Annotated in this window: 111 protein-coding genes, 1 tRNA gene and 1 pseudogene (2 of these 113 running past the window's edge); 49 read left to right on the forward strand and 64 right to left on the reverse strand. The window is 73.1% G+C overall.

Annotated elements, in window-relative coordinates; all coding sequences use genetic code 11:
* Together FHX45_RS05725 and FHX45_RS05730 are read right to left on the reverse strand one after the other, a co-directional pair.
* Positions 1-383, reverse strand: the 5' portion of a protein-coding gene (locus FHX45_RS05725) for a DUF3558 family protein (RefSeq protein WP_341771360.1). Its footprint begins 190 nt before the window's first position; the window shows 383 of its 573 coding nt (coding positions 1-383); it begins with the start codon at positions 381-383; its stop codon lies off the left edge, out of view.
* The gene (locus FHX45_RS05730; RefSeq protein ID WP_167097317.1) at positions 373-723 is read right to left on the reverse strand and encodes a hypothetical protein; all 351 of its coding nucleotides are present in this window, start codon (positions 721-723) and stop codon (positions 373-375) included. The genes FHX45_RS05725 and FHX45_RS05730 overlap by 11 nt, the downstream gene beginning before the upstream one ends.
* 247 nt (positions 724-970) lie before the next feature.
* On the opposite strand from FHX45_RS05730, the gene FHX45_RS05735 reads away from it, so the two are divergent.
* From FHX45_RS05735 to FHX45_RS05745, 3 genes are all read left to right on the forward strand, one after another.
* Positions 971-2,056 carry an AAA family ATPase gene (locus tag FHX45_RS05735; RefSeq protein WP_167097319.1) on the forward strand — a complete coding sequence of 362 codons (1,086 nt, stop codon included), beginning with the start codon at positions 971-973 and terminating at the stop codon, positions 2,054-2,056.
* Positions 2,057-2,071: 15 nt separating this feature from the next.
* Positions 2,072-3,346: a DUF58 domain-containing protein gene (locus FHX45_RS05740; protein WP_167108471.1), complete on the forward strand. Its 1,275-nt coding sequence runs from the start codon at positions 2,072-2,074 to the stop codon at positions 3,344-3,346.
* Between the two features lie 79 nt (positions 3,347-3,425).
* Positions 3,426-5,954, forward strand: a complete 2,529-nt coding sequence (locus FHX45_RS05745) for a transglutaminaseTgpA domain-containing protein (RefSeq protein ID WP_167097321.1) — start codon at positions 3,426-3,428, stop codon at positions 5,952-5,954.
* On the opposite strand, the gene FHX45_RS05750 is transcribed toward FHX45_RS05745, so the two are convergent.
* Positions 5,920-7,068 carry an MFS transporter gene (locus tag FHX45_RS05750; protein WP_208405814.1) on the reverse strand — a complete coding sequence of 383 codons (1,149 nt, stop codon included), beginning with the start codon at positions 7,066-7,068 and terminating at the stop codon, positions 5,920-5,922. The two genes, FHX45_RS05745 and FHX45_RS05750, sit on opposite strands and share 35 nt — an antisense overlap.
* Positions 7,069-7,098: 30 nt before the next feature.
* Here FHX45_RS05750 and FHX45_RS05755 point away from each other — a divergent pair, with 30 nt between their 5' ends.
* A complete protein-coding gene (locus FHX45_RS05755; RefSeq protein ID WP_243868930.1) occupies positions 7,099-8,145 on the forward strand; it encodes a LacI family DNA-binding transcriptional regulator in 1,047 nt (348 codons plus the stop codon).
* Between the two features lie 47 nt (positions 8,146-8,192).
* Here the strand turns inward: FHX45_RS05755 and FHX45_RS05760 are convergent, their stop codons facing one another.
* The 3 genes and pseudogenes from FHX45_RS05760 to FHX45_RS05770 form a co-directional block, all read right to left on the reverse strand.
* A complete protein-coding gene (locus tag FHX45_RS05760; RefSeq protein WP_167097323.1) occupies positions 8,193-8,573 on the reverse strand; it encodes a DUF3040 domain-containing protein in 381 nt (126 codons plus the stop codon).
* Between the two features lie 226 nt (positions 8,574-8,799).
* A pseudogene (gene dinB / locus FHX45_RS05765) lies at positions 8,800-10,058 on the reverse strand (DNA polymerase IV).
* A 37-nt stretch (positions 10,059-10,095) separates the two neighbouring features.
* On the reverse strand, positions 10,096-10,836 hold the full coding sequence (locus tag FHX45_RS05770) for a class I SAM-dependent methyltransferase (RefSeq protein ID WP_167097325.1): 741 nt from the start codon (positions 10,834-10,836) through the stop codon (positions 10,096-10,098).
* 63 nt (positions 10,837-10,899) lie between these two features.
* Here FHX45_RS05770 and FHX45_RS05775 point away from each other — a divergent pair, with 63 nt between their 5' ends.
* The 4 genes from FHX45_RS05775 (at position 10,900) to FHX45_RS05790 (ending at position 14,635) form a co-directional block, all read left to right on the forward strand.
* A complete protein-coding gene (locus FHX45_RS05775) occupies positions 10,900-11,763 on the forward strand; it encodes an AAA family ATPase (RefSeq protein WP_167097327.1) in 864 nt (287 codons plus the stop codon).
* Positions 11,750-12,589, forward strand: a complete 840-nt coding sequence (locus tag FHX45_RS05780; protein ID WP_167097329.1) for a DNA-formamidopyrimidine glycosylase family protein — start codon at positions 11,750-11,752, stop codon at positions 12,587-12,589. Before FHX45_RS05775 ends, FHX45_RS05780 begins: the two co-directional genes overlap by 14 nt.
* Positions 12,590-12,983: 394 nt before the next feature.
* Positions 12,984-13,541: a GNAT family N-acetyltransferase gene (locus FHX45_RS05785; RefSeq protein WP_167097331.1), complete on the forward strand. Its 558-nt coding sequence runs from the start codon at positions 12,984-12,986 to the stop codon at positions 13,539-13,541.
* 14 nt (positions 13,542-13,555) lie between these two features.
* Positions 13,556-14,635 (forward strand): quinone-dependent dihydroorotate dehydrogenase, encoded by a 1,080-nt coding sequence (locus tag FHX45_RS05790; protein ID WP_167097333.1) that lies wholly within the window; start codon positions 13,556-13,558, stop codon positions 14,633-14,635.
* Positions 14,636-14,726: 91 nt separating this feature from the next.
* Here FHX45_RS05790 and pspM read toward each other — a convergent pair whose 3' ends face one another.
* From pspM to rimO, 6 genes are all read right to left on the reverse strand, one after another.
* Positions 14,727-15,629 carry a phage shock envelope stress response protein PspM gene (gene pspM, locus FHX45_RS05795; RefSeq protein ID WP_167097335.1) on the reverse strand — a complete coding sequence of 301 codons (903 nt, stop codon included), beginning with the start codon at positions 15,627-15,629 and terminating at the stop codon, positions 14,727-14,729.
* A gap of 23 nt (positions 15,630-15,652) precedes the next feature.
* Positions 15,653-16,492 carry a PspA/IM30 family protein gene (locus FHX45_RS05800; protein ID WP_167097337.1) on the reverse strand — a complete coding sequence of 280 codons (840 nt, stop codon included), beginning with the start codon at positions 16,490-16,492 and terminating at the stop codon, positions 15,653-15,655.
* Positions 16,493-16,753: 261 nt separating this feature from the next.
* A complete protein-coding gene (locus FHX45_RS05805; protein ID WP_167097339.1) occupies positions 16,754-17,203 on the reverse strand; it encodes a helix-turn-helix domain-containing protein in 450 nt (149 codons plus the stop codon).
* A 95-nt stretch (positions 17,204-17,298) separates the two neighbouring features.
* Positions 17,299-17,763 carry a CinA family protein gene (locus tag FHX45_RS05810; protein WP_167097341.1) on the reverse strand — a complete coding sequence of 155 codons (465 nt, stop codon included), beginning with the start codon at positions 17,761-17,763 and terminating at the stop codon, positions 17,299-17,301.
* Positions 17,760-18,383, reverse strand: coding sequence for a CDP-diacylglycerol--glycerol-3-phosphate 3-phosphatidyltransferase (pgsA, locus tag FHX45_RS05815; protein WP_167097343.1), 624 nt, complete (start codon positions 18,381-18,383; stop codon positions 17,760-17,762). Before pgsA ends, FHX45_RS05810 begins: the two co-directional genes overlap by 4 nt.
* Entirely contained in the window at positions 18,380-19,801 is a 1,422-nt protein-coding gene (gene rimO, locus FHX45_RS05820) for a 30S ribosomal protein S12 methylthiotransferase RimO (RefSeq protein WP_167097345.1), read from the reverse strand. The genes pgsA and rimO overlap by 4 nt, the downstream gene beginning before the upstream one ends.
* Before the next feature lie 79 nt (positions 19,802-19,880).
* Here rimO and FHX45_RS05825 point away from each other — a divergent pair, with 79 nt between their 5' ends.
* Positions 19,881-20,402, forward strand: coding sequence for an amino-acid N-acetyltransferase (locus FHX45_RS05825; protein WP_167097347.1), 522 nt, complete (start codon positions 19,881-19,883; stop codon positions 20,400-20,402).
* An 8-nt stretch (positions 20,403-20,410) separates the two neighbouring features.
* Here the strand turns inward: FHX45_RS05825 and FHX45_RS05830 are convergent, their stop codons facing one another.
* Complete coding sequence (locus FHX45_RS05830; RefSeq protein WP_167097349.1) at positions 20,411-22,903, reverse strand: DNA translocase FtsK; 2,493 nt, start codon at positions 22,901-22,903, stop codon at positions 20,411-20,413.
* 119 nt (positions 22,904-23,022) lie between these two features.
* Here FHX45_RS05830 and FHX45_RS05835 point away from each other — a divergent pair, with 119 nt between their 5' ends.
* Positions 23,023-23,832 carry a lysophospholipid acyltransferase family protein gene (locus tag FHX45_RS05835; protein WP_167097351.1) on the forward strand — a complete coding sequence of 270 codons (810 nt, stop codon included), beginning with the start codon at positions 23,023-23,025 and terminating at the stop codon, positions 23,830-23,832.
* A gap of 18 nt (positions 23,833-23,850) precedes the next feature.
* Here FHX45_RS05835 and FHX45_RS05840 read toward each other — a convergent pair whose 3' ends face one another.
* Positions 23,851-25,032: an FAD-dependent monooxygenase gene (locus FHX45_RS05840; RefSeq protein ID WP_167097353.1), complete on the reverse strand. Its 1,182-nt coding sequence runs from the start codon at positions 25,030-25,032 to the stop codon at positions 23,851-23,853.
* Between the two features lie 77 nt (positions 25,033-25,109).
* Between FHX45_RS05840 and FHX45_RS28570 the strand changes: the two genes are divergently transcribed.
* From FHX45_RS28570 to FHX45_RS05855, 3 genes are all read left to right on the forward strand, one after another.
* Positions 25,110-25,712, forward strand: a complete 603-nt coding sequence (locus FHX45_RS28570) for a TetR family transcriptional regulator C-terminal domain-containing protein (RefSeq protein ID WP_167097355.1) — start codon at positions 25,110-25,112, stop codon at positions 25,710-25,712.
* Between the two features lie 177 nt (positions 25,713-25,889).
* On the forward strand, positions 25,890-26,501 hold the full coding sequence (wrbA, locus tag FHX45_RS05850; protein ID WP_167097357.1) for an NAD(P)H:quinone oxidoreductase: 612 nt from the start codon (positions 25,890-25,892) through the stop codon (positions 26,499-26,501).
* Positions 26,502-26,610: 109 nt separating this feature from the next.
* A complete protein-coding gene (locus tag FHX45_RS05855; RefSeq protein WP_167097359.1) occupies positions 26,611-27,570 on the forward strand; it encodes an EamA family transporter in 960 nt (319 codons plus the stop codon).
* Here FHX45_RS05855 and FHX45_RS05860 read toward each other — a convergent pair.
* The 5 genes from FHX45_RS05860 to FHX45_RS05880 all read right to left on the reverse strand — a co-directional run bounded on the left by FHX45_RS05860 (position 27,567) and on the right by FHX45_RS05880 (position 34,883).
* Complete coding sequence (locus FHX45_RS05860; protein WP_341771361.1) at positions 27,567-29,120, reverse strand: substrate-binding domain-containing protein; 1,554 nt, start codon at positions 29,118-29,120, stop codon at positions 27,567-27,569. The two genes, FHX45_RS05855 and FHX45_RS05860, sit on opposite strands and share 4 nt — an antisense overlap.
* Before the next feature lie 118 nt (positions 29,121-29,238).
* Positions 29,239-30,957 (reverse strand): RNase J family beta-CASP ribonuclease, encoded by a 1,719-nt coding sequence (locus FHX45_RS05865; protein WP_167097361.1) that lies wholly within the window; start codon positions 30,955-30,957, stop codon positions 29,239-29,241.
* Complete coding sequence (dapA, locus tag FHX45_RS05870) at positions 30,954-31,967, reverse strand: 4-hydroxy-tetrahydrodipicolinate synthase (RefSeq protein WP_167097363.1); 1,014 nt, start codon at positions 31,965-31,967, stop codon at positions 30,954-30,956. Before dapA ends, FHX45_RS05865 begins: the two co-directional genes overlap by 4 nt.
* 129 nt (positions 31,968-32,096) lie before the next feature.
* Positions 32,097-33,578, reverse strand: coding sequence for a protein kinase domain-containing protein (locus tag FHX45_RS05875; RefSeq protein ID WP_167097365.1), 1,482 nt, complete (start codon positions 33,576-33,578; stop codon positions 32,097-32,099).
* 66 nt (positions 33,579-33,644) lie between these two features.
* The gene (locus tag FHX45_RS05880; RefSeq protein ID WP_167097367.1) at positions 33,645-34,883 is read right to left on the reverse strand and encodes an Nramp family divalent metal transporter; all 1,239 of its coding nucleotides are present in this window, start codon (positions 34,881-34,883) and stop codon (positions 33,645-33,647) included.
* A 141-nt stretch (positions 34,884-35,024) separates the two neighbouring features.
* On the opposite strand from FHX45_RS05880, the gene FHX45_RS05885 reads away from it, so the two are divergent.
* Genes FHX45_RS05885 through FHX45_RS05890 form a run of 3 tightly spaced genes read left to right on the forward strand, consistent with a single transcriptional unit; the run spans position 35,025 to position 36,126 of the window.
* Complete coding sequence (locus FHX45_RS05885; RefSeq protein WP_167097369.1) at positions 35,025-35,699, forward strand: TetR family transcriptional regulator; 675 nt, start codon at positions 35,025-35,027, stop codon at positions 35,697-35,699.
* A 56-nt stretch (positions 35,700-35,755) separates the two neighbouring features.
* Positions 35,756-35,878 carry a hypothetical protein gene (locus tag FHX45_RS28340; RefSeq protein ID WP_279588846.1) on the forward strand — a complete coding sequence of 41 codons (123 nt, stop codon included), beginning with the start codon at positions 35,756-35,758 and terminating at the stop codon, positions 35,876-35,878.
* Positions 35,875-36,126, forward strand: a complete 252-nt coding sequence (locus tag FHX45_RS05890) for a hypothetical protein (RefSeq protein ID WP_243868931.1) — start codon at positions 35,875-35,877, stop codon at positions 36,124-36,126. Before FHX45_RS28340 ends, FHX45_RS05890 begins: the two co-directional genes overlap by 4 nt.
* On the opposite strand, the gene FHX45_RS05895 is transcribed toward FHX45_RS05890, so the two are convergent.
* On the reverse strand, positions 36,123-36,518 hold the full coding sequence (locus FHX45_RS05895; protein ID WP_167097371.1) for an ACT domain-containing protein: 396 nt from the start codon (positions 36,516-36,518) through the stop codon (positions 36,123-36,125). The two genes, FHX45_RS05890 and FHX45_RS05895, sit on opposite strands and share 4 nt — an antisense overlap.
* Positions 36,515-37,267 (reverse strand): FAD-dependent thymidylate synthase, encoded by a 753-nt coding sequence (gene thyX, locus FHX45_RS05900; protein ID WP_167097373.1) that lies wholly within the window; start codon positions 37,265-37,267, stop codon positions 36,515-36,517. The genes FHX45_RS05895 and thyX overlap by 4 nt, the downstream gene beginning before the upstream one ends.
* Before the next feature lie 121 nt (positions 37,268-37,388).
* On the opposite strand from thyX, the gene FHX45_RS05905 reads away from it, so the two are divergent.
* A complete protein-coding gene (locus FHX45_RS05905) occupies positions 37,389-37,910 on the forward strand; it encodes a toxin-antitoxin system HicB family antitoxin (protein ID WP_167097375.1) in 522 nt (173 codons plus the stop codon).
* A gap of 2 nt (positions 37,911-37,912) precedes the next feature.
* Entirely contained in the window at positions 37,913-38,809 is an 897-nt protein-coding gene (locus tag FHX45_RS05910) for a DUF4097 family beta strand repeat-containing protein (RefSeq protein WP_167097377.1), read from the forward strand.
* Positions 38,810-38,917: 108 nt separating this feature from the next.
* Here the strand turns inward: FHX45_RS05910 and FHX45_RS05915 are convergent, their stop codons facing one another.
* Positions 38,918-40,135, reverse strand: a complete 1,218-nt coding sequence (locus FHX45_RS05915; RefSeq protein WP_167097379.1) for a winged helix-turn-helix domain-containing protein — start codon at positions 40,133-40,135, stop codon at positions 38,918-38,920.
* Between the two features lie 41 nt (positions 40,136-40,176).
* On the opposite strand from FHX45_RS05915, the gene FHX45_RS05920 reads away from it, so the two are divergent.
* Positions 40,177-40,737, forward strand: a complete 561-nt coding sequence (locus FHX45_RS05920) for a GNAT family N-acetyltransferase (RefSeq protein ID WP_167097381.1) — start codon at positions 40,177-40,179, stop codon at positions 40,735-40,737.
* A 1-nt stretch (position 40,738) separates the two neighbouring features.
* Here FHX45_RS05920 and FHX45_RS05925 read toward each other — a convergent pair whose 3' ends face one another.
* Positions 40,739-42,040 carry a glycosyltransferase family 87 protein gene (locus FHX45_RS05925; RefSeq protein WP_208405817.1) on the reverse strand — a complete coding sequence of 434 codons (1,302 nt, stop codon included), beginning with the start codon at positions 42,038-42,040 and terminating at the stop codon, positions 40,739-40,741.
* A 123-nt stretch (positions 42,041-42,163) separates the two neighbouring features.
* A complete protein-coding gene (locus tag FHX45_RS05930) occupies positions 42,164-42,646 on the reverse strand; it encodes a GtrA family protein (protein ID WP_341771362.1) in 483 nt (160 codons plus the stop codon).
* Positions 42,647-42,827: 181 nt separating this feature from the next.
* Between FHX45_RS05930 and FHX45_RS05935 the strand changes: the two genes are divergently transcribed.
* The gene (locus FHX45_RS05935; protein ID WP_167097385.1) at positions 42,828-43,349 is read left to right on the forward strand and encodes a YqaA family protein; all 522 of its coding nucleotides are present in this window, start codon (positions 42,828-42,830) and stop codon (positions 43,347-43,349) included.
* A gap of 24 nt (positions 43,350-43,373) precedes the next feature.
* Here FHX45_RS05935 and FHX45_RS05940 read toward each other — a convergent pair whose 3' ends face one another.
* The 13 genes from FHX45_RS05940 to FHX45_RS06000 form a co-directional block, all read right to left on the reverse strand.
* Positions 43,374-43,925: a hypothetical protein gene (locus FHX45_RS05940; protein WP_341771363.1), complete on the reverse strand. Its 552-nt coding sequence runs from the start codon at positions 43,923-43,925 to the stop codon at positions 43,374-43,376.
* Positions 43,926-43,933: 8 nt separating this feature from the next.
* Entirely contained in the window at positions 43,934-44,389 is a 456-nt protein-coding gene (locus FHX45_RS05945) for a tetratricopeptide repeat protein (protein ID WP_167097387.1), read from the reverse strand.
* The gene (dapB, locus tag FHX45_RS05950) at positions 44,386-45,153 is read right to left on the reverse strand and encodes a 4-hydroxy-tetrahydrodipicolinate reductase (RefSeq protein WP_167097389.1); all 768 of its coding nucleotides are present in this window, start codon (positions 45,151-45,153) and stop codon (positions 44,386-44,388) included. The genes FHX45_RS05945 and dapB overlap by 4 nt, the downstream gene beginning before the upstream one ends.
* Positions 45,150-46,514 carry a M16 family metallopeptidase gene (locus tag FHX45_RS05955; RefSeq protein ID WP_167097391.1) on the reverse strand — a complete coding sequence of 455 codons (1,365 nt, stop codon included), beginning with the start codon at positions 46,512-46,514 and terminating at the stop codon, positions 45,150-45,152. Before FHX45_RS05955 ends, dapB begins: the two co-directional genes overlap by 4 nt.
* 82 nt (positions 46,515-46,596) lie before the next feature.
* Positions 46,597-48,852 carry a polyribonucleotide nucleotidyltransferase gene (locus tag FHX45_RS05960; protein ID WP_167097393.1) on the reverse strand — a complete coding sequence of 752 codons (2,256 nt, stop codon included), beginning with the start codon at positions 48,850-48,852 and terminating at the stop codon, positions 46,597-46,599.
* A gap of 217 nt (positions 48,853-49,069) precedes the next feature.
* On the reverse strand, positions 49,070-49,339 hold the full coding sequence (gene rpsO, locus FHX45_RS05965) for a 30S ribosomal protein S15 (RefSeq protein ID WP_167097395.1): 270 nt from the start codon (positions 49,337-49,339) through the stop codon (positions 49,070-49,072).
* A 113-nt stretch (positions 49,340-49,452) separates the two neighbouring features.
* Entirely contained in the window at positions 49,453-49,962 is a 510-nt protein-coding gene (thpR, locus tag FHX45_RS05970; protein WP_167097397.1) for an RNA 2',3'-cyclic phosphodiesterase, read from the reverse strand.
* Between the two features lie 3 nt (positions 49,963-49,965).
* On the reverse strand, positions 49,966-50,445 hold the full coding sequence (locus tag FHX45_RS05975) for a helix-turn-helix transcriptional regulator (RefSeq protein ID WP_167097399.1): 480 nt from the start codon (positions 50,443-50,445) through the stop codon (positions 49,966-49,968).
* Between the two features lie 115 nt (positions 50,446-50,560).
* Entirely contained in the window at positions 50,561-51,532 is a 972-nt protein-coding gene (locus FHX45_RS05980; RefSeq protein WP_167097401.1) for a bifunctional riboflavin kinase/FAD synthetase, read from the reverse strand.
* Between the two features lie 59 nt (positions 51,533-51,591).
* A complete protein-coding gene (gene truB, locus FHX45_RS05985; protein WP_167097403.1) occupies positions 51,592-52,503 on the reverse strand; it encodes a tRNA pseudouridine(55) synthase TruB in 912 nt (303 codons plus the stop codon).
* Positions 52,504-52,527: 24 nt separating this feature from the next.
* On the reverse strand, positions 52,528-53,838 hold the full coding sequence (locus FHX45_RS05990; protein WP_167097405.1) for an MFS transporter: 1,311 nt from the start codon (positions 53,836-53,838) through the stop codon (positions 52,528-52,530).
* Positions 53,839-54,044: 206 nt separating this feature from the next.
* Positions 54,045-55,367, reverse strand: a complete 1,323-nt coding sequence (locus FHX45_RS05995) for an MATE family efflux transporter (RefSeq protein WP_167097407.1) — start codon at positions 55,365-55,367, stop codon at positions 54,045-54,047.
* A 210-nt stretch (positions 55,368-55,577) separates the two neighbouring features.
* Complete coding sequence (locus FHX45_RS06000) at positions 55,578-56,567, reverse strand: DHH family phosphoesterase (protein WP_167097409.1); 990 nt, start codon at positions 56,565-56,567, stop codon at positions 55,578-55,580.
* A 24-nt stretch (positions 56,568-56,591) separates the two neighbouring features.
* Here FHX45_RS06000 and FHX45_RS06005 point away from each other — a divergent pair, with 24 nt between their 5' ends.
* Positions 56,592-57,626, forward strand: coding sequence for a TRM11 family SAM-dependent methyltransferase (locus FHX45_RS06005; protein ID WP_167097411.1), 1,035 nt, complete (start codon positions 56,592-56,594; stop codon positions 57,624-57,626).
* Positions 57,627-57,753: 127 nt separating this feature from the next.
* On the opposite strand, the gene FHX45_RS06010 is transcribed toward FHX45_RS06005, so the two are convergent.
* The 7 genes from FHX45_RS06010 to rimP all read right to left on the reverse strand — a co-directional run bounded on the left by FHX45_RS06010 (position 57,754) and on the right by rimP (position 64,069).
* Positions 57,754-58,137, reverse strand: coding sequence for a hypothetical protein (locus FHX45_RS06010; RefSeq protein WP_167097413.1), 384 nt, complete (start codon positions 58,135-58,137; stop codon positions 57,754-57,756).
* Positions 58,138-58,269: 132 nt separating this feature from the next.
* A complete protein-coding gene (gene rbfA / locus FHX45_RS06015) occupies positions 58,270-58,746 on the reverse strand; it encodes a 30S ribosome-binding factor RbfA (protein ID WP_167097415.1) in 477 nt (158 codons plus the stop codon).
* Between the two features lie 21 nt (positions 58,747-58,767).
* Complete coding sequence (locus tag FHX45_RS06020; RefSeq protein ID WP_167097417.1) at positions 58,768-59,061, reverse strand: DUF503 domain-containing protein; 294 nt, start codon at positions 59,059-59,061, stop codon at positions 58,768-58,770.
* Positions 59,062-59,128: 67 nt separating this feature from the next.
* The gene (gene infB, locus FHX45_RS28345) at positions 59,129-62,038 is read right to left on the reverse strand and encodes a translation initiation factor IF-2 (RefSeq protein WP_167097419.1); all 2,910 of its coding nucleotides are present in this window, start codon (positions 62,036-62,038) and stop codon (positions 59,129-59,131) included.
* A 77-nt stretch (positions 62,039-62,115) separates the two neighbouring features.
* Positions 62,116-62,493 carry a YlxR family protein gene (locus tag FHX45_RS06030; protein WP_167097421.1) on the reverse strand — a complete coding sequence of 126 codons (378 nt, stop codon included), beginning with the start codon at positions 62,491-62,493 and terminating at the stop codon, positions 62,116-62,118.
* A gap of 20 nt (positions 62,494-62,513) precedes the next feature.
* Positions 62,514-63,539, reverse strand: a complete 1,026-nt coding sequence (gene nusA, locus FHX45_RS06035) for a transcription termination factor NusA (protein ID WP_167097423.1) — start codon at positions 63,537-63,539, stop codon at positions 62,514-62,516.
* Positions 63,536-64,069, reverse strand: a complete 534-nt coding sequence (gene rimP, locus FHX45_RS06040; RefSeq protein ID WP_167108488.1) for a ribosome maturation factor RimP — start codon at positions 64,067-64,069, stop codon at positions 63,536-63,538. The genes nusA and rimP overlap by 4 nt, the downstream gene beginning before the upstream one ends.
* A 107-nt stretch (positions 64,070-64,176) precedes the next feature.
* On the opposite strand from rimP, the gene FHX45_RS06045 reads away from it, so the two are divergent.
* Positions 64,177-65,106 (forward strand): DUF4439 domain-containing protein, encoded by a 930-nt coding sequence (locus FHX45_RS06045; RefSeq protein ID WP_167097425.1) that lies wholly within the window; start codon positions 64,177-64,179, stop codon positions 65,104-65,106.
* Positions 65,107-65,173: 67 nt separating this feature from the next.
* Positions 65,174-65,746: a hypothetical protein gene (locus FHX45_RS06050; RefSeq protein WP_167097427.1), complete on the forward strand. Its 573-nt coding sequence runs from the start codon at positions 65,174-65,176 to the stop codon at positions 65,744-65,746.
* Here the strand turns inward: FHX45_RS06050 and FHX45_RS06055 are convergent.
* Both FHX45_RS06055 and FHX45_RS06060 read right to left on the reverse strand, forming a co-directional pair.
* Positions 65,743-66,381, reverse strand: a complete 639-nt coding sequence (locus tag FHX45_RS06055; protein ID WP_341771364.1) for a hypothetical protein — start codon at positions 66,379-66,381, stop codon at positions 65,743-65,745. The two genes, FHX45_RS06050 and FHX45_RS06055, sit on opposite strands and share 4 nt — an antisense overlap.
* Positions 66,382-66,414: 33 nt before the next feature.
* On the reverse strand, positions 66,415-67,428 hold the full coding sequence (locus FHX45_RS06060) for an aminotransferase class V-fold PLP-dependent enzyme (protein ID WP_167097429.1): 1,014 nt from the start codon (positions 67,426-67,428) through the stop codon (positions 66,415-66,417).
* 69 nt (positions 67,429-67,497) lie between these two features.
* On the opposite strand from FHX45_RS06060, the gene FHX45_RS06065 reads away from it, so the two are divergent.
* The 3 genes from FHX45_RS06065 to FHX45_RS06075 all read left to right on the forward strand — a co-directional run bounded on the left by FHX45_RS06065 (position 67,498) and on the right by FHX45_RS06075 (position 70,377).
* Positions 67,498-68,199, forward strand: coding sequence for a rhomboid-like protein (locus tag FHX45_RS06065; protein ID WP_341771365.1), 702 nt, complete (start codon positions 67,498-67,500; stop codon positions 68,197-68,199).
* A gap of 11 nt (positions 68,200-68,210) precedes the next feature.
* Positions 68,211-69,002, forward strand: a complete 792-nt coding sequence (locus tag FHX45_RS06070) for a tyrosine-protein phosphatase (RefSeq protein ID WP_167097431.1) — start codon at positions 68,211-68,213, stop codon at positions 69,000-69,002.
* Between the two features lie 160 nt (positions 69,003-69,162).
* Complete coding sequence (locus FHX45_RS06075) at positions 69,163-70,377, forward strand: amidohydrolase (protein ID WP_341771366.1); 1,215 nt, start codon at positions 69,163-69,165, stop codon at positions 70,375-70,377.
* Position 70,378: 1 nt separating this feature from the next.
* On the opposite strand, the gene FHX45_RS06080 is transcribed toward FHX45_RS06075, so the two are convergent.
* Positions 70,379-71,512: a serine hydrolase domain-containing protein gene (locus FHX45_RS06080; RefSeq protein ID WP_167097433.1), complete on the reverse strand. Its 1,134-nt coding sequence runs from the start codon at positions 71,510-71,512 to the stop codon at positions 70,379-70,381.
* Positions 71,513-71,542: 30 nt separating this feature from the next.
* Complete coding sequence (locus FHX45_RS06085) at positions 71,543-73,312, reverse strand: bifunctional homocysteine S-methyltransferase/methylenetetrahydrofolate reductase (RefSeq protein ID WP_167097435.1); 1,770 nt, start codon at positions 73,310-73,312, stop codon at positions 71,543-71,545.
* A 260-nt stretch (positions 73,313-73,572) separates the two neighbouring features.
* Between FHX45_RS06085 and FHX45_RS06090 the strand changes: the two genes are divergently transcribed.
* Positions 73,573-73,646 (forward strand) — tRNA-Ile (locus tag FHX45_RS06090).
* An 84-nt stretch (positions 73,647-73,730) separates the two neighbouring features.
* A complete protein-coding gene (locus FHX45_RS06095; RefSeq protein WP_167097437.1) occupies positions 73,731-74,078 on the forward strand; it encodes a DUF4190 domain-containing protein in 348 nt (115 codons plus the stop codon).
* On the opposite strand, the gene FHX45_RS06100 is transcribed toward FHX45_RS06095, so the two are convergent.
* Both FHX45_RS06100 and FHX45_RS06105 read right to left on the reverse strand, forming a co-directional pair.
* The gene (locus FHX45_RS06100; RefSeq protein WP_341771367.1) at positions 74,040-74,339 is read right to left on the reverse strand and encodes a winged helix-turn-helix domain-containing protein; all 300 of its coding nucleotides are present in this window, start codon (positions 74,337-74,339) and stop codon (positions 74,040-74,042) included. The genes FHX45_RS06095 and FHX45_RS06100 overlap by 39 nt on opposite strands.
* 617 nt (positions 74,340-74,956) lie before the next feature.
* On the reverse strand, positions 74,957-75,316 hold the full coding sequence (locus tag FHX45_RS06105; protein WP_167097441.1) for a hypothetical protein: 360 nt from the start codon (positions 75,314-75,316) through the stop codon (positions 74,957-74,959).
* Positions 75,317-75,729: 413 nt separating this feature from the next.
* Between FHX45_RS06105 and FHX45_RS06110 the strand changes: the two genes are divergently transcribed.
* The 3 genes from FHX45_RS06110 (at position 75,730) to FHX45_RS06120 (ending at position 78,547) form a co-directional block, all read left to right on the forward strand.
* Complete coding sequence (locus FHX45_RS06110) at positions 75,730-76,491, forward strand: polysaccharide deacetylase family protein (protein WP_167097443.1); 762 nt, start codon at positions 75,730-75,732, stop codon at positions 76,489-76,491.
* 154 nt (positions 76,492-76,645) lie between these two features.
* On the forward strand, positions 76,646-77,671 hold the full coding sequence (locus tag FHX45_RS06115) for a YncE family protein (RefSeq protein WP_243868933.1): 1,026 nt from the start codon (positions 76,646-76,648) through the stop codon (positions 77,669-77,671).
* Positions 77,672-77,779: 108 nt separating this feature from the next.
* A complete protein-coding gene (locus tag FHX45_RS06120) occupies positions 77,780-78,547 on the forward strand; it encodes a trypsin-like serine peptidase (protein WP_341771368.1) in 768 nt (255 codons plus the stop codon).
* 20 nt (positions 78,548-78,567) lie between these two features.
* Here FHX45_RS06120 and FHX45_RS06125 read toward each other — a convergent pair whose 3' ends face one another.
* The 4 genes from FHX45_RS06125 to FHX45_RS06140 form a co-directional block, all read right to left on the reverse strand.
* A complete protein-coding gene (locus FHX45_RS06125) occupies positions 78,568-79,422 on the reverse strand; it encodes an RsbRD N-terminal domain-containing protein (protein WP_167097449.1) in 855 nt (284 codons plus the stop codon).
* 132 nt (positions 79,423-79,554) lie between these two features.
* Entirely contained in the window at positions 79,555-80,601 is a 1,047-nt protein-coding gene (locus FHX45_RS06130) for an ABC transporter substrate-binding protein (protein WP_167097451.1), read from the reverse strand.
* 14 nt (positions 80,602-80,615) lie between these two features.
* A complete protein-coding gene (locus FHX45_RS06135) occupies positions 80,616-81,494 on the reverse strand; it encodes an ABC transporter permease (protein WP_167097453.1) in 879 nt (292 codons plus the stop codon).
* Entirely contained in the window at positions 81,484-82,287 is an 804-nt protein-coding gene (locus FHX45_RS06140; protein ID WP_167097455.1) for an ABC transporter ATP-binding protein, read from the reverse strand. The genes FHX45_RS06135 and FHX45_RS06140 overlap by 11 nt, the downstream gene beginning before the upstream one ends.
* A gap of 161 nt (positions 82,288-82,448) precedes the next feature.
* Between FHX45_RS06140 and FHX45_RS06145 the strand changes: the two genes are divergently transcribed.
* Positions 82,449-84,056: a sensor histidine kinase gene (locus tag FHX45_RS06145; RefSeq protein WP_243868934.1), complete on the forward strand. Its 1,608-nt coding sequence runs from the start codon at positions 82,449-82,451 to the stop codon at positions 84,054-84,056.
* On the forward strand, positions 84,053-84,727 hold the full coding sequence (locus FHX45_RS06150; protein ID WP_167097457.1) for a response regulator: 675 nt from the start codon (positions 84,053-84,055) through the stop codon (positions 84,725-84,727). The genes FHX45_RS06145 and FHX45_RS06150 overlap by 4 nt, the downstream gene beginning before the upstream one ends.
* 16 nt (positions 84,728-84,743) lie before the next feature.
* Here FHX45_RS06150 and FHX45_RS06155 read toward each other — a convergent pair whose 3' ends face one another.
* Both FHX45_RS06155 and FHX45_RS06160 read right to left on the reverse strand, forming a co-directional pair.
* Complete coding sequence (locus tag FHX45_RS06155) at positions 84,744-85,124, reverse strand: PPOX class F420-dependent oxidoreductase (protein WP_167097459.1); 381 nt, start codon at positions 85,122-85,124, stop codon at positions 84,744-84,746.
* A gap of 71 nt (positions 85,125-85,195) precedes the next feature.
* Positions 85,196-85,594 carry an SRPBCC family protein gene (locus FHX45_RS06160; protein WP_167097461.1) on the reverse strand — a complete coding sequence of 133 codons (399 nt, stop codon included), beginning with the start codon at positions 85,592-85,594 and terminating at the stop codon, positions 85,196-85,198.
* Positions 85,595-85,611: 17 nt separating this feature from the next.
* Between FHX45_RS06160 and FHX45_RS06165 the strand changes: the two genes are divergently transcribed.
* Positions 85,612-86,055, forward strand: coding sequence for a MarR family winged helix-turn-helix transcriptional regulator (locus FHX45_RS06165; protein ID WP_167097463.1), 444 nt, complete (start codon positions 85,612-85,614; stop codon positions 86,053-86,055).
* Between the two features lie 2 nt (positions 86,056-86,057).
* Here FHX45_RS06165 and FHX45_RS06170 read toward each other — a convergent pair whose 3' ends face one another.
* Positions 86,058-86,639 carry a TetR family transcriptional regulator gene (locus FHX45_RS06170; protein WP_167097465.1) on the reverse strand — a complete coding sequence of 194 codons (582 nt, stop codon included), beginning with the start codon at positions 86,637-86,639 and terminating at the stop codon, positions 86,058-86,060.
* Between the two features lie 88 nt (positions 86,640-86,727).
* Here FHX45_RS06170 and FHX45_RS06175 point away from each other — a divergent pair, with 88 nt between their 5' ends.
* From FHX45_RS06175 to FHX45_RS06200, 6 genes are all read left to right on the forward strand, one after another.
* Positions 86,728-88,101: an MFS transporter gene (locus FHX45_RS06175; protein ID WP_167097467.1), complete on the forward strand. Its 1,374-nt coding sequence runs from the start codon at positions 86,728-86,730 to the stop codon at positions 88,099-88,101.
* A gap of 9 nt (positions 88,102-88,110) precedes the next feature.
* On the forward strand, positions 88,111-88,539 hold the full coding sequence (locus FHX45_RS06180) for a helix-turn-helix domain-containing protein (RefSeq protein WP_167097469.1): 429 nt from the start codon (positions 88,111-88,113) through the stop codon (positions 88,537-88,539).
* 108 nt (positions 88,540-88,647) lie between these two features.
* Positions 88,648-89,151, forward strand: a complete 504-nt coding sequence (locus FHX45_RS06185) for a flavin reductase family protein (RefSeq protein ID WP_167097471.1) — start codon at positions 88,648-88,650, stop codon at positions 89,149-89,151.
* Between the two features lie 222 nt (positions 89,152-89,373).
* On the forward strand, positions 89,374-89,649 hold the full coding sequence (locus tag FHX45_RS06190) for a hypothetical protein (protein ID WP_167097473.1): 276 nt from the start codon (positions 89,374-89,376) through the stop codon (positions 89,647-89,649).
* Positions 89,650-89,820: 171 nt separating this feature from the next.
* Positions 89,821-91,440 carry an ABC-F family ATP-binding cassette domain-containing protein gene (locus tag FHX45_RS06195; RefSeq protein WP_167097475.1) on the forward strand — a complete coding sequence of 540 codons (1,620 nt, stop codon included), beginning with the start codon at positions 89,821-89,823 and terminating at the stop codon, positions 91,438-91,440.
* A 73-nt stretch (positions 91,441-91,513) separates the two neighbouring features.
* A complete protein-coding gene (locus tag FHX45_RS06200; RefSeq protein WP_167097477.1) occupies positions 91,514-92,374 on the forward strand; it encodes an RNA polymerase sigma-70 factor in 861 nt (286 codons plus the stop codon).
* 20 nt (positions 92,375-92,394) lie between these two features.
* On the opposite strand, the gene lysX is transcribed toward FHX45_RS06200, so the two are convergent.
* Positions 92,395-95,712, reverse strand: a complete 3,318-nt coding sequence (gene lysX / locus FHX45_RS06205; RefSeq protein WP_167097479.1) for a bifunctional lysylphosphatidylglycerol synthetase/lysine--tRNA ligase LysX — start codon at positions 95,710-95,712, stop codon at positions 92,395-92,397.
* Positions 95,690-96,910 (reverse strand): alpha/beta hydrolase-fold protein, encoded by a 1,221-nt coding sequence (locus FHX45_RS06210; protein WP_167097481.1) that lies wholly within the window; start codon positions 96,908-96,910, stop codon positions 95,690-95,692. The genes lysX and FHX45_RS06210 overlap by 23 nt, the downstream gene beginning before the upstream one ends.
* Positions 96,911-97,125: 215 nt before the next feature.
* Between FHX45_RS06210 and FHX45_RS06215 the strand changes: the two genes are divergently transcribed.
* The 5 genes from FHX45_RS06215 to FHX45_RS06235 all read left to right on the forward strand — a co-directional run bounded on the left by FHX45_RS06215 (position 97,126) and on the right by FHX45_RS06235 (position 102,434).
* Positions 97,126-98,400: a Mur ligase family protein gene (locus FHX45_RS06215; RefSeq protein WP_341771370.1), complete on the forward strand. Its 1,275-nt coding sequence runs from the start codon at positions 97,126-97,128 to the stop codon at positions 98,398-98,400.
* Positions 98,393-99,115 (forward strand): type 1 glutamine amidotransferase, encoded by a 723-nt coding sequence (locus FHX45_RS06220; protein ID WP_167097482.1) that lies wholly within the window; start codon positions 98,393-98,395, stop codon positions 99,113-99,115. Before FHX45_RS06215 ends, FHX45_RS06220 begins: the two co-directional genes overlap by 8 nt.
* A 26-nt stretch (positions 99,116-99,141) precedes the next feature.
* Positions 99,142-100,542 carry a sensor histidine kinase gene (locus FHX45_RS06225; RefSeq protein ID WP_208405823.1) on the forward strand — a complete coding sequence of 467 codons (1,401 nt, stop codon included), beginning with the start codon at positions 99,142-99,144 and terminating at the stop codon, positions 100,540-100,542.
* The gene (locus FHX45_RS06230) at positions 100,542-101,201 is read left to right on the forward strand and encodes a response regulator transcription factor (protein ID WP_167097484.1); all 660 of its coding nucleotides are present in this window, start codon (positions 100,542-100,544) and stop codon (positions 101,199-101,201) included. Before FHX45_RS06225 ends, FHX45_RS06230 begins: the two co-directional genes overlap by 1 nt.
* An 81-nt stretch (positions 101,202-101,282) precedes the next feature.
* On the forward strand, positions 101,283-102,434 hold the full coding sequence (locus FHX45_RS06235) for an alpha/beta hydrolase (RefSeq protein ID WP_167097486.1): 1,152 nt from the start codon (positions 101,283-101,285) through the stop codon (positions 102,432-102,434).
* 11 nt (positions 102,435-102,445) lie between these two features.
* Here FHX45_RS06235 and FHX45_RS06240 read toward each other — a convergent pair whose 3' ends face one another.
* From FHX45_RS06240 to FHX45_RS06260, 5 genes are all read right to left on the reverse strand, one after another.
* A complete protein-coding gene (locus FHX45_RS06240) occupies positions 102,446-103,513 on the reverse strand; it encodes an alpha/beta hydrolase-fold protein (RefSeq protein WP_167097488.1) in 1,068 nt (355 codons plus the stop codon).
* A 68-nt stretch (positions 103,514-103,581) separates the two neighbouring features.
* Positions 103,582-105,342 carry an L-lactate permease gene (locus FHX45_RS06245; protein ID WP_167097490.1) on the reverse strand — a complete coding sequence of 587 codons (1,761 nt, stop codon included), beginning with the start codon at positions 105,340-105,342 and terminating at the stop codon, positions 103,582-103,584.
* Between the two features lie 8 nt (positions 105,343-105,350).
* Positions 105,351-106,676: a (Fe-S)-binding protein gene (locus FHX45_RS06250; protein ID WP_167097492.1), complete on the reverse strand. Its 1,326-nt coding sequence runs from the start codon at positions 106,674-106,676 to the stop codon at positions 105,351-105,353.
* 1 nt (position 106,677) lies between these two features.
* Positions 106,678-107,958, reverse strand: a complete 1,281-nt coding sequence (locus FHX45_RS06255) for an FAD-binding oxidoreductase (RefSeq protein WP_167097494.1) — start codon at positions 107,956-107,958, stop codon at positions 106,678-106,680.
* Positions 107,958-109,433: an FAD-linked oxidase C-terminal domain-containing protein gene (locus tag FHX45_RS06260; protein ID WP_167097496.1), complete on the reverse strand. Its 1,476-nt coding sequence runs from the start codon at positions 109,431-109,433 to the stop codon at positions 107,958-107,960. The genes FHX45_RS06255 and FHX45_RS06260 overlap by 1 nt, the downstream gene beginning before the upstream one ends.
* Before the next feature lie 136 nt (positions 109,434-109,569).
* On the opposite strand from FHX45_RS06260, the gene FHX45_RS06265 reads away from it, so the two are divergent.
* The 4 genes in view from FHX45_RS06265 to FHX45_RS06280 are tightly spaced (at most 37 nt apart) and all read left to right on the forward strand, a layout consistent with a single transcriptional unit that may run on beyond the window.
* Positions 109,570-110,118: a Chromate resistance protein ChrB gene (locus tag FHX45_RS06265; RefSeq protein WP_424923791.1), complete on the forward strand. Its 549-nt coding sequence runs from the start codon at positions 109,570-109,572 to the stop codon at positions 110,116-110,118.
* Between the two features lie 7 nt (positions 110,119-110,125).
* Positions 110,126-110,716: a phosphatase PAP2 family protein gene (locus FHX45_RS06270; protein ID WP_167097499.1), complete on the forward strand. Its 591-nt coding sequence runs from the start codon at positions 110,126-110,128 to the stop codon at positions 110,714-110,716.
* A gap of 37 nt (positions 110,717-110,753) precedes the next feature.
* Entirely contained in the window at positions 110,754-111,917 is a 1,164-nt protein-coding gene (locus FHX45_RS06275; protein ID WP_167097501.1) for an MFS transporter, read from the forward strand.
* On the forward strand, positions 111,914-113,290 hold the 5' portion of the coding sequence (locus tag FHX45_RS06280; RefSeq protein WP_167097503.1) for a N,N-dimethylformamidase beta subunit family domain-containing protein. 111 nt of this gene lie beyond the right edge of the window; 1,377 of the gene's 1,488 nt are visible here — the first part of the coding sequence; it begins with the start codon at positions 111,914-111,916; the stop codon falls past the right edge of the window. The genes FHX45_RS06275 and FHX45_RS06280 overlap by 4 nt, the downstream gene beginning before the upstream one ends.

Consider the following 113,290-nt stretch of genomic DNA (forward strand, 5'->3'; position numbering starts at 1 on the left):
GTGACGCGCTTGCCGGTGCCCTTGTCGATCTGCAGCGAGGCCAGCGGAGCGTCCCCGGCGAGCGTGACCGTGACGCCGAAGGTCCCGGCCTCGGTCCAGTCGCAGGCCCGGGAGGTGCCGATCGTCTTCTCCTGGCCCAGCGAGGTCAGCCCGGCGGTGGACCGGTCGATGGCGGACAGCAGCTCACACGGCTTCAGCGCGTCCGGCCCGGCCGGGTCCGCCGGCGGTGACGACGGTGACGACGGTGACCAGGGTGGCCCGCTCGACGCACCCGGCGGGGCCGCCGCCGGCTGGGCGGGCGAGGGCGGCCGGCCGCACGCGGTGAGCAGCAGCGCCGCCGCGGCGAGCAGGAGGACCCCGGCGCGCATCCGGTCAGCCGCCACTGCAGTCCACGCCTTCGGCGGCGTCGTCGTCGCTGTCGGAGTAGCGCTTGAGGGCGTGGCTGATGTTCGTCTTGAGCGTCTCCAGCTCCTGCCCGAACCGGATCAGCGCGTCCGCCGCCGAGCCGGGGCCGCCGAGGCCGTAGCGGGCCATGAACTCGCCGACCTCCGCCGCGTACCCGCCGCCCAGCGGCACGGTGCGGCCCAGCACCCGAGCCTCCCGCACCATCTGGCCGACGACGTCCTGCAGCCGGCTGATCTGCTGGTAGGCCCCGGCCGCCAGCTCGGGCGAGACCGCGAACGCCCCCGCGTCCACGTGCAGGGCGCCGTGCGTGTCGGTCATCGGTTGTGTTCGCACCTCTCGGTAGCCACCCGCTTCCGCAGCGCAGCATAGCGTCCGAATCGAGTTCAGGGTTCGTCGACCGACTCGCCCGGCGTTTGACACACTGGAGGGAAGGCTGGGTGCCGGGCGCGGACCGCGGGCGGAGCACCGCTCCCGGCTGTGCGATCATTCCGCGCCGCGGCGCGGTCCGGCGAGGACCGCACACCGTGTTCAAGTTTGACAAAGGGCTTCGGCACCAGGAGGTCGAGTGACGTCGAGGACGCAGCCTGCATCCCCCGGCCAGTACGCCGGGGAGCAGGCGCCGGGGCAAGCGCCGTACCAACCCGGCGCGACTCCCGGACCAGGTGTGCCGATCAGCCACAACGGCCACGGCGAACTGCACGAGACCATGCGCCGCATCGCGGGCAACGTCGAGCGGGTGCTGGTGGGCAAGCCCGAGGTGGTGCGCGTCGCCCTGGTGACGCTGCTGGCCGAGGGCCACCTGCTGGTCGAGGACGTGCCCGGGGTGGGCAAGACCTCGCTGGCCAAGGCGCTGGCGCGCTCGATCGACTGCACCGTCAGCCGCATCCAGTTCACGCCCGACCTGCTGCCCAGCGACGTCACGGGCGTGTCCATCTACAACCGGCAGACCGGTGATTTCGAGTTCCGGCCCGGACCGGTGTTCGCCAACATCGTGGTCGGCGACGAGATCAACCGCGCGTCGCCGAAGACGCAGTCGGCGCTGCTGGAGTGCATGGAGGAGAAACAGGTCACGGTCGACACCACGACCTACCGCCTGGAGGACCCCTTCATGGTCATCGCCACCCAGAACCCGATCGAGATGGAGGGCACCTACGCCCTGCCCGAGGCGCAGCGCGACCGGTTCACCGCGCGCGTGTCGATCGGCTACCCCGACCACCAGGCCGAGCTGGCGATGGTGGACGAGCACTCCGGGCACGACCCGCTCGCGGACCTGCAGCCGGTGTCCGACGCGGCCACCCTCGAGCGGCTGATCCGGACGGTGCGCGCCGTGCACATGGCCCCGGAGGTGCGCAAGTACGCGGTCGACCTGGTCGCCGCGACCCGGCAGGTGCCGGAGATCCGGCTGGGTGCTTCGCCGCGGGCCACGCTGCAGCTGGTCCGCGCGGCGCGAGCCCAGGCCGCACTGTCCGGCCGGGACTTCGTCGTCCCGGACGACCTGCACGCCGTCGCCGTCCCGGTGCTCGCGCACCGGCTGGTGCTGACCACCGAGGCGCACGCCGCCCGGCGGTCGGCCACCGACGTGGTCCGCGCGGTGCTGCACCGGGTGCCGGTGCCCCAGGGCGGTCATCCGCAGACCTCCGGCCGCCGGTAGCCGGTGACGTTCCGGATGTTCCGGTCGCTGTCGGGGCTGACCACGCGGGGGCGCTGCCTGCTCGCCGCCGGGGTGGCGGCCGCGGTCTGCGCGGTGGTGCTCAACGAACGAGACCTGTTGCGGGTCGCCGTGTTCGTGATCGCGCTGCCGCTGCTGGTCGCCCTGTTCATCGCGGCGTCCCGGGTGCGCATCGGCGCGTCCCGCACGCTGCTGCCCGAGCGCGTCCCGGCTGGTTCGGCGGGCGAGGTGGAGCTGGCGCTGTGGCGCGACGGCAAGTTGCCGGCCGGTGAGGTGCTGCTCGAGGACGGCGTGCCGTACGCGCTGGGATCGCGGCCGCGGTTCGTGGTGGAACGCCTGCCGCACGGCCGGGTGATCGCGTTGCGTTACCCGATCCAGGCGATGATGCGCGGCATCCAGCAGGTCGGCCCGCTGCGCGCGACGCTGACCGATCCGTTCGGGCTGTGCGAGTTCGACCGCGAGCTGATCGCGCACTCGCGGCTGGTGGTGGTACCGAAGGTGGTCGGGCTGTGGGGGCTGCCCAGCGGCGCCGGGATCGGCGCGGGCGACGACGGCAGCGTGCGGTTGCGCGCCGGCCAGGGCGAGACCGATGTGGTGGTGCGGCAGTACCGGCAGGGCGACGACCTGCGCAAGGTGCACTGGCGGTCGACCGCCCGGCGCGACGAGATCATGGTGCGCGTCGAGGAGCGGCCGTGGCGTGGCGGCACCACGGTGCTGCTGGACCACCGGGCGGCCGCGCACCACGGCACGGGGCCGGCCGCGAGCCTGGAGTGGGCGATTTCGTTCGCCGCGAGCGTGTGCGTGCACGTGCGCCGCGCCGGGCACCGGGTCCGCCTGGTCACCGAGCACGGCAAGGCGCTGGCCGACGTGCCCGGCGACGGTGGCGAGGGCTATGACAACGTGCTGCTCGACGCGCTCGCCGCGCTGCAGCCCGCGCACCAGCGCGACCTGACGACAGGCCACGACCCGGCGGAGGGGCAGGAGCTGATCGCGATCCTGGGCACGGTGTCGAACCAGGCGGTGACGGAGCTGGCCCGGTTCCGGCCGCGCGGCATCCGGAGCCTCGCGGTGCTGCTGGACACGCCGGCCTGGTCGGGCGGCGTGAGCGCACCGGAGCAGCGCGCGGCCGCGACGGAGGAGTCGGCGGCGCTGCTGCGCGCCTCGGGCTGGGGCGTGGTGGTCGCCGGCCCCGCCGCACCGATGCCGCAGGTGTGGGCGGAACTGTGCCGCACCGCCGCCGGACGGGGCAGCCTGATCGGAGGCCCGCTGTGACCCCTGCGCGAGTTCTCCGCGCCAACGCCTGCGACGGGCCGCGGGCCGCGACCCCGCACCGCACCTGCGGGGGAACGCCGTGAGCCCCGGGACCGGCCGTCCAGCCGGCGCCGGCGGACCGGACGCGCCGCCGCCCGGCCCGCCCGAACTGCACCAGCCCAGCCGGCGCGTCGTGGAGCCGTCCCAGTGGCGGGGTTCGATCCTGCCCCCGGTGGCGGCCGGGCTGGCCACGCTCTGCGCGTCGACCTCGCTGACCGGCGTGGTCGGCGGCGTGGGCTGGCTCGGGTACGTGACGGTCGCCGTCGTCCTGGTCGCCGCCACCGGCCTGGCGCTGCGGGCGGTGCGCACCCCGACCGTCGTCGTCGGGCTGGCCCAGCTCGTCGTGCTGCTGTTGCTCATCACCGGCGTGTTCACCAGCAACGGCATCGTCGGCGTCATCCCCGGGCCGACCGCGCTCGACGAGCTCAACGGCGTCCTCACCGCGGCGTTCGACCAGATCCGCAGCGGCCTGCCGCCGGTCGACGCGACGCCGCCGATCCTGTGCCTGGTGACCATCGCGATCGGGCTGGTCGCGGTGCTGGTGGACACCCTCACGGTCACCGCCTCCGCCCCCGCGGCCACCGGCCTGGTGCTGCTGTGCGTCTACGCGGTACCGGCCTCGCTGGCCGACGGCATGCTGCCCTGGTGGACCTTCGTGCTCGGCGCGTCGGCCTTCGCCGGCCTGCTCGCGGTGGACGGCAACCATCGCCACCGCCGCTGGCGCAACCGGGACTCCCCCGGCCTCGGCAACGCACCGGCCGCCGCGTCCGCGCCGGTGGCCGTGATCGCGGTGGCGCTGGTGCTCGGCCTGGTCGCCGGCAGCGCGGTCACCGCGGTCGGCACGGTCGGACGGCTGCCGGGCAGCGGCCGCAGCGGCGCGGGAGCCGGATCCGGCGGGCTGGGCGTCAACCCGTTCACCTCGCTGCGGGGCATGCTCGACCAGGGCACCACGGTCGACCTGTTCCGCGTCCGCGGCCTGGGCAACGACAAACGCCTGCTGCGCGCGTTCACGCTCGACACCTACCGGCCCAACCGCGGCTGGAGCCTCCCGGACGGCCCGATGCCCGCCGGTTTCCCGGCGAACCAGCCGTTGCCGGCCGCGCCGGGCGACGACGGCGCCGGCGAGGCGCGCCAGATCCAGGTCGAGCCGCTGAACTGGGTGGACGTGTGGATGCCGGTGTACGGGCAGCTGCGCGGCCTGCAGGGCGTACCGCCGGGCTGGTACTACGACCCGGGCAGCGGCGCGGTGTTCAGCGAGCGCAAGCAGCGCATCGCGCCGTACCTGGAGTCCGCGTCGCTGGCCGAGCCGTCGAAGGACCGGCTGGAGTCGGCCGTCGCGGGCGGCGGTGACATCCCGGCGACCTACAGCCAGATCAGCGGCGTCGACCCGCGCGTGGTGACCCTGACGCAGAACCTCGCCGCGGGCGCGCGGACCGACTTCGACAAGGCGAGCGCGATCTGGCGGTACTTCAGCGCCGAGAACGGGTTCACCTACGACACGGCGACGGCCGCCGCGACCGACAGTGACGCCCTCGCCGACTTCCTGCTCAACGGCAAGCGCGGGTTCTGCGAGCAGTTCGCCTCCGCGATGGCCGTGATGCTGCGGGTGCTGCACCTGCCGGCGCGGGTGGCGGTGGGCTTCACCTCGGGCTACGCCGACGGCGACGCACGGCTGATCACCTCCCAGGACGCGCACGCGTGGGTCGAGGTGTACTTCCGCGACCTCGGCTGGGTCAGCTTCGACCCCACGCCACGCTCGGACGGTCGCGGCTACGTGCCGCCGTACCTGCAGTCCGGCGCCACCTCCAGCGGGTCCACCGGCTCCGAGGACGAGGACGTGCCGAGCGTGTCCACCACCCGGGTCGCCCCGAGCGGTGCGCCCGAGACGCAGGGCAGCGCGGCCCATCCCGGTGCCACGGAGGCCGCGCCGGCCGGTAGCGCACCCGGCTGGACCGGGTGGACCGCGCTGGTGCTGGTGCTGATCGCACTGGCCCTGACCGCCGGCGCGTTCGTGGCGATCCGCAAGCTGCGCGGCAGGCCGGCCGCGTGGCTGCCGCTGGCCTCGGCGGGGGCGTGGCTGGTCGCCGTGGTGCTGGCCGCCTGGCTGGTGCACTGGGTGCTCGCGCTGGTCCTGCTGCTGCTCGCGGTGGCCGGGCTGGCCCCGGCGGTGGTGCGGGAGATCCACCGGCACCGCCGCCTGACCGCGATCGGTGACGGCCGGCCGGGTGCGGCGGACGCGGCCTGGGCGGAGCTGATGGACGAGTGCATCGACCGCGGGACGCCGGTCCCGCCGAGCGACACGGTCCGTGCGGCGGCCCAGAAGCTCGCGACCCAGCACAACCTCGACGACGAGGGCAAGGCTCACCTGCGCACGGTGATCGGTGCGGTGGAGCGATCGTGGTACTCCCCGGCCGAGGCGATGGACGAGACCTTCGCCTCGGCGTTCCAGGGGCTGCAGCGCAGCTTGGAGCGCAACGCGCCGATGTCCTGGCGGGGACGGCTGTTCCCGCGTTCGGTGCTCCGCAGGCGACGGATCACCGCGTCCGGCAGAACGCCCGTGACCGGCTGACGACGGCGGTGGCGAGCAGCCCGCACACCGCCGCGACGGTCACGGCGAGCGGCAGCGCACCGTGGCCGAGCGCGGCGCCACCGACGCCGGCACCGGCGGCGATGCCGATCTGGAACGCGACGATGTAGACCGCGGACGCGAGATCAGGGTGGGTGGCGACGCGCAGGACCGCGGCCTGCAGCACCACCCCGATCCCGGCGGCCGGCAGCGCCCACAGCACGACCGCGGCTCCCGCGACGGCGCCGGAACCGGCGACCAGCAGCACGATCATGCACGCCGCGAGGCCGGCGGTGACGAGCAGCGCGGTCGCCCGCGGGCGGGCGTCCACCCCGCGCCCGATCAGTACCAGCCCGAGCAGGCCGGCCACCCCGTGCGCGAACAGCAGGGCCGACGTCGCCGGGCCGGTGAGGTGGGCGAACTCCGCGATGATCGCGGTGATGTAGGTGAACGCGGCGAAGTGCCCGGTCACCACGATCAGCGTGGCCAGGTTGACCGGCCACAGCGAGCGGTTCAGCGCTCCGTGCGGTCCCGCCGGTGCGCCGGCCGGCATCGGATCGACCGTCAGGCGGATCACCACCGCGGACACCGCCGCGGCGGCGGCGACCGTGAGGACCGTGGGGCGCCAGCCGATCGTGGCGCCGAGCCACGAGCTCAGCGGCAGCCCGAGGAGGAACGCCAGCGAGTTCCCGGCGAACACGACGGCGGTGGCGCGGCCGGCGCGGTCCGGCCCGAGCAGCCGGGCGGCCATCGCCGCGACCACCGACCAGAACACGCCGTGCCCGGCCGCGGCGACGAGCCGGGCGACCACCGCGACGGCGTATCCGGGCGCGGCCGCCAGCAGCAGGTTGGACACCGCGACCGCCGCCACCGTGACCAGCGCGGCCGTCCGGCGGTCCCAGCGCACGGTGAGCGCGACCAGCGGCACGACCGAGATCGCGACGACGAGGGCGTACCCGGTCATCAGCAGGCCGACGGCCGGCTCGGACACGGCGAACCCGGCCGCGAGCTGCGGCAGCAGCGCGACCGGCAGGTTTTCCGAGGTCACGGACACGAAACAGGCGGCGCTGAGGGCGGCCAGCGCCACCCCGGTCCGGGACGGGGTTCCGACTCGCATTGTGTAACGATACACATCTAGGCTGACGGCATGTCCAGTCCCGAATCGCGACGCGTCACGATGGCGGAGGTGGCTCGCCGCAGCGGCGTCTCGCCGATGACGGTGTCGTACTGCTACAACCAGCCGGACCGGGTGGCTCCGGACACCCTCCGCCGGGTGCGGGCGGTCGCCGCCGAGCTGGGCTACCGCGGGCCCGACCCGACCGCGCGGTCGCTGCGCCGCCGCCGCACCGGCACGATCGGTGTCGTCCTCGGCGAACACCTCGCGTACGCCTTCGAAGACCCCCAGGCCCGCGGCTTCCTGACCGGCGTCGCCGACGTGTGCCGCGAGCGCGGCACCGGTCTCAACCTCATCCCGACCACGGGCGCCGACACCGACGCCGAGCGCGTCCGGTCCGCTTCGGTGGACGGGTACATCGTCTGGACCACGGCAGACGCCGACCCGGTCCTCACGGTGCTGGCCGGGCTCGGCAAGCCGGTCGCCGTCCACGGCGGCCCCGCGATCCCCGGCGCGCGGCTGATCACGATCGGCAACCGCGCCTCCGCCCGCGAGCTCGCCGCACACACCTTCCGCGGCGCCCGCCGCCCGGCCGTGCTGAGCTTCCCGTTCGGCCGGGACCGCCGGCCGCGGTTGGAAACCGGGCCGGACCCGGAGGAGGTGGAGTTCCCGGTGACCCGGGACCGGCTCCGCGGCATCCACGACCACTGCCGCGACGCGGCCATCGACCCCGGCGCGCTGACGGTGGCGATCGCTTCCCGCAACGACCGGGCGGAGGCAGCCGCGATGGCCGACGCGCTGCTGGACACCGGCGCCGACGCCGTGGTCGCCATGAGCGACCAGCTCGCGTTCGCGGTGCTCGACGCCGCCGGCCGCCGCGGGCTGCACGTGCCGGCCGACGTGGCCGTCGCCGGCTGGGACGACGATCCGGATTCGGCGCGGGCGGGGCTGACCACCGTCACCCAGTCACTGCGCGACCAGGGCCGGTCCTGCGCGCTGATCGCGCTCGGCGAGCGCGTCCCGGACCGCCCGGCCGCCTGGACCGTGACGGTTCGCGCGAGCACCCGCCCACCCCAGTGAAAATGCCTGCGCCCCGGCACGGGCGCAGGCACTTCCCGGAAAAAGAACTACTGCTCCTCGAAGCGCTGGCGGAACCGCTCTTCCATCCGATGGGTGAAGGAGCTCTTCGCCTTGGCGCCCTTCGCGCCGCCCTTGCCCTCGCCCCCGCCACGGCCGGACATGACCGCGAGCACGACGCCGGCGAACATCACGACGAAACCGAACACGCTCATCAACGGCACGTCGGCGACCCACAAGGCCCGTACCATCACACCCAGTACGAGCAGGGCGACACCGACGACGAACAGCGCGATCCCCTGGATTCGGCGCCGGCGGGCGGGCCGGCGGAACCGGGCACCACGCACCGTAGACGCGAACTTGGGGTCCTCGGCATAGAGCTCGCGCTCGATCTGGTCGAGCAGCCGCTGCTCATGCTCGGAGAGTGGCATTTTTCCTCCTCCGGCACAGCTGTCGCGGGCGCCGGGCCGCGCAACGTCCTGGACCCAACAGACACCCCTAGTGGTGTCACCCTCCAGGATACGAGTCCTTCGCGATCAGGACTACCCGATCCCGCGTCATCCTGTGCCCCGTTCGGCTCAAAATCTCCCCGTTGTCCTGGGCGCTGGTGGCTTCAGCCGTGCTGTCGCCGTCTCCTGGCCCAACGTTTCACCCGGCTCAGGGTTCCCTCCGGGAGGGATCAGGGTTTCCCCCGAGCAGCGAAGCCGGGCGCACCGCCGCGGAACCGAACTTCGACCGTGCCACGTCGGCCGCCACCTCCGCGTCGCGCCACCGCGGCGCGGGCTGGTCGAACGTCAGCTGCTCCGGCTCGGCCTCGCCGGTGAGCCCCTCCACCCGGACACCGAGGAGGCGGACCTGCGCGCCGGCGGCCGCCTCGGCCAGCAGCACGACGGCCGTGGCGTGGATGACGCGGGCGACGTCGGTGGCGGAGGGGAGGGTGCGCGACCGGGTGATCGTGCGGAAGTCGGCGAACCGCACCTTGATCGACACCGTGCGGCCGCGCAGCCCGCGGCGCCGCAGGCTCGCCGCGACGCGCTCGGCCAGGCGCAGCAGCTCCCGTTCGAGGACCCGTGGCTCACGCTGGTCGGTGTCGAAGGTGTGCTCGGCGCCCAGTGACTTCTCCGGCGAGCCGACCACGACCCCGCGCTCGTCGCGCCCGTGCGCCAGTGCGTGCAGGTGCTCCGCGCTCGCGTTGCCGACCGCCTTGCGCAGCCGCGGCAGCGGTGCCGCCGCGATGTCGGCGATGGTGGCCAGCCCGAGCCGCCGCAGGCTCTCCTCGGTCTTGCGCCCCACTCCCACAGCGCCGAGATCGGCAACGGGTGCAGGAACTCCAGGGTCTGCCCGGCCGGCACGACCAGCACGCCGTCCGGCTTGGCCATGCCGGAGGCCAGTTTCGCCACGAACTTCACCGAGGCCACGCCGACGGAGCAGGTGATGCCGTGTTCGGCCCGCACCCGCCCGCGGATCAGCGCGGCGATGCCCGCCGGAGTCTCGCCGAGCCGCCGCAACGCGCCGCCGACGTCGAGGAACGCCTCGTCCAGGCTCAGCGGCTCCACGAGGGGCGTGAGCTCGCGGAAGATCGCCATGACGCCCTTCGACACCTCGCCGTAGAGCCCCGGCGTGGGCGGCAGGAACACCCCGTGCGGGCACAGCCGGCGCGCCACCGCGACCGGCATCGCCGCCCGCACGCCGTACTCGCGCGCGGGGTAGTTCGCCGACGTCACCACCGACCGCGGACCGGCGCCCGCCACGATCACCGGCCGGTCCACCAGCTCCGGCCGGGTGCGCAGCTCCACGGCCGCGAAGAACGCGTCCATGTCGACGTGCAGCAGCCCGCAGCCGGTGTCGTCCGGTGTGTGCCCCGCGCTCACCCGGAACCGCTCGTACCCGGCCGGCAGCGCCGCATTCCTACCCATCGCGGACGAGCCTACGCAGGGGGTCCGACAATTCCGGTCAGCGGCGAGCCAGCAGGTGCAGGCGGCTGGCCAGCTCACGCAGCGGCGGCATCGCGCCCGCGGCGGCCTCGAAATCCGCGAGGTCGTCGGCCGAGTACTGCTCCGACCCGACCTCGCCGAGCACGTCCGACACCACGCCGTCGCCCTGCAGGAGCTCCACCCGCAGCCCGGCACCGGCCAGCAGGCCGCGCAGGCCGTCGGCGTCGAAGCGCCGCAGCAGCGTCTCGCCGTCGTCGGCGAGCACCCCCTCGGAGCTGGTCAGCAGCGCGTGCGCCTCGCGCACGCGGCCACTCAGCGCGCGGTGCAACGCCGCGGCGTGCCGGTTGGCGGCCAGCACGGAGACCGCGCCGCCGGGCGCGACCACGCCGGCCATCGCGGCGACGACGGCCGCCGGGTCGTCGACCACCTCCAGCAGCCCGTGCGCCAGCACCAGGTCCGCCGACTCCGCGGGGATGCGGGCAGCGAGCGCGTCGGTGTCGTCGGCCACCACGGTGATCGCCGCGCCGACCCCGGCCTCCTCGGCGCGCCGCCGCAGGGTCGCCAGCGCGTTGGGGCTCGGCTCGACCACCGTCACCCGGCAGCCCTCGGCGGCCAGCGGGACCGCCCACACCCCGCTGCCACCACCGACGTCGACAACCGCCGGCTCGCGGGTCCCTCGCTCCCGCGCCCGGTCGAGCTCGGCCCGCAGTGCCCGCCAGACCGTGCCGGAGCCGCGCGCTGTCCCGGTGTCCGTTCGCATGGCGGACAGCGTAGTGAGCCCGGTCCGGAGGCCCGGCGTGGCACTCCGGCTACGCTCGCAACCGTGCACACGGTCGCCGTACTCAGCCTCAAGGGTGGTGTCGGCAAAACCACCGTCGCGCTCGGCATTGCTTCGGCTGCGCTGCGTAGGGGAACGCGGACGCTGGTGGCCGATCTGGACCCGCAGGGCAACGCCACCGCCACCCTCGACCCGCCCTACACCACGGCCACGCTGGCCGATGTGCTCGCCGCCCCGGTCCGCGAGGTGCTGCAGCGGGCCGTCGCGCCGAGCGCGTGGAGCCCCGAGGTGGACGTGCTGGTCGGGGCCGAGGAGCTGGAGCTGCTCAACGAGCCGGGACCGGACGACGACAAGGTCGGCCACCTCTCCCGGGCCCTGGACGAGCTGCACGACCGCCCGCTGCGCGGCCGCCCGTACGAGCTGACGATCCTTGACTGCCCGCCCTCGCTCGGGCGGCTGACCAAGTCGGCCCTGGTCGCCGCCGACAGCGCGATCCTGGTGACCGAGCCGACGATGTACGCGGTGAGCGGCGCGCAGCGGGCGCTGGAGGCGATCGAGCGGATCCGCGACGAGCACAATCCGGAGCTGAAGGCGGCCGGGGTGCTGGTGAACCGGCTGCGGCCGCGCTCCCACGAGCACCAGTTCCGGATCGCCGAGCTGCGCGAGTCCTTCGGCACGCTGGTGATGCCCACCGCGATCCCGGACCGGCTCGCGGTGCAGCAGGCGCAGGGCGCGTGCAGCCCGATCCACGAGTGGCACTCCCCCGGTGCGCAGGAGGTGGCGCTGACCTTCAACATGGTGCTGGCCAAGATCCTGCGTTCGAACCGCGCCGGCCGGCACCGCATCGACCACGATCCGGGCGACCCGGCCGGCCGGACGGCGCGGACCGCGGACGATGCCCGAAGGTGACACCGTCTTCCTGGCGGGCCAGAAGGTCGGCAAGGCGCTGGCGGGCCGGGTGCTGACGCGCACCAACTTCCGGCACCCGGCGCTCGCCACGGCCGACCTGACCGGCTCGACGGTGCTCGGCGTGCGCACGGTCGGCAAGCACCTGTTCTTCCGCTTCTCCGGGGAGCTGAGCCTGCACAGCCACCTGAAGATGGACGGCGCGTGGGAGATCTCCCGGCCCGGCGCGCGCTGGCGGCACCCGGCCCACCACGCGCGGGTCGTGCTCGAGGCCGGCGGCGTGCAGGTGGTCGGGTTCCGGGTGCACGACCTGGAACTGCTGCCCACCGCAGAGGAGTCCCGGCTGGTCGGGCACCTCGGACCGGACCTGCTCGATCCACAGTGGAGCGCCGGGCACGAGTCCCGCGCGATCGCGGCGCTGGCCGCCGAACCCGGCCGCGAACTCGGCCTGGCGTTGCTCGACCAGCGGGTGATGGCCGGGGTGGGCAACCTCTACAAGTGCGAGATCTGTTTCCTGCTCGGCGTGACCCCCTGGACGCCGGTGTCCGAAGTGGACGCCGTTGCGGTCGTGCGGCTGGCGCGGAAGCTGCTGCTGGCCAACGCCTGGCGGCACGAACAGAGCACCACCGGCGACCTCACCCGCGGACGCCGCAACTGGGTGTACGAGCGAACCAGGCAGGGTTGCTTCCGGTGCGGGACCCGGGTCCAGGTGGCGGGCCAGGGCCGGGATCCCCGCGACGTGCAGGCACGGCCGACCTGGTTCTGCCCGCGGTGCCAGCGCGGGCCGTCGCCGCAGCCGCGCAGCCGCGCGGTGCCGGACGCCCGGTAGCCGCGCCTTGGCCACCCGATCGGGTACACCTGGGCGGATCAGCCCATTCCCGCTGTCGTCCGCGAACCGGGTGAGAACGCCCACGCCGACCGCCGCGGAAATCCGGTTGCCGCAGCGGCACCGGCGCGCCTAGCGTTGCTGGTACACGGGAAAGGAGGTGGTCCAAAGTTGTGTAGCAACGGGACTCGTGAGGTGGCTGTCCGCTAGCGGATGCCACACCCTGGACTGCTGGTGAATACCAGACAGCCACCGCCCCCCGGCGTTTCCGAGCACTGGTCCGGCTCGGGCCCGAACGACTGACGACGGTCGGGAGTCGCGCCGGGGGTTCCCCCCAATCCCCTAATTCGCCCGAAAGAGCCCGCGGTAATCGTCCGTGAGGCGCTATTCTTCGCCGGTGCTGCAGCCCGCGTACCCGCTGAAAACCGCACGGCTGATCCTCCGTCCGTTCGCGCAGTCGGACTTGAACGCACTCCATTCGTTCCAGTCCCACCCGGACGTGACCCGCTACTTCTTCGGGGAGCCGCGTACCCGGGCCGCGACCGCCGCCGCGCTCAGGGACAAGATCGCCCGCTCGACGCTGACCGAGCCCGGCGAGTACCTCGCCCTCGCCGTCGAACTGATCGACACCGGCGAACTGATCGGTGACCTCACGTTGCGCTGGGCCAGCAGTGAGCACGCCAGCGGCGAGATCGGGGTCGCCGTCCACCCCCGCCACCACGGCAAGGGCTACGCCGCGGAGGCGGTCGGCGAACTGCTCCGGCTCGGCTTCGACGAGCTGGGCCTGCACCGCATCTACGGGCGCTGCGACAGCCGCGAGGTGGCCTCGGCGTCCCTGATGGAGGCGCTCGGCATGCGGCGCGAGGCGCACCTGCGGGAGAACGAGCTCGTCAAGGGCGAATGGACCGACGAACTCGTCTACGCCATGCTGTCGTCGGAGTGGAACCGGCGCTGAGCGAAGATGGGACCGTGCTCTTCGACAGGCTGATCCGTCCCACGCTCTACCGGCTCAACGGCAACGACCCCGAGCGGGTGCACGAACGCACCCTGGCCGTCCTCGCGCGGCTGTCCGACGTCCCGCCCGCACTGGCCGCGGTCCGGCGCCGGTTCGCCGTCGCGGACCCGGTGACGCTGTTCGGGCTGCGCTTCGCCAATCCCGTCGGCCTGGCGGCCGGCATGGACAAGGACGGGCGGGCGCTCGCCGCGTGGCCCGCGCTGGGGTTCGGCTTCGTCGAGGTGGGCACGGTGACCAGGCTGGCACAGCCCGGCAACCCCCGGCCGCGCCTGTTCACGCTGCCGCGGAGCGACGCCGTGATCAACCGCATGGGGTTCAACAACTCCGGGGCCGCCGCGCTCGCCGCGCGACTGGCCGCCAAGGGAAAACCGGACATCCCGCTGGGCGTGTCGATCGGCAAGTCCAAGGTGACCCCGCTGGCGGACGCGGTCGCCGACTACCAGGAGTCGCTGCGGGCGCTGTACCCGTGGGCGGACTACTTCGCGATCAACGTCAGTTCCCCCAACACCCCCGGCTTGCGGTCACTGCAGGACCGGTCGGCGCTGGCCGAGCTGCTCGCCGAGCTGGCCCGCACCGGCGGGGAGCTGGCCGCGGCCGCCGGGAAGCCGGCGACACCGCTGCTGGTCAAGGTCGCGCCCGACCTGACCGACGAGGCACTCGCGGAGCTGCTGGAGGTGTGCGACGAGCACGGGGTGTCCGGGATCATCGCGACCAACACGACGCTGCGCCGGGACGGGCTGGCCACCGCCGAGGCCGCCCTGGGCGCGGAAACCGGTGGGCTGTCCGGGCGGCCGCTGACCGAGCGGGCGCGGGAGGTGGTGCGCTTCGTGCACAAGCAGACCGCGGGTGCGGTGCCCATCATCGGGGTCGGTGGCATCGCCACCGCCGACGACGCGCAGCGGATGCTCGACGCCGGGGCCAGCCTCATCCAGGTCTACACCGCGTTCGCCCTGCACGGACCCGGGCTGGTGCGCCGCCTCAACCGGACGCTGGCCGGTGCCCGCGCACCCGAGAACGCCGAGCACACCGGCTGACGCGCGAGATCTCGTGTCGCGACACGCGGTCCACAATCCACAGTGCCCGGTCCGGACAGCACGGCGCGGCTCGCCTGCCGGGCGCCGCAGGTCAGGCCAGTTCGCGCAGCGCCAGCGCCAGCCCGGCCAGCCGGTCGGTCGCATCGGTCAGGAACAGGCGTGAATCGGCCAGGCCGTGGCTGCTGGCGGCCACGGCGCGGCCCGCCGCGGCGACCAGTGCGGCGAAGTTCTCCACCCCGTCCTCGAGCTGCGCACGCAGCGTCCCGAGCGCCGAGTCCAGCGCGGCCCGCTCGCCCGCCGGCGCGGCATCGCGGGCCCGCTCGATCGTCTGGATCCGCAGGGCCAGCGCCCGCAGCGCCGTGGCCGCCTCCGCGGCCGTGGACCGGGCGTCGGCCACCGAGTACTCCGGCACCGGCGCGGCACCCAGCGCCGACGGCTCGGACAGCTGCCGCAGCAGGTCGGCCAGCGTGGCCTCGCACTCGGCGAGCTTGCGCATCGGAGCGCGCGCCACGGAACGGGCCGGCGGCAGCGACGGCGGCGCCGTGCTGACCGGCAGCACCGTCCGGTTCAGCTGCCGCAGCCGCAGCCCCGACCGCACCGACAGCGTCGTGAAGACGACGGTCCCGAAGAGGCCAGGCAGCGCATCGACCACGCCCCCGGCGAGCCCGAGGAAGCCGATCACGACCCACAGCACGCACAGCACCGCACCCATGATCCACAGGGTCAGTGCACGCGACGTCCGCCGCTTGCTCCGAACCAGCCGCGCCTCGGGCGAGTTCCACGCCACCCATTTCGAGCGGGCCTCCGCCAGCACCGGCAGCGCCTGGGACACCACCCGGGGCCGGGTGGCGGCACCAGTGCCCTGCTGCTCCGGCGGCAGGTACCGCTGCAGCTTCTCCTGGGCACGCTGCGCGTAGTCGGGCAGGCGCTCGATGTGCTTTTCCAGCTTCGCCTGGAACTGCGCGAAGTCCCGCCTGCCCGACGTCCCCGACATCCGCGAGATCACCGCCTACCCGCTCAAGCCTGGTTCTTCTGCTGCTGCTCGGCCTGGACGCGCGACTCGATCTCACGCTGGATGTCCGCGCCGGCCGAGGCCGCCTTCTCGCCGGAACCGGAGGTGACCTGCGCCACCGACTCACCCCGCATGGAGGCCCGGATCTGCTCCAGCCGCGAGCTGCCGGCCATCTGCGTGGTGGCCTGCTGCACCTCGAGCATGCGGCCCTGCACCGAGTTCTGCGCCAGCTCGGCCTGGCCCAGCGCGGTGGTGTAGCGGCGCTCGATCTTCTCCCGCACCTCCTCCAGCGACGGGGTGTTGCCCGGCGCGGTGAGCTGCGACATCTGGTTCAGCGACGCCGACACCTGCTCCTGCATCTTCGCCTGCTCCAGCTGCGAGAGCAGCTTGGTGCGCTCGGCCAGCTTCTGCTGCAGCATCGCCGAGTTGCGCTCGACGGCCTGCTTCGCCTGCCCCGCGGCCTGCAGTGCCTGGTCGTGCAGCGTCTTGAGATCCTCGATGCTCTGCTCGGCCGTCACCAGCTGGGTGGCGAACGACTCGGCGGCCACCTCGTACTGCTGCGCCTTCTGCTCGTCCCCCTTGGCGCGCGCCTCGTCCGCCAGCACCAGCGCCTGACGCGCCGACGCCTGCAGCTTCTCCACCTCGGCGAGCTGGCGGTTGAGCTTCATCTCCAGCTGCCGCTGGTTACCGATCACCGCGGCGGCCTGCTGGGAGAGCGCCTGGTGGTTGCGCTGCGCCTCCTCGATGGCCTGCTGGATCTGCACCTTCGGGTCGGCGTGCTCGTCGATCTTCGACGAGAACGACGCCATGAGGTACTTCCAGAACTTCACGAAAGGGTTGGCCATCTCCTCCGCCTGCCTTCTAGATCCCTGCCTGGGTGTCGCCGATGGTCGGGCCGGCGGCACACTCCCCTGTCCGAGCAACGCCCCGACCCCGGAATGGGTTCCATCGTGTCAGGTCGCGCGCGGGTGTTCCAGGCGACCCCGGGGGTTTTCCGGGACTACCCTGACCGGGGGCTACGGATGCGCACACGTGAAAGCCACCGCCCGGGCGCGGGACGCCCGGACGGTGGCTCCGGATCCGATCTGTCTGGCCGGCCTGACCGATCAGGCCGCGACCATCTTGGGTGCGTGGATCGTGGTGCGCAGCGACGGCCCGACCCGCTGGCCGGAAACCCGCAGGTCCGTAAGGTCGTTGCCGATCATGCCCTCGATGAGGCGCCCGCCCTCGAGCCGCCCGGCCGGGCCTGCCGGCTCCTCGCTCCGCCGCGCCCGGCCCTCGCCGTCGGCGGTCTCGGCCATCGTCGGCACGTCCACGCTGTCCAGCGCGGAGATGTCGGCGGCGACGTTGCTCAGCAGCTCCGCCAGCGGGAGCTCGAGCGCCTCGCAGATGGACGCCAGCAGCTCGCTGGACGCCTCCTTCTGCCCGCGCTCCACCTCGGACAGGTAGCCGAGGCTGACCTTGGCGGCGCGGGAGATGTCGCGCAGCGTGCGACGCTTGTTGGTGCGGGCGTGCCGGAGCCGGTCGCCGATCGCCTCGCGCAGGAGCACGGTCATCGCGCGCCTCCCTTCCTGATACCGACCACGTTACCCAGTTCGGGCACCTCCCCGCAGCCGTTGACACGGTGGTACGCCCAGGGCGAACGCCCCGATCAAGTGAGATGTTCCCCCAGCAGGTCCAGCGCGGCCGTCACCGACGCGCGCCGCACGGCGTCCCGGCCGCCGTCGAACCGGTGCGTGCGGACGTCCCGGCCTCCCGGCCCGGCCAGCCCGATGTGCACGGTGCCGGGAGCGACGCCGTCCTGGGGATCCGGCCCGGCCACCCCGGTCAGGCCCAGCCCCCAGTCGGCTCCGCAGCGCCGCCGCGCGCCCTCGGCGAGCTGGGCGGCCACCTCGGGGTGGACCGCGCCGTGCGCGGCCAGCAGCGCCGGATCCACCCCGGCGAGGGCCGCCTTGAGGTCGGTGGCGTAGACCACCAGGCCACCGCGGACGACCGCACTGGCCCCGGGCACCTCGGTCAGCGCCGCCGTGACCAGCCCGGCGGTCAGGGACTCCGCGGTCGCCACCGTCTGCCCCAGCCGGCGCAGCGCGGCGACCACCGGGCGAGCCGAGGTCATGCCCGCGCCGCCGCCCGCAGCCGCACCGCGCGCACGACGTAGTCGGCGCCCGTCACCACCGTCAGCAGCACCGCCAGGCTCATCAGGGCCCACCGCGCCGGCAGCGCGCCGTCCGGCAACGGCAGCAGGAAGGTCACGATCGCCAGGATCTGCGTCATCGTCTTGGCCTTGCCGCCGCGGCTGGCGGGGATCACGCCGTGCCGGATCACCCAGAACCGCAGCAGCGTCACACCGATCTCGCGGACCGCGATCACCACCGTCACCCACCAGGGCAGCTCGCCGAGCAGGCTCAGGCCCACCAGTGCGGCGCCGATCAGCGCCTTGTCGGCGATCGGGTCGGCGATCTTGCCGAAGTCGGTGATCAGCCCGTAGCGGCGCGCGACCCAGCCGTCCACCTGGTCGGTGAGCGACGCGACGGCGAACAGGACGGTCGCCCCGATCCGCCATCCGGTGTCCGCGCCGCCGCCGGCGAACAACGCCAGCACGAACAGCGGGACCAGGACGAGCCGGGACAGAGTCAGCAGGTTCGCCACGTTGAGCGTGGGCACCGGCGTCGGCTCAGGATGCGGACGGCGAGCCGCCCCGCCCGCCTGGGCCGACTCCTCCGCCGCGGAGCTCATGGGCCGGCGTCCGGCTCGACGAGCAGGTCGACACCCGCGGTGTCGACGACGCGGCAGCGCACCATCCGGCCCACCTCGAGACCTTCGCCGTCCAGGATCACGCACGCCCCGTCGACCTCGGGTGCCTGGTGCGCGGCACGACCGGAGATCTCGTCCGCGCCGGCCTCCTCGACCAGCACGTCCACGATCTCGCCGACGCGGTCCTCGGCACGCTGCGCGGTCAGCTCCTCGACCAGGGCGGACACCCGCGCGACGCGTTCGGCGACCACCTCCGGGCCGACCTTGCCGTCGAAGGTCTCCGCCTCGGTGCCGTCCTCGTCGGAGTAACCGAACACGCCCACCGCGTCCAGGCCGGCCTCGGTGAGGAAGTGTTCGAGCTCGGCGACGTCGTCCTCGGTCTCACCCGGGAACCCGACGATGACGTTGCTGCGGATGCCCGCCTCCGGCGCGTACTCGCGGATCTGCTGGATCAGCGCGAGGAACGACTTCGTGGAGCCGAACCGGCGCATCCGGCGCAGCACCGTCTCGCTGGAGTGCTGGAAGGACATGTCGAAGTAGGGCGCCACACCCGGCGTCGTCGCGATCACGCGGACCAGATCGGGCCGGGTCTCGGCGGGCTGCAGGTAGGACACCCGCACCCGCTCGACACCGTCGAGTCCGGCCAGCCGCGGCAGCAGCCGCTCCAGCGCGCGGGTGCCACCCAGGTCGCGGCCGAGGTCCTTGCCGTAGGAGGTGGAGTTCTCGCTGACCAGGAACAGTTCCTTCACGCCCTGCCCGGCCAGCCACGCCGCCTCGGCGACGATCTCGTCGGGGTGGCGCGAGACGAACGAGCCGCGGAACGACGGGATCGCGCAGAACGAGCAGCGCCGGTCGCAGCCGGAGGCGATCTTCAGCGCGGCGACCGGCGAGTCCGACAGCCTGGTGCGCAGCACGCGCGGGCCCCAGCCGTGCCCGGGGATGGACACGTCGTCGGTGGCGGCGGACCGCTCGACCGGGGTGATCGGCAGCAGCTTGCGCCGGTCGCCGGGCGTGTGCGAGGCGACCGTCCGCCCGGCGGCGACGTCGTCGAGGCGGGCGGCCAGGTCGTGGTAGTGGTCGAACCCGAGCACCGCGTGGGCCTCCGGCAGGCTCTCCGCCAGCTCGGCGCCGTACCGCTCGGCCATGCAGCCGACCGCCACGACCTTCGCGCCGGTGTCGGCGGCGGCCAGCAGCGTGTCGACCGAGTCCTTCTTCGCCGACTCCACGAAGCCGCAGGTGTTGACGACGATGACGTCGCTGCCCTCCGGTTCGGCGGCCAGCTCCCAGCCACCCTCGGCCAGCCGGCCGGCCAGCTCCTCGGAGTCCACCTCGTTGCGGGCACAGCCCAGCGTCAACAGGGAGACACGACGGCCGGGAGATCCGGTGGCGGCAGAAGACACGGCACTCAGGGTAGCTGGCGCGGGCGGGCGTGGCCGAACCCACTGCGACAGCGGCCGCCGCGCCCGATACGGTCGATCGGTGCACGGTGATCCTTCCCCTACCGTCGAGATCCGGCGGGCCCGGGTCGCGGACGTCCGCAAGATCAAGGCTCTGGTGGACGCGGACGCCGGGCGGGTGCTCCTGGAAAAGGAGCTCGTCACCCTGTACGAGGACATGCAGGAGTTCTGGGTCGCCGACCTCGGCGGCGAGCACGGTGACATCGTCGGCTGCGGCGCGCTGCACGTCCTGTGGGAGGACCTCGCCGAGATCCGCACCGTCGCGGTGGACAAGCGGATGCGCGGCCTGGGCATCGGGCACCGGATCGTGGCGCAGCTGATCTCGCTCGCGCGCGAGCTCGGGCTGCGCCGCATCTTCGTGCTCACCTTCGAGACCAGTTTCTTCGGCAGGCACGGGTTCCGCGAGATCGACGGCACGCCGGTGCCGGGACCGGTGTACGAGGAGATGCGCCGCTCGGTCGACCCTGGCGTGGCCGAATTCCTCGAACTCCCTTACGCCAAGCCGAACACGCTCGGCAACACGCGCATGCTCCTGGAGCTGTAGCGCGGCTCCTAGTCCTCGCCGTCCCCGCCGGCGTCCGGCGCGGAGCCGCCGCGGATGAGCATGAGGGTGCCCTCCAGGTCCTCGGGCTTGACGAGGACGTCGCGCGCCTTCGACCCCTCCGACGGGCCCACCACGCCGCGCGTCTCCAGCAGGTCCATCAGACGGCCGGCCTTGGCGAACCCGACCCGCAGCTTGCGCTGCAGCATCGAGGTCGAGCCGAACTGGGACGTGATGATCAGCTCCGCCGCCTGCAGCAGCACGTCGAGGTCGTCCCCGATGTCCGGGTCGATCTCCTTCTTCTCGCCGGCCTTGGCCGCGGTGACGCCCTCGGTGTACTCCGGCTGCGCCTGCTCCTTGGTGAAGTTGACGATCGAGGCGATCTCGTCGTCACCCACGTAGGCACCCTGGATGCGCACCGGTTTGCCCGCGCCCATCGGCAGGTACAGCCCGTCGCCCATGCCGATCAGCTTCTCGGCGCCCGGCTGGTCCAGGATGACGCGCGAGTCGGTCAGCGACGAGGTGGCGAACGCCAGCCGCGACGGCACGTTCGTCTTGATCAGGCCGGTCACCACGTCCACCGACGGCCGCTGCGTGGCCAGCACCAGGTGGATGCCCGCGGCGCGGGCCTTCTGGGTGATCCGGACGATGGCGTCCTCGACGTCGCGGGGCGCGGTCATCATCAGGTCGGCCAGCTCGTCGACGATCGCCATGATGTAGGGGTACGGGCGGTACACGCGCTCGCTGCCCGGCGGCGCCTGGATCTCCCCGGACTTGACCTTCCGGTTGAAGTCGTCGATGTGGCGCACCCGGTTGGCCTGCATGTCCTGGTAGCGCTGCTCCATCTCCTCCACCAGCCAGGCCAGCGCGGCGGCGGCCTTCTTCGGCTGGGTGATGATGGGCGTGATCAGGTGCGGGATGCCCTCGTACGGCGTCAGCTCGACCATCTTCGGGTCGATCAGGATCATCCGCACCTCGTCCGGGGTGGCCCGGGACAGCAGCGACACCAGCATCGAGTTGACGAAGCTCGACTTACCGGACCCGGTGGACCCGGCCACCAGCAGGTGCGGCATCTTCGTCAGGTTCGCGGTGACGAAATGGCCCTCGATGTCCTTGCCCAGCCCGATGACCATCGGGTGGTTGTCCTCGGCCGCGGTCGAGGACCGCAGCACGTCGCCGAGGCGGACCATCTCGCGGTCGGAGTTGGGCACCTCGATGCCGACCGCCGACTTCCCCGGGATCGGCGCGAGCAGGCGCACGTTGTCGGTGGCCACCGCGTAGGCGATGTTCTTGGTCAGCGCGGTGATCTTCTCGACCTTCACGCCCGGGCCCAGCTCGACCTCGTAGCGCGTCACCGTGGGACCCCGGGTGAACCCGGTGACCTGCGCGTCGACGTTGAACTGCTCCAGCACGCCGGTGATCGCCTCGATCATGGCGTCGTTGGCCTTGCTGCGGGTCTTCGGCGCGTCACCCAGCTGCAGCAGGTCGGGCGGCGGCAACGTGTAATCGCCCTCGACGGTGCGGGTCACCGACAGCGGCCGATCGGCCTGCCCGGCCTTGCGTGGTTTCTTCTCCGGCACCTCGGCCGGCACCGGCTTGGGCGCGCGGGCCGGGGCCGGCGGCTCGGCGAGCGCGGCGTCGATGTCCAGCTGGCCGGGCTCGGCCACGCTGGCCTGACGGCGGCGCGACGGCTTGCGCAACCGGACGGCCTTCGGGTCGGCCCCGGCGATCTCGTCGGGTTCACCGCGCTGCCCGGCGCGCGCCTCCTCCTCGGCCAGCTCCTCGGGGTCGAGTCCCCAGGTACGCACGAGGTGCGGGATGTCGCGGATCCGGGTGCCGGTGAACACCAGCAAACCGAACGCGAGCGCGAGGAACAGCAGCGGCACCGCGACCCAGGCCGTCAGCCCCTGCGCGAGCAGGTCACCGGAGAGGTACCCGATGATCCCGCCCGCGTAGCGCTGGTACCCGGTGTCCTGCGGGCGCCCGTTGAACAGGTGCAGCAGGCCCAGCAGCGCGAGGACGCCGAGCACCGTGCCGATGACCATGCGCGGGCGGATCTCCGGCTGCGGCTCGGTCCGCATCAGCGTCACGGCCGTGACCGCGAGCGCGAGCGGCAGCGTGACCGCGCCGGCACCGAAGATCGTTCGGGTGCCCAGCTCGACGTAGCCACCGACCGGCCCCGCCGCGCGCCACCACACCCCGGCGGCGACGATCACGGCGAGCGCGAGCAGGCCCAGGGCGAGACCGTCGCGGCGGTGTTCCGGTTCCAGCTCACGGCCCCGGCCGGCCGTGCGCACCAGGCTGCCCAGACCCTTGGCCAGCAGGTTCCAGCCGCCGCGGACGGCCTTGCTGAAGGTCCCCGCCTTCCTGCGGGGCGCGGGCCTGCGGGCACGGGAGGCCGCGGGCCGGGACTTGGCCGCGCGGCGCGCGGGCCTGCGCGCGGTACTGCCCTTGCCGCCGGTCCGTTTCGTGCCGCCGCTCCTCGTCGCCGCCCCGCTAGCCATGCCTTCTACGGTAACCGCCCAGCCCCAGCAACCCCAGGTGCCACACTCGGCACACCGGGAACTTTCCCGGTGGCGACGGACCTTGATCGGCCATCCCGGTGATCTGAGATGCTGACGGCATGTTCGCGCTGCACTCCGACGACACCGGGCAGACCCGCCGCAGGCCACCCGCGGTGTGGCGGACCATGACCCGGCTGGACCAGGGGCTGGTGTCGCTGACCGGCCGGCTGCGGATCACCGGGGGGATCGCACCCGCGCTGCGCGGACGGCCGTTTCTGATGGCCGCCAACCACATCGGCGTGTTCGACCCGTTCGTCCTGATCGCGGCGTGCCGGCGGATCGGCTTCGCGCCGCGGTTCCTGCTGGCCGGCGGGATCCTGGACGCGCCGGTGATCGGGCCCGCGCTCAAGGTGAGCGGGCACATGCGGATCGATCGCGGCAAGTCGAGTGCGGTGGAGCAGTTCGCGCAGGCCGTGCAGGAGATGCGGACGACTCCGAGCCCCATCATCGTCTACCCGGAGGGCCGGATCAGCCGCGAGGCGGGTCTGTGGCCGGAGCGCGGCAAGACGGGGGCCGCGCGCCTGGCGATCGCCGCCGGGGTGCCGGTCGTGCCGGTCAGCCAGTGGGGCGCGCACGAAGCCGTGTACTGGGGCACCGAGCGGGTCGAGGGGCCCGCGGACCTGCTGCCGCTGGCGCGGTCGGGCCTGACCGCACCCCTTCGCCGCCCGACGTACCGGGTGCACTTCGGCGAGCCGGTCGACCTGAGCGACGTCGAGCCGGGCCGGCCGGGCGCCGGGGTGCGCGCGCACGCCAAGATCATGCGCGCGATCACCGCCGGGCTGGTCCCGCTGCGCCGCGACGAGCCCGACACGCCCCGCTTTCACGACCCGACCCGCCCCACGGACACCGTCAGCCCCTGGCGGCCCTGACCGGCCGGCCGGGCGCCGTCAGCGCCGTGGGCGCCGCCCAGCTTCCGCGGCACCGGGAGGCTGCCAGTCGAGCACCGATGCGAACGAGGCGAGCACCACCCCGTCCGGGACGAGCCGCAGCAGGCGATCGCGCAGCCGGCGACCGGGCTCCCAGGCGCACTGCGCGACCACCCCGATGCGCCGGGAGCGGCGCGCGATCATCCGGGTGCGGGGACGACGTTCCCGGTCGTAGGCGGCCAGCGCCGCGGGGACCGAGGCGTGCGTGTCCAGCAGCGCGGCCAGGGTGACGGCGTCCTCCAGCGCCTGGTTGGCGCCCTGCCCCAGGTTGGGGGTCATCGCGTGTGCGGCGTCGCCGAGGAGCGCCACCCGTCCGGTCGCGTACGCCGGCAGCGCGGGCAGCTCGTAGATGTCGTGACGGAGGACAGCCTCCTCGGTGGCGGCCGCCAGCAGCGCCGGGATCGGGTCGTGCCAGTGCCCGAACCGGCGGCGCAGCTCGGCCAGCTCACCGTCGGGGGCGCGTTGCCCGGGGGGAACGCTCGCGACTCCGAAGAGGTAGGTGTGCCCGCCGGGAAGCGGCGCGATGCCGACGCGCTCGCCACGTCCGAAGGTCTCCCCGCCGCCCGCGGGCGCACTGGCCGGCACGACCGTGCGCCAGGCGGTGTATCCGGCGTAGCGGGGTTCCGGCGCGCCCGGCCACATCGCGCGGCGGACCGTGCTGCGGATGCCGTCGGCGCCGACGAGCAGGTCGGCGCGGAGCGTGCCGTGGGAGTGCTCGACGCGTACCCCGGAAGCGTCGGCGCCGACCGCGACCGCGGCGGTCCCGGTCCGCACCACGCCGCCGGGCAGGGCCTGGCGCAGGATCGCCATCAGATCCGCGCGGTGCACGACCACGACCGGGCCGTAGCGCCGAGCCACCTCGCCCGTGTCGGTCCGCGAGAGCCAGCGCCCGGACACGTCGCGAATGCCCGCGACGGTCTCCGCCAGGGCCTGCTCCCGCACCCGGGCGCCGAGGCCCAGCGCATCCAGGGCACGCAGGCCGTTGGGCCACAGCGACAGGCCCGAGCCCGCGTCGCCGAACACCTCCGCCCGTTCCAGCACCCGCACCCGCCAGCCGCGCCGGCTCAGGGCGACGGCGGTGGCGAGCCCACCGATCCCGCCGCCGGCGACGACCGCTGTCCGTTCCGGCTCTTCCCGGCCCATGGTGACCACCCCTCTACATCTGTAGTAACAGCTTCGACTCTACACTTGTAGAGCCAGCCCACAGCGAGGGAGACGACGTGACCCGCAGCACGACGCGACGGCAGGAACTCGCCGACGCCGCCATCGCCACGCTGGCGCGTTCCGGCACGCGCGGACTGACCCATCGTGCGGTCGACCAGGCCGCCGGCGTGCCGGAGGGCTCCTGCTCGTACTACTTCCGCACCCGTCAGGCCCTGCTGCAGGCCACGATCGAGCGACTGGTGGAGGTGGACAGCGCCGACCTCGCTGCCCAGCCGGCCGTCCTGGGCGGGACCGCGGACCCGGACGCAATCGCCGACGCCGCCGTGGACGTCGTCGCGCACTGGATCAGCGCGTCCCGCGAGCGGATGCTGGCCCGCTACGAGCTCATGCTGGAGGCGAGCCGGCGCCCCGAGCTCCAGGCCGTCTTCACCGCCGCCCGCGACCACTACCGTGCGCTGGCGGCGGACACCCTCCGCGCCCTCGGCGCCATCGATCCGGAGGGGCAGGCCCAGCTGTTCATCGCCTGCCTCGACGGCCTGGTCTTCCGCCACCTGACCGGCGCCGACCCGCTCACCGCATCCCGCGGCGAGCAGCGGCGCGCGATGCGTGACCTGCTCCGCGGGTTCACCCGTCCCGCCGCCGACGACCCCGCGGGGTGAACCGGTCCACGTGGGTCTCCTCCAGCCGGCGTTCCACGACGCCGGCGCCGACCCGTTCGCGTCCCCGTCCCGGTGGGCCAGGGGCTCGTCGAGCGCCGGCTCGGCCAGGTCTTCCCGGCCGGATGCGGGCACTTCCAGATACTGGAACCGCGGTCACGATCGCCTAGGGTGGCGATCGTGACCACCCGCGTTCTCGTCGTGTACTACAGCGCCACCGGCAACACCGCGAAGCTGGCCGCCGCGCTGGCGGACGGGGCCGCGGACGCCGGCGCCGAGGTCCGCGTCCGTGGCGTCGCCGAAACCGCGCCGCCGGAGGCGATCGCCACCAACCCGCGCTGGCAGGCGTGGGTGGACTCCGGACCGCACGACGAGCTCGCGACCCTGGCCGACCTGGAGTGGGCCGACGGTCTTGCGATCGGCAGCCCGACCCGGTTCGGCGGGCCGGCGAGCCAGCTCAAGTCCTTTCTGGACAGCACCGGTGGCCTGTGGGCCAAGGGAAAGCTGGCCGACAAGGTCGGCACGTCGTTCACCACCGCGTCGACCGCGCACGGCGGGCTGGAGGCGACCGTGCTGGCGATGAACAACATCTTCTACCACTGGGGCGCGATCGTGCTGCCACTCGGCTACGGGCAGCCGCACCTGCTCGAGTCCGGGAACCCCTACGGCGGCTCGTTCGTGTCGCGCAAGTCGGCCGAGCCGGACAAGGAGTCGCTCGAGGCGCTGCGCATCCAGGGCACGCGGCTCGCCACGATCGCCGGGTACGTCCGCGTCGGGCGCAGCGGCGCCTGAACACGCAGGCACCCGCTCGTGCCGGTAACCAGCCATCGAGTTTGACCGGTTAGCCGAGGCCGTCCGGAACGCGGTACCGCCGCGGCGGCGGGCATCCTAGGGTGGCCTGGTGGTCACCGAAATTCCCGCGCTCGCGCCGACGTTCGTCCCGCACCGCCGGCGGGGCACGGCGCTGATCCTGGTCTCCTCGCTCTGCTTCGGCAGCTCCGGCACCATCGCCAAACCGGCGATGCTCGCGGGGCTGTCCGCCGAACAGGTCGCGGCGGCGCGGGTCGGGCTCGCCGCGCTGGTGCTGGCGGCCGGGGTGGCCCTGGTGAAGCCGTCGTTGCTGCGCGTCCGCCGCGCGGAATGGCCCCTGCTGCTCGGGTACGGGCTGCTCGGCGTCGCGGGGGTGCAGCTGTGCTACTTCGTCGCCGCGGGACGGCTGCCGGTCGGCATCGCGATCCTGCTCGAGTTCACCTCCCCCGTGCTGATCGCGCTGTGGACGCGGTTCGTCCGCGGGGTGCGGCTGCCGGGCCGCATGTGGGCCGGGATCGCGCTCGCCATGGCCGGTCTCGCCGGGGTCGCCCAGGTGTGGCAGGGGCTCAGCCTGGACGCGGTGGGCCTGCTCGCCGGCCTCGGCGCGGCGCTGTGCTCCGCGGCGTACTTCCTCCTCGGCGAGCACGGCGTGAGCACCCGCAGCCCGATCGGCATGGTCACCTGGGGGATGGTCATCGGCGCGGTCGCGGTGTGCGCGGTGGCCCCGCCGTGGACGATGCCCGGCGACGTGCTCACCGCGTCCGCCGCGATCGGCCCGTGGCACGCGCCGGTGTGGCTGCTGCTGGTCGCCGTCGCGGTGTGGTCGACCGTGCTGGCCTACGCGATCGGCCTCTCCGCGCTGCGGCATCTGCCCGCCGCCGTCGCGAGCGTGATCGGCCTGCTCGAAGCGGTCGTGGCGACCGCCACGGCGTGGGCCTTGCTGCACGAGACCCTGGACTGGCCCCAGCTGGCCGGGGCGGTGGTCCTGCTCGGCGGGGCGCTGATCGTGCAGCTGAACTCGCCGCGGCCGCAGGTTCCGGACGCCCCCTAGGCCCCGGTCAGCCGCGCCAGCGCGGTGTAGAACACGTCGGTGATCCGGGCCGGGTCCGGGGCCGCGAACGCCTGCCCCGACGTCGGCGCGGCGATCGCCGCCAGCTCGGTCACGTCGACGTCCGGCCCGACGCCGATCCCGACGATCGCCACCGGCCGCGCCGGATCGGCCAGCCGGGCCAGCTCCGCCACCAGCGCGTCCCGGCCGGTGCCGGCCACGTCGTCGTTGCGGCCGTCGGTGAGGACGACGACCAGGTTGAGCCGCCCGGGCTGCCACTCCGCGGACGCCAGCCGGTAGGCGGCCAGCACGGTGTCGTACAGCCCGGTGGCACCGCCCGGCGCCGGCTCGATCGCCCGCAACCGGTCCGCCGCGCCGGCGGCGAGCTGCTCGCTCACCGGCCGCAGCGGCAGCAGCTCGCGGTAGTCCCGGTCGCCGTCCAGCCGCCTGGCGAACTCCCACACCGCGATTTCCGAGGTGGGCTGGAACAGCCCGAGCGCGCGCGCCGCCGCGTCGGTGGTGAGCTGCATCCGGGTCCGGCCGGTGCCGGGTACCACCGCGGTCATCGAGTCCGACACGTCGATCAGCACCCGGGCGTGCGAGCTGGAGTTGATCCGCGCCCACTGGCCGAGCAGGGCGTCCACGTCGGCACCGGGCGGTGCCGGGGCCGGGGGCTGGGCCCGGCTGCTGACGCCGGGCGCCGCACCGTCCCGCAGGTATCGCCCGTCCGGGGTGCGGAACCCGGCCTCGGCGAGTGCGTTCTGCCCGTCCGGGCCGAGCAGTGCCGAGCGCAGCTGCCCGGCGGCGGCACGCTGGTCCTCCCCCGCGCCGCCGAGCACGGCGAACGGGTAGTCCAGGGCGGGCGCCTCCGGCTGGTAGCTGGCGACCAGCCGGCCGCCACGCTCGTTGTGGCGCACCAGCGCGTCCTCCGGCACCGGGAACCCGCTCAACGGCTGCGCCGGATCACCGAGCCGGGCGAACAGGTCACCGGTCGCCGGCAGCGCGTTCGGGGACAGGCGGCGCAGCGCCGCGGCGTAGCCGTCCGCGGCCGGCACCGCGGCCCGGATGCCGATCAGCGCGGACAGGCCGGCCGGATCACGCCCCGGATCGGGCACCCCCAGCGTGAGGCCGGGCGCGGTCAGCACGTCCGCCCACCCCGGTGCCCGCTGCGGCCAGCCGAGCCCGGCGGCGGCCTGCGCGGTCAGCGCGAACACCACTGGTGAGCTGGCGATGCTGGTGCCACCGGCGACCCCGCTCGCGGTCCGCCGCAGCTGCCACCCCGACTCCGCGATCCACACGTCGGGGAGGACGCCACCGGGCCGCGCCAGCGACTGCGCCACCGTGGGCGGGTCGACGGCGTTGACCTCGAAAGCCGCGCACCCGGACTGGGCCACGCGGCGCGCGACCTGCGCGACTACCGGGGCGACCGCGGGCGCCGCGGCGACCCGGACCACCACGGGCCGGTCGCATCCGCTCCGGCCGCGCACCACGCCGGCCGTGGTCCAGGCGGTCCAGGCGGCCCCGGCGAGCAGGACGAGGACGCCGGGGATCACCCAGGCCCGCGACGGTGACCGGCGCGCGCGAGACGAATGCCGGCCCACCTCGCACCGCCTCCGCCTCGTCGCCCGTGCCGCTGACCCGATCCACGGTAAGGGGTGCGGCGGCGATCAGCTACGCGGTCGGATCGGCCTGTCCGTAGGTCACCGGGATGACGGTCGGCACGATCATCGGACGCCGGCGGTACGCCTCGGCGACCCACCGCCCCACCACGCGGCGCACCGCCTGGGCGATCCGGTGGCTGTCGGTGATGCCCTCGATCTCGGTGCGGGACAGCTCCATCTCCACCAGCGGGACCACGGCGTCGAGCGCCTTCGGGTCGTCGGAGAACCCGCGGCCGGACACCGTCGGGGTGCTCACCGCACGGCCGGTGGTCGAGTCGATCGCGACGTTGATCGCGATGAACCCGCCCTCGCCCAGCACCAGCCGGTCGGACAGGGTCGACTCGCCGACATCGCCCACCGATAGACCGTCGACGTAGACGTGGCCGACCTCGACTCGCCCGGACGTGCGGGCGCGGCCGTCGACCAGGTCGACCACGACCCCGTTCTCGGCCAGCACCACGTTCTCCGGCGCCACACCGGTGCGGATCGCCAGCGCGCCGTTGGCCCGCAGGTGCCGCCACTCGCCGTGCACGGGCATGACGTTGCTGGGCCGGATCGCGTTGTAGAGGAACAGCAGTTCGCCCGCCGACGCGTGCCCGGACACGTGCACCTTCGCGTTGCCCTGGTGCACCACGTTGGCGCCGAGCCGCACCAGACCGTTGACCACGCCGAACACCGCGGTCTCGTTGCCCGGGATCAGCGAGCTGGCCAGCACGACCGTGTCCCCGGCGCGGATCGAGATCTGCCGGTGCTCGCCGCGCGCCATCCGGGACAGCGCCGACAGCGGCTCGCCCTGCGACCCGGTGGAGATGAACAGCACCTTCGTCTCGGGCAGGTTGACGGCCTCGTCCAGGTTGATCAGCAGACCCTCGGGGATGTTCAGCAGCCCCAGGTCGGCCGCGATGCCCATGTTGCGGACCATGGAGCGGCCGACGAACGCCACCCGGCGGCCGTGCCGGACCGCCGCGTCGAGAACCTGCTGCACGCGGTGCACGTGGCTGGCGAAACACGCCACGATCACCCGCTGGGTGACCCGGCCGATGACGTCGTCGAGCACCGGGCCGATGTCGCGCTCCGGTGTGACGAACCCGGGCACCTCGGCGTTGGTCGAGTCGATGCACAGCAGGTCAACGCCCTCGTCACCGAGGCGGGAGAACCCGGCCAGGTCGGTGAGCCGGTCGTCCAGCGGCAGCTGGTCGAGCTTGATGTCGCCGGTGTGCAGCACGATCCCGGCGGGGGTGCGCAGCGCGACCGCGAGCGCGTCCGGGATCGAGTGGTTGACGGCGAAGAACTCCAGCTCGAACGGCCCCACCGTGCGCCGTTCGGACTCGGTCACCTCGATCAGCTTCGGCCGCTGCCGGTGCTCCTTGCACTTGGCCTCGAGCAGCGCGAGCGTGAACCGCGAACCGTAGACCGGCAGGTCCGGCCGCAGCCGCAGCAGGAACGGCACGGCACCGATGTGGTCCTCGTGACCGTGGGTGAGCACGAGGGCCTCGATGTCGTTCAGCCGCTCCTCGATCGCCCGGAAGTCGGGCAGGATCAGGTCGACGCCCGGCTGCTCGTCCTCGGGGAAGAGCACCCCGCAGTCGACGATGAGCAGACGGCCGTCGAACTCGAACACCGTCATGTTGCGGCCCACCTCGCCGATGCCGCCCAGCGCGACCGCGCGCAGGGCGCCGTCGGCGAGCGGGGGTGGGGTGTGGGTCGGTCCGGGTCCTGCCAAGATCACCTGTGAATGGTCCCAACGCTGGTGTGAGTGGTCGGTGCGACGTAGGCCGCCGCGGAGTCGGCCTGTGCCACCCGGGAAGAGTGCCAGTCCGGCGCCGGCGACTCCTCCAGGGGGACCCCAGCCTGGGCGAGGTCGGTGGCGATAGCCTCGACCTGCTCCGGCGTGGCCGGCACGATCGGCAACCGCGGGCCGCCGACCGGGTGGCCGCGCAGCGCGAGCGCGGTCTTGGCGAACACCACGCCGCCGACGCGCGACATGGCGCGGAAGACGGGCAGCATGCCGCGGTGGTTGGTGCGGGCCGTCGAGGTGTCGCCGTTCTCGTAGGCTTCGATCATGGCGCGGATCCGCCCGGCCACGACGTGCCCGATCACGCTCACCACACCGGCCGCGCCCACCGACAGCCACGGCAGGTTCAGCGCGTCGTCGCCGGAGTAGTAGGCCAGGTGCGTGTTGGCGATGACCTCACTGCCGGCCAGCAGATCGCCCTTGGCGTCCTTGACCGCCAGGATGCGCGGGTGCTCGGCGAGCCGCCGCAGCGTGTCGACCTCGATCGGCACGATCGAGCGTGGCGGGATGTCGTAGAGCATCACCGGCAGCCCGGTGGCGTCGGCGACCGTGGTGAAGTGCGCGTACAGGCCGGCCTGCGACGGGCGGGAGTAGTAGGGCGTGACGAGCAGAACGCCGTGGGCGCCGGCCTTCTCGGCCTGCTGCACCAGTTCGACGCTGTGCGCGGTGTTGTACGTCCCGGCACCGGCGATGACGGTCGCGCGGTCGCCGACCGCCTCGGCCACGGCGCGGACCAGATCGGCCTTCTCCGCGTCGGTCGTGGTCGGGCTCTCGCCGGTGGTGCCGTTGAGGACCAGTCCGTCGTTGCCCAGCTCCACGAGGTGCTCGGCGAGCTCCTGCGCCCGCTTGAGGTCCAGGGCGCCGTCCCCGTCGAAGGGGGTGACCATCGCGGTGAGCACGCGCCCGAAGGGCCTGCCGGGCGCTGCCGAAGGTGGGTTGGACATGCTCTGACGGTACCTCGTCGGGCCGACAATATTCGTGCCCACCTGGCGAAACGGCATGATCCGCAGGAAAGGGCCACCACCTGCCGGAGAATCACTGGACCAGGTGATCTCCGGCCGTAACCTTTCGCGTCAGCGGACCTTGTGCGTCACCGTCTCGGTCAGCTGGCCGCCGCCCTTCTTCGACACCAGGCAGTAGATGCTCCGCACCGGGTCCTCGTAGGACCGCTGGGGCGGTTGCTCCCAGGCGGCCTGGGACGGCACGAGGGCGCGGTAGTCCAGGGTGGGCCGGGCGGCCTCGGCGACGGTGCCGGAGTGGAAGCTCATCGAGCAGAACGCCTCGGCGTAGCGGCGCAGCGGCTCGGCGCCGGGGTAGGCGACGAACGCGGCTTCGGAGTGGCCCGAACCGCCCTGGCCGAGGCTCTCGGTCTCGTCGTAGACCTCCAGCTCGTGGGACTTGTCGCAGCTGACCTCGTTGTCCGTGCCGAGGCTGTAGCCGGTCTGGAGGCGGCCGTTGAAGCACGAGTACGAGCGGTTCGGCTCGAACTGCAGGTCGCCGCCCTGCCCGTAGGTCATGGTCGGCAGCATGGCGGGATCGCCGGGTCCGGTCGCCCACCACTTCCCGGCCAGGAAACCGCCGGCCAGCAGCACGACCCCGGCCAGTGCACCGGCGGCTGCCCACCACCCGCGGCGGCTCCGGCGTGGTGGCGCGGGAGCGAACTGCGTCGGCGCGGGCGCCGGGTGGACGGCCGTGGTGACCCCGCCGGGCGGGACGTTCTGCGCCGCGATGCCGAGCAGGTGCCCGGCCTGGTCGTAGGAGATCCGCCCCTCCGGTTTGGACACCAGCAGGCCCATGATCGCCGACGCGAGCGGCCCCTGGACCCTGGTCAGGTACGGCACCTCGGTGACGATCGCGTGCAGGGTCGCCGCCGTGGTCGGCCGTTCGAACGCCATCACGCCCTCGGCGGCCAGGAACAGGGCCGCGCCCAGCGACCACAGGTCGGACGCGGGCAGGGCCTCCTGGCCCGCCAGCCGCTCCGGTGCCATGAACGCGGGCGAGCCGACGATCGTCCCGCTCGCGGTCAGCCGCGGATCGTCGATCGCGGTCGCGATACCGAAGTCGGTGAGCTTCACCCGCCCGTTCGCGCCGACCATGATGTTGCCGGGTTTCACGTCGCGGTGCACGATCCCGGCCGCGTGCGCGGTGCGCAGCGCGGAGAGCACCTGCTGCCCGATCGCGGCCACCTGCTGCGGCGGCAGCGGGCCGTGCCGCCGCACCAGGTCGCCCAGCGTGGGCGCCTCGACCAGCTCCATCACGATGAACGTGGCGCCGTCCTCGGCGACCACGTCGAAGACGGTGACGATCGCCGGATCGTTCAACCGTCCGGCGGTGCGCACCTCACGCAGCACCCGGCCGCTGAACACGGCCTCCTCCGCGCCGTCGGGCAGGCGCAGTTCCTTGATCGCCACCTGGCGCCCGATGATCTGGTCGTGCCCGCGCCAGACCACGCCCATCCCGCCGCGGCCCAGCTCGCCCAGGATCGTGTAGCGACCGGCGACGACCCGCCCGCCGTCCGGTCGCGCCGTGGCCTGCCGGGTCTGCTCTTCGGTCAACGTGGCTCCGGGTGATCGCTGGGACTGGGGACAGCCGGATGGTAATCCGCCCGTCGCCGGACCCGGTCAGCGCGCGAAGGTGAGGTAGATCAGGACCGCGTTCAGCATGATGATCACCGCGGCGATCGCCCACGCCAGGGTCGTGGTGACGCGGTGGTTGGCCGCCGCGCCCATCAGGGTCCGGTCACTGGTCAGCCGCACCAGCGGCACCAGCGCGAACGGGATGCCGAACGACAGCACCACCTGGGAGACGACCAGCGCGCGGCTGGGATCCACCCCGATCGCGAGGACCACGATCGCGGGCAGCAGCGTGATCACCCGGCGCAGCAGCAACGGGATCCGCTTGCGCAGCAGGCCCTGCATGATCATCGCCCCGGCGTAGGCGCCGACGGACGTCGAGGCCAGGCCAGAGGCCAGCAACCCGATCGCGAACAGCAGTGCCACGACCGGCCCGAGCGTGTCCCCGACCGCGGCGTGCGCGGCCGCGATCGAGTGAACGCCGGCACTGCCCCGCAGGTTGGTCGCGGCCAGCAGCACCATCGCCAGGTTCACCGCGCCGGCCAGCAGCATCGCCAGCCCCACGTCCAGCCGGGTGATCCGCAGCAGGCGCGACCGGCGGCCGTCCCCGACCCGCCCGTACCGGTCGCGGGCGAGCCCGGAGTGCAGGTAGACGGCGTGGGGCATGACGGTCGCGCCGAGCATCGCGGCGGCGATCAGGACGCTCTCGGGACCGGCGAAGCGCGGGACCAGGCCGGCCGCGACGTCCGCCGCGGGCGGTGGCTGCACGAACACGCTGGCCAGGAACCCGACCGCGATGATCCCCAGCAGGCCGGTGACGACCCGCTCGAACGGGCGCTGGCCGCGCCGGTCCTGCACCAGCAGCAGCACCATCGACACCACGCCGGTGATCACACCGCCGATCAGCAGCGGCAGGTCGAACAGCAGGTTCAACGCGATCGCGCCACCGACGACCTCGGCCAGGTCCGTGGCGATCGCGACCGCCTCGGCCTGCGCCCAGAAGCCCAGCCGCGCCGCACGCGGCATCCGGTCACGCAGGTTCTCCGGCAGGGACTGCCCGGTGACCAGGCCCAGTTTCGCGGACAGGTACTGCACCAGGCCGGCCATCGCATTGGCGGCGACGATGACCCACACCAGCAGGTAACCGAACTGGGCGCCGGCGCTGACGTTGGACGCGACGTTGCCCGGGTCCACGTAGGCGACCGCGGCGACGAACGCCGGCCCGAGCAGCAGCGAGCCGGAGCGCACCCGCTTCAGCCGGGGTCCCAGCTGTTCCGTCAGCGCCATCCGCCCTCCCGCAGGCGATTTTAGGTGGACCGAACTTTCGAGTACACCGGCCCCAACCGTGGCTTTCGTCGCAGCTCGACTACCCCGCACCGCGGAAGTTAGTCGCCGGACATCCCTGACCGGAAGTGCTAAACTTCGACCGTGCGGTCAAAAGATGCGGCCTCAGGTGCGGAAACTTTCCTCACCCGAGCGCGGCGGAGGCAGTTCGTCGCGTGCGCGACGGCGGCCTTGGTCGAGCTGGGCTACGGCGGCACGTCCCTCGCCGAGGTGGCGCGCCGGGCCGGGGTGTCGAAGAGCGTGGTGCTCTACCACTTCTCGTCCCGCGCGGAGCTGATGGAGGCGGTGGTCGACCAGCTCTACGGCGACGCGGTGGAACCGATCCACGCGGCGGTGACCGCGGCACGCGACGACCGGGAACGGGTGCTGGCCTACGTCCGCGCCTGCGTGCTCTTCACGTGGGAGCACCAGACCGAGGCGAAGGCGGTGCTGGAGGTCGCGCGCAACCTGCGCCGCGCCGATGGCTCGCCGCGCTACACGGCGGCGGAGGGCGCGGGGGTCGTCGGCTTCGTACAGGGCCTGCTGGAGGCGGGCCAGCGGTCCGGCCGGCTGGGCGACTTCGACGCCTGGACGCTCGCGGTGATGCTCCGCGCCACGATCGACGCCCTGTCCGAGCAGTTCATGACCGACCCGGCCCTCGACGGACCGCGGGTGGCCGGCCACTTCGCCGACCTCGTCGACCGGATGATCACGCCCCGGGGAACGAGCTCCACCGGCCCGGCGAGCCGGCCGGCCGCACCGGGGGAGGAACCCGGGTGAACCCCGATGCGCGCCACCCGTACCCGCCGCCGGACCACTCCGCCGCAGGAACCGTGATGCATTCCGCTGTGCGCCGCGCCCGGCTGCTCGTCGGCGGCTACCTCGCGCTGAGCGTCGCCACTCTCGCCGTCGCCGCCGGGCACGCCACGTCAGCGACGCGGTGTGGGTGCGGTCGGTGATCGTCGCCGCCACCGCCGTGCTGATGTTCGCGTTCGCTCACCGGGCGGTCCGCGGGTCCCGCGGTGCGTGGCGGCGGTGGCGCGTGATGGCCGCGGTCATGATCGTGGCGATCGTGGTGATCGTCGCGATCCCCGGGGCGTTCCCCGTCTGGCTGCGGATCGAGCAGGGGGTGTGCGGCCTGCTGCTGATCGCGGTGGTCGCGTTGATCAGCCGCAGGTCGGTGCGCGCCACCTTCGACGCGCACTAGGCGGCCGCCGCCGTGGTCACCTCGTGCCCGGCCGCACGCAGCGCCTGCACCGCGCGGGCCAGCTCGGCGTCCTTCACCAGCACGTGGTCGGTGTCGAACGTGGACAGGGTGACCAGCGCGACCCCGGCCGAGGCGAGCTCGCTGGCCAGCGCGGCGATGATCCCGGTCAGCGTGAACGACAGCGGGCCGCGCACGGTCAGCAGCCGCCAGCCGGGCTCCACGCGGGCACCGGCGGGCGCCAGGGCCGCGGGGCAGATCACCGACGTCTCGGCCGGGGTGCGGGTGACCGAGACGAGCCCGTCCGGCGCGGTCAGCTCCGGCAGGGCCGTGCCCGGATCGAGCCGGGCCACGGCGTACTCCCCCGGCTGCACGTCGATGGCGAGCCGTTTCACCCCTCGAGCACCTTCGGGCTGGAGGCCACCTCGGTGCCGTCGGGCAGGGTCGAGATCGTGAAGTCGGCGAAGACGTTCGAGGCCGCCTTCTGCAGCTGCCGCAGGCACTCCACGGCCAGGGCGCGGATCTCCACGTCGGCGTGCTCGGTGGCCCGCATCGCGATGAAGTGCCGCCAGGCGCGGTAGTTGCCGGTGACCACGATGCGGGTCTCGGTGGCGTTCGGCAGCACCGCTCGGGCGGCCTGACGCGCCTGCTTGCGGCGCAGCGTGGCACTCGGCGCGTCGGCGAACTTGTGCTCCAGCCCGGCCAGCAGCTCGTTGTAGGCGTCCACAGAGGCCTGCGCGGCCTTGCGGAACTTCTCGTGCAGCTCCGGGTCGTTCGCGATGACGTCCGGCTCCACGAACGCCGCGTCCCGCTCGGGCACGTACCGCTGCGACAGCTGGGAGTAGGAGAAGTGGCGGTGGCGGATCAGCTCGTGGGTGAGCGAGCGCGAGATGCCGCTGATGTAGAAGCTCACCGAGCCGTGCTCCAGCACCGACAGGTGGCCGACCTCGATGATGTGGTCGATGTACCCGGCGTTGGTGGCCGTCCTCGGGTTCGGCTTGCTCCACGACTGGTAGCAGGCGCGGCCGGCGAACTCGGCGAGCGCCTCACCCCCGTCGGCATCGGTCGACCACGGGATGTCCTCCGGTGGGAAGAACTCCGTCTTCGCGATCAGCTGCACCTTCGGCGACACGGTCTCGGCCATCGCACTCCTTCCCCTCACTGTTCCCAGGCAGCGTAACGGCCGGGTACGACAGACCAGCCGCGACACCACGTGGTGTCAATGTTTCCTTGACTGACACCATCCATGGTGTCATCGTGGTGTCATGGACCTGACGCCGTACATCACCAGCCTGCGGGAAGACCTCACCGCGACGGCCTCGGCCGGGGACGAGCAGATCCGGCGGGCCGCGGCGCTGCTCTCCGGCGCACTCGAGCCGGCCGCCCGGCTGGCGCTGATGAACGCGCTGGCCGACCTCGCCGCCGAGGCGACCGCGCAACTGCCCAGCCACGTCGTCGAGGTGCGCCTGGACGGCCGGGACGTCCGCGTGGTCGTCACCGGCACCTCCGGCGACCGTGAGCGGGCCGACCGGCCCGGGCCGCCCCCGCCACCACCGCCGCCGCAACCACCGCTCGTGGAGGGCGGGGACATCTCCAGGCTGACGCTGCGCATGGTGGAACGCATCAAGGAACAGGCCGAGCGCGCCGCGGCCGCCCAGGGCGTCTCGCTGAACACGTTCATCTCGCAGGCCGTGCAGGGCGCGCTGCACGGTTCGCAGTCGTTGCGCGCCGAGAAGCAGGCCGGCTCGCGATCCGAGTCGCACCTGCACGGCTGGGTGAAGGGATAGCCATGACCGATCCGGAACTCGTGCGCACACAGACGTTCCCGCTGCCGGGACCGCTGGAACTGGACATCGCCGTCACGGTGGGGAAGGTCGAGGTGAAGCTCGACGCCACCGAAGCCGAGGCGACCGTCGAGATCCGGCACGACCCGGATGCGCAGCAGCCCTGGTCGCAAGGGATCTCCAGCCTGCTCAGCTGGGTGAGCGAGCGGTTCGGCGACCAGCTGGGCACCGACCTGAACGGGACGCCGGCCGACGCGGTGCAGCAGACGCGGCTGGAGCAGACCGGCAACCGGCTGACCGTGCACGCGCCGAAGGCCCTGCCGCTGCGGAACATCCCGCTGGCGATCACGGTGATCGCGCCGGCCGGGACCACCGTGGAGACGCGGGCGGGGTCGGCGGACGTGACGGTGACCGGCCCGGCCGGCCGGGTCGACCTCGCGACCGGAGCGGGCGAGATCAGGCTGGACCGCACCGAAGGCGCGGCGACGGTCCGCAGCGGGTCCGGCGCGATCCGGCTGGGACCGACGCTGGCCGGCCTCCAGCTGCGAACCGGCAGCGGGGCGGTGGAGGTCGCGTCGCTGTCCGGGTCGGCGACACTGGCGACCGGCACGGCCGACGTGTGGCTTGGCACCGTGTCCGGCTCGGTGCTGGCCCGCAGCGGCAGCGGCGACGTCACCGTCGCCGAGGCGGCCGGCGGGAACCTGGAGCTGGTGACCGGCTCGGGCGACGTCCGGGTGGGTGTGCGGCCGGGCGTGACCGCCGAGGTCGACCTGACGGCCAGTGCGGGCACCGTGTCCAGCGAGCTGGACGTGTCCCTGGAACGCCCGGACGGCGAGGTCCCGCTGAACGTGCGGGCGCGCACCGGCTCCGGCACCGTCGTGGTGGCGCGCGCCGCCCAGTAGGGCCGCCGCAGGGCGGTGACCGGCCGCCCACCGGAGTGGTGGGGTGGTGCGGCGTGGGGCTGGTCGCACCACCCTGCGTCCCGGACGCCCGGCGCCGGCCCCGGCTTCTCAGGCCCGCCGCAGGACCGGCGCCAGGTCACCCCGCTCCCCCACCACCACGTCCCCCAGCCCGAGCCAGGACGCCATCACCCGCAGTTCCCCCGCCAGCTCCGCCGCCACCCGGGGCACGTCGGCGCCCGGCTCGGCGAAGGCACCCGGCACGCGCAGGACTCCCGCCTCCCGGTCGGACTTCAGGTCGACCCGCGCCACCAGCTCACCGTCCAGCAGGAACGGGAACACGTAGTAGCCGTGGACACGCTTGGGCTCGGGCACGTAGATCTCGATGCGGTACCGGAACCCGAACAACCGCTCGGTGCGGGCCCGCTCCCAGATCAGCGGGTCGAACGGGCACAGCAGGGCCCGGCCGGTGACTTTCCGCGGCATCCGGGCCCCTGCCACCCGGTAGGCCGGCCCGCGCCAGCCGCGCACCTCGACCTGCTCCAGCACCCCGGCCTCGACCAGCTCGGCCACCGCCCGGCGGCTCGCCTCCGGGCCCAGCCGGTAGTAGTCCCGCAGGTCGGGCTCGCTCGCGACGCCCAGTGCGGTGGCCGCGCGGGCGATCAGCTCACGCGCGCCCTGCTCCGGCGGCACCCGCCGGGCCAGGATCTCCTCCGGGATCACCCGCTCGGTCAGGTCGTACAGCCGCTCGAAGCCGCGCCGCGTGCCGGTGGTCAACCGGCCCTGCCCGAACAGCAGCTCGCAGATCTTCTTGATCTCCGAGCGCTCCCACCACGACCCGGGCGTGCGCTTCGACTCGCCCTCCAGCTCGCGCTCGATACCGCCCGCCCCGATCGGGCCGAGCTCCTTGACCACCGCCAGAACGTCCTCGATCAGGGACGGCGACCGGTCGGCGAGGCGCTGGTAGTGCCGCCACCATCCGGGCCGCTTCGCACCGGACTGCAGCAGCGGCCAGTCCTCGACCGGGATCAGGCTGGCTTCGTGCGCCCACGTCTCGACCAGCATCCGCGGCCTGCGACTGCTGTGCGACCACGCGGCCTCGTCGATCAGGGCGGGATCGTAGGCACCCAGCCGCGCGAACAGCGGTGCGTAGTGCGCCCGGACCGCGACGTTCACGGAGTCGAGCTGGATCAGCTGCACCCGGGACAGGGTGCGGCGCAGGTGCCGCCGGGTCGGCTCGGTCTGCGGCCGGGGGTCGGCGAAGCCTTGCGCGGCCAGCGCCGCCCGCCGCGCGGCCGCCACAGTCATCGTTTCCATCGTGCCGCTCATGGTGCCAGCACCCACCGACAGAACCGGTAGGTTCTCCCGGCATGAGCACCGTGTCGGTCCGCGAAGCCGTGCAAGCCGACGCCGCGGAGATCGCCCGGATCCAGCGCGTCACCTGGCGCACGGCCTACCACGACATCCTGAGCGAACAGGCGCTGACCGAACTCGGCTCACCCCTCGTCGAGGCGCGGTGGGCGGAAGCGATCGGCCACCCCGGCTCGCGGGTCCACCTCGCGTTCGAGGGCGCGTTCGCCGTCGGTTTCTGCGTGGCCGGCCCGGCCCCGCAGGAGGACGTGGCGGACGCGGCGGGCACCGTGCCGCCGGACGCCGGGCGCACCGGGCTGATCGGCACGCTGCTGGTGGAACCGCGCTGGTCCCGCCGCGGGCACGGTGCCCGGCTGCTGGCCGCGGCCGCGGCGGGACTGCGGGAGCTCGGCGCCGACCGCGGGATCACCTGGGCGGCGGAATCGGACTCGGCCACGCTCGGGTTCTACCGGCGTGCCGGCTGGCGTCCCGACGGCACCGTCCGCACCCTCGACACCGGCGCGCGACGGCTGCGGGAACTGCGCCTGACGGGCGCGCTGGAGATCCGGCTGGTCGAGTGACCTACCCTTCCTCGCCCGCGCGGGCCGCGGTGGGGACCGCGCCGGCGGGCCGCTCGACGGCCGCCATCATCGGGCGGGTCAGCTCGCCGGCCAGCTCGAGGTCCAGGTCCTCGGCCGGCGCCGGCTTGCCGCGCCCCCGGAACCACCGCACGGTCATCACGACCAGGAACGCCACGGCCACGATCTGGTAGGTGCTGCCCGCGAGTTGTTGTGCGTGGCTCCAGGTCCACCACTCGATCGGCGTCCAGTAGTGCGGCGACAGCCAGAGGATCACCACCGCCGCCCAGCCGGACACGAGGAGCCACTTGTTGTTCTTCTGCACGCCCATCATCAGGACCAGCGCGGCCGTCGGCAGGGCCAGGACCCAGTGGTGCGACCACGAGATCGGCGAGATCAGCAGCACCCCGGCGGCGTTGACGCCCAGCGCCATCGGGAGGTTCTCGTCGCGCAGCGCCCGGGCCGTGCCCAGGAACGTCATCACCACGACCGCGATGACCCCGACGCCGCCCGCGACGGTGAGCGCGGTGCCGGTCATGTGCAGCTTCTCGAACGTCGCGCTGACCGACTCGTTCGCGTGGATCGGGCCGATGTTCATGCCCGTGGCGTGGAACACCCGGTCGGTCCAGTACGTCCAGGAGTCGCGCGGCATCAGCACGAACGCGATCGCGGTCATCACCAGGAAGCTCACGAAGCTCGTGACCACCGCGCGGAAGTCCTTGCGCAGCAGGAAGATCAACACGAACCCGGCCGGAGTCAGCTTCACCGCCGCGGCGATGCCGATCAGCGCGCCCCGCGGCCAGCGCGGGTTGGGCCACAGGACGTCCAGCGCGACCAGCATCATCAGCAGGACGTTGATCTGGCCCCAGAAGATCGTGTTCAGGACCGGGTGGGCCACCACCATCGCGCACGCCCCGGCGACCACCATCCACGGCTTGGCCAGCAGCCCCCGCAGCTCCGGCGACGCCTTGCGGTACGCCAGGACGATCGGGAACAGCGCCAGGCAGGTCGCCGCGGTCAGCAACGGGTAGCCGATCGACGGCGGGATGATCGCCAGCGGGGTGAACAGCACCGCGGAGAACGGCGGGTAGGTGTAGGGCAGCGGGCCGCCGACGGAGGAGACGGGCAGCTCGGTGTAGATGGAGTGGCCCTTGAGGAAGGTGTCCGCACCGAGCCGGTAGACGTCGACGTCCGTCGGCCACTTCCGGACGCCGTGCGCGTAGTAGGCGAGCGCCGCGAACAACACCACGGCCAGCAGGAGCTCCAAGCCCAGGCGTACCCGCTCGGCGGTACTGCCGTACCTCATCGTCTCGATGACAGCCTTCACTCGTTCTCCCAGTCCCGGCCACGCGCGGTCGCGCTCAACAGACGCGGCACGGCCTATCTTCGTTGCCCGCGTGATCGATGTTACGAGCGGGTCCCTCTCGTGCTACACGCGGCACGGCCGGGGAAACACGATCCAGCGAAGCACGCTGTAGAGGAACACCGCCTCGCACGCTCCGGCGAGGATCCGGGCCAGGTGGTACTCCACGCCCAGCGCGGCCAGGCCGGCACCGGCGCCGAGGATGAACACGACGTAGTTGACCGCCACCGCGACCGCGTACCGCACGACCTGCCGGCCGACCGGGCCGTGCGACCGGAAGTTCACCACGCGGTTGAGCACGAAGCTCAGGGCGAACGCGCACACGTAGGCGACGGTGATCGCCACCGGGAGCGGCAGGCCGGCCACGCCGTGGGAGAGGGTGAGCAGGAGCAGGTCGACGCCGAACGTGCACCCGTTGATCAGCGCGAAACCCACGAAACTGGGCGGGACCCGGGTGTTCAGCCCGAACGGCAGGTACCGCACGACCGTCGCGCAGCACGTCGCGAACCCCTCCGCGAACGACCGCGTCACCCGGATGTCCCGTTGCACGGCGCCACGATGGCAGAACCGGGTGACGGCAGGATGAGCAGCCGGTAGTCGGCAGGCGGCGGAATGCGTCCCCGGATCCACCGAGATCACACTTCAGGCTGATATCTTCGAGTGATCCGCCGTGTGATCCTCCGCTCTCCGCGGGGGCGCGCCCGCCCGAGGCCCCCGACAGGAGGCGCGCATGTTCGCCTGGTTCTGGGTGACACTCGGCGTCGCGTTCGGGTCCGCGATCCTGCCCGTCGTCAGCATCGAGGTGTTCGTGCTGGGGCTCGTCGCGAGCGAGCCGCGCGTGCACTGGCTCCTGATCGGCGCGGCCGTGGCGATCGGGCAGGTCGCGGGCAAGCTGCTGTACTACCTGGCCGCGCGTGGATCGATCGGATTACCGCGGTTCCTGCACGACCGCCTGCACCGGCAGCGCCCGCCGAGCAGGCGCCGGGAGTGGTGGCACCTGCGGACCAAGTGGCTGCGCGGCAAGGTCGAGTGGCTGCGCGAGCGGTGTCACCGGCACCCGTTCTGGATGACCGGCACCTACGGGATCAGCTCGCTGGTGGGGCTGCCACCGTTCATGGCGACGACGGTGCTGGCCGGACTGGCCGACATGCGGATCTCGACGTTCCTCACCGCGGGCCTGGCCGGACGGTTCATCCGGTACAGCCTGCTCGCCGCCGCCCCCGCGATGTTCGCCGGCTGGCTCCACCACTGACACCGGGCCGGCACCGTGGAACCGTCAGCGCGGGAGCTCGGCGATCACGGCCACCGTCCAGTGCGCCGTGATCGGGGCCTCCTTCGGCGGCAGGCCCAGGATCCACGCCAACACCGCGGCGGCCCGGGCGTGGCTGTCGAGCAGCCCCCACCGGTTCAGGCGCACCGCGGCGTCCCGGTCGTAGCCGTGGCACAACCAGGAATGCACGCTCATCAGCCCGGACTCGACGCCGACGATCTCGAACCCGCGCGGCTGCGCGTCGTGCGGCATCGGTTCGAACGTCTGGCGGAGCACCAGGCATTCCGCCGCGGCGCGCTCCGCCATGCCGGCGAACTGTGGCCGCAGTTCCCCGGCCAGTGCGGTGGCGTCCGCGATCGTCAGCCCGATCGCCAGCAGCCGCCCCTCGAAGCGCGCAGCGGAGTCCCGATCGGTGTGCCAGGCCCAGAACTCCGGGCCGTGCTGGACACCGGTGAGGCACTCGCTCACGCTGATGAAGCGGCCGGGCAGCCAATCCGACGGCAAGCTCGGCCGCTCCGCGAACGGGACCGACAGGTAGCCCGCCAAGACCAGGTCCACCGCGGGTATCAGCCGCGCGCGGAGTCGGTCGCCTCGAGCTCCAGCGCCTTGCGCATGGTGGCGCGGGCGCGGCGCCGGTCGCCCGCGATGTCGTAGGCGTGGGCCAGCCGGTACCAGTACCGCCAGTCGCCGGGGTGCTGCTCCAGCTCCGCGCGGCGCTCCTCGAACCAGGCGTCCGCCGCGGCGCGGTCCACCCGCCCGGAGGGCATGCGCGGCAGGTCCGCCACGTCCGGCAGCCCGCCCTCGGCGTCCAGCCGGCGCGCGAGGTGCTGGATGCGCGTGCCGGACCGCCAGGTCGCGATGACCATCCACAGTCCGAGCAGCGGCAGGATCAGCACCCCGATTCCCAGCCCGATACCGGCCACGGTGCCGGTGCGGATCAGCGCGACCGCCCGCTCGGCGAGCAGCACCAGGTAGACCACCAGCGCGGCGGTCAGTAGCAGGGCGACGTTGCGGGCTCTCACAGGTCCAGCACGTTCTCGAGTCCGACGGTCAGCCCGGGCCGGCCCAGGACCTCCCGCACCCCGAGCAGCACGCCCGGCATGAACGACGTGCGGTCCATCGAGTCGTGCCGGATGGTGAGCGTCTCGCCGTCGGCACCGAAAAGGATCTCCTCGTGCGCCACCAGCCCGGGCAGCCGCACGGAGTGCACGTGCACGTCCTCCACGCGGGCGCCGCGGGCGCCGTCCAGCTCACTCGTCGTGGCGTCCGCGCCCGGCTTGCGCCCGGCCTCGCGGCGCGCCTGCGAGATCAGCCGCGCGGTGTGCGCGGCGGTGCCGGACGGGGCGTCGGCCTTGCGGTTGTGGTGCAGCTCGATGACTTCGACCGCCTCGTAGAACCGGGCGGCCTGCTGCGCGAACCGCATCGCAAGCACCGCGCCGAGCGCGAAGTTCGGCGCGATCAGCACCCCGACCTCCGGCTGCGCGGACAGCCACGAGCGCACCGACGCCAGCCGCTCCTCGGTGAACCCGGTGGTGCCCACGACGGCGTGCAGCCCGTGGGTGACCGCGAACTCCAGGTTGCCCATCACCGCGTCGGGGTGGGTGAAGTCGACGACCACCTCGGCACCGGCGCCGGTCAGGGCGGTCAGGTCGTCGCCCGCGTCGACCGTCGCCACCACGGTCATGTCCGGCGCGCCCCCGGCGGCCGCGACCACCTGCGCCCCCATCCGTCCGTGGGCGCCGAGCACACCGACCCGGATCGGGTCGTCCTCACCGCGGGGGTTCATTTCGCGATCACCTCGTGCAGATCGTCCGGCAGGTCCTGCTCCGAAGCGTACGGCCCGACGACCGCGGCGGCGGTGACCCCTCCCGGCGCCCCGAACAGGGTGCGGGCCAGCTCACACACCTCCTCGGTGGTCACCGCGGCGATCCGCGCCACGGACTCGTCGACCGGCAGGTACGTGCCGTAGTTGAGCTCCTGCTTGCCGAGGCGTGACATCCGCGACGCGGTGTCCTCCAGCCCCAGCACGATCCCGCCGCGCAGCTGCCCCTTGGCGCGCGCGACCTCGGCGTCGGTGAACCCGTCCTTGCCGACCTGGCCGAGCACGTCCCGCAGCACCGCGGACACCTCGCCCAGCCGTTCCGGCTGGCAGCCGGCGTAGACGGAGAAGTGCCCGGTGTCGGCGTAGGTCGCCACCGACGAGTACACCTGGTAGGCCAGGCCGCGCTGCTCGCGCACCTCCTGGAACAGCCGGGAGCTCATGCCGCCGCCGAGCGCGGCGTTGAGCACCGACAGCGCGTACCGGCGCTCGTCGTGCCGCGACAGGGCCGTCATGCCGAGCATCACGTGGGCCTGTTCGGTGTCGTCGCCGTGCAGCACCAGACGCCGGTCCGCGGCCACCCTGGCCTTGCCCGTCCGCGGCGGCACCGGGGTGTCCGAACCGGACATCCGGTCCCGCAACGCCTTGCGCGCCAGGCGGAGCACCTGCGCGTGCTGCACGTTGCCGGCCACCGCCAGCACCATCTTCGGCAGTGTGTAACGGCGCCGGTAGAAACCACGCAGCCCGGCCGCCGACATCCCGCTGATCGAGCCCGTGGTGCCCAGCACCGGACGCGCCAGCGGGTGCGAGCCCAAAACGGTGGTCACGAACGTGTCGTGCAGCAGGTCCTCGGGATCGTCGTCGCGCATCGCGATCTCCTCGAGCACCACGCTGCGTTCGGTGTCCACATCGGAGTCCGCGCACAGCGCCTCGAACACCACGTCGGTGACGAGGTCCATCGCCAGCGGCAGATCCTCATCGAGCACCTGTGCGTAGTAGCAGGTGTGCTCCTTCGCGGTGAACGCGTTGAGCTCACCGCCGACCGCATCGATCTCCTCCGCTATCTGCACGGCGGACCGGTGCGTGGTGCCCTTGAACAGCAGGTGCTCCAGGTAGTGCGCCGCACCGGCGACCTTCGGCGTCTCGTCCCGCGAGCCGACCCCCACCCACAGGCCCACCGTCGCCGACCGCACCCCGGGCACGTGCTCGGTGACCACCCGCAGCCCGCCCGGCAGCACGGTGCGCTTCACGATCTGGCCGTTCGTCCCGGCTTCGAGCGTGCGCGTGGTGCCCACGGCCTGCTCGTGGCCGGCAATTTGTCGCGCCATCGAATCCCAACAATCGTCCGCGGGTACACGGAAAACGGCCCGCCCCATCCGGGACGGGCCGTTCCCGGCTACCGCTTGTGGCTTACTTGGCCTCGGCGCCCTCGGCGGGCGTCTCCTCGGCGCTCTTGGTGCCCTCGGCTGTGTCCTCTTCGTCCTTGACGAGGACGAGGCTGATCTTGCCGCGGTTGTCGATGTCGGCGATCTCGACGCGAAGCTTGTCGCCCACGTTGACCACGTCCTCGACCTTGCCGATGCGCTTGCCGTTGCCCAGCTTCGAGATGTGGATCAGGCCGTCCTTGCCGGGCAGCAGCGAGACGAACGCGCCGAACGCGGCCGTCTTCACCACGGTGCCCAGGAAGCGCTCGCCCACCTTCGGCAGCTGCGGGTTCGCGATCGCGTTGATCTTGCCGATCGCGGCCTCCGCGGACGGGCCGTCGGCCGCGCCCACGTAGATCGTGCCGTCGTCCTCGATCGAGATGTCGGCGCCGGTCTCCTCGGTGATCGAGTTGATCATCTTGCCCTTCGGGCCGATGACCTCGCCGATCTTGTCGACCGGGATCTTCACGCTGGTCACGCGCGGCGCGTACGGGCTCATCTCGTCCGGCTGGTCGATGGCCTCGGCCAGCACGTCGAGGATGGTCAGCCGGGCGTCCTTGGCCTGGTTCAGCGCGCCCGCGAGCACGTCCGACGGGATGCCGTCGAGCTTGGTGTCCAGCTGCAGCGCGGTGATGAAGTCCTTGGTGCCGGCGACCTTGAAGTCCATGTCACCGAAGGCGTCCTCGGCGCCGAGGATGTCGGTCAGCGCGACATAACGCGTCTCCCCATCCACTTCATCGGACACCAGGCCCATCGCGATGCCCGCGACCGGAGCCTTGAGCGGCACACCGGCGTTGAGCAGCGACATGGTGGACGCACACACCGAACCCATCGAGGTGGACCCGTTCGAGCCCAGCGCCTCGGACACCTGCCGGATGGCGTAGGGGAATTCGTCGCGCTTGGGCAGCACCGGCACCAGCGCCCGCTCGGCCAGCATGCCGTGGCCGATCTCGCGCCGCTTGGGCGAGCCCACGCGGCCGGTCTCCCCGGTGGAGAACGGCGGGAAGTTGTAGTGGTGCAGGTACCGCTTCGTCGTCTCCGGCGACAGCGAGTCGATCTGCTGCTCCATGCGCAGCATGTTCAGCGTGGTGACACCCAGGATCTGGGTCTCGCCGCGCTCGAACAGCGCCGAACCGTGCGCCCGCGGGATGATCGCGACCTCCGCCGAGAGCTGGCGGATGTCGGTGAGGCCGCGGCCGTCGATGCGGACCTTGTCCCGCAGGATCCGCTGGCGGATCAGCTTCTTGGTCAGCGCGCGGAACGCGGCGCCGATCTCCTTGTCACGGCCCTCGAACGCCTCGCCCTCGCCGAGGCCGACCTTGGCCAGCACCGCGGCCTTGACCTCGTCGGTGGCGTTCTCGCGCTCCTGCTTGCCAGCGATGGTCAGCGCCTTGGCCAGGTCCTCGCTCGCGATGGCGGCCACCGCGTCGTAGGCGTCCTGCTGGTAGGCGGGGAACACCGGGAAGTCGCCGGTCGGCTTGGCGGCCGCGTCGGCCAGCTTCTGCTGCGCCTCGCACAGCACGCGGATGAACGGCTTGGCGGCCGCGAGGCCCTCGGCCACGGCCTGCTCGGTCGGCGCCGGGGCACCGTCCGAGATCAGGTCCAGCGTGTTCTCGGTGCCCTCCGCCTCGACCATCATGATCGCGACGTCATCACCGACGACACGGCCGGCGACCACCATGTTGAAGGTCGCCTTCTCCAGCTGCGACCAGGTCGGGAACGCGACCCACTGTCCGTCGATCAACGCGACGCGCACGCCACCGATCGGGCCGGAGAACGGCAGCCCACCGATCTGGGTCGAGGCCGACGCGGCGTTGATCGCCAGCACGTCGTAGGGGTCCTCGGGGTGCAGGCTCTGCACGGTGACGACGATCTGGATCTCGTTGCGCAGGCCGTCGGCGAACGACGGGCGCAGCGGCCGGTCGATGAGCCGGCAGGTCAGGATCGCGTCGGTGGAGGGACGGCCCTCGCGGCGGAAGAACGCGCCCGGGATCCGCCCCGCGGCGTACATCCGCTCCTCGACGTCCACCGTCAGCGGGAAGAAGTCGAAGTGCTCCTTCGGCTGCTTCGAAGCGGTGGTCGCCGACAGCAGCATGGTCTCTTCGTCCAGGTAGGCCACGACAGCGCCGGCGGCCTGCCGGGCGAGCCTGCCCGTCTCGAAGCGGATCGTGCGGGTGCCGAACTTGCCGTTGTCGATGACGGCCTCGGACTCGTGCACGACAGGTCCGCTTGCTTCGGTCATGTGTAGTTGACTCCTCGTTCGTTCGGGCAGCATGCGCCCCGCCCGTGCGGGGCGGCGTCCGAGGAACGAGCCGGTCTTCGATCGAAGCCCACGGGACTGCCTCCCGTAGGCCACTACCGAGGACCGGCGTCCTTGCCCTCGAGCGCCTGCCCTTCCTCTTTCTTCCTCGGATGGACGAAAGGGGGAGCGACCGTGGTCACTCCCCCTTTCGATCACGTCATCGGCGCAAGCCGAGTCGCTGGATCAGCGACCGGTAGCGTTCGATGTCCACCTTCATCACGTAGTTGAGCAGCCGGCGGCGGCGGCCGACCAGCAGCAACAGGCCGCGACGGGAGTGGTGGTCGTGCTTGTGCGTCTTGAGATGCTCGGTGAGACCGATGATCCGCTTGGTGAGCAGCGCGACCTGGGCCTCCGGGGACCCGGTGTCGGACTCGTGCAGACCGTACTCGGTCAGAATCGACTTCTTCTCGTCGGTGGACAGCGCCACTGAGTATCTCCTCTGTGTTGTTCTGTGCCGTGAGGCCCGCTGGACGCGGGTAGACGGTCGCGGCCGCCACGGACTGCAGCCGGACCCGGTGATTCAGGGTATCAGGGTGCGCACTACCTGGCCTGCTGGGACAGCGGGAACCGCTCGACCACCGCATACCGGGTGCCCCCGGCGCCCCGGGCGGACCGCATCAGCACCGCCTCCCGGGCGGTCCACGTCTCGCTGCGGTAGCCCGCCAGCAGCCGGAGCAGTTCCGGCGGCACCGCGGCCCGGGTGCGTGCCAGGGTCAGGTGCGGCAGGTACGCCCGGCCACCGTCGGCATCACCGGCGCCGGCCGCCTGGCCCAGCTGGACGATCCCCTCGCCGTGCACCTGCACGTAGAGGACCCGGGTGAACGTGCCCGCTCCTTCCAACCGGATCCGGGGCGCCGGCATTCCCGCCAGCCGCGGCCGCAGCCAGCCGGCGCGGGCGGTGGCCTCGTCCTGGCCGTAGAAGGCGAGCGTGACGTGCCAGCTCTCCGGCGGACTCCAGCGCACCCCCGCCGTGCGGGGCAGGCCGCCGACCACGTCGGCCAGCGACTCCACGACGGCCGCCGGCGGCAGGACCGCGGAGAACAGCGCCACGCCTCAGGCCTGCTGCCCGGCGCGGCGGAGCAGGTCGGCCAGCGCCGGGAACTCCTCGTCCAGCCGCTTCGCGGCCTCGACCAGGTCCTCGTCCTCGGCGATGTCGCGCAGCGCGGACAGCGCCGCCCGCTCCTCGGACAGCGCGTGGACCGGGAAGGTGTCGCGCCCCACGGTGGGCCGCGCGTCGCGCACGTCCTCCAGCGCCGCCATCAGGGCTTCGGGGTGGCCGGCGGCGACCTCCGGGATCAGGCACTTGCGCTCGAGCATGATCATCCGGGCGAGCACCACCGGGTTGCCGATCTTGGCGCGCCGGCCGCTCATCACCTGGCTCAGCATCGGCGCGCTGATGCCCAGCACCTCGGCCAGGTAGGCCTGCGACACGTTGAACGCGACCACGAGACGGCGCACCCGGTCGCCCAGCGGTTCGCCGTACCACTCCCTTTGCAGAGCGATGTTCCGCTGGACGATCTTGTGGTCATCCACGTGCGTGCTCCCTGCTCTCCCCTGACAGTTCCGGCACCGCCCACCCATCTTGCCAGGCCGGATCGGACGTGCGCGGCGAAATCCCCCAGCGATCCGCGCACGCGCACCGGAGCGCTCAGCCGTCGAGACCGAGGACCGCCCGCGTCCGGCGCACGTCGTCGCCGATCTCCTCGACCAGGTCGTCGACCGAGGTGAACCGCACCATGTCCCGCAGCCGGTCGACGAAGTCCAGCGAGACGTGCTGGCCGTAGAAGTCCTCGTCGACGTCGAGCACGAACGCCTCGACCGTGCGCTCGCGACCGGAGAAGGTCGGGTTGGTGCCGACCGAGACCGCCGCCGGCAGCAGCCGCCCGGGCTGCTTGTCGCGCACGAACCAGCAGGCGTAGACACCGTCGGCGGGCACCGCCGCGAACCGCGGCGTGGAGAGATTGGCCGTGGGATAGCCCAGGTCGTGGCCGCGGCCGTCCCCGCGGACGACGATGCCTTCCAGGCGGTGCGGCCGTCCCAGCGCCTCGGCTGCCGCGACGACATCCCCGGCGTCGATGCACGACCGCACGTAGGTCGAGGAGAAGGTGATCTCGCCGGCGTCGGTCGTCTCGCCCTCCGCCGCGGCTCCGCCCTGCAGCTCGGCGCCGTAGGTGGCGAAACCGAAGCGGCGGCCCAGCTCCTTCAGCAGCGGCACGGTGCCGGCGGCCTTGTGGCCGAAGGTGAAGTTCTCCCCCACCACCACGGCCGCCGCGTGCAACCGGTCGACCAGCACCTCGTGCACGAACTCGTCCGCGGTCAACCGCGACAACTCGAGGGTGAACGGCAGCACGCAGAACACGTCGATGCCCAGCTGCTCGACCAGCTCCGCCTTGCGGCGCAGCGTGGTCAGCTGCGCCGGGTGGCTGCCCGGGCGGATCACCTCGGACGGGTGCGGATCGAAGGTCAGCATCACGCTGGGCAGGTTGCGGTGCTTGGCCACCTCGACCGTCTTCGCGATCAGCGCCTGATGCCCGCGGTGCACCCCGTCGAACACGCCGATCGTGACCACGCAGCGTCCCCACCCGCCGGGAAGATCAGCCAGTCCTCGCCACCTCTGCACGCACGCAGCGTACTGCCGCGCGTCGCGCGTCCGTGGAGGGTGGGGGGAGCGGCCGGCCCTCACGCCGGTGCGAGCACCACCACGGAGCGGGCCACGCCACCCGCGTCCACCGCGAGCGCCAGCGCGTGACCGTCGGGATCGAACACGCCGTAGGTGCCGGCCAGGCCGGACGCGCGCACCTGCTGTCCGTACCGGACCGCCCGGGCCGTGGCCGCATCGACCTGGTAGCGCGGGAACGCCGCGGCGACCGCGCTGTCCAGGTCGAGCGACAGCTCCGGTTTCTCCTCCAGCTGCTCCAGGGTGCGCGCGGCGGCCAGGCCGAACGGACCGACGGTCGTGCGGCGCAACGCGGCCAGATGACCGCCGACACCGAGGGCGTGCCCGAGATCACGGGCCAGCGCCCGCACGTAGGTGCCCGAGGAGCACTCGACGACCGCGTCCAGCTCGATGCGGCCGGCCTCGCGGCGGGTGGCGAGCAGGTCGAACCGGTGCACGGTGACCGGCCGCGGCTTGAGCGCGACCTCCTCCCCGGCGCGCACCCGCGCATAGGCCCGCTTGCCGGCGATCTTGACCGCGCTCACCGCACTGGGCACCTGCTGGATCTCGCCGGTCAACGCGGCGACAGCCCCGGCGATCACGTCGTCGGTGACGGCGGCCAGCGCGCCCGGATCCGCGGTGCCGAGTGGTTCGCCCTCCGCGTCGTCGGTGGTGGTCGCCGTCCCCAGCGCCAGCGTGGCGAGGTAGGTCTTGCGGTCCAGCGCCAGGTGGCCGAGCAGCTTCGTCGCCCGCTCGACACCCAGCACCAGCACACCGGTGGCCATCGGGTCGAGGGTGCCGGCGTGGCCGACCTTGCGGGTGCCCATGATCCGGCGCACCCGCGCCACCACGTCGTGGGAGGTCATGCCCGGTGGTTTGTCCACCACGAGCAGACCGGGCGGGGGCGCGGGGCGTCGGGTCTTCGGCTGGGACACGGCTGGACACCTTACGGGGCGCGGTTACGCCGGTGCCGGCACCTTCCGGGTCGCGGCGTCCCAGACGTGCCGGCGCACCTGCACCGGCACCTGCTCGCCCCGCTCCTGCGCGGCGAACAGCTCGGCACGGGCACGCAGCCACCACACCAGCATCCGGGACGTGCCCAGGACCAGCAGCGCGACGACCGCCAACAGCGCCAGCCGGAACTGCCCGCCGGTGAGCTGCAGCAGCACCCCGATCACGAGCGCGGTGACCGTGGTGGCGACGAACCCGCCGACGTTGACCACGCCCGTCGCGGTTCCCACCCGGGACAGCGGGTTGTAGTCGCGGGCCAGCGCGAACCCGATCATCGACGCCGGTCCGCCCAGGGACAGGAACGCGAACGCGGGCACGAGCACGCCGACCGGGATCTGCCCCGGCCAGCTCAGCAGCACCGCCCACACCGCCGCGGCACCGGCGAGGTAGGCGAGCACCAGCGGCATCCGCGTGCCCGGCCGGGCGGAGATGACGCTGCCGACCAGCGGACCGCCGATCATCGAGCCGAACACGAACACGGTCAGCAGCGCGCTCGCGGTGGCGGCCGGGCGGCCCTGGCCCTGCACCAGGAACGGCACGCCCCACAACAGGGTCAGCACGTTCGGGGCGAACATCGTGGAGAAGTGCACCCAGAAGCCCAGGCGGGTGCCCGGGACGCGCCAGGCCGTGCGGATCTGGCGCGCCAGCTGCCGCGCGTCGACCGGGCCGGCCTTCGGGGTGGCGCCGGACGGCGTGTCCCGGACCCGGCCGGCGACGACCGCGGCGTAGACCGCGGTGATCAGGCCGGCCGCGAGGAACGTCGGCGTCCAGCCCGGACCCGCGAGCAGCAGGGTGAGCGGAACGGTCGCGGCGAGGTTGCCGAGGAAGCCGATCGCGGTGGTGAAGCTGGTGACGACGGCGTACTGGCGGCCCGGGAAGTGCGCGGCGATCAGGCGCAGCACGCTGACGAACGTGAGCGCGTCGCCGAACCCGAGCACCCCGCGGGCGAGCAGGCCCAGCGCATAGCTGCCGGCGAGGGCGACCAGGACCTGGCCCAGGCCGAGGAAGAGCAGCGCGGCGGTGAGCACCTTGCGCGGGCCGAAGCGGTCGACGAGGACACCGGTCGGGATCTGCATCGCGGCGTAGACGCCGACCTGCAGGACGGTGAACGTGGACAGTGCGGCGGCGCCGACCCCGAACCGGTCGGCGGCTTCCAGGCCGGCGACCCCGAACGAGGTGCGGTGGAAGACGGAGAGGAGGTAGACGATGGCGGCGGTGAACCAGATGAGCCACGACCGGCGGCTGGCCTTGCCGGTCACGGGTGCCTGCTGCGGCGGCACGAGGAATTCCTCCCGAGGGTTGGACGGCGAAACGGCACGGGGACGCCCGCATCGCCGTCCCGGGAGTGATATCGCCGATGCCGGGCCGATACTTACCCGTTACCGGGGTGTTTTCAGCCACAGGGCGTAGCGGGATCACCCGATCGCCCCAGTCCGTCGGGCGCGAACCGCCCGCCGGCGAGGCATCACCGCACCGCGCCGAGCACCGTCCACCGGTCCGAGCGCCAGCGGGCCACCACGGCGGACAGGCGCAGCACCATGAACAGCGACAGCCCGGTCCAGATGCCGGTCAGCCCCCAGCCCAGGCCGAGCGACGCCCAGACCAGTGGCAGGAACCCGAGGGCGGCGCTGGCCAGCGTCGCGGTGCGGAGGAAGGCCGCGTCGCCCGCGCCGAGGAGCACCCCGTCCAGCGCGAACACCACCCCGGCGACCGGCTGCAGGGCCACGAAGAACCACCAGGCGTGCGGCACCTCACCCAGCACCCCCGGGTCCGAGGTGAACGCGTGCGGCAGTACCGGCGAGACCACCGCGAACACCACCCCGAGCACGCAGCCCATGACGAGCCCGTACCGGGTGATCTGCCCGGCCACCCCGCGCGCCTGCCGCGCCGATCCCGCCCCCAGCGCCGCACCAACCAGCGACTGGGCGGCGATCGCGACCGAATCGAGCACGAGTGAGAGGAACGTCCACAACTGGAGCACGATCTGGTGCGCCCCGACAGCGTCGGTCGAGGTACGGGCCGCCACGGCCGCGGCGGACACGAAGCACGCCTGGAACGCGAGGCTGCGCAGCACCAGGTCGCGGCCCAGGCCGAGCTGGGCGCGCATGACCTTCGGCCGCGGCGCCAGCGGCACCTTCTCGGCCACCAGCGCACGCAGGAACAGCCCGGCGCTGATCACCTGGGCGGCGACGTTCGCGACCGCGGAGCCCGTGAGCCCCCAGCCGGCGACGTAGACCAGCAGCGGGCACAGCACGGCCGAGATGCCGTTGCCCGCCAGGACGTAGCGCAACGGGCGGACGGTGTCCTGCACCCCGCGCATCCAGCCGTTGCCCGCCATCGTGACCAGGATCAGCGGCGCCCCGCACAACGCGATCCGCAGCCAGGACACGGCCTGCGCCGCGACCTCGTCACTGCCGGAGAGCAGCCGCGCGACGGGCCCGGCCAGCAGCTGCCCGGCGATCAGCACGAACAGGCCCACGACCAGCGCCAGCCAGGTGGCTTGTACACCTTCGCCGACCGCCTCCGCCCGGCGTCCCGCGCCGTGCAGGCGGGCGGTCCGCGAGGTGGTGCCGTAGGACAGGAACGTCAGCTGGGTCGAGACCTGGGCCAGCACGACGCCGCCGACCGCGAGCCCGGCCAGCGGCAGCGCCCCGAGGTGCCCGACGACCGCCGTGTCGACCAGGACGTACAACGGCTCGGCCGCCAGCACCCCCAGGGCCGGGACCGCCAGCCCCAGAACGCGCCGGGCGGGCACCTTCTCCCCGGCGGCTTCCACGGTTTCGGACACCCCCGCAGGTTAACCGGAGCCACCGACAAGATCGCCCACGCCGAGGACCGGCCCGCCACCTCAGCCCCGACCCACCCCGACCGCCCAACTCACCACCCGGAACGGCGAACACGGCGTGCGGGCGTGTTCGCTGATCGCGGCGGCGTGTTTGCCGCTTGTCGCGGCGGGTTGGCTGGTGCGGGCGGCGTCCACGCCAGCCACGGGGACGGCTCAGTTCAGCAGCGGCGCCTCCGCCAGGGCACGCCGCACCAGGGCCAGCCCCTCCTCGGCGGTGCCGTGGACCGTGCAGCCCGCCGCGAGCCGGTGGCCGCCGCCGCCGAGGCTGCGCGCCGCCTGGGACACGTCGATCTTGCCGATCGCGCGGAACGACACCGACCACTCCCCCGGCGCCTGCTCCTTGAGCACCACCGCGACCTCGGCCTCCCGCGTCGAGCGGATCACGTCGACCACACCCTCGACCTCCTCCAGCCGCACCGAGGCCGCCACCTCCGCGGTCACCACCGCGTGCACCAGCCCGAAACCCTGCGCCGCGTCCGGTTCCAGCCGCGCCGTCGCCAGCACCGCGGACAGCATCGGCAGCCACGCGAACGGGTGATCATCGATCACCTCGCGGGCCAGCCGGTCCGGGTCCACCCCGGCCTCCAGCAACCGGGCCGCCGCCCGGTGGGTCGACGGCCGCGCCCGGCGGAAGCCGCCGGTGTCGGTCACCAGCCCGGCGTAGAGGCACCGCGCGATCGGCTCGTCGAGCGGCACCCCCATCTCGTCCAGCAGTGCGAGCACCAGCACCGCGGTGGCCTCCGCGGTGTCGTCGACGAGGTGGACCGTGCCGTAGCGCAGGTTGGACGCGTGGTGGTCCACCACGAGCACCTCGCCCGCCGCGTCCAGCAGCCCGGCGAGCGTGCCCAGCCGGGACGGGCTCGGCGTGTCCAGGCACACCAGCAACCCCGCCGACGGCGGGACCTCGGCGGCCGGGACCACGAGGTTGTCCACGTCGAGGCCGCGCAGGCTCTCCGGCACCTCCGCCGGCTCGGCGAAGGACACGCGCACGGTCGCGCCGCGCCGCGATAGCGCGCGTCCCAGGGCCAGTGCGCTGCCGAGTGCGTCGGCGTCCGGGCGGACGTGGGCCAGCAGGGTGACGTCGGTCGCTTCCCGCAGCAGCGCGGCGGCGCGCGGGAAGTCGAGCGGGGCGGAGGTGCTCATGCGGGCAAGCTACGCTTTTTCCCGATGGTCGACTACGGGATCCTCCTCTACCCCGGCGCCAACCGCGTCTACGCCGACGCGTCCGCCGGACTGCTGCGCGCCGAGCTGACGGTGTTCGGCGAGGCGCTGCGCACACCGCTGTCCGGGATCGGCGAGCGCCGGGTCGGCGGCGTCACCTACGTCACGTTCGCGACGGAGACGGCGCTGTCCGAAGAGGACATCGCACTGCTGTCGAACCTCTCGTCGCTCTACGCGTTGTTCGAGTTCCGCGGCGACCTGCTGCGCCCGCTGCAGATCACGCCGCTGGACAAGCTGGACTCGGACCTGCTGACGATCCAGAAGTACCCGGGCAAGACCAACGAGCTGTTCACCAAGCTGCTGCTCAACGTCACGCTGCTGTCCCGCGCCCGGCCGGGCGAGTTCCTGACGCAGCCGCTGCACGTCGTGGATCCGTTGTGCGGCCGGGGAACCACGCTGAACCAGGCGATGATGTACGGCCTGGACGCCACCGGGCTCGACGTCGACAAGCGGGATTTCGAGGCCTACGAACGGTTCATCAAGACCTGGCTGCGGCAGAAACGCGTCAAGCACAGCGCCGACTCCGGCCCGCTGCGGCGGCACAAGCACCGGCTCGGGCAGCGCCTGGAGATCTCCTACGCGCTGGACAAGGACAGCTGGAAGGCGGGCGACGCGCGGCGGGTCACGTTCTTCAACGCCGACACCCTGACCACCGACGAGCTGCTCAAGGCCGGCTCGGCGGACGTCGTGGTGGCCGACGCGCCGTACGGCGTCCAGCACGGCAGCCATCAGCCCGACGAGCTCGCCCGGAGCCCGCGGGACCTGCTGGCGGCCGCCGTGCCGGTGTGGACGCGGGTGCTCAAGCCGGGTGGAGCGCTGGGGCTGTCGTGGAACACCCACGTCGCCAAGCGGGACGAGATCACCACGATCCTGGACCGGGCCGGGCTGGTGGTGCGCACCGGCGGGCCGTTCGAGGAGTTCGCGCACCGGGTGGACCAGGCGATCCTGCGGGACCTGATCGTGGCGCGCAAACCGGGCTGAATCCGCCGCCCGGTTCGAGGGTGACCGCTACGGCACCCAACGGGAACAGTGTGTCCACACCGGACTGGTCAGCTCTGCTGATCGCCGCCGTGAGGTGCCCCCGGCGGGTCCGGTGGCACCGGCTCCGTCAGGACATCTGAGGCGCCGGCAGCACGCCGAACTTGCCCGTCACGAAACGCCAGAACAACGGCACCGCCTCGGCGACCGGACGCTCCGCGACCTCGCCGCCGGTGCCGACGTGCTCGATCCGCACCCAGCCCGGCACCATCACCGCCCGCTGGGACCACGGCCCGGTCACGACCACGGCGCCCCACGGGGCCCGCGGCACCGGCCGGTCCACCACGATCAGGTCGCCCAGCGACGTCGACCCGAGCAGGGGGGCGCGCGAGTCCAGCACGCTCTCCACCACCTCGGCCATGTGATCGTAGGCCGGCCGGGCGGCGGCGAGCTGGCGGAACTCCGCGGCGATGTCCGCCCACGGCCGCGGCCGGAACGGGTACAGCCATCCCATCGACCTCACGTGGACCCCCTCGGACCCGGCTCACGACACTGTTCCCGTGATCCAAGCACGGCCCGTCAAGGTGCCGGGAAAACGACATGCCCCGCGCCGGCTGGGCGCGGGGCATGGTCGGCGGAACCGGGTCTACTCCCCGGCGTCGTCGGTGGCGTCGTCCTCGGAGTCGTCCTCGTCACGGGGCTGCTTGTACGGGTCGGGGTCACCCGCGTGCTTGGCACCCGTCGCGCGGCGGGCCAGCTCGGCGTCGGCCTCGCGGGCCTTCGCGAGCAGGTCCTCGATGTGCCGGGCGTCCTCCGGGATGGTGTCCGCGACGAACGTCAGCGTCGGCGTGAACCGCACCCCGGTGCCCTGCCCGACCCGGCTGCGCAGCACACCCCGCGCCGACTCCAGCGCGGCGGCCGCGCCCGGGAAGTCCGGCTTGGACTCCAGCGTCTCCCCCAGCACGGTGTAGTAGACCGTCGCGTCGTGCAGGTCCGCGGTGATCTTCGCGTCGGTGATCGTCACGTTCTTCAACCGCGGGTCCTTGATCTCGTGCTCGATCGCCGACGCGACGATCTGCGAGATCCGTTTGGACAGCCTGCGGGCGCGAGCCGGATCGGCCATCACGCACTCCCCTTGATTTCTTCAGTCTTCCGGCCCGACCAGCCGGCGGCGGGCGGACAGCAGCTCCAACTCGGGCCGCTGCGCCACCAGCCGTTCACAGCCGTCGAGCACATCACGAACATGCTCACCGTCTGCCGCCACCACCGCCACCCCGATCAGGGCCCGGCGGTGCAGGTCGAGGTGACCGGCCTCGGCGACCGACACCTCGAACTTGCGGCGGACCTCGGCGACGAGCGGCCGCACCAGCGACCGTTTCTGCTTCAGCGACTGCACGTCGCCGAACAGCACGTCGAGCTCGAGCGCACCTACGTACATCGGTTCCCTGTCCCAGGTGAGGCCGCGGGGCCGGTCAGCAGACCGGCCCCGCGAACCACTACCCGACTCAGACGCGCGGCTTCTCGCGCTGCTCGTAGGTCTCGATGACGTCCTCGACCTTGATGTCGCTGTAGGACCCGAGCGTGAGACCGCACTCGTAGCCCTCCCGGACCTCGACCACGTCGTCCTTGAACCGCCGCAGCGAGCTGACCGGCAGGTTCTCGGCGACGACCACGTTGTCCCGCAGCAGGCGCGCCTTGGCGTTGCGGCGGATCTCGCCGGACTGCACCAGGCAACCGGCGATCGTGCCGAACTTGGAGGACTTGAAGACCTCGCGCACCTCGGCGCGGCCCAGCTCGACCTCTTCGTACTCCGGCTTGAGCATGCCCTTGAGGGCCTGCTCGATCTCGTCGATCGCCTGGTAGATCACCGTGTAGTACCGGACGTCGACGCCCTCGCGGTTGGCCCGCTCGGTCGCCTTGCCCTCGGCCCGCACGTTGAAGCCCAGGACGATCGCGTCGGAGGCCGTCGCCAGGTCGATGTCGCTCTCGGTGACGCCACCGACACCTCGGTGGACCACGTTCAGCTCGACCTCCTCGCCGACGTCCAGCTGCACGAGCGACGCTTCCAGCGCCTCGACCGTACCCGAGTTGTCACCCTTGATGATCAGGTTGAGGCTGTTCGTCTCCTTCAGCGCGGAGTCCAGGTCCTCCAGGCTGACGCGCTTGCGCTTGGCGGCGTTCTGCGCGTTGCGGATGCGGGCCTGGCGGCGCTCGGCGATCTGCCGGGCCACCCGGTCCTCCTCGACGACGAGGAACGTGTCGCCCGCGCCGGGCACCGACGTGAAGCCGATGACCTGCACCGGACGCGAGGGCAGCGCCTCGGTGACGTCCTCGTTGTACTCGTCGACCATCCGCCGCACGCGACCGTAGGCGTCGCCGGCCACCACCGAGTCGCCGACCCGCAGTGTGCCGCGCTGGACCAGCACGGTGGCCACCGGGCCGCGGCCGCGGTCGAGGTGCGCCTCGATCGCGACGCCCTGCGCCGGCATGTCCGGGTTGGCCCGCAGGTCCAGGGTGGCGTCCGCGGTCAGCAGGATCGCCTCGAGCAGCCCGTCGATGTTGATGTTCTCGCGGGCGGAGATGTCGACGAACATCGTGTCGCCGCCGTACTCCTCGGCCACCAGGCCGTACTCGGTGAGCTGCTGGCGGATCTTCTGCGGGTTCGCACCCTCTTTGTCGATCTTGTTGACCGCGACGACGATCGGCGCCTTGGCCGCCTGGGCGTGGTTGATCGCCTCCACCGTCTGCGGCATCACACCGTCGTCCGCGGCGACCACGATCACCGCGATGTCGGTGGAGTTCGCGCCGCGGGCACGCATGGCGGTGAACGCCTCGTGACCCGGGGTGTCGATGAAGGTGATCAGCCGCGGCGTGCCGTCCAGCTCGGTCTCGACCTGGTAGGCACCGATGTGCTGGGTGATGCCACCGGCCTCCCGCTCGTGCACCCGCGTCTTGCGGATGGTGTCGAGCAGGCGGGTCTTACCGTGGTCGACGTGACCCATGACGGTCACCACCGGCGGGCGGACCTGCAGGTCCTCCTCGCCGCCCTCGTCCTCACCGTAGGTGATGTCGAAGGTCTCCAGCAGCTCGCGGTCCTCCTCCTCGGGAGAGACGACCTGCACGTTGTAGTTCATCTCCGAGCCGAGGAGCTCCAGCACCTCGTCCGAGACGGACTGCGTCGCGGTGACCATCTCGCCCAGGTGGAACAGCACCTGCACCAGGGAGGCCGGGTTCGCGTCGATCTTCTCCGCGAAGTCGGTCAGCGAGGCACCGCGCGGCAGCCGGATGGTCTCCCCGCTGCCCTTGGGCAGCCGGATGCCACCGACCGACGGCGCCTGCATGTTCTCCATGTACTCCTGGCGCTTCTGCCGCTTCGACTTGCGGCCCTTGCGTGAGGGACCACCGGGGCGCCCGAAGGCACCGGCCGTGCCGCCGCGGCCACCGCCGCCGCCACGACCGCCGCGGAAGCCGCCGCCACCACCGGCCGGGGCGCCACCGCCACCACCGGGACGGAAACCGCCGCCACCGCCGCCGGGACCGCCACGCGGGGCGCCGCCACCGCCACCGCGGGGACCACCCGGTCCGCCACGACCGGCACCGGCACCACCACGGCCGCCGCCGGGGCCACCACGGCCCGCACCGCCGGGACCGCCGCCGGGCCGCTGCACGCGGCCGGGCATCATGCCCGGGTTCGGGCGCGGCGGCATGTTGCCCGGGGTCGGGCGGTTGCCGCCGCCCGGACGCGGAGCCGGACGGTCACCGCCGCCGGACCGCTCGGCCGGGCGCTCGCCGCCCTGGCCGCCGGGACGTGCCGGCGGACGCGGCGCGGGCGCGCCGGAGCCGACACCGAAGGGGTTGTTGCCGGGCCGCGGGGCACGCGGGCCGGGCCGCGGGCCGGGCTTGGGGCCCTGCGGCTTGGGCGGCACCACGGAACCGGTCTGGCCGGAACCGCCCGCACCCGGACGCGGCGTGCCGGTCTTGGGTGCCGGGGGCTGCGCCTTCGCGGCCGGGGCCTGCTGCTGCTCCGGCTGCTCGGCCGGACGCTGCTCGGCCGGACGCTGCGGGGCCGGCGCCTGCGGCGCGGGCGCGGCCGGGGCCTGCTGCTGCGGGCCGGGACGCGGGCCGGGCTTGGCACCCGGGACCGGGCGGGCCTGCGGCTGCTGCTGACGCGGCGCGCCCGGTTTCGGGGCCGCGCCGTTACCCGCCGACGATGCCGGGCGGGCGCCGCCGGACCGGCCGGCGGACCTGTTGTCCTTGGTGACGAAGGCGTCCCGCAGCCGCCGGGCAACGGGTGCCTCGACGGTCGACGACGCCGACTTCACGAACTCGCCCTGCTCCTTCAGCTTGGCGAGAACTTCCTTGCTCGTAACTCCGAGCTCCTTCGCGAGCTCGTGCACACGGGCCTTGCCTGCCACTGCTCTCCTCAACTGGTGAGGCCGGGCGGCAAACCCGCTCGACCTCGTCCTATCGTCGCGCGTTCATGGCTTCAGCTTCACGGCTGACTCATGACGGGTCGACCTGCTTCCTTCGTTTCCTCCGGACCGGGGACGCTCCCCTGTCCGTGCCTCCCGGCGACCTGCCCGGCGTGGTCACGCAGCTCCGCCGCGTCGAGCGGTCCCGCGACCCTGAGGGCCCTGGGAAACGCTCGCCGCCGCTCGGCCTTGGCCAGGCACTCCGGCCCGGGGTGCAGCCAGGCACCCCGTCCCGGCAGCCGCCGACGCGTGTCGGCGACCAGCCGCCCGTCCTTCGCGACCACTCGCAGTAGTTCACCGACGGGAGCCCGCTTCTTGCACCCCACGCACGTCCGCACCGGGGGGTGTCCCCGGTGCTTCGCGCGTACAGCATCCGAGCGCGAGCTCCGCACCACCATCGAGTTTAACTCGTGGCCTCTCACTCAGCCGAACCGGTTGCCGCCGCCGCCGCGTCCTCGGCCGCCGCATCGGCGGCCGCGTCGCTGCGGATGTCGATCCGCCACCCCGTGAGCCGGGCGGCGAGGCGGGCGTTCTGGCCTTCCTTGCCGATGGCCAGCGAGAGCTGGAAGTCCGGCACCACCACGCGGGCCGTCTTCGTGCGCTCGTCCACCACCTGAACCGAGACAACCTTCGCGGGGCTCAGCGCATTCCCCACGAAGCGGGCCGGATCCTCGGAGTAGTCGACGATGTCGATCTTCTCACCCCCGAGCTCGCTCATCACGTTGCGCACCCGCTGCCCCATCGGGCCGATGCACGCGCCCTTGGCGTTGACACCCGGGACGGTGGAGCGCACTGCGATCTTGGTGCGGTGCCCGGCCTCGCGCGCCACCGCCGCGATCTCCACCGTGCCGTCGGCGATCTCGGGCACTTCGAGTGCGAACAGGCGGATCACCAGGTTCGGGTGGGTGCGCGACAACGTGATCGACGGGCCCCGGGAGCTGCGCGAGACGGTCAGCACGTACGCCTTGATGCGCTCGCCGTGCTCGTACCGCTCGCCCGGCACCTGCTCGCCAGGGGGGATCACCCCCTCGGTGTCGCCCACCTGGACGATCACCATGCCGCGGGCGTTGGCCCGCGCGTCCCGCTGGATGACCCCGGCGACGATCTCCCGCTCCCGTGTGGAGAACTCGCCGTAGGTCTTCTCGTGCTCGGCGTCGCGCAGGCGCTGCAGGATGACCTGGCGCGCGGTGGTCGCCGCGATCCGGCCGAACCCCTCCGGGGTGTCGTCCCACTCCTCGTCGACCTCGCCGTCCTCGCTCAACGTGTGCGCGAGGACGCGCACCACGCCGGTCTTGCGGTCGATGTCGATGCGGGCGTGCGGCTGGTGCCCCTCGGTGTGCTTGTAGGCGGTCAGCAGCGCGGTCTCGATGGCCTCCAGGACCGTCTCGAAGGGGATGTCCTTGTCCCGCTCGATCGCGCGCAGGGCCGCGATGTCCACGTTCACTTCGGATCCTCCTCCGGCTCGCCCGCGTTGTGCGCCGAGGCGTCTGAATCGAGCAGCTTCAGCTCCTCGGTCGGTGGTTGCCTGAACTCGATCTCGATGACGGCCTTCGCCACATCGGCGTAGCGCACGTCCCGGATCTCACCGCCCGCCAGCACCCGCGCGGACTCCTCGCCCGCGTGGCCGACCCGGCCCACGAACTCGGCGCCCTCCCGTGGCGTGATCCGCACGAGCCGGAACCGCGACCGGCGCCAGTGGCGCGGCCGGGTCAGCGGGCGGTCGACGCCCGGCGAGGTCACCTCGAGGGTGTAGGCGCCGGCGATCAACTGCTCGTGCTCGTCCAGCACGGCCGAAACGACACGGCTGACGTCGGCGACCTCGTCGAGTCCCACGCCGTCGTCGGAGTCGACGACGACCTTGACGAGCTTGCGGCGGCCCGCTTGCTGGACGTCGAGCGCGTCGAGGTCGAAACCCGCGCCGGACACGGCTTCGGCCACGATCGGCTCCAGCCGGGCGGCGAGTTCTCCAGGCACCTTGGCGCTCTCCTGTTTGGTCTGCTGTCGGTTGGTGAGGGACAAGCTTATCTTGTTGCCCCCGGTCACCGCCCGTGGTCACCGGCGCCCTGGCAGGATGGGCGCCCGTGAGACCTCGTACCCGTCGCGACGTCCTGCGGACGAGCGCGCTGGCGGCGCTGGCCGTCCCGCTCACCGCGTGTGCCACCGGCTACTCCGACGACCCGGATCCGCTCGCCCTGCTGGCCGAGCAGGCCCGCTCCGATGCGGCCGCGGCGGACGCGGTGGCCGCCGCGTCCGGCGGTGACGCGGACGTGGCGCGCCAGTACGCGGCGGCCCGCACCGCGCACGCACAGGCCTTGCAGTACGAAGTGGACCGGCTGAACCGGCCGAAGTCGCCGGTGCAGGCGGTGGTGCCGGCCGAGCAGGGCATGGCCGGGCTGAAACAGCGGCTGGCCACGGCGCGCCGGCAGGCCGAGGGGCTGGTGGACGGGCTGCCGCGATACCGGGCCGGGCTGGTCGCCGCGGTCGCCGGTGGCTGCGCGGGGCTGCAACGGGTGGGGACCAAGCTCGGCCCGGGCACCGATCCGGGCCAGGTGACCGCGCCGGCGTCGGCGATCCCGCCGGAGTCGGTCGGGCCGGTGCAGCGGGCCCTGTCGGCCGAGCACGCCGCGCTGTGGATCTACGGGCTGGTCAGCGCTTTCCTGCCGGACAACTACCGGGCCGGCGTCGCCGAGGGCACCGCCGACCACCACGACCGGCGGGACGCCTGCGTGCGCATGCTGGCCGGGGTCGGCGTGGAGCCGGAACCGGCCGAGCCCGCCTACATCGCGCCGAGGCCGGTCACCGACCCCACCTCGGCCAAGAGCGTGGTCGGCATCGCGGAGGCGGACGCCGCCACGGCCTGGCGGGGCGTGCTGGAGCAGACCGACGACGCCGGGCTGCGCTCGGTGGCGCTGAAAGCGCTGCTCGGGTCGGCGCGGCGCGGTACCCGCTGGCGCGAGGCGGCCGGCGAGCAGCCGGTGGCGATCGTGCTGCCGGGCGCCCCGCAGACCTGACCGGGGCGCGCGATCGGGCGCGACGGCATAACCTTCCCCGGACACGCTCGACGCCCGAGGACGCCCCTTGCTGACCCTGACCCGCTCCCTGACCGGCCTGACCGAGGACGGCGCGGCCCGCCTGCGCGGCCTGCTCCTGCGCCAGCTGATCCGGATGCCGCACGGCCGGCCCGGTGAGTTCGTCGTCCTGCACCTGTTCCTGGTCCCGCCCGCGCCCGGCGCCTCCCGGTACGCGCTGTACGAGGTCGCGCAGCCGCTGGTGGACGAGCCGCTGCCACAGGTGCAGGGGCGGGCGCTGAGCGAGCTGCAGGCCGCGGGCGGGGATCCACGGCTGGTGCCCGGTGCCGATCAGGGCTGGCGGGAGACCGATCCCGGGCGGCGCGGCGTGTACCTGGGCACCGGCGCGCGCTTCACCGGCTCGCGCCCGGGCATCACCGGCACCACCATCGCCCGGCTCGTCGACCACACCGCGGTGATGTTCGTGCTCGACGACAAGCACCAGCCGGTGTTCCTGCAGAGCTCGAAGCACCTCGTGGTGGCCGGGGAGCGGCTGCCGCCGTCCCCGGAGATCCCGGCGCTGGGCAAGCCGCCCTTCCGGCTGATCGACTCGCTGGTGGCCTACCTGCGCAACGCGGGTTAGCCGCCCGGGGTCAGATCGAGGGCCTCGTTGCCGATGCGCCGCAGCGCCGGGTCCCCGGCACGTCCGTCGAAGTACGCGGACAACACGATCGTCAGCGTGCTGCCCTGCACGCGGGAGGTGTAGTAGCCGTCGGCGAGCTTCGGCGCCCCCGGGATCTGCGCCGTGCCGTCCCGCACCAGGTCGGTGACGTTGCCCGTGTCGTCGGCGTCGGCGAGCTTCTTGAGCTGCCGCGCATCCTCCGGTGCCGGCAGGGTGACCACCGCGACCGAGACCAACGCGCGCGCGGTGCCCGCGTTCGTGGTGTAGAGGGCACGGACCAGCCGCTGGCACGGATGCTGGGCGAACCACTGCTTGATCTGCCCGTAGGAGTTCGCCGCGCAGTCGGTCGCGGCGATCGGCCCGTCCGTCAGCGCGAACTGGAACTCCTTGGCCGGCGGTGACGCGGGCGGGGACGCCTCGTCCGGGCCGCCGCGCACCAGCCACCAGACGAGCCCGGCCACGACCGCGACCCCGACCAGGCCGGCGATCTTGACCACCGCTCCGCGTGGCCGCCGGGGCGGCGGAGCCGGTTCGGCGGGGACCCGGGGCAGCGGCGCGGTGTCGCCGGAGCCGGGGAGGAATTGCGCACCAACCACGGGGGCACACCGTAGCTCACTCGTGCGGGTGACTCACCGCAGCGCGTCCAGAACGCGTTCGACGTCGTCGCCGGTGTTGTAGAGGTGGAAGCCGAGGCGCGCCCGGCCGGCGCGGGCGCTCGCGGTGATCCCGGCCCGGGCGAGCGCGGCCGGATCGGCCGCCAGCGCCACGATCGCGCTGCCCCGCTCGGGCAGTCCGAGCCTGGTCAGCAGGGTGTCGGCGAGCTGCACGGCGTGCGCGCGCACCGCGTTCAGGTCGAGCGAGGCCAGGTACGGCAGCGCGACCGCCGCACCCGCGTGCGCGAACCACACCGGCGACACGTCGAAGCGGCGCGGCCCGTCGGCCAGCCGCAGCGGCAGGCCGTAGACGGTCTGCCACGGGTCCTCGCCGGCGTACCAGCTCGCGGCCACCGGAACGGTCCGGTCCGTCACCCGCGGGTGCACCGCCAGCCAGGCGCAGCCACGCGGGGACAGCAGCCACTTGTACCCGGCGGCCACCACCCAGTCGGCCCACTCCAGCTCCAGCGGCAGCCACCCGGCCGCCTGGGTCGCGTCGAGGACGACCGGCACCCCGGCGGCCTCGCACTCCGCGCGCAGGGCGCCGAGGTCCACCAGCGTCCCGTCCGCGGACTGGGCGACGCTGACGGTCACCAGGTCGTGGCCGCGCACGGCGCCGGGCAGGTCGGCGACCGGCACCTCGGTGATCCGCGCGCCCCGGGCGGCGAACGGGAACGTGGTGCTGGTGAACTCGCCCGCCGCGGTGAGCACGCGGGCGCCGCCGGGCAGCCCCGCGGCGACCATCGCGAGCATCTGCGCGACGGACGCGCCGATGGCCACCCGGCCGGCCGGCACGCCGACGAGGTCCGCGAAGCCCTGCCGGGCGCGGGCGACCAGCGGCTCGAAGTCCGTCGGCTGCGCGGCACCGGTCCGCCAGGCCTCGACCGCACCGGCGACCGCGCCGGCGACGGCCGCGGGCGGGATGCCGATGCTCGGGGTGTTGAGGTACCCGTCCGGGACGGCGAACCCGGCGCCGAAGGCTGTGCGCATGCCCGGACGGTAACCGACCCGAAGGAGTGGTCACAGCGTTTTCACAGCGGATGCGGGAACACTGGGGAAGTGCCCCGCTTCAGACCGTCGAGCGTGCTGCCCACTCCGGACGGCACGCCGTTCACGTTCTGGTACCTGATGGTGCTGCTGGCCACCACCGGCCTGCAGCACCTGCTCGGCCAGAACGTGTCGGCCCGCCTGCTCGAGCTGGCCAGCACGGACGCGCACAACCTCTGGCACCGGCCGGTGATGAGCCTGATCAGCAGCGCGCTCTGGCTCGGCAACGACGGCTGGGTGGTGTACGTGCTCATCTTCACCCTCGCCGTGGCGCCGCTGGAACGCCGGATCGGGGCGGGGTGGACGTTCGCGGTGTTCGCCAGCGGGCACGTGCTCGCGACGCTGGCGACCGAGCTGCCGGTGATGGTGGCGATCGGGCAGGGCCTGCTGCCGCGCACCGACGGCCGCTGGCTCGACATCGGGGTCAGCTACGGGTTCTTCGCGACCGCCGGTGCGCTCGTGCCGGTGCTCGCACGGCGGTTCCGGGTGTGGGGGGTGCTGGGTATCGAGGCCGGGATCATGGTGATCTACGTCATGGACTCGCCGGAGACGCTGAGCGCCCTGGTCACCTTCGCCGGGCACCTGATCGCCGCGCACATCGGCATGCTGGGCTGGTCACGGTGGTTGCGGCGGCACGGCGTCACGGCCACGCTGCCCCGTCCGGCCGAACCCGCTGAGCGGGCTCGCCCCTTGGCGCGGTCGGCGGCGCGGTGAACCATGGGGGCATGCACTGGCTGGAGCTGGAGGGGGCGGCCAACGCCCGCGACGTCGGCGGGCTGCCGACCGGGGACGGTGGCGCGGTCGCTCCGCGCCGGCTGCTGCGCTCGGACAACCTGCAGGGACTGACGCCGCGGGACGTCAAGGTGCTGGTGGACGACCTCGGCCTGACGACGGTGGTCGACCTGCGCGGCACGCCCGAGGTCGCGCAGGAGGGACCCGGGCCACTGACCAGGGTCGCCTCCGTACGGCACCACCACTTCTCCGTGCTGCCGGAAAGCGGCGGCACGACGGATGCGACGGCCGGCGACATCAGTGACGCGCTCTACCTGAGCCGCCGGCAACGGACGCTCGAACGGTTCCCGGACGACGTGATGACCGCGTTGTACCTCGGCTACCTGGAGGACCGGCCGGAGAGCATGGTCGGTGCGCTGCGCGCGATCGCCGGCGCGCCGGGTGCGGCGCTGGTGCACTGCGCGGCGGGCAAGGACCGCACGGGCGTGGTGACGGCGTTCGCGCTGACGGCCGCCGGGGTGCGGCGCAACGCGGTGATCACCGACTACACGGCGAGCGGCGAGCGGATCCGGGCCATCCTGGACCGGCTGCGGACCTCCCCCACCTACGCCCCGGATCTGGACCGGCGGCCGGACGACGAGGACCACCGCCCCCGGCCGGAGACGATGGAACTGTTCCTGGACCAGGTGGACAAGCGGTACGGGGGCGTGCTGGCGTGGCTGGACGGCCACGGGTTCGGCGCGGACGACGTGACCGCGCTGCGGACCAAACTGCTGGCGCGCTGAGGAGCGCAACCAGGTCGTCGCGCGGCTGCCGTGCCGGACCGCCACGGGTGCGGACGCGTGCACCGGCGGGTTGATCGACCACTTCGGACGGTCATACCCGGCGAGCGGGGAGCCCGGCGGAGGGCATCGGCGGTCCGGGTAGCCGTGCGATGCTGGAGCCGTGAGCGACCTGTACGTGAGCGACGTGCGCCCATGGGGCGGCGAGTTGTCGGACGTGGTGATCCGGGACGGCCGGATCGCCGCGGTGACGCCGGCCGGCGGGGAGGCACCCGACGGCGTGACCCGGGTGGCCGGTGCGGGCCGGCTGCTGCTGCCCTCGTTCTCCGACGTGCACGTCCACCTGGACTCCACCCGGCTGGGGCTGCCGTGGCGGCCCAACGACTCCCCGGGCGGGGTGTGGGCGAACATGCTGCACGACCGGGCGCACTGGCGCACCGCGGAGGTGCCGATGACCGAGCGGTCCACTCACCTGCTCGGGCTGCTCGTCGCGCACGGCGTCACCCGGGTGCGCGGGTACGCGCAGGTCGACGCCGACTGCAAGCTGGAGCGGCTGGAAGCGGTGGTCGCCGCGCGGGAGGCGCACGCGGCACGGGCCGACGTCGAGATCATCGCGTTCCCCCAGGCCGGGCTGCTGCGGGAGCCCGGGGTGCCGGAGCTGATGGACGCCGCGCTGCGCTCGGGTGCGGGTGTGGTGGGGGGCATCGATCCGTGCGGGGTGGACGGCGACCCCGTGCGGCACCTGGACATCCTGTTCGGACTGGCCGAGCGGCACGGCGTGCCGGTCGACGTCCACCTGCACGAACCCGGCGAGCTGGGCCTGTTCAGCCTCGGCAAGATCATCGAGCGGACGCGGGTGCTCGACATGCGCGGCAAGGTCACCATCTCGCACGCCTTCACGCTCGCGCACACCCCGTCGCCGCGGCTGGACGAGGTGCTGGCCGAGATGGCGTCGCTGGACATCTCGGTCGCCACGGTCGCCCCGCCCGGGCCGAACACGCTGCCGCTGCGGCGGCTCACCGAGGCCGGCATCCGGGTCGGGCTGGGCGACGACGGGCAGCGGGACTACTGGTCGCCCTACGGCAACGCGGATCTGCTCGACCGGACGTGGCAGCTCGCGTTCACCAACGGGTTCCGCCACGACTCGCTGGTGGAGCACGCGCTGGCGGTCGGCACCTGGGGCGGCGCGACGGTGCTCGACCCGTCGCTGCGCGCGCTGCGCGGAGTGGACGACCGTCCCGGTGTCGCGCCCGGCGACGTGGCCGACCTGGTCCTCCTCGACGGCGCGGCCCCGGCCGCCGCGGTGCAGGACCGGCTGCCGCACCGGACGGTGATCCACGCCGGCCGCGTCGTGGCTCACGACCTCGCGCTGGTGTGAGTCAGCGGGCCAGCGCCGCACCGACGGCGAGTTCGTAGACCCCGCGCAGCTTCTCGAACAGCGGCGCGCTGGTGTCCGGTGTGAGCTGGGCGGTCGCACTGACCGCCACGGCCCGCCGTCCGTCCGGTGTGGCCGCGGCGAACTGGGTGTAGCCCGGGGTGTTTCCGGTGTGGCCGTACACGGTGCCGTACCGGGTGTCGTAGCGGAAGAGCGCCAGGCCCGCGGCGTTGGCCCCCGGGCCGGGCGGTTCCGAGCTGCCGGGCCGGAACCGGGTTTGCGCGGCCCGCACGTCCGGGTGCAGGAGGTCCCGGTAGCCGGCGATGAACCGCGCCAGGTCCGCCGGGGTGGACACCACTCCCCCGGACGCCCAGCTCCAGCCCGCGGCGATCAGGGTGCTGACGTCCTCGGTGCCGTCGTAGCCGTGCAGGTACGGTTCCGGCAGCGCGGACCCGCGGGGCAGGCTCGTGCCGGTCAGGTGCAGCGGCTCCACCACCAGGTGCCGCAGCAGGTCCTCGTACCGGCTGCCCGTCGCCGCCTCGCACATCAGCGCGGCGAGGATGTTGTCGGAGTTGGAGTAGGAGTAGCGGGTGCCGGGCGGGAACCCGAGATCCGGGTCGTCGAGGTAACCGAGCAGTTCACGCGGCGGCGGCGGATCCTGCAGCGCGGCGCGCACCGCCGCGGCGAACCGCGGGGACCGGCTGAAATCCGGGATTCCGCTGGTGTGCCCGAGCAACTGGCGGAGTGTCACGCCGGACCACTGCGGCGGGAAACCGTTCAACCGCCGGCCGATCGTGTCGTCGAGCCCCAGCCGGCCGCGGCTCACCAGGGCCAGTGCCGTCGCGCCGCTGAACGCCTTCGCCACGCTCGCGACCCGCATGTGGTCGTTCGGCCGCGGCGCGCGGCCGGTCGCCACGTCCGACACACCCACGCTGTGGAACGCCGTGCCACCGTTCCGTCTGATCGCGACAGTGACGGCGGGCGGGCCCCCGGGTGCGGCGTGCAGTTCCCGCATCGCGTCGAGCATGGACCGTTCCACGGGTGGTGATGCACCGGCTGTCGCGGTACCCGCGAGCACGCCCCACCCGCAGGAGCCGAGTACCCCCAGCTTCAGCACGGTCCTGCGCGACAGCACCATCGGGCGAGCGTAACACGGCGACGAGGCGCTTCATACCGAAGATTTCTGTTGCCGCAGAAGCGATTCGATCTTGCCCGGGTGTTCGTCCACGACCACCACCGCCCCCCGTACCAGCTCACGCGCCCCGTCGAGCAGCTCGGCCGCCAGCGCCAGACCCACCGCGGCCGCCCGCTCCCCGGCAGTCTCCAGTTCGGACAGTGCTCGCGGCGGGATCGTGACGTCCGGCACCTCGTAGGCAAGGTACTCCGCTTCCGCGAAGCCGGACAGCGGCGCGATCGAGACCAGCACCGGAATGTCCACTCCGGACAGTTCGGCGATCATCCGCGCCAGGTTGTCCAGCTCGTACACCGGCCGTGTGATGAGGAACTGCGCCCCGGCGGCGATCTTCGCCTTGGTGCGGGCCAGTTCGGCGTCCGCGTCCTCGGCACCCGGGTTCACCCGCGCGCCGATGTGGAACGCGGTGCGGGTGGCGAGGGTGAGCCCGTTGTGGTCGCGCCCGGCGTTGAGCCCGGCCAGCAGCCCGATCAGGCCGACCGAGTCGACCTCCCAGATCCCGTCCGCGCCCGGGTAGTCGCCCAGCGGCACGGGTGTGCCGGTCTCACACACCACCGTGCGCAGCCCGAACGCGTGGGCGCCGAGCACGTCCGCCTGCAGCTGCGCGAGCGACCGGTCCCAGGCGGTGACCGTGGTGATCGTGTCCACGCCCGCCAGGCGTTCCAGCCGCACGGCCTCGCCGAAACCGCCGCGGACCAGCGCCAGCCCGGCCCCGCCGAGCCGCGTGGCGTCCTCCGGCTCACCGCGTGGCGTGACCTGTGCGGCGAGCACGAACTCCGGGCGCGCGAACCGCCGGGCCAGCGGGCTCCGCGGCGGCGCCGGCCGCGGCTTCGGCACCGCCGCGGCGACCGGCCGCGTCACCCGCGGCCGCAGGTCGGCCAGGCGCGCGACGATCTCACGGATGTGGCCGGGGGTGGTGCCGCAGCAACCGCCGATCATCGCCGCACCGCGTTCGGCGTACCGGCGGGCGTAGCGGCCGAAGTGGGCGCGGGCGACCGGGTAGGTGAAGCGGCGGCCGGTCCGCCTGGGCATGCCGGCGTTGGGGTGCACGCCGACCGGCAAGTCCGTGGCGTCGCGGAGCTCGTCGAGCACCGCGAGCATGTGCTGCGGGCCGACGGTGCAGTTCGCGCCGATCGCGGCGACGGGCAGCGCGGACAGTGCCTTGACCACGTCGCGCGGGGTCTGGCCGCCGGGCGTGGTGCCGTGGGCGGTGAACGTCGCCTGCGCGACGATCGGCAGGTCGGTGACCCCGGCGGCCACCCGGACGGCCTCGACCAGCTCGTCGAGGTGGCCGAAGGTCTCCAGGACCAGCAGGTCCACCCCGCCGTCGACGAGCGCCTGGACCTGCTCCCGCACGGCACCGGCCCGCTCGTCCGCCCGCACCCCGGCCCGCCGGGCGGCGCTGACCGCGGGCGAGACCGACCCGGCGACGAAGATCGTCCGGTGCACGCCGCGGCGGGCCTGCCGGGCCAGCCGGACGGCCGCGAGGTTGACGTCGCGGGCGCTCACCGAGCACCCGTGCTCGGCCAGCCGCAGCCGGTTCGCGCCGAAGGTGTTGGTCAGCAGCACGTCCGCGCCGGCCGCCACATAGCTCTCGTGGATGGTGCTGACCAGCTCGGGGTTGGCGAGGTTGAGCTCGGGCAGCGCCCGGTCCAGCGAGTTGCCCGCCACGTGCAGGACGGTGCCCATCGCCCCGTCGAACACCAGAACCCGCTCGGACAACTGCTCCGCGAACCGCCCTCGCACGTACCCTCCCGCGTCGCTACCTCCGGGCGTGCACGTGCACGAGGATCCGGCCGGCGCCGCACCCCCACCAGAGCACCGCACCGCCCACCATGGCGACCATCCTAGGCACGGAACCGCACCTACCCGCCGGTTCGACACCGCAGGTGCACCACCAGTGGGCCGTTCGGGTGAGCCGCCCACCGCCGCGCTTCCGCCCAGCCGTGCGATATGTTGTCGTTCACCCTTCGGGGGCGCGGGTGCTGACACATGGCGCCCGCCAGGGGCCGGTAGCTCAGCTGGTTAGAGCAGGGGACTCATAATCCCTTGGCCGCGGGTTCGAGCCCCGCCCGGCCCACCGGTTCTGACCAGGCGTTATGGCACGCTGCTTGATCATCTTCTTACGTCTTGTCCATTGACAGACCACCAGAGGGGACCACCCATGACCCAGCCGCCCCATGGCCACTGGCAGCAACCGCACCAGCCCTACCCACCCCAGCAGCCCTACGACCACGGCTGGCAGCCACAACCACCCCAACCACAGAACGGCATGGGCACCGCCGGGTTCGTCTGCAGCCTCGTCAGTCTCGCCGTCGGGTTCCTCCCCAGCTGGCTCTCGCTCATCGCGCTCCCGCTCGCGATCCTCGGTGTGACCTTCGGCAGCATCGGCTATGGCTACGCGAACCGCGGCATGGCGAACAACCGCGGCCTCGCACAGTCCGGCGTCGTCATCGGAATCATCGCGCTGGTTCTAATGCTCAGCGGCGTGATCATCATGCTCGTCAGCTGAAGCCGGGCCGCTCTCTCTGACGTAGCGGCCCTTGTTCTTCACCGTGATTGCGAGTCGTTCGTTGACCAGCTCGACGAGCGCGCGGTGCACAGTCGGCCTAGACACCCCGTATCGCTGCACAAGGTCGTGCTCGCTGGGTATCCGAGCGCCTGACTTCAAGCGGCCGGCGCCGCGTCGCCAGGTTCCCACCCCAGGCCCTCGGTTGGTGTCACACCACGGCCGAGGGCCGCTCCACCTGCAGGGCCTACCCCTCGCGAACACCAAGGGATTGGGCCACTCGCGCTCGACACTGACCAGCGAAACCGCTGCTGAGCACGCCGCATAGGCGTCACGGACTCATAATCCCTTGGCCGCGGGTTCGAGCCCCGCCCGGCCCACCGATTCTGACCAGGCGTTATGGCACGCTGCTTGATCATCTTCTTACGTCTTGTCCATTGACAGTTTCTGCGGCTCCGACCCACGCTTGCCCCTGAGCGAGGCAACAGCCAAGGGCGACAACCGCAAGCGCGGCAACATCCGCCAACGCGCCAAGTCCCTCCAGGTCCGCGTCTACGCCGGCATCGACCCGGTGACCGGGCGGCAGAGCTATCTCACCGAGACGGTCAAGGGCACCGACAAGGCCGCACACCGCCAGGCGCAGAAGGCCATGACGCGCTTGCAGGCACGGTCTACCGGCGGCGCGGCCCCGACTCCTCGGTCACGGTGTCCTACGCGATCGACGAGTGGCTCAAGACCGCCGACATCGAAGCCACCACCCGGCACGGCTACCTGGGCTACACGACAGTCATGGGTTCACCGTGACGGTCTGAGACCGACTGTCTCAGTGTTCCTCCGGAAAGCGAGAACTGATTGCGTTCGCGGGCAACGGCGACTTCGCATCAGGTGAATGACAACTCATCCAAGTCGATGTCGAAACCCGAGCCGTCATCATAAGGGATCACCGTCCACAGCGACTTCGCGGCCCGCCACATGATTCGCACCACCGACCAGTCCACCTCGGATCCGGTCAAGGTCAGAGTCACTACCGCGTCGGCCAACCTGATTCGACCGGTCGGTTCTGCATCGGCAACCTCAGCGATCATCGCCGCTGCCAAGGGGGACTGCGCATGAATCTCGATGTGGCAGCCGCTGGCACCGACGGTCTCGTCAGCCCGTTCGAGCATGGCCGACACCCAGGAGCCGCCAGATTCACGATCACGCAGCCGAAGGTCGATCCCCTGCTCGAGAGCCGCTGCCACTAAAGCCTCAAGCCGCCTGCTGCGCTACTTTCACGAGATGCACAGTACAGTTTTACTTGGTAAGTCATGCCGCCCTCCGGTCAGGATACGTGCCTGGCCACGTCCATGTTGAACGATACTGCTCGTGAGGCCACGTAGATTTCGCTTGCTGCTCAGCGTCGAAAAATTGTACGGAACACCGGACGCAGACTCGGGAAGCGCCGGCTTTCGCATTTCTCGCCCCTGGTCACTCGAGACGACCTCAGCCGAGCCCGCGGACGAGATCATCTCCGCTGTCCCTGACGAGAAGGGGGCGCTGCGAGCCGAGGTCCGCTCGTCCACCGGTTCGGCGTCGTCCCCCTGGCCGTGGGCGGCGGGCGGGCCGGAACCGTTCTACGGTTGATCTGCCGACGGTGGGAAGAGGTGAGCGGCGGATGACCGGGCGGGAGGTCAGCAGGCGCGGCCTGCTCGGGCTGGGGCTCGGGGCCGCGGTCCTGGCGGGCTGCCAGGCCGGGTCGTCCCCGGGCAGCTCGGGACCGTCGCCGGGCAGCCCGGGGTCGGCGCCGCCGACGAGCACGACCACCGGCGCCCAGGCCGGGCCGGCCCAGCAGCTCGTCCGCGCGGAATCGGGGCGCCCGGAGGTCGCACTGACCTTCCACGGCGCGGGTGAGCTGTCCCTCACCCGCCGCGTGCTCGACGTCCTCGCCCAGCACCAGGCGCAGGTCACCGTGCTGGCGGTGGGCACCTGGCTGGCGAGCGCGCCCGACGGGATCCGCATGGTCCGCGACGGCGGGCACGAGATCGGCAACCACACCTGGAGCCACGGCGACCTGGCGCACATGGCGCCGAGCCCGATGCGGACCGAGATCGAGCGGTGCCGCGACGAACTGGACCGGCTGACCGGCGGGCCCGGCACGTTCTTCCGGCCGTCCCAGGGGCAGTACGCCACCCCGGCCGAGCTCACGGAGGCCGGCCGGGCGGGCTACGCGCGCGTGCTGTCCTACGACGTCGACTCGCTGGACTGGACCGACCCGGCGCCGGAACGGATCCGGCGCGCCGTGGCCGCCGCGCGGGCGGGCAGCGTGGTGAGCATGCACCTCGGGCACCCCGCGACGGCCGCCGCCCTGCCCGGGGTGCTCGCCGACCTCGCCGGCCGCGGCCTGCGACCCGTCACCGCCACCCGTCTCTTCACCTGAACAGGGGCATCCGTTGAAGCATCGTCGTCTTGTCCCCGTTCTGCCGGCCGTCCTGGCGCTCGCGGCGTGCACCGCGGCGCCGCCACCCGCGGCACCGCCCCTGCCGACCACGTCGAGCCCGGCGGCTGTCGCCCCGCCGGCGGACCTGCCGGGCATGCCCCCGGTATCCGACCGGCACAACGTCTACGCCGACGCGGGCGCGAACATGCTCTCGCCCGCCGCGCAGGCCGGCAAACCGCTGGTCTACGTGCCGCACAGCCGGTCGGGCGACGTGTGGGTGATCGACCCGGCCACGTTCGCCGTCGTCGGGCACTACCCCGCGGGGGTCGAGATCCAGCACGTCGTGCCCTCCTACGACATGACCACCCTGTACGCCAGCGACGACAAGGGCAACCACCTGCTGCCCTTCGACCCGCGGACCGGCCTGCCCGGCGCGCCCATCCCGGTGGTCGACCCGTACAACCTCTACTTCACCCCCGACGGCTCGTTCGCCGTCTCGGTCGCCGAGGCCCACCGCGAGCTCGTCTGGTACGACCCGCACACCTGGGCCCAGCGCGACGTGACCCCCGTGCCGGGCTGCGCGGGCATCGACCACGCTGACTTCTCCCCCGACGGCCGCACCGCGGTGTTCACCTGCGAATTCGCCGGTGCGGTCGCCGTCGTCGACGTGCCCTCGCACCACGTGCTGCGGGTGATCCCGATGCCGCAGCGGCACACCCACATGGGGCCGCAGGACATCAAGCTCGCGCCGGACGGCTCGGTGTACTACGTCGCCGACGTCGACGGCAACGGGGTGTGGGTGCTCGACGGCGCCGCCACCAAGGTCCTGCGCTTCATCCCCACCGGCAGGGGCGCGCACGGGCTCTACCTGTCCCGGGACGCGCGGCAGCTGTACGTCACCAACCGTGGTGAGGGCAGCATCAGCGTGCTCGACGCCTACACCGGCGCCCCCGTCACCAAGTGGCAGCTGCCCGGCGGCGGCAGCCCGGACATGGGCAACGTGACCGCCGACGGCAGCCAGCTGTGGTTGTCCGGCCGTTACGACCGCACCGTCTACGTGGTGTCCACGAAGGACGGATCACTGCTGCGGAAGATACCCGTCGGGAACGAACCGCACGGGTTGTGCGTGTGGCCGCAGCCGGGCCGCTACTCCCTGGGGCACACCGGAATCACCCGCTGAACCGGGGCGGGGCACTTGCGACCGGGATGTCCGGTCCCGGCTGTGCGTTCGCTGTGTAACCGCACCGGAGGCGGTGGTTTCCGGGCGCGGGTGTGGTGGAGTGGGAGCGTGGGAACCTCGTGGTGGCGCTCACCGGCCGTGGTCGTACTGGTGACCACGGCGCTGATCGGGACCGGTGCTCCGGCCACCGACGTGGCCGTCCCGGTGTCCACAGCGGACGTTCGTGACACGACGAGCACCACCGCGCACGGCGCGCTGCCCGGCGCCCCGGTCGGGGCCCTGTTCACCGGCGGCAGGCACTTCTGCACGGCGAGCGTGGTCGGCAGCCCGGGCGGTGATCTCGTGCTGACGGCCGCGCACTGCCTGCCGGCGGGGGCACCGCAGGACCTGTACTTCGCACCGGGCTTCCACGACGGTGTCGCGCCGTTCGGGATGTGGCAGGTCACCGCCGTGCACGTGCCGGCCGGGTGGGCGGCGGGCGCGGACCAGGACCTGGACTTCGCGTTCCTGACCGTGCGCCAGGCCGGAAACCCGCGTCCCGTGCAGGACCTGACCGGCGCGGAGACCCTCGGCGTGGACCGCGGGTCCACGCACGACATCGTGCTGACCGGGTATCCCGACGGCGCGGACTCGCCGGTGATCTGCCCGGGCCGCACGACGCGGTTCGGTGCGCACCAGCAGCGGGTCGCCTGCCCCGGCTTCCCGGACGGGACCAGCGGCGGCCCCTGGCTGACCGCGGTGGACCCGGCGACCGGGAACGGCACCGTGGTCGGCGTGATCGGCGGTTACCAGCAGGGCGGCGACACGCCCGACGTCTCCTACAGCGCCGCCTTCGACCAGGACATCCAGGACACCTACGACGCCGCGGTGCGATGACGCCGGCCGGGCAGCGCGGGTCAGGACCCGGCGAGGACGGGGGCCAGCGCGCTGGACAGGTCGGCGTAGGTGTCGATCCCCGCGAGCCGGGTGCCGGCCGCCACCATGGCCTGCGCCATGCCGGGCACGATGCCGCACACGATGCCGCGCGCGCCCATCAGCCGGGTCGCGGCGACGATGTCCGCCAGCCGCCCGGACACCTGGTCGTCGACGTCGCTCGCCCCGGTCACGTCGATGATCAGCGTGTGCACGCCACGCGTGTGGACCACGTCGAGCACGGTTTCCATGGCCAGCGCGGCGCGCTCCGCGTCCAGCGTGCCGATCAACGGCAGCACGACCACGCCGTCCCCGACGGTGAGCAGCGGCACGGACAGCTCCAGCACCCGCTGACGGTGCGCCTCGATCAGCTCGTCGCGCCGCTGGACGTAGGTCTCCATGATCAGGATCGCGGCGGCGTCCACGCAGCGGTTGAGCGCCACCACGATGTCCATGGTCTCCGCCGCCTCCGCCGGACCGGTCTCGGCGTGCGCGCGCAGCACCCCGACGACCGCCTGCTTCAACGCCAGCAACGCCATCGCGGTGTGCCCGGGCGACGTGCCGGCGTGCGCGCGGCCACCGGCGAACTCGATCAGCGCCGCGCGCAGCCCGGGCTCCTCGTAGGGCAGGCGGTGCAGCGGGCGATCGCTGTCCAGCGCCGTCAGCAGCGCGGTGAGCACCCGCTCGGTCCCGGCCAGCAAGCCCTGCTGGTCGGCGGCCGGGCCGGGGGGCATCAGCTCCCGCTGCTGGCGGACCCAGGACTCGATCAGGTCGTGCCGCCACCGCTCGACGACCTCGCGCAGGCGGCTCCGCATTCGCTCCGCATTGGTCTCGGCCACGTCCCCATGTCCTCCACAGTCCCCCACCGCCCGGCGGGCCGGCACCAGGATAGGCCCACGCGGGGCGGTGGTGACGCACGCGGACGGCGCGGGCACCCGGCTGCCGGGTGCCCGCGCCACCGGTGTGCCGGCTCAGCCCCGGCCGGCGGCGTCCACGAACTCCGTGGTGTAGGTCCTGGACAGGTCGATGGAGTCCTTGCGCGGCTTGACGTTGGTCGAGAACGAGGCGAGCACCTCGAGCGCGTTCCGCGCGCCGGAGGGGTCCATCCTGCCGTCGGCGTTGAACATCCCGATGCTGTCCTTGACCGACTTGACGTAGAGCGCGGGGTCACCACCGCCGTAGGACGGCGGCATCTTCGCCGCGATCTCCTCCGGCGTGTGCTGGCTGATCCACTTCAGCGTGGCGACGAAGGCGTTCGCGAGCTTCTGCACCACGTCGTGGTTCTGCTGCACGAAGTCGCAGCTCAGGTACAGCGACGTGGCGGGGTAGAGCCCGCCGAGCGCGGCCTTGGTGCCCTCGACGGTGCGCAGGTCGTAGAGCACCTTGGCCTTGCCGGTGCTGGTCAGCGACGCGATCGTCGGGTCGGTGGTCATCCCGGCGTCGATGCCGCCGTTGTCCAGGCTCGCGATGAACGTCTGCCCGGCGCCGACCTTGACCGGGGTGTACTGGTCCGCGCCCACGCCGGCCTTGGCGGCCAGCGCCTTGGTCAGGAAGTCGGTCGACGAGCCCAGCGAGGTGACGCCGAGCTTCTTGCCCGCGAAGTCCGCGGCGCTGGTGATCTTGTCCGCGTTCGCGGTGCTCACCACCTCGGCCTCACCGGGGATGTTGGCCATCTGCACCACGCTCTGGATGCACTGGCCCTTGGCCTGCAGGTCGATGGTGTGGTCGTAGAACCCGACCACACCCTGCACCTGCCCGGCGACCAGGGCGGTCTCCGCGTTGGCCCCGGACTGCTCGTCCTGCAGCTCCACGTCCAGGCCCTGGGCGGTGAAGTTGCCGAGCTGCTGGGTGAGCGTCGCGGGCAGGTAGATGATCTTGTTCAGCCCGCCGACCATGATGGTGATGTGCGGCTTGCCGTTCGCCCCCGTGGTGGCGACCCGGGAGTCCTGGCAGGCGGTCGTGCCGGCGACGGCGAGGGTGAGCGCGGCGACGAGGCCGGCGATGCGGCGAATCCTCATTGATCCGGTTCCTTTCACAGAGCGGCGGTGGTGCCGGCGGACACGGACGGCCGCCAGCGCAGCAGCCGGTTCTCCAGGTGCCCGATGCCCCATTCGGCGAGGAGGGCGACGACGGTGATGATGATCATCGCGGCGTAGATGCCGGCGGAGTCGAACGTGCCCTGCGCGTTGGCGATCAGGAAACCGATCCCGGCCTTGGACCCGGCGTACTCCCCGACCACGGCGCCGATGAGGGCGAACCCGAACGCGGTGTGCAGCGAGGACAGGATCCACGACGTCGCACTCGGCAGCACGATCGACCGCAGCACCTGCAACCGCCCGGCACCGAGGATCCGTGCGTTGTCGATCAGGTTGCGGTCCACTTCCCGGGCGCCGGTGAAGGCGTTGAAGAACACCGCGAAGAACACCAGCACGACGACGGTGGCGACCTTCGAGGCCAGGCCCAGCCCGAACCAGATCACGAACAGCGAGGCGAGCACGATCCGCGGCACCGCGTTGGCCGCCTTGATGAACGGGGCCAGCACGTCGGCGAGGTACTGGCTGCGGCCGAGGATCACGCCGAGCACGACACCGGCGACCGCGCCGAGCGCGAACCCGAACACCGCCTCCTCCACGGTGACCCACAGCTGGTACCAGATGGACCCGAAGTCGGTGCCGCGGGTGAACCAGCCGACCAGCCGCTCCCAGATCCGGGAGGGCTTCGAATAGAAGAACGGGTCGATCCACAGCGTCGCAGCCAGCTCCCAGCTGCCCAGCCACGCGACCACGATCGCCAGGCGCAGCAGCCAGGTGTTGCGGCGGCGGCGGAACACGGCCCGCCGCTGCCGGGCCAGGATCATCTCCTCGGTCTCGGGCTGCACGTTCACCGGCACGGCGGCGGTGTCAAGCGACATCGGTGTTCCCTCCCCGGGCCTTGGCGACCTCGACGCGCAGCGACTCCCAGACCTCGCGGTAGATCCGCAGGAAGTCCTCGGTGATGCGCAGCTCCTCGACCTCGCGCGGGCGCGGCAGATCCACGACGAACACGTCCTTCACGGTGGCCGGGCTCGTGGTCAGCACCACGACCTTGTCGGCGAGCGCGATGGCCTCCTCGAGGTCGTGGGTCACGAAGACGACGGCCGCGCCGGTGCCCGACCACAGCCGCAGCAGCTCGTCCTGCATGAGCGCGCGGGTCTGCACGTCCAGCGCCGAGAACGGCTCGTCCATCAGCAGGATCCGCGGCCGGGTGACCAGCGTCTGCGCGAGCGCCACGCGCTTGCGCATGCCGCCGGAGAGCTGGTGCGGGTAGTACTTCTCGAACCCGGCGAGCCCGACCCGCCGCACCCAGTCGGCGGCCTGCTCGCGCGCCTCCGCCTTGCCCGCGCCGCGGAACCGCGGGCCCGAGGCGACGTTGTCCAGGACCGAGCGCCACGGCATCACGGCGTCGGTCTGGAACATGTAGCCCACTCCGTCCGGAATGGACCGCACCGGTTCGCCGTCGACGCGGACCTCCCCGGCCGAGGCCGGCTGCAGGCCGGAGACCAGGGACAGCGTCGTGGACTTGCCGCATCCGGTGGGCCCGACGACGGCGACGAACTCGCCCGCCTCGACGCTCAGCGTCAGATCGCGGACCGCGGTGTGCACCGAGCCGCTCCCGCTCGGGAACCGCTTGGTGGCACCGGCCAGCTCGATCAGGGGTGGGGACATCGGGTGACTCCTTCGTCACTCGGCAGGGGGGACCGTGTCACGCACGTTAAGAAGCGGGGGCACCGCCGGTGAAGCTTGTTCGCGTTCTGCGTCCGCAGTGCGCGTTCTTCGCGTTTTGCGCGTTTAGCTCACCCGCTTGACCAGCGCGTATGGTGCTCCGCATGGACAACGGCGTCTTCGCCCGGCTGCGGTTCTCCCGCCAGATCCTGATCTTGCAGATCGCGGTGGTCGCGCTGGTGCTCGTCGTCGGCATGGCCCTGGTGAGCTGGTTGCTGTGGAGCACGCTGCGTGACCAGTACGGCGAGCGTGCCCTGGGCATCGCCCACACGGTGTCCGTCGATCCGGTGGTGGTCGCCGGCGCCGCGGCTCGCCGTCCGGGTGGCGAGCTCGAGGAGCGGGTGCAGGCGGTCACCGCCCGGACCGGTGCGCTGTTCGTGGTCATCACCGACGACCGGGGCATCCGGCTGGCCCATCCCGACCCGGCGCAGATCGGCGAGCCGGTGAGCACCGACCCGTCGGAGGCGCTGGCGGGCAACGACGTGGTCAGCGAGGTCCAGGAGGGCACGCTGGGCGTTTCGGTGCGGAGCAAGACGCCGATCCGCGGGCCCGGGGGCCGGGTGGTCGGTGAGGTCAGCGTCGGCTACCGGATCGGCGCGGCCACCGGCGATCTGGTCCGGCTGGTCCTGCTCAGCGCCGCCTTCGCGGCCGGCGCGCTGGCGCTGGGCGCGGGCGCGTCGGCGCTGCTGACCCGGCGGCTGCACCGGCTGACGCACGGACTGGAACCGCGGGAGCTGACGGAACTGCTCTACGAACGGGAGGCGGTGCTGCACGGGATCGGCGAGGGCATGCTCGCGCTCGACGCGAAGGGGCGCGTCTCGGCGCGGAACGCGGAAGCCGAGCGCCTGCTGGGGCGGCCGTTGCCGGTGGGCGCCGAACTGTCCGCATTGGACCTCTCGCCGCGGTTGCGCCGCGCGGTGGCGCAAAGCGAACCGGTGGACAACCTGCTCGCCGTCGCGGGCGACCGGGTCCTGGTGGTCAACTCGCGTGCGGTGCGCCGCGACGACCGTGACCTCGGCACCGTGCTGACCCTGCGGGACCGGACCGACCTCGACGCCCTGACCAGGGAGCTGGACGCGGTGCGGTCGTTGTCCGACGGGCTGCGCGCGCAGCGGCACGAGTTCCGCAACCGCCTGCACACCCTGTCCGGGCTGCTCCAGCTGGGCCACAACGGCGAAGCCATCGAATACCTGCAGACGCTGACCGAGACGGCGGTCGCGCCGGGCGGCCTGGGCGACGCGGTGACCGACCCCTATCTGCGTGCCCTGGTGTCGGCGAAGATCGCGCAGGCGCGGGAGAAGGACGTGGAGCTGCGGCTGTCCGACGATTCCTGGGTGCGCGGCACGGTCACCGACCCCAGCGTCGCCAACACCGTCGTCGGCAACCTGCTCGACAACGCGGTGCATGCCGCCCGCATCGGTGCGCGCCGGCCGGCGACCGTGGAAATCGCCCTGCTGCAACAGGGTCCCGATCTGCACGTGTCCGTCGTGGACAGTGGGGCCGGGGTCGCCAGGACGATCCGGGACACCGTCTTCGACGAGGGCGTGTCGACGAAGCTGACCCCCGGGCACGGGCTCGGTCTGGCGCTGGCCCGCCAGGCCGCGCGGGCCCGCGGGGGCGACGTCTGGCTGGCCGACCCCGGCGGGGAGCACCGCGGCGCGCTGTTCGTCGCGGCCCTGCCGGGACTGCTCTCGGAGGAGGAACACCCGTGATCCGCACGCTCATCGTCGACGACGACTTCCGGGTCGCCGCCGTGCACGCCGGTTTCGTGGCGGAAGTGCCCGGGTTCGCCGTCGCCGGCACCGCCCACACCGCCGCCGAAGCCCGGGCGCGGGTGCGGGAGCTCGCCCCCGACCTGGTGCTGCTCGACGTGTACCTGCCCGACGAGCCGGGCCTGAACCTGCTGGGCGAACTGCACACGGACACCATCGTCCTGTCCGCGGCCACCGACACCCGCACCATCAGCGCGGCGATCCGCGCCGGTGCGCTGAACTACCTGATCAAACCGTTCGCCACCGGGCAGTTCACCGAACGGCTGACCAGCTACGCGCACTACCGGCGGCTCGTGACCGGGGACCGCAACCTGGGCCAGGAAGACGTCGACAAGGCGTTCCGCCTGCTGCACGAGCGGGACCGCACGGCCACACCCAAGGGTCAGTCCAGCGCGACCGCGCGTCTGGTGGCCGAGCAGCTGCGCACCGCGGGCCGCGCGTTGTCGGCCGCCGAGGTGGCCGCGGAACTGGGCGTCGCGCGGGCCACCGCGCAGCGGTACCTGACCGCGCTGGCCCAGGCGGGCTCGGTCCGGATGCGCCTGCGGTACGGGGCGACGGGCCGCCCCGAGCACGAGTACCTGTGGCGCCCGGGACCCGGCGCGCCGCACTGACCGGGCCCGGCGGAGCTCACACCGCGCGGCTGGACCGGGGACCGTCCAGTCCCCAGGAGATGATCCGGGCCGGGGTGATGCGGATGACCTCTCGCGAGAAGTACGGCAGCGGCGGCTCCTGGTCGGTCAGCGCCACCGCGGTGCCGCGGACCTCGACGCCCCGCGGCACCCAGGGGTCGACCGTGGCCAGGTCGTCCACCACGAACGACACCGTGCTGCCCGACTGGACGTTCCGGAACTTCTTGGACGCGCCCAGCGCGTGCCCGCCGATGACGATCGTGCCGCCGTCGACGAAGAAGTTGGTGGGGTTGTTCTGCACCCGCCCGTCCGGCGCGACGGTGGCGAGCCGGCCGAGGGGCTGGGCGGTCAGGTAATCCAGTTCTGCTTGAGTGAACACGGGCGGGATCATGCCGCTTGACGCGGACGTCAAGGCAAGCGCCGCGCACCGGACCCCGGCGCGTGAACGGGTCAGCCGTGTTCCTCGCACAGGGCGCGGACCGTGTCCAGCTCGCCGCGCACCACCGCCCGCTGTCCGGCGATCGCCTCGTCCGGCGCGTCGGCGGGGAGGAACATCGTGAACTGGTACTCGGCGCCGTCGCCGTGCGGCAGCACCCGGGTGAACACGCCCTGGCCGCGGTCCTGGGCCGAGAGCAGGTCGACCACCCCGTGCTCGCGGGAGGCGCGGACGGTGATCCGTGCCTCGTTCTCGCCGTTGCTGAGCACCCAGTCGTCGCCGTCCGGGCGGACCGACCGGGCCACGCCGGGTGCCCACCGGGGCAGCTGGCGCGGGTCGGAGACGAGGTCGAACACGGTGCCGGGCGAGGCGGCGATGGAAATCGTTTCGGTCAGTACCTGATTAGTATGCATCTGCGTATCGTACGCTCATGCTTATCGTTGTGTCACTCTACGATCGTCGGGTGGCGGACGAGGACCTGGGCGCGCTGTTCGGGCGCGTGGTGCGGCGGTTGATGAACGCCGAGCAGCCGGTGCTGCGCGAGCACGGCGTGTCGATGTGGGCCTACGCGGCGCTGTCCAGCCTCGCCGAGCGGCCGGCCACCTCGCAGGTGGCGCTGGCCAAGGCCATCGGCTACGACAAGACCCGGCTGATCGCACTGCTCGACGAGCTCGCCCGGGAGGGCCTGGTGGTGCGGGAACCCGACCCGGCCGACCGCCGGGCCCACGTCGTCCGGCTGACCCCCGCCGGAAAGGCCCGGCACGCCGCGATCCGGGCCGGCATCCACGCGGTGGAGACCGAACTGCTCGGCCCGCTCAGCGCCGCCGAGCAACAGGCGTTCCGCGCCATGCTGGCGCGTCTCGCCTCGTCCTGACCTCAGTGCGGCGGGGCCAGCACCGACTCGATCGTCGCGATCACCACGGCCGGGGCATCGCCCGGAGGAAGGCGCCCGGCGCGGCTCTCCTCGGCCGCACCGTTGAGGACGTAGTGCACGACGTTCACCAGCCAGTCGGTGGGCAGGTCGGTGCGGAACACGCCCTGCCGCTGCCCGCGGCGGATCAGGTCCTCGACACGCACGGCGGATTTCCCGTGCAGCTCCCGGATCCGCGCCGCGGGCAGGAGTTCCTCGGCCGCCGCCAGCAGCTTGGCCGACTCGGCCACCAGCGACCAGCTGGGGGCCAGCAGCCGGGCCATCGCCGCGCGTGCGTCGCCGCCGAGCTCGACCGCGGCCAGCACCTCCTCGCCCTCCCGGATCGCGTCGGCCAGCGCGGCCTCGACCAGCGCGGCCCGGTTGGGGAAGTGCCCGTACAGCGTCATCCGGCCGACCCCGGCCGCCGTCACGATCTCGTCGATGCTCGCGCCCGGATCACGGCCGAGGACCTCCCGGGCGGCGGAGACGATGCGGGCGATGCTGCGTTCGGCGTCGGCGCGCCGGCGCGGTCGTGCGGGAGTGGCCACCTCCCCAGTTTATCTCGTACGGGAATGTACGGGTTAGACTCCCGGTTGTAAGTCGTACCTCGTCGTACGAGTTAACGGGAGAGAAGCGATGTCGGACACCTACGCACAGCCCGCCGCACACCCGCTGCGGTGGCGCATCCTCGGATTCCTGGGCGTCGCCCAGCTGATGCTGATCCTCGACGTCACCGTCGTGGCGATCGCGTTGCCGCACATGGAAACGGACCTGGGCCTGAGCCGGGCCACGATGACCTGGGTGGTCAGCGCGTACACCCTGACCTTCGGCGGCCTGATGCTGCTCGGCGGGCGGCTGGCCGATCTCCTCGGCGCGAAGCGGATCGCCCTGACCGGCCTGCTGGTCTTCACGGCGGCCTCGCTGGTGACCGGGCTGGCCGGGTCGTCCGGCGTGCTGCTGGGCGGCCGGATCGCGCAGGGCGTCGGCGCGGCACTGCTGTCCCCCTCGGCGTTGTCGCTGGTTGTGGGCCTGTTCGACGGAGAAGAGCGGAACAAGGCGCTCGGCGTGTGGTCGGCGCTGGGTGGCGGGGGTGCGGCCCTCGGCGTGCTGCTGGGCGGGCTGATCACCGCCGGTCCCGGATGGCCGTGGGTGTTCTGGATCAACGTGCCGATCGGGCTCGTCATCGTCGTCACCCTCGCGCGGATGCTGCCGCGGGCCGTGGCGGCGGCGCCGGGCGGCCGCCTGGATGCGCTGGGCGCGCTGCTCGTGACCGCCTCGTCCGGGTCGCTGGTGTACGCCTTGATCCACGCCGGTGACCAGGGGTGGCTGACCGCCACCACCGGGTGGCTGGTGCTCGCGGCCGCCGTCGGCTACCTCGCCTTCGTCGCCTGGCAGCGCACCACCCGGGCACCGCTGATGGACGTCCGGCTGCTGGCCCGCCGCCCGGTGGCGACCGGTACGTTCCTCATCCTCATGGCCACGGCCCTGACCGTGGCGGTGTTCTTCCTGGGCACGTTCTACTTCCAGCACGAGCGCCACTACGGCGCGCTGCCGACCGGGCTGCTGTTCCTGCCGGTCGCCTTGCTGACCATGGCGGGGGCCAACCTCACCGGCAAGGCCCTGGGCCGCTTCGGCGCGCGTCCGCTCGCGGTGACCGGGCTGCTGATCGCCGCGGCCGGCCTCATCCTGCCCGCAGTGGCGATGCACCCGGCGGTCGTGGCGATCAGCCTCGCCGTCACCGGCGCCGGAACGGGTGTGCTGTTCGTCGTCGCCTCGGCCACCGCGCTCGGGCAGGTCGCGCCGCACGAGGCCGGGATCGCCTCGGGCATCGTGAGCACGTTCCACGAGTTCGGGGCGTCCCTGGGCGCCGCGGTGGTGTCGAGCGTGGCGGCAGCCAGCCTCGTCGCCCAGACGCTGAGCGGGTTCCGCGGCGGGTTCGTGGTGTTCGCCGTGATCGCGGTGGCGGCCGCGATCGTCGCGGCGGTGCTGGCACCGCGCCGGGCCGCCTAGAGTGCGTTCGTGGATGACAAGCTCTACTCGGTGGACCAGATCGCCGAGATGCTCGGCCTGCACGTCCGTACCGTGCGCGGATACGTGCGGGAGGGGCGGCTGAAAGCGGTGCGGATCGGCAAGCAGTACCGCATCGCGCGGGACGACCTGGAGGAGTTCACCGGCCGCTCCCCGATGTCGCCGGCCGCCGAGCCGGTGGCGCGGCATTGCCGGGTCGACGTGTCGAGCATCGTGGAGATCGACGCGATCAGCGCGGAGCGGGCCGGCCGGGTGACCACGATGCTGATGAGCGCTGCCGCCGCACGCGGCGCGGGCGCGCGGCAGCTGCGCATCGAGACGGCCTACGACGAGGAGCGGGCGCGCCTGAAGATCGTGGTGCTGGGCAGGCTGGACGACAGCATCGCGGTCCTGCGCCACGTCGAGGCGGTGATCTCCTGAACGACCGCGCGCGGAGACCACTGTGGAGACTCGCACGGTGGAGACTCCTACGGCGGCGCGGCGGGAATTGAACGAGACCGCCCGCGGCGGGTAAGTTGCGGCACCACCATGACACCACACGACACCGCGCACACCGGCTTCGAGACGGTCGTCGACGCACTGGACTACCCGATGTTCGTCGTGACCACGACCGACGGGACCCGGCGCGCGGGCTGCCTGATCGGGTTCGCCGCGCAGTGCAGCATCTCCCCGCCGCGCTTCATGGTGTGGCTGTCGAAGCGCAACCACACCTTCCAGGTCGCCACCGGGGCGTCCACGGTCGCCGTGCACCGCCTCGATGCCTCGGCCACCGGGCTGGCGGAGCTGTTCGGCAGCCACACCGGGTTCGACACGGACAAGTTCACCCGGTGCCGCTGGCGGCCCGGGCCCGGCGGCGTGCCCCTGCTCGAGGACTGTCCCGGCTGGTTCGCCGGGGAAATCCTGTCCCGGCACGACACCGGTGACCACCTGGGCCTGCTGCTGCGGCCGATCGCCGGCACGACCGCCACCGAGCTGGGCCCGCAGCTCGGCTTCCGGGCCGTCCGCGACCTGTCCCCCGGCAACGAGCCGTAGCCGGACGCCGCCACGGCACGCGGCGGGGTGAGCACAGGTCCCGACGATCGGCGGGAGGCCGTGTTAGCCTGTCGCCGTGCAGCGCCGTCCGATGTCCTCGCGACTGGTAACCCGGCGCGCCGGCTGAACCCAGGTCGCCGGCGCGCAGCGTTGGCGATCGCGCTCGTTCTTCGGGACCTGGCCCGGATCCATCCGCTGTCGAGCTTTTCGTGGAGATCCGACATGTCCATCAGCTTCGCCACCCCCGCCCCGCGTCCGTCCCTGCTCGTCCGGCGCCGCATCGCCACCTACTTCACCGGCGGGGTCGAGCAGGTTCCCGCCCTCGTCGGCGCCCTCGCGCAGCAGGGGCGGACGGTGCACGAGCTCTCGGTCGACATCCGCGACGGCGTGCGGGAGAGCAGCATGGTCTGCGCCGTCCTGCTGCCCGGCGAGGAGATCGGCCTGCTGCTGTCCCGGTTGCGTGAGCTGCCCGGGGTCGTTTCGGCCGAACTGGCGTGACCGCCGGCTGCTAGGATCATGGTGACCGAGAACCGTGAGCGGGGAATTGCGACGTGGTGAGTGACGACGACATCTCCGGGTGAGCCCCGGAGATAGCCCGGCCGCCGGCGGCAGTGCCGCCGCGGTCATGTCGTCGTCCCCGTTCCACCACACCCTTCCGAGGTTGTTCTCATGTCTTCCGACGCTCGCGTCGTCGTGTCCGCGCTGTCCTTCTCCTGGCCGGACGGCACGCCGGTCTTCGACCAGCTGTCCCTCACCGTCCCGGACGGGCGCACCGGCCTGGTCGCCCCGAACGGTGCCGGGAAATCCACCCTGCTCCGGCTGATCGCCGGCGAGCTCGAACCGGCCGCGGGCAGCGTGTCCGTGGACGGGCTGCTCGGCTACCTGCCCCAGGACCTGCCGCTGACCGGCGACCGCACCGTGTCCGAGGTCCTCGGCATCGACCCGGTCCTGCGCGCCCTGGCCGCGGTCGAGGCCGGGGACGCGGACGAGCGGCACTTCACCACGATCGGCACCGACTGGGACATCGAGGAGCGCACGCACGCCCAGCTCGACCGGCTCGGCCTCGGCGACGTCGCGCTGGACCGGCGACTGGGCACCCTCAGCGGCGGCCAGGTCGTGTCCCTCGGGCTCGCCGCCCAGCTGCTCGCCCAGCCCGACGTGCTGCTGCTCGACGAACCCACCAACAACCTCGACCTCGAGGCGCGCCGCCGCCTGCACGCCGTCCTCGGCGACTGGACCGGGTGCCTGCTGGTGGTCAGCCACGACCGCACCCTGCTGGACGGCATGGACCGCATCGCCGAGCTCGGCTCCGGCGAGGTCCGGTTCTACGGCGGCACCTTCACCGACTACGAGCGCGCGGTCCAGGCCGAGCGCGAGGTGGCGGAGAAGAACATCCGCACCGCCGAGGCGGAGGTCAAGCGCGAGAAGCGCGACCGGCAGCAGGCCCGCGAACGCGCGGCACGCCGGGCGGGCACCGCGCAGCGCAACGCCGCCGACGCGGGGCTGCCCAAGATCCTCATGGGCGCGCGGAAGCGCCGGGCGCAGGAGTCCGCGGGCAAGGCCGACGACACCCACGCCGCCCGCATGAGCGCGGCGAAGGCGAAGCTGGACCAGGCCGAGCGGTCGCTGCGGGACGACGACAAGATCGTGCTGGAGCTCCCGCGGACCGCCGTCCCGGCCGGCCGGACGCTGTTCCTCGGCGAGGGCCTGCGCAAGCGGGACCTGTTCGGGTCCGGTGTGGACCTCGCGGTGCGCGGGCCGGAACGCATCGCGCTGACCGGGCCCAACGGTTCCGGCAAGTCCACGCTGCTGCGGATCGTCACCGGCGATCTCGACCCCGACGAGGGGACGACCAGGCGCGCCGACGGCCGGGTCGCATACCTGTCCCAGCGCCTGGACCTGCTCGACGACGACCGCTCGGTGGCGGAGAACCTGGCCGGCCGGGCGCCCGGGATGCTGCCCGCGGACCGGATGAACCTGCTGGCCCGCTTCCTGTTCCGCGGGCAGCGGGCGCACCTGCCGGTCCGCGTCCTCTCCGGCGGTGAACGGCTGCGGGCGACCCTGGCGTGCGTCCTGTTCGCCGAGCCGGCGCCACAGCTGTTGCTGCTGGACGAGCCGACCAACAACCTGGACCTGGTGAGCACCACGCAACTGGAGGTTGCGCTGAACGCCTACCAGGGCGCGTTCGTCGTGGTCAGCCACGACGAACGGTTCCTGGCCGGGATCGGGATCACGCGCCACCTCCGCCTCGACGGCGGGCGCCTGCTGGAGAGCTCGCCGCGGAGCTGAGATCACCGGCCGGCGGTGGTGTCACATCCGCGCGCCGGCCGGTGTCTGCATGGCGGCACCCGGAGGAGGAACCGTGACCGACCCGTTCGTCAGGCACCGCAGCCTGCTGTTCACCGTGGCCTACGAGATGCTCGGCTCGGCTGCCGACGCGGAGGACGTCGTGCAGGAAACCTGGCTGCGCTGGGCCGAGGTCGACCAGGCACAGGTGACCCAGCCACGTGCCTACCTGGTCCGCGTGGTGACGCGGCAGGCGCTGAACCGGTTGCGGTCGCTGTCCCGGCGGCGCGAGGACTACGTCGGCGAGTGGCTGCCCGAACCGCTGCTCACCACACCCGACGTGGCCGAGGACGTGGAGCTGGCCGAGAACGTCTCGATCGCGATGCTCACGGTGCTGGAAACCCTCGGTCCGGTCGAGCGGGCGGTGTTCGTGCTGCACGAGGTGTTCGGCACGCCCTACGCCGAGATCGCCGAGACGTTGGGCAAGAGCCCGGCGGCGGTGCGGCAGATCGGGCACCGCGCCCGCGAGCACGTCGCCGCGCGGCGACCGCGGATGCGGGTCGACCGGACCGAGCAGCAGGCGGCCGTCGACTCGTTCCTGGCGGCCGTCTCCAGCGGCGACGTGCAGGCGCTGATGGCGGTGCTGGCGCCGGACGTGGTGGTGATCTCCGACGGCGGGGGTATCGCGCCGGCCGCGCGCAAACCGGTCGTCGGCGCCGAGCTGGTGGCCACGTTGCTCGCCCGCGGCGCGGCGCGCACCGGGTTCACCGCGAGCGCCACCTGGGTCAACGGCATGCCGGGGGTGCGGCTGGACGTGGACGGGTCGGCCGCCGCGCTGAGCCTGGTCGTCGCCGAGGGCCGGATCACCCGGATCTACGGGATCAGCAACCCGCACAAGCTGGGCCGGCTGGACCGCGTCGCCGAGCTGCGCCGCTGAGCCGCTTCCCAGCACGCGCCCTACCGGGGCGCCGGGCGGGCGAAGGGGAACGCGAGGCTCTGCCGGATCGAGGCGCCGGTGAGCATCATGACCAGGCGGTCGATCCCGAGGCCCAGGCCGCCGGTGGGCGGCATGCCGTGCTCGAGGGCGAGCAGGAAGTCCTCGTCGAGCTCCATGGCCTCGATGTCGCCGCTCGCCGCGCGCAGCGACTGCTCCTCCAGGCGGCGGCGCTGCTCCAGCGGATCGGTCAGCTCGGTGTAGGCGGTGCCGATCTCCGCCCCGAACGCGATCAGGTCCCACCGCTCGGCCAGCCGCGGGTCGAGCCGGTGCGGGCGGGTGAGCGGCGAGGTGTCGGCCGGGTAGTCGATGTAGAAGGTCGGCTCCACCGTGGCCGGTTCCACCAGGTGCTCGAACGCCCTGCCGACCAGGTCACCGTGCCCGGCCTCGTCCACCGCCGGCACGCCGGCGGCATGGCACCAGGCACGCAGCTGTTCGGCCGGGGTGTCCGGGGTGACGGTTTCCCCCAGGGCGGCCGACACCGCGTCGTACACCCGCACCACCGGCCACTGGCCGGAGAGGTCGACCTCACCGAGGTCCGGGCGGCACGCGACCGGTTTCCCGTACGCCGCCACGGCGGCTTCCTGGATCAGCGACCGGGCCAGCGCGCGCATGGTCTCGTAGTCGGCGTAGGCCTGGTACGCCTCCAGCATCGTGAACTCGGGGTTGTGCGTGGCGTCCACACCCTCGTTGCGGAAGTTGCGGTTGAGCTCGAACACCCGGTCCACCCCGGCCACGCACAGCCGCTTGAGGTACAGCTCCGGCGCGATCCGCAGGTACATCCGCATGTCGTAGGCGTTGATGTGGGTGACGAACGGGCGGGCGTTGGCCCCGCCGTGCACGGCCTGCAGCATCGGGGTCTCCACCTCGAGGAACCCGTGCGCCTGCAGACCCTCACGCACCGAGCGCACCACGGCGCTGCGCAGGCGCAGCATCTCCGCCGACGCCGGGTTGACGATCAGGTCCAGGTAGCGCTGCCGCACGCGGGTCTCCGGATCGGCGAGCCCCTTCCGCTTGTCCGGCAACGGATGCAGGCACTTCGCCGTCACCGTCCAGTCGGAAACCAGCACCGACAGCTCACCGCGCCGGGAGGTCACCACCTCGCCGACGGCGCCGACGTGGTCGCCGAGATCGACCCCGTCCCGCCACAGCGGGTCGTCGCCGAGCATCAGCTGGAGCTGGGCCTCGCCGTCCTGCAGCCGCGCGAAGCAGATGCCGCCGAGGTCCCGGATCGCCATCACCCGGCCGGCCACCCGCACCTTGTGCCCGGTGCGGGTGTCCGGCGGCAGCCCGTCGAACCCGGCGCGGATCTCGCGCAGCGACGTGTCCCGGTCGAACCCGGCCGGGTACGGGTCGACCCCGGCGTGCCGCAACCGGTCCAGCTTGGCGACGCGGACCCGCACCTGCTCGGGCCGGCGCACCGGGCGGGTCTCCGGCCGCGCCGCCTCGATCTCACGCAGCCGAACCAGGAACTCCTCGCCGACGCCCTCGGCCGAGATCGCCCGGTGCCGGGCGCCGCCGGGCAGGAACCCCTCCAGCGCGGCGGCGACCAGACCGATGCGGCCCAGCCCGCGCGCGGCGCGGTAGCACAGGAACCGCGGTTCCCAGTCCGGCCCGTACTTGGCGTTGGACCGGTAGAGCGACTCGAGCTGGAAGAACCGGGACGCCACGCCGAGCACCGCGCGCCAGGCGCGCAGCACCGGACCGGCGCCGATCCGCTCACCGGCCGCGAACACGGCGCGGAACATGGCGAAGTTCAGCGACACGCGCTGCACGCCCAGCTGCGCCGCGGCGAGCACGAGCTGCACGATCATGTACTCGTTGAGCCCGTTGTCGGCCGTGCGGTCGCGCCGCATCAGGTCCAGCGACAGGCCACGCCGCCCCCACGGCACGAACGACAACAGCCCGCGCAGCCGCCCCTCCGCGTCGAACGCCTCGACCATCACGCACCGGCCGTCCGCGGGGTCGCCCAGCCGGGACAGCGCCATCGAGAACCCGCGCTCGGTACCGGCGTCGCGCCACCGCTGCGCGTGCACCAGCAGTTCGTCCATTTCGGACCGCGGGATGTCGGCGTGCCGGCGGATCCGCACCGTGTACCCGGCGCGCTCGATGCGCCGCGCCGCCTGCCGGACCGACCGGCGGTGCGGCCCGGACAGGCTGAAGTCACGGATGTCCAGGATGGCCTCGTCGCCGAGTTCGAGGGCCTTCATGCCGGCGCGCACGTAGGCACGGGCGCCGCGTTCGCTGGCACCCAGCACCCCGGTGACCCAGCCGTAGGTGTGCGCCTGGGCCAGCCACGCCTGGATCGCCTGCCCCCAGGCCGCCGGGTCGCCGACCGGGTCGGCACTGGCGATGCTGGCGCCGCCCAGCACGCGGTAGGTCACCGCGGCCCGGCCGCCGGGCGCGAAGACCACCGACTTGTCCCGCCGGGTGGCGAAGTAGCCCAGCGAGTCGTCGTCGCCGTGCTCGGCCAGCAACGCGCGCAGCCGCAGCTCGTCGGCGTCGGTGCGGCGCTGCTGCACGTGCACACCGCGGAAGAACACCCACAGGGTGGCGACCGCGGAGCAGGTGGCGCCGAGGTCGAGCAGCGCGTCGATCCACCCCGGGCCCTCGCGCACACCCAGCCGCCGCAGCTGCAGCAGCTCACCGGTGGAGTGGTTGACCGACCACAGGAACGCGTCGCCGAGGCCGGAGAGCGTGCCGGGGAACACCTCGAGCAGGCCCCACCCGAGGAGGATCGTCGCGCCGAACCCGGCCACGCCCACGACGAGCGCGTGCCTCCAGGCCCCGGGCGCCAGGCGGGCGGGAAACGCCGGGCGCAGTGCCAGCAGCAGCACGATCAGGGCGACGGCGACGACCTCCGCGCCGGTCAGCGCCCACAGCGTGGCCGGCAGGTGCTCGGGCCCGCGGCGCGGCAGGGTCAGCACGCGCGGCGCCCACAGCAGGACCATCTGGAAGGCCAGGTCCATCAGCAGCCCGGCGGCCTGGAACAGGATGAGCGTGTTCAGGGCGGCGCGCTTGCGCCGCCGCAGGGCCGCGCCGAGCACGGCCAGGACCAGCGCGATGAGGATGTTGGCGTCGACGGGGAGGTTCAGCAGCGAGAACAACCCCACGGTCCAGCGGTAGAAGTCGTGGTGCGAGCCGCCGCCCAGCAGCAGCACCACCGAGGCCAGCGCGCCGAGCTGGACGACGGTGGCGAGCACGCCGGCCGCCTTGCCGCGCCAGCGTGGCACGGGTGGCCGGGTACCGGTGGCCGGCTCAGAGGCTGGTGTCGGTGCCATGAAGCGCTCCGGGTGATCCGGTGTCGGGCAGGGGCCACGCCGGGATGGTTCCGGCGTTCTGCCCAGTGACGTCCGGGCCGGCCACCGGGTTGCCCAGCTGGCTCCCCAGCCAGTTCAGCACGTCCGGCAGCTCCGCGCGCACCGTGGCCAGGTTGTGCCCCGCGGCGGGCAGGACCCGGGTGGTCAGTTCCGCCGGTGGTGCGGCCGCGGCGCGGAGGCGGTCCAGCGCCGCGCACTCGTCGCCGGCGGAGGCGTCGGCGACGGCCAGCAGCCGCAGCGGCGCGGGGTGGTCGCGCAGGATCGCGGACACGTCGTTGGCGCGGCGCAGGTCCTCCCGGCCGCGGAAGAGATCGCCGGTCTGCGCGTCGTGCGGGGTCACGTCGTAGCCGTTCATGCTGACCGCGGTGGCGTACCACTGCGGGTGGCGGGCGGCGAGGTCGAGCGCGCAGTACCCGCCGGAGGACCATCCGGCCGCGGACCAGCCCTGCCGGTCCACGCGCACGCGCAGGTGGTCGCGCGCCCATCCGCGCAGGTCGGCGGAGAGGAAGGTGTCGTCGTCCGGACCGCCCGCGGCGTCCACGCACTCCGAGTCGTGCGTCAGCCGGGGTTCCCCGTTGGGGTCGGGCACGATCACCACGACCGGGGGCAGCCGGTGGGCGGCGATCGCGGCGTCGAGCTGCTCGGGCAGGCCGTAGAGCGTCGCGACCTGACGCGGCTCGCCGGGGAAGTGCGGGATCCACTCCACCACGGGGAACCGGAAACCGGCCCACTCCGGCTGCGTGTAGGCCGCGGGCAGGTAGACGTCGACGTCGCGGGTCATCCCGGTGCGCTTGCCGGTGACGGTGAGGTGCACCAGCGAGCCGAGCCCGCCGCCCGCCCGGTCGCTGGCCGTGGTCATGGCGCGCCCGAGGTCGCGGCCGTCCGGCCCGCCCTCCGCGACCGTGCCCTCGGCCGGATCGGGCGAGGTGCCCAGCAGGGACCCGAGCGTCGGGTAGAAGCTGCCGGCGGAGTTCACCGCCGATCCGCAGGCGAGCACCACGGCGACCACGGCCACGACCGTCGTCACGACCCGGCCGGTGACGCGGCGGCGGCGCCACCGGTCCCAGGCCCAGGGCACGAGGGCGACACAGACGAGCGCGACGACGGCCGCCCCGACCACGAACGGGGGCGTGTCGATCCGGATGGCGGAGGCGTGCACGCCGTCAATCTAGCCGTGATCGGGAACCGGGTCCGGCCGCCCTACCAGCCTGGACATCGTTCAGCGTCCGCTCAGGAACCGCCGCCTAGGCTCGCCGCGGGCGCGGTGTACCCCGCGTCGCGTACGCATGCCGTTCTCAGGGTCCGCACAGCCTTCGCGGCGCACAGTGGTCACACAGTGGCCACGACGTGACCGACCCGGAAGGAGACCCGCCCGTGCGCCTGGGTTCCCCAGTGCTCGACGAACGGCGAGCCCGGACCGCTCCCCCGCACCAGCCGCCGCGCACGCGGCTCGCGGTGGCGCTCGCCCGCGTCGCGGCCGGGGCGTCCCGCCGGTTCGGCGCGGGCTCGGGCGGGGTCATCGGGGGCCGGGTCGCCGCCGCGCTGGACCCGGACGTGCTGCGGCACCTCGGCCGCGGCCGGACCGTCGTGCTGGTGACCGGCACGAACGGCAAGACCACGACGGCACTCATGCTGTCCCGCATCCTGGCCGCGGCCGGACCGGTCGCGGCCAACAGCGACGGCGCCAACATGCCGGACGGGATCATCGCCGCCCTCGCGCAGCGGCCGGACGCGCCGCTGGCCGTCCTGGAGATCGACGAGAACTACGTGGCCGAGGTCGCGTGCCGGCTGGAACCCGCCTGCCTGGTGCTGCTCAACCTCAGCCGCGACCAGCTCGACCGGGTCGGCGAGGTGCGTTCCGTGGAGCGCGCGCTGCGGCAGGCGATCGCCGGGCTGCCCGACACGGCGGTGGTGGCGAACTGCGACGACCCGCTCGCCACCTCCGCGGCCATGGCCTCGGCCCGGCCGGTCTGGGTGAGCGCGGGCGGGAGCTGGGCCGAGGACTCGCGGGCGTGCGGCCGGTGCGGGCAGCCGATCGACCACGACGGGCTGGGATGGCGCTGCGGGTGCGGGCTGGCGCGGCCCCGGCCGGACTGGGTGCTGGCCGACGGCGCGGCGGTGAGCGCGGACGGCCGGACCGTCCCGATCGACTTGCGGCTGCCCGGGCGCGCGAACGCCGCGAACGCGACGATGGCGGTCGCCGCGGCCGCGCTGCTCGGGCTCGACCCCGCCGCGGCCGGGCAGCGCCTGGCCACGATCACCGATGTCGCCGGCCGGTACCGGCAGACCACGCTGGCCGGGCACCCGGTGCGGATCCTGCTGGCCAAGAACCCGGCCGGGTGGCGGGAGACACTGCCGCTGCTGGACGAGCGGTCCGCGGTGGTGGTCGCGGTGAACGGGCGCGAGGCGGACGGGCGGGACCTGTCCTGGCTGTGGGACGTGCCGTTCGAGCTGTTGCGCGGCCGCCCGGTGGTGGCCGCCGGGGAACGGTCGGCCGACCTGGCGGTGCGGCTGACCTACGCCGGGGTCGAGCACCAGCGGTGCACCGACCCGGTGCGGGCCGTCGAGGGGCTGGCGCCCGGCCCGGTCGAGCTGGTCGCGAACTACACCGCCTTCCGGCAACTGGGGCAGCGGATCGGCGATGGGTGAATCGGTGCTGCGGATCGGGCTCGTCCTGCCGGACGTGCTGGGGACCTACGGCGACTCGGGCAACGCCACCGTGCTGCGGCAGCGGCTGCGGTGGCGCGGGATGCCCGCGGAGGTGCTCGAGATCGGCTACGGGCAGCCGGTGCCGGACAGCCTCGACGCCTACCTGCTCGGCGGTGGCGAGGACGAGGCGCAGGCGCTGGCCTGCGACTACCTGCGTGCGCACCCGGGACTGTGCCGGGCGGCCGCGCGGGGGTCGGTCGTGTTCGGCGTGTGCGCCGGGCTGCAGATCCTCGGCACCTCGTTCGTCACCGGGGACGGCCGCCGTCACGACGGGCTCGGCCTGCTCGACGCGACCACCACGCCGGGCCGGCGGCGCGCGGTCGGCGAGGTGGTGGTGGACACCGCGGGCGGGGTCGGCGTCGGCCCGCTGACCGGGTTCGAGAACCACCTGGGGATCACCGCGGTCGGCCCGGGCAGCGTGCCGCTCGGTCAGGTGAGCGCCGGTGCCGGGAACGGTGACGGCGGGGACGGCGCGGTCACCGGCCAGGTGCTGGCGACCTACCTGCACGGCCCGGTCCTGGCGCGCAACCCCGCCCTGGCCGACCTGCTGATCGGCTGGATGACCGGCGCCCCGCCGGCCGCGCTGCCGATGCCGGAGGTGGACGAGCTGCGCCGCGAGCGGTTACGGGCCGCGCGCGGCGGGACCCGGCGGTGACGCGCCGCTTTCCCTACGCTGCGGGCATGACGGCTGTGCTGGCCCGCCTGGGTGTGCGCACCCGGACGACGCTGGTGGCGGTCACCGCGGTGGCCGCCGCGATCGTGGTCGCGGGTGTCGTCGTGGTGCTGCTGCTCGGCTGGTCGCTGGACAAGTCCACCACCGAGGACGCGCGCAGCGCCGGCCTCCAGGTGGTGCACGAGATCGCCCGGGAGGGCGCCCGGGACCTGACCGGCACCGACGTCGCCGGCAGCGGTGACTCCGCCTCCGTGCTCCAGGTGCTCGGCGCGCAGGGGCAGGTGGTGGCGGCCGACCCGGCGCTGGGCGGGCAGCCGCCGCTGACGCCGGTGCGGCCGGCTCCCGGCCACGAGGTGGTGGAGACCGTCGCGCTGACGGTGAACGGCGCGAGCGCGGACTACCGGCTGGTGTCGACCGGCGTCGCGGGCCCCGGCGGTCCGTACACCGTCGTGTCGGCACGCTCGCTGGCTCCGGTGACCGAGGCGCTCACCCGCCTGTCGCTGCTGTTCGCCGCCGCGGCGCTGCCGATGCTCGGCATCTCCGCGCTGACCGTGTACCGCGCGGTCGGATCGGCGCTGGGGCCGGTGGAACGGATGCGCCGCACGGTCTCCGAGATCACCACCCGCGATCTGGAGCGCCGGGTGGACGTGCCGCCCGGCCGGGACGAGGTGCACCGGCTGGCGGTGACGCTGAACTCGATGCTGGACCGGCTGGCCTCCGCGCAGGGCGCGCAGCGGCGATTCGTCTCCGACGCCAGCCACGAGCTGCGCTCCCCGGTCAACACCATCTCCACCGCGCTGGAGGTGGCCGAGCACCACCCGGAGGCGATGAGCGGGGACGAGCTGGTCGGCGTGGTGGCGCGGGAGACGAGCCGGCTGCGCGAGCTGGTCGACGACCTGCTGCTGCTGGCCCGCACCGACGACACGACCGACAACCCGCACCACGGCGAGGTGGACCTGGACGACCTGGCGCGGACCGAGGCGGAGCGGGCCCGGTCGACGGTCGGGCTGCGGGTGGAGATCCGGACCGAGCCGGTGAAGGTGACCGGCAACGCCGCGCAGCTGCGGCGCGCGATCCGCAACCTGGTGGACAACGCGCGTGAGCACGCCGCGAGCCGGATCACCGTGCGCACCGGCAGCGACGGGGCCGCCGCGCTGGTCGAGGTCGGCGACGACGGCCCCGGCGTGCCGGCGGAGGACCGGGAACGGATTTTCCAGCGGTTCGTGCGGCGGGACGACTCGCGGCACCACAACACGTCCGGGACCGGTGGGTCGGCCGGGCTGGGACTGGCGATCGTGGCGGGCATCGCGGCCCGGCACGGCGGTACCGCCGAATGCGGGGACAGCGGTGATCCGGCCTGCCCCGGCGCGCGGTTCCGCATCCGGCTGCCGTTGCGGGAGGAGCCCTGATGCGTGTGCTGGTCGTGGAGGACGAGCAGGTGTTCGCCGAAACCCTGCGCAAGGGACTGACCGCGGAGGGTTTCGCGGTCGAGGTCGCGCACACGGGCCCGGACGGCCTGTGGCTGGCGCGGGAGCAGCAGTTCGACGTCGTCGTGCTCGATCTGATGCTGCCCGGCCTGTCCGGGTACGAGGTGCTCAAGCGGCTGCGGCAGAGCGAGAACTGGACGCCGGTGCTGGTGCTGACCGCGAAGGACGGTGAGTACGACGAGGCGGACGCGTTCGACCTGGGCGCCGACGACTACCTCACGAAGCCGTTCTCCTACGTGGTGCTGCTCGCCCGGTTGCGGGCGCTGCTGCGGCGGGGAGCGCCGGAGCGGCCCGCCGTGCTCACCCTGGCGGATCTGCGGCTGGACCCGGCGGCGCGGACGGTGCACCGCGGCGACCGCGAGATCGAGCTGACCGCGCGCGAGTTCGGTCTGCTGGAGTTCCTGCTGCGACGGCGCGGCGAGGCGCTGAGCAAGCGGGAGATCCTCACCCACGTGTGGGACGCCCACTACGACGGTGACGAGAACATCGTCGAGGTCTACGTCGGCTACCTGCGGCGCAAGATCGGCCCGGACCTGATCCAGACCCTGCGCGGGGTGGGATACCGCTTGTCGGCGCCCTGACCCCGGCCCTGATTCGGGAGCCCTGACCCGCCCTGACCAGCGCCGTCGCCGCGAGGTGGCGGGACGGGTGATGATGGTGGGATGAACGGGTTCGCGGCGGACGTCACGGTCCCGGCGGACGTGGCGCGCTACTGCCGCGCCACCGGGCCGTTCGAATCGCCGCTGATCTGGCTGGGGTTCGGCGCGGCCGCGGTCGTGCTGCTGGTGGTGGCGCTGCGGTGGCGGCACCGGCGGCGGATCCGGCGGCGGGCGCGGGTCGCCGCGGCGCTCTGCCTGCTGGTGGCCGCCCTGACCGGGGTCAACGGCTACGTCGGGTACGTGCGCGACCGGCACGACTTCGCGATGCTGCTGGAACGCGCGGACGGCCCGGCAGCCGCGCTGGGCCGGCTGGTCGACGACGGCGGGGACCCGCACGTCCGGCGCGCCGACCGGCGCACGCCCGCCGGTCCGGACGCCCCGCGGCTGGACTCGTTCGACCTGGCCGACCCTGCCGACGGGATCCCCTCCGGGCGGATCTACGTCCTGCTGCCGCCCGGCTACGCCGATTCCACGCGCTCCTACCCGGTGGTCTACCTGCTGCACGGCTACCCGTTCGGGTCCTCCCAGGACTGGCTGACCGCGGGTGACGCGCCCGGCACGCTGGACCTGCTCTACCGCCACCACGCGATCCCGCCGATGATCGTGGTGAGCGCCGATCTGACCGCCGGGCAGCCGGAACGCGACTGGGAGGGCCTGGACCTGCCCGGCGGGCCGAAGCTGGAGACGTTCCTGACCGGACCGGTGGTGTCCGCTGTGGACGGCCGCTACCGCACGGTGCGCGACCGCGCCGCCCGCGCGCTCGGCGGGATGTCCGGTGGGGCGTTCGCCGCGCTGAACATCGGGCTGCACCACACCGGCGAGTTCGGCGTGCTGCTGCTCACCCTGCCCTACGACGCGCCCGGGGACGTCCGGGCGCAGTTCCACGGCGACACCGCCGCGATCGAGCGCAACACCCCGCGCGACTACCTGCGCGGGATGGTGTTCCCCGATCCGGTCGCGGTGTTCGTCGCGGCCGGGTCGCACGACGGCGGGGACGTGGCCCGGGCGCGGGAGCTGGCCGGGAGGCTGACCGCCGACGGGCAGCGCGCGACGGTGCACGTCGAACCGGGTCTCCCGCACACCTGGCGGACCGCGCGCGCCACCCTGCCCTACCTGCTGGTGTTCGCCGGGAACACCTTCCCGGCGGTGGGGTGAGCCGGGGTGCGTCAGCCGGACAGCCGGGCCACGAGCCAGGGCAGCGCGTCGGCGAACGCCTGCCGCCACAGGAAGAAGTCGTGCCCCCCGCCGGGCACCACGACCAGGCGGGTGGCGATGCCCGCGGCGGCGGCCCTCGGTTCGAGCTGCTGCGCGGCGGCGAGCGGGTCGCCGTCGGCGTCGCCGACCTCGAACCACCCGCCGAGCCCGGGATACCGGCGGTGGGTCAGCAGCCAGGCCGGCTCGTGCGCGTCGAACTCGGCGGCCGAACCGGAGAACAGCGCCGGGATGGTGTCTCCGACGTCGTTGCCGTCACCCGTGCGGGGCCCGGCCAGCCCGCTGAAGTCGGCGAAGGTACCGAAAATCCGGGGATGGCGCAGCGCGAGCGTGAGCGCGCAGGAACCGCCCTCGGACAATCCGGCCACGGCCCAGTGCCGCCCGGCAGGGCGGGTGAAGAACCGGCTGGTGACGAACGAGGTCACGTCCTGCGTCAGGTAGGTCTCGGCCTGCCCGGCCGGGCCGTCGACGCATTCGCTGTCGGCGTCGAAGGCCCCGTTGATGTCGGGCATCACCACGATCGGGGCGGTGCCGCCGTGGGCGGCGGCCCAGGCGTCCAGGGTGGCGGTGGCGCCACCGCCGTCGGTCCAGTCGCCGGGTGCGCCCGGAGTGCCGTGCAGGAGCACCACGACCGGCAGGTTCGGCCGGGGCCGGGCGAACCACGCGGGCGGGAGGTAGACCTGGGCCGGCCGAGCCGCGAAGTGCGCGGCGCGCGCGGGGATGGTGAGGGTGACGAGCTGCCCGGACCCGGGCACGCCGGCGCGATCGAGCTGCTGCAGGGACGCGGCGTCGCGGCCGGGCAGCCCGATCGCCTGCCCGACGGTGAGGTAGTAGCCGTAGGACGCGTTGACCGCGGCGAGCACGTTCGCCGCGGCCAGCACCACGGCCACGGCGGTGAGCGCGACCCGCGCCCACCGCCGTCGCAGCCGCCAGACGAGCACCCCGGCGACGACCAGCGCGGCCAGCAGCACGACCCGCACCGGCCACCAGCCGGTCAGCGACATTTCGGCAAGGGTGGTCACACGGCGTCAATGTAGTGGGCGCGGGCGCGACCGGCCCGGTGGCGGACGTTTTCCCGCTCAGCGTCCTCTCAGGGCACCATCCACGCGAGCACCGGGGTGGACTGGAGGTACACCAGCACGCACATCACCGCGACGAACACCACGCTCCACACCAGCACCCGGCGGAACAGATCGCCCTCCCGGCCGGCCATCCCGACCGCCGCCGCGGCGATCGCGAGGTTCTGCGGGCTGATCATCTTGCCGAGCACACCACCGGAGGAGTTGGCCGCGGCCAGCAGTGTGGTCGACAGCCCCGCCTTCTGCGCGGCCACCACCTGCAGCGCGCCGAACAGCGAGTTCGACGAGGTGTCCGAACCGGTCACGGCCACGCCCAGCCAGCCGAGGATCGGCGAGATCAGCGCGAAGATCCCGCCCGCGCCGGCCATCCAGGTGCCCAGCGTCGCGGTCTGGCCGCTGGCGTTCATGACGTAGGCCAGGGCGAGCACGGCCATCACCGTGACGATCGCGGTGGCGAGCTGCCGGTAGGTGGCGAGGTACGCGCGCAGGGCGCGGGCCGGCCGGATACCGATGACCGGGATGGTCAGCAGCCCGGCGATGATCAGCAGGGTGCCGGCGGCGTCCAGCCAGTCGAACTTGAACTGCGACAGGGTGGACGCCTTGCCGCTGGACGACTGGATGTGCAGCCCGGGCCAGTTGAACGTCTTCGTGACGCTGGTGAGGGCGTCCTTGATCACCGGCACCTGCGCGAGCGCGAACACCGCGATGATGATCAGGTACGGCGCGTAGGCGCGGAACACCTCGACCCCGCGGTCGCGTTCCGCACCGCGGCCGGATTCCGCGCCCATCCCGCCGTTCCCGCCGTTCCCGCCGGTTCCGCCGTTCCCGCCGCCGGCGGGTGGCCGCGGCGGCCGGGCCATCGTGGCGGTGGACCCGCCACCGGTGCGCTCGGTACCGCCGGCCGCGGCGGCTGCCGCGCCCGCGGTCGTGCGCACGCCGACGCCCTCCACATAGGACTCGGCCGGGCGCCACACGCGCAGGAACACCACGACCGCGCCGGCGGACAGCAGCGACGCGACGATGTCGGTCAGCGGTGCGCCGACGTAGTTGGAGACCGCGAACTGGGCCAGCGCGAACACGATGCCGCACACCATCGCGGCCGGCCAGGTCTGCCGCATTCCGCGCTTGCCGTCGATGATGAACACCAGCGCGAGCGGCACGAACACGCCGAGCACCGGCGTCTGGCGGCCGACCATCGACGACAGCGCGTGCAGCGGCAGCCCGCTGACGGTCGCGAGCGTGGTGATCGGCACGGCCAGCGCGCCGAACGCCACCGGCGCGGTGTTGGCCACCAGCGCGACCGTGGCGGCCTTGAGCGGCCGGAAACCCAGCGCGATCAGCATGACGCTGGTGATCGCGACCGGTGTGCCGAACCCGGCCAGCGCCTCCAGCAACGCGCCGAAGGAGAACGCGATGATCACACCCTGGATCCGCTGATCGTCGCTGACCCGCGCGAACGAGCGCCGCAGCACGTCGAAGTGCCCGGTCGCCACGGTCATGTTGTAGATCCAGATCGCGTTGATCACGATCCACAGGATCGGGAAGAATCCGAACGCCGCGCCCTCGGACGCGGACAGGAACGCGGGCCCGGCCGGCATCGGGTACACCACGATGGCGACGACCAGGGAGACCGCGAGCGAGACCAGCGCGGCCAGCCACGCGGTCATGCGCAGGATGCCGAGCAGGATGAACAGTGTGAGCAGCGGAATCGCCGCGACGAGCGAGGACCACGCGAGCGACCCGGCGACCGGGTCGAGAACCTGGCGGTACATCGATCACCTCACGGAAGCGGAGCGTCCGGGCGCGAACGCGCCCACCCGACCTGCTCGGCCGGGAGTCCCCGGATCGAGGCGTCGAGCACCTCGATCGTGTGGGCGAGCCGCATCGGCTCGCCGAGTGCGTCGAGCGCGGCGGCCACCTGCATCAGGCACCCCGGGTTGGCGGTGACCAGCAGCGGCGCGCCCGTGGTGAGCACGTTGCGCGCCTTTCGCTCGCCCAGCTCACCCCCGGCGCGGGGGTTGAGGATGTTGTAGATCCCGGCCGAGCCGCAGCAGATCTCGGCTTCCGGGATTTCGCGCAGGATCAGGTCCGGGATCTCGCGCAGCAGCCGGCGCGGTTGCGCACGGATCCCTTGCGCGTGCGCCAGGTGGCAGGCGTCGTGGTAGGCGACGGTGACCGGGAGCGGGTGCCGGGGCGCCACCGTGCCCTGCTCGGCGAGCAGTTCGGAGACGTCCCGCACGCGGCCGGCGAACTCGCGTGCCCGGCCCGCGTAGGCCGGGTCGTCGGCGAGCAGGTCGCCGTACTCCTTCATCGCCGAGCCGCACCCGGCCGCGTTCACCGCGATCCAGTCCGCGCCGGCGTCGTCGAAGGCGTCGATCAGCTTGCGCGCGAACGACTGCGCTTCGTCCTCCCGTCCGTTGTGGACGCTGAGCGCACCGCAGCAGCCCTGGACGCGCGGGGCCACCACGTCGAACCCCTCGGCGGCGAGCACGCGGGCGGTGGCGGCGTTGACGCCGGGGAAGAACTCGCGCTGCACGCACCCGAGCAGCATGCCGACGGTGCCCCGCCGGGTACCGCGCGCCGGCATCCGTTCCGGCACGCTCTCGAACGGCCCTAGCGGCGGGGCGAGCGACTCCAGCGCGGCCAGCCGGGGGAACGCGCGGCCCAGCACGCGGCGCACCACACCGCCCGCACCACTGGCCTGGTAGGCCCGCAGCGGTCCGCGCAGGGCGTGCAGCCGCCGCGGGTACGGGAAGACGCTGAAGATCGCGTTGCGCAGCAGGCGTTCCCGCGGCGGACGTGGGTGGCGCCGCTCGACCTGGGCGCGGGTCGCCTCGATCAGCTTGTCGTACTGCACGCCCGAGGGACAGGCGGTCACGCAGGCCATGCACCCGAGGCAGGCGTCGAAGTGCTGCACCATCTCCGGCGTCATCGGCTCGCCCTCGACACCCAGGCCCATCAGGTAGATCCGGCCGCGCGGCGAGTCCATCTCCTCGCCCCACAGCTGGTAGGTGGGGCAGGTGGGCAGGCAGAACCCGCAGTGCACGCAGTCGTCGAGGAGGTCGGCCGAGGGCGGGTGGTGCTCGTCGAACGCGGGGCCGGTCATGTCAGATCCCTCCTGCGAAACGCCCCGGTGCCATCCGGTGGTCCGGGTCGAACTGGTCCTTGACGCGGCGCATCAGGCTGAGCCCGCGGACCGGTCCCCACACGTCGAGCCCGGCCTTGACCGCCGGGGGCGCGTCGAGCACGACGATGTCCCCGCCCCAGGCTGGCGATGCCTCCCGCAGCAGGGTGACGAACGCGGATACCGCGCCGGGATCGGCGGGCAGCCCGGCGTGCAGCACGCCGACCCCGGGCGAGCCGCGCACCGCTGCCGTGAGACCGCACCGCGGCCCGGCGTCGTCGACGGCGTCGAGCAGCCGGGGCAGCCTGGCGATCTCGTGGGTGAGCCGCAGGGCCACGCCGCCCCGCTCCCACGGGGCGTGGCCCCACCAGCCCGGCGGGACGTCGGTGACCTCGGCATCACCGACCTCACCGGTGTCACCGGCGTCACCGAGCAGGCCGAGCAGCGTGCGCACCCGGTCGTCGACGCCCTGCGGGATGCCTTCGACGAGCACCGCCAGTGCCGCGGAGCCGTCGCCCGCGCGGTCGAGTTCCAGCGCGTTCGCCATGACCGACGAATGCACCACGCGCTGGACCTTGTCGTGCGCGTCGTCCGCCGAGGTGACCGGCACGGTGACCCAGCGGGCGGCCGGCGGCAGCGGGTGCAGGCGGAACACGGCCTCGGTGACCAGCCCGAGCGTCCCCCACGCGCCGGTGAGCACCTTGCCCAGGTCGTAGCCGGCGACGTTCTTGACGACCTTGCCACCGGCCTTGGCGACCGTCCCGTCGGCGCGCACCATCGTGACGCCGATGAGCAGGTCGCGCACCGCGCCGTGGGACAGCCGCAGCGGACCGGTCGCCCCGGTCGCGACGACCCCGCCGACGGTGCCCGGCCCGGCGCCGGGCGGCCGCACCGGCGAGATGGCCAGCCGCTGCCGGGCCGCGGCGAGGTGCTCCTGCAGGGCGTCCAGCCGCACCCCGGCCTGCACGTGCACCACGAGGTCGCCGGCACGGTGCTCGATCACCCGGTTCATGCGGCCGGTGTCCAGGACGATGTCCACGCGCTCGGGCGGGTGCCCCCAGCTCAGTTTCGTGCCGGTGCCGCGCGGCACGACGGCGAGGCCGCGGGCGGCGGCGATCCGCAGCACGGCGGCCGCTTCGTCCGTTGTGGACGGTTCGGCGACCACGCGGGCGGGCACGCCGTCGACGTGGTCGTCCTCCCCGGCGGGCCGGGCGGCGGCCGTCGCGGACAGTTCGTCGAGCACCTCCTCGCCGGCCGCGCGCATCAGAACACCTCGGCGATTCCGGCGTCCTGCAACGGATGTGCGCCCTTGTGCCGTCCGGGCACCTCCCCGCACAACCGCGGGGTCGGGAAGACCTTGCCGGGGTTGGCCAGTCCGCCCGGGTCGAACGCGCACCGCAGCAGCTGCATGGTGTCCAGATCGGCGTCGCTGAACATGCGCGGCATGTACTTCGCCTTGTCCGAGCCCACGCCGTGCTCACCGGTGATCGAGCCGCCGTGCTGGATGCACAGGTCGAGGATCGCGCCGGAGACCTCCTCGGCGCGCTCGGCCTCGCCGGGCACCGCGTCGTCGAAGAGCACCAGCGGGTGCAGGTTGCCGTCCCCGGCGTGGAAGACGTTGGCCACCCGGATGCCGGTTTCCCGGGACAGCTCGGCGATGCGGTGCAGCACCTCGGCCAGCACGGTCCGCGGGATGACGCCGTCCTGCACGATGTAGTCCGGGCTGATCCGGCCGACCGCGGCGAACGCGGACTTGCGCCCCCGCCAGAAGCTCGCGCGCTCCGCGTCGTCGGCGGCGATGCGGATCTCGAACGCCCCGTGCGCGCGGCAGTGCCGCTCGACCTCGGCGAACTGCGCCTCCACCTCGGCCGCGGGCCCGTCCAGCTCCACGATCAGCACCGCGCCCGCCCCGTCGGGATAGCCGCACCGGACCGCCGCCTCGGCGGCCTCGATCGCCAGGGCGTCCATCATCTCCATCGCCGCGGGCACCACACCGTCGCCGATGATCGCCGAGGTCGCGGCCCCGGCGTCGTCGACACCGGCGAATCCGGCCAGCAGGGTGCGCACGGCTTCGGGCTCGCGGACCAGCCGCACGGTGACCTCGGTGACCACGCCGAGCGTGCCCTCCGAGCCGACGATCGCGCCGAGCAGGTCGTACCCGGTCGCGTCCGGGGCCTTCCCGCCGAGGCGCACGACCTCGCCGTCCGGGGCGACGAACTGCACGCCGGTGACGTGGTTGGTGGTGAACCCGTATTTGAGGCAGTGCGCGCCGCCGGAGTTCTCGGCGACGTTCCCGCCGATGGAACAGATCAGCTGGCTCGAGGGATCGGGCGCGTAGTAGTAGCCGTCGGCGCCGGCCGCCTTGGTGATGTCGAGGTTGATCACGCCGGGCTCGACGACGGCGCGCTGACTTGCCGCGTCGATCTCGATGATGCGGCGCAGCCGGGAGGTGACGATCAGGACGCCGTCGGCGCGCGGCAGGGCGCCACCGGAGAGCCCGGTGCCGGAACCACGCGCGACGAAGGGCACGCCGGCCTCCGCGCAGGCCCGCACGGCCGCCACCACCCCGGTGACGTCGGCGGGCAGCACCACCAGGGCCGGGGTGACCCGGTACTGGGCGAGCCCGTCGCATTCGTAGGTGCGCAACCGCTGGTGGTCGTCGATCACGGCGTCCGGACCGAGGGCCGCGCGCAGCCGCTCTGCCAGCCCCGTCAGGGCCGGTGCCTCGTCGATGGTCATGGCGCCCCTCCGTGCCTGCCTGCTACGGGTTCCGGACGGCCGGTCGACTCGTGTGGACGTCGCTGTCCTTGGGAAAACCGTAGAATCCGGTTCCCGCGCCGTCAAACCCCGTGTAACAGCTGCTACATTCATGCGTGTGACAGACGCGAAACCGGTTCGCTGGCTGGTGCTGCTGGTGCGGGTGCCGGCGTCGCCGTCGCGGCACCGGGTGGCGGTGTGGCGGGAGCTGCGGCGGGTCGGCGCGCTGTCGCTGGGGCAGGCCACCTGGGCGGTGCCCGACGTGCCGGGGTTCGCCGGCGGGGTGTCGCGCGTGCTGGAGCTCGCGCGGCGCGGCGGCGGCGAGGTGGTCGTGCTGGAGGCGGCGGGTCGCGCCGAGACGGACGGGGCGCGGCTGGCGGCGCTGTTCACCGCCGACCGCGAGGAGGAGTGGGCGGAGTTCCTGGCCGACTGCGGCAAGTTCGAGGCCGAGATCGACAAGGAGATCGGCCGGCGCAAGTTCACGATGGCCGAGCTCGAGGAGGAGGAGCAGAGCCTGGAGCGGTTGCGGCGGTGGCACCGCGACCTCACGGCGCGTGACGTGTTCGGCGCGCCCCTGGCCGCCGAGGCCGGTACGCGGCTGGAGCGCTGCGCGGCCCGGATGGCGGACTACACGAACCGGGTCTTCGAGGCCCTGCACCAGATGTGAGGCGATCGTGAACACCCAGATCTTCCTGCGGATCAACGACTTCGCCAGCGCGACACCGTGGTTGCACGGCGTCGTCAGCGCCTATGCCGCCTACGGGGTCGTGCTGTTCGCGGTGCTGATGCTGGCCGGGTGGTGGATCGCCCGGCGGCAGGCGTCGGTGGCGAAGATGGCGGCGGCGATCTGGACGCCGCTGGCGATGCTCATCGCGCTCGGCGTGAACCAGCCGGTGGCCGACCTGGTGGGCGAGCCCCGGCCGTACGCGAGGCTGCCGGGCATCCTGGTGCTGGCGCAGCGCAGCACCGATCCGGCGTTCCCGAGCGACCACGCGGTCATGGCGGGCGCGGTGACCGCCGGGCTGTTCCTGGTCCACCGCGGTCTCGGCGCGATCGCCGCGGTGGCGGCGGCGGTGATGGTGTTCGCGCGGGTGTACATCGGCGCGCACTACCCGGGCGATGTGCTCGCCGGGCTGGTGCTGGGCGCCGTGGTGACCCTGCTAGGTTTCCTCGCGGTGCGGCGGCTGCTGGAGTGGCTGCTGCACCTCGCCGAACGGTCACCGCTGCGCCCCCTGCTGACGACTGCCCGCCCGGCGCCGCGATGAGCGGCGCCACCCCGGACCCGCACCCGGCAGCCATCCGATGACCGAACCCGTCACCCGCCATCGTGGTGCGTTGCGGCCCCTGTACGCGGCCGGCTTCGTGACCGCCTTCGGGGCGCACAGCATCGCCGCCGGGCTCGGTGCCTACACCCACGGTCAGCACGCCTCGCTGCTCACGCTCGGGCTCCTGCTCGCCGTCTACGACGGGGCCGAGGTCGTGCTCAAACCCGTCTTCGGGTCGCTGGCCGACCGCGTCGGACCGCGGCCGGTGCTGCTGGGCGGGCTGCTGGCGTTCGCGGTCGCCTCCGCCGCGTTCGTGGTGGCCGGCAATCCCGCGCTGGTCGGGCTCGCGCGCCTCGGTCAGGGCGCGGCCGCCGCGGCCTTCTCCCCCGCCGCGGGGGCGCTGGTCGCCCGGCTGTCCCCGGCGAAGCGGCAGGGCCGCGCGTTCGGCGGTTACGGCGCCTGGAAGGGCCTCGGCTACACGCTCGGGCCGGTGCTCGGCGGCGCGCTGATCACGCTGGGCGGGTTCCCGTTGCTGTTCGCCGTTCTGGCCGGGCTCGCGGTGGCGGCCGCGTCGTGGGCGGCCGTGGCGGTGCCGGCGGTGGCGCCGTTGCCCCGGGCGCGCGAGACGGTCGCCGGCCTGGTGCGGCGGCTGGGCCAGGGCGGTTTCCTCCGTCCAACCGCGACACTCGCAGCCACGACCGGCGCACTGGCGGTCGGCGTCGGCTTCCTCCCGGTGAGCGGGGCGGCGGCCGGGCTCGGGCCGCTGGCGACCGGGGCGGCCGTGTCGGTGCTCGCGGTCTGCTCGTCGCTGGTGCAGCCGTGGGCCGGGCGGGCCCGCGACGCCGGACGGCTCCGCGACCGCACCGGCATGGCCCTCGGACTCGCCGCGGCCGCGGCCGGGCTGGCCATCGCCGCGCTGGTGCCCGGGGCCGGCGGCGTGCTGGCCGCGGCGGTCGTCGTCGGCGCCGGGGTCGGTCTGGCCACCCCGCTCGGCTTCGCCCACCTGGCCGCGACGACGCCGCCGGAACGCCTCGGCCAGACCCTGGGCGCCGCCGAGGTCGGCCGCGAACTCGGCGATGCGGGCGCACCGCTGCTGGTCGGCGCGGTCGCGGTGGCGGCGACGCTGGACGCGGGACTGCTCACCCTGGGGGCGCTGCTGGCGCTCACCGCCATCACCATCGCCCTGGAGGGCCGCTCATGAAACGCACGCTCCTCGCCGCGGTCGCGCTGCTCCTGTCGGCCTGCACGGCGCCGACGGTCGCGCCGCCACCGGCGCCCCCTCCGGCGCCCGCTCCGGCACCGGGGGCGGCCGCCGAGCAGGGCACGCCGGGCTGGGAGATCACGCACCCCGGACGGGAACACGCGATCGAGGGCTACGCCGACCGCACGAGCGCGCTGCCCGGGGACACCGTGCGGTTGTTCGTGAGCACCACCGCCGCCCGGTTCACGGTGACCGCGTTCCGCATGGGCTCCTACACCGGGTCCGCGGCGCGGCAGACCTGGCAGTCCGGCCCGGTGCCGGGCAGGGTGCAGGCTCCCGCGGTGGTGCAGCCGCCGACGAGCACCGTGGTGGCGCCGTGGCAGCCGTCGCTGGAGGTGCCGACCACCGGCTGGGCGCCCGGCGACTACCTGCTGCGGCTGGACGGCGACAACCAGGCCCAGCAGTACGTGCCGCTGACCGTGCGGACCCCGTCCAACGCGGGCCGCATCGTGCTGGTCAACGCCGTCACCACGTGGCAGGCGTACAATCGCTGGGGCGGCTACAGCCTCTACGACTCGCCGAGCGGCAGGAAGGCGGAGCGGTCCCGGGCCGTTTCGTTCGACCGCCCCTACCAGGCGCGTGACATGCAGGGCGCCGGCGACTTCAGCTACTTCGAGCTGCCCATGGTGCGCTTCGCCGAAAGCCTGGGCCTGCCGCTGGGGTACGCGACCGACGTGGACCTGCACGCCGATCCGCACCTGCTGGACGGCGCCCGCGCGGTGGTGACCCTGGGCCACGACGAGTACTGGTCGAGCGCGATGCGCGCGAACGTCACCGCGGCCCGCGACCGCGGGGTGAACCTGGCGTTCCTCGGCGGCAACGAGATCTACCGGCACATCCGGTTCGCGCCGACCGCCGTCGGAGCGGACCGGCTGGAGATCGACTACAAGTCGTTCACCGAGGACCCGGCGCACCTGACCGACCCGATGGAGGCGACGCCGGAGTGGCGCTCGCCGCCGTTCCCGCGGCCGGAAAGCGTGCTGCTGGGCAACTACTACCAGTGCAACCCGGTGCACGCCGACCTCGTCACGGCGAACGAGCAGAACTGGCTGCTGAGCGGCATCGTCCACAACGGACAGCACCTGCGTGGCCTGGTGGGCAACGAGTACGAGCGGGTGGACCTCTCGGTGCCGACACCGCGGCCGATCGAGGTGCTGTTCCACTCCCCGGTGACGTGCGGCGGGAAACCGGACTTCGCGGACGCCACCTATTACACGACCGCGTCCGGGGCGGCCGTGTTCTCCGCGGGCACGCAGTACTGGATCTGCGGGCTCGACCCGGGCTGCCCCGAGTCCGGTGCCGACCCGGCCGTG

It is taken from the genome of Amycolatopsis granulosa (assembly GCF_011758745.1).
Taxonomy (GTDB): Bacteria; Actinomycetota; Actinomycetes; order Mycobacteriales; family Pseudonocardiaceae; genus Amycolatopsis_E; species Amycolatopsis_E granulosa.

Bases quoted from the DNA above. Each gene is read 5' to 3' on its own strand.
- FHX45_RS05800 (WP_167097337.1), bottom strand. From the start codon at position 16,492: ATGGCCAACCCTTTCGTGAAGTTCTGGAAGTACCTCATGGCGTCGTTC.
- FHX45_RS06115 (WP_243868933.1), top strand. From the start codon at position 76,646: ATGCCCCCGGTATCCGACCGGCACAACGTCTACGCCGACGCGGGCGCG.
- FHX45_RS05750 (WP_208405814.1), bottom strand. From the start codon at position 7,068: ATGCGAGTCGGAACCCCGTCCCGGACCGGGGTGGCGCTGGCCGCCCTC.
- FHX45_RS05935 (WP_167097385.1), top strand. From the start codon at position 42,828: ATGTTCGCCTGGTTCTGGGTGACACTCGGCGTCGCGTTCGGGTCCGCG.
- FHX45_RS05760 (WP_167097323.1), bottom strand. From the start codon at position 8,573: ATGCCACTCTCCGAGCATGAGCAGCGGCTGCTCGACCAGATCGAGCGC.
- FHX45_RS06110 (WP_167097443.1), top strand. From the start codon at position 75,730: ATGACCGGGCGGGAGGTCAGCAGGCGCGGCCTGCTCGGGCTGGGGCTC.
- FHX45_RS06195 (WP_167097475.1), top strand. From the start codon at position 89,821: ATGTCTTCCGACGCTCGCGTCGTCGTGTCCGCGCTGTCCTTCTCCTGG.
- FHX45_RS05730 (WP_167097317.1), bottom strand. From the start codon at position 723: ATGACCGACACGCACGGCGCCCTGCACGTGGACGCGGGGGCGTTCGCG.
- FHX45_RS06010 (WP_167097413.1), bottom strand. From the start codon at position 58,137: ATGGGATGGCTGTACCCGTTCCGGCCGCGGCCGTGGGCGGACATCGCC.
- FHX45_RS06230 (WP_167097484.1), top strand. From the start codon at position 100,542: ATGCGTGTGCTGGTCGTGGAGGACGAGCAGGTGTTCGCCGAAACCCTG.
- FHX45_RS06160 (WP_167097461.1), bottom strand. From the start codon at position 85,594: ATGCATACTAATCAGGTACTGACCGAAACGATTTCCATCGCCGCCTCG.
- FHX45_RS05840 (WP_167097353.1), bottom strand. From the start codon at position 25,032: ATGGGCCGGGAAGAGCCGGAACGGACAGCGGTCGTCGCCGGCGGCGGG.
- FHX45_RS05755 (WP_243868930.1), top strand. From the start codon at position 7,099: ATGTCCAGTCCCGAATCGCGACGCGTCACGATGGCGGAGGTGGCTCGC.
- rbfA (WP_167097415.1), bottom strand. From the start codon at position 58,746: ATGGCCGATCCGGCTCGCGCCCGCAGGCTGTCCAAACGGATCTCGCAG.
- FHX45_RS05960 (WP_167097393.1), bottom strand. From the start codon at position 48,852: ATGACCGAAGCAAGCGGACCTGTCGTGCACGAGTCCGAGGCCGTCATC.
- dapB (WP_167097389.1), bottom strand. From the start codon at position 45,153: ATGAACCCCCGCGGTGAGGACGACCCGATCCGGGTCGGTGTGCTCGGC.
- FHX45_RS06225 (WP_208405823.1), top strand. From the start codon at position 99,142: ATGACGGCTGTGCTGGCCCGCCTGGGTGTGCGCACCCGGACGACGCTG.
- FHX45_RS06000 (WP_167097409.1), bottom strand. From the start codon at position 56,567: ATGAGCACCTCCGCCCCGCTCGACTTCCCGCGCGCCGCCGCGCTGCTG.
- FHX45_RS06020 (WP_167097417.1), bottom strand. From the start codon at position 59,061: ATGTACGTAGGTGCGCTCGAGCTCGACGTGCTGTTCGGCGACGTGCAG.
- FHX45_RS06235 (WP_167097486.1), top strand. From the start codon at position 101,283: ATGAACGGGTTCGCGGCGGACGTCACGGTCCCGGCGGACGTGGCGCGC.
- FHX45_RS06255 (WP_167097494.1), bottom strand. From the start codon at position 107,958: ATGCGCGCGGCCGGCGAGGAGGTGCTCGACGAACTGTCCGCGACGGCC.
- FHX45_RS06140 (WP_167097455.1), bottom strand. From the start codon at position 82,287: ATGTCCCCACCCCTGATCGAGCTGGCCGGTGCCACCAAGCGGTTCCCG.
- FHX45_RS06145 (WP_243868934.1), top strand. From the start codon at position 82,449: ATGGACAACGGCGTCTTCGCCCGGCTGCGGTTCTCCCGCCAGATCCTG.
- FHX45_RS06080 (WP_167097433.1), bottom strand. From the start codon at position 71,512: ATGGTGCTGTCGCGCAGGACCGTGCTGAAGCTGGGGGTACTCGGCTCC.
- FHX45_RS06185 (WP_167097471.1), top strand. From the start codon at position 88,648: ATGACACCACACGACACCGCGCACACCGGCTTCGAGACGGTCGTCGAC.
- FHX45_RS06130 (WP_167097451.1), bottom strand. From the start codon at position 80,601: ATGAGGATTCGCCGCATCGCCGGCCTCGTCGCCGCGCTCACCCTCGCC.
- FHX45_RS06250 (WP_167097492.1), bottom strand. From the start codon at position 106,676: ATGACCGGCCCCGCGTTCGACGAGCACCACCCGCCCTCGGCCGACCTC.
- FHX45_RS06275 (WP_167097501.1), top strand. From the start codon at position 110,754: ATGACCGAACCCGTCACCCGCCATCGTGGTGCGTTGCGGCCCCTGTAC.
- FHX45_RS05880 (WP_167097367.1), bottom strand. From the start codon at position 34,883: ATGGCGCTGACGGAACAGCTGGGACCCCGGCTGAAGCGGGTGCGCTCC.
- pspM (WP_167097335.1), bottom strand. From the start codon at position 15,629: ATGTCGGGGACGTCGGGCAGGCGGGACTTCGCGCAGTTCCAGGCGAAG.
- FHX45_RS05810 (WP_167097341.1), bottom strand. From the start codon at position 17,763: ATGACCTCGGCTCGCCCGGTGGTCGCCGCGCTGCGCCGGCTGGGGCAG.
- FHX45_RS06260 (WP_167097496.1), bottom strand. From the start codon at position 109,433: ATGACCATCGACGAGGCACCGGCCCTGACGGGGCTGGCAGAGCGGCTG.
- FHX45_RS06095 (WP_167097437.1), top strand. From the start codon at position 73,731: ATGACCCAGCCGCCCCATGGCCACTGGCAGCAACCGCACCAGCCCTAC.
- FHX45_RS05770 (WP_167097325.1), bottom strand. From the start codon at position 10,836: ATGCGAACGGACACCGGGACAGCGCGCGGCTCCGGCACGGTCTGGCGG.
- pgsA (WP_167097343.1), bottom strand. From the start codon at position 18,383: ATGAGCTCCGCGGCGGAGGAGTCGGCCCAGGCGGGCGGGGCGGCTCGC.
- FHX45_RS05805 (WP_167097339.1), bottom strand. From the start codon at position 17,203: ATGACCGTGCTCCTGCGCGAGGCGATCGGCGACCGGCTCCGGCACGCC.
- FHX45_RS06220 (WP_167097482.1), top strand. From the start codon at position 98,393: ATGGGTGAATCGGTGCTGCGGATCGGGCTCGTCCTGCCGGACGTGCTG.
- FHX45_RS06175 (WP_167097467.1), top strand. From the start codon at position 86,728: ATGTCGGACACCTACGCACAGCCCGCCGCACACCCGCTGCGGTGGCGC.
- FHX45_RS06135 (WP_167097453.1), bottom strand. From the start codon at position 81,494: ATGTCGCTTGACACCGCCGCCGTGCCGGTGAACGTGCAGCCCGAGACC.
- FHX45_RS05910 (WP_167097377.1), top strand. From the start codon at position 37,913: ATGACCGATCCGGAACTCGTGCGCACACAGACGTTCCCGCTGCCGGGA.
- FHX45_RS05905 (WP_167097375.1), top strand. From the start codon at position 37,389: ATGGACCTGACGCCGTACATCACCAGCCTGCGGGAAGACCTCACCGCG.
- FHX45_RS05830 (WP_167097349.1), bottom strand. From the start codon at position 22,903: ATGGCTAGCGGGGCGGCGACGAGGAGCGGCGGCACGAAACGGACCGGC.
- FHX45_RS28340 (WP_279588846.1), top strand. From the start codon at position 35,756: ATGCATTCCGCTGTGCGCCGCGCCCGGCTGCTCGTCGGCGGCTACCTC.
- dapA (WP_167097363.1), bottom strand. From the start codon at position 31,967: ATGTCCAACCCACCTTCGGCAGCGCCCGGCAGGCCCTTCGGGCGCGTG.
- FHX45_RS05915 (WP_167097379.1), bottom strand. From the start codon at position 40,135: ATGAGCGGCACGATGGAAACGATGACTGTGGCGGCCGCGCGGCGGGCG.
- FHX45_RS06245 (WP_167097490.1), bottom strand. From the start codon at position 105,342: ATGTACCGCCAGGTTCTCGACCCGGTCGCCGGGTCGCTCGCGTGGTCC.
- FHX45_RS05955 (WP_167097391.1), bottom strand. From the start codon at position 46,514: ATGGCGCGACAAATTGCCGGCCACGAGCAGGCCGTGGGCACCACGCGC.
- FHX45_RS05780 (WP_167097329.1), top strand. From the start codon at position 11,750: ATGCCCGAAGGTGACACCGTCTTCCTGGCGGGCCAGAAGGTCGGCAAG.
- FHX45_RS05835 (WP_167097351.1), top strand. From the start codon at position 23,023: ATGTTCGCGCTGCACTCCGACGACACCGGGCAGACCCGCCGCAGGCCA.
- FHX45_RS05925 (WP_208405817.1), bottom strand. From the start codon at position 42,040: ATGAGGTACGGCAGTACCGCCGAGCGGGTACGCCTGGGCTTGGAGCTC.
- FHX45_RS06060 (WP_167097429.1), bottom strand. From the start codon at position 67,428: ATGCGCACAGCCTTCGGCGCCGGGTTCGCCGTCCCGGACGGGTACCTC.
- lysX (WP_167097479.1), bottom strand. From the start codon at position 95,712: ATGGCACCGACACCAGCCTCTGAGCCGGCCACCGGTACCCGGCCACCC.
- FHX45_RS05920 (WP_167097381.1), top strand. From the start codon at position 40,177: ATGAGCACCGTGTCGGTCCGCGAAGCCGTGCAAGCCGACGCCGCGGAG.
- FHX45_RS06070 (WP_167097431.1), top strand. From the start codon at position 68,211: ATGCACTGGCTGGAGCTGGAGGGGGCGGCCAACGCCCGCGACGTCGGC.
- FHX45_RS06165 (WP_167097463.1), top strand. From the start codon at position 85,612: ATGCTTATCGTTGTGTCACTCTACGATCGTCGGGTGGCGGACGAGGAC.
- FHX45_RS06005 (WP_167097411.1), top strand. From the start codon at position 56,592: ATGGTCGACTACGGGATCCTCCTCTACCCCGGCGCCAACCGCGTCTAC.
- FHX45_RS06190 (WP_167097473.1), top strand. From the start codon at position 89,374: ATGTCCATCAGCTTCGCCACCCCCGCCCCGCGTCCGTCCCTGCTCGTC.
- FHX45_RS06030 (WP_167097421.1), bottom strand. From the start codon at position 62,493: ATGGTGGTGCGGAGCTCGCGCTCGGATGCTGTACGCGCGAAGCACCGG.
- thyX (WP_167097373.1), bottom strand. From the start codon at position 37,267: ATGGCCGAGACCGTGTCGCCGAAGGTGCAGCTGATCGCGAAGACGGAG.
- FHX45_RS05740 (WP_167108471.1), top strand. From the start codon at position 2,072: ATGTTCCGGTCGCTGTCGGGGCTGACCACGCGGGGGCGCTGCCTGCTC.